A 115,343-nucleotide genomic window follows, 5' to 3' on the forward strand; every position below is an offset into this window, starting at 1 on the left:
GACCGCAATGTTCCATCCGGCATATTTGCTGCGAACCCCCGAACAAAAGCGCCTTGCATGGCGTGACTTGCGGGCCGTTGCACAGAAGCTTTAAGGAATTGGCGATAAATAGGGCGTACGCATGGGAGATATGCGTCTGTCTGATCGGGTGAAATGGGATCTCGCCAAGTAATTGATTCCAGATAAATGATTTCGCGGTTTGGGCGTTTGCTGCTATAAAAGGCGCCGTTGCACCGGGGGGAACACCGCAGGCAACGGGTTGCGAGACCAAGCTGCTTCGGGATAAACACGCGGCTTTGAAGCAAAGCCTCGTTGGGGATACTGAATTTGATCGAAGCAATAAGAACAAGCCTGCCGGGTGTGAAAACCACACTAAGACAGGGCCTCTTAGTCGCTATGTTCGGGGTCATGACCTTCATGGCAGCTCCGTCACCTGCTGTCGCGGACACGCAGGAACAGGCTGCTTTGGGTAATCCCGAACTGGACGATGCATTATCGGTCCTTGTTCCCAAGCCGCTTTCAGATCGTGATGCCGAGCTTTATGAACAGATTTTTGCTGTTCAGGAACAGGGCCGCTGGAAAGATGCCGACCGGCTGATTTCGCGCCTTTCGGATGATGTGCTGATGGGCCATGTTCTGGCACAGCGTTATTTGCATCCGACGGCATATCGGTCACGTTACAAAGAACTCAAGGACTGGCTTGCGAGCTATGCCGACCTGCCTCAGGCGCCGCGCATCTATAAACTTGCGCTGACACGCCGCGGGTCTGCGAACTATCCGAAAAAGCCGGTCGGAAGCTATGTTTCGGGTGCCGGATATGATTATGAAAATATCTCGCCCTATTATCACAAATCGACCAAACAGCTTTCCGCAGCACAACGTTCGCGTCTGTCGACGCTCAAGAACCGTATTCGTCACCGGATCGGTAATGGCTGGCCCAGCGGGGCGCTAGAGGTTCTTGAAAGCCTTGAAGCAAAGCGTCTGTTTGATGCCTATGAACAGGATCAGGCGCGCGCATCCATTGCGTCGGGCTATTATTATTTCGGCAAGCCCGATCTTGCGCTGAAATATGCCAGCGAAGCAGCTAAGCGGTCGGGTAAATATCTGCCACAGGCGCATTGGACCGCAGGTCTGACCGCATGGCGACTTGGCAAGATGGACACCGCGCACAAGCATTTTGCCGCCCTTAGCACCAATAAATATGCATCAAGCTGGACCCGCACGGCTGGCGCGTTCTGGGCTGCGCGCATTGATCTGGCCGCCGGGCATTTCGAAGATGCCGAGAAGATGCTTAATCGCGCCGCCGAATATCCGCGATCCTTCTATGGTCAGCTTGCCATGCGTGCACTTGGTCGCGATGACGTGTTTGACTGGGACAGTCTTGAGCTTGACGAAAACCGTGCAAACAAGTTGAAACTTGATCCGCATGGTCGCCGTGCTTTGGCCCTTCTTCAGGTCGGTCAGCGCGACGAGGCCGAACGCGAACTTCGCAAGGCCGCAGCCAAGGATGATGATGCCCTGCGCCGTGCGGTGCTGGCACTGACCGATACGGCGAATTTCGCATCCCTGACCATGCGTCTTGGCAGTTATATCGCGCAGAAAACCGGTGATGTTTTTGTAAACGCCCTTTATCCGGTCCCGCCATGGGAGCCCGAAGGCGGGTATGAAGTCGACCGTGCGCTGATTTATGCCTTCATGCGTCAGGAATCAGGCTTTAATACCGATGCGCGTAGCCATGCCGGTGCGCGTGGTTTGATGCAGCTGATGCCGGCAACAGCAAGCTATATCGGCAATACCCGCTATCGCGGTGCCAAACGTGCCGAGCTGTATGAACCGGAAATCAATCTGTCGCTTGGTCAGAAATATGTTGATCATTTGCTTGAACAGAACGGTGTCGATAACGGTTTCTTGCAGTTGATGGCGGCCTATAATGGCGGGATTGGCAATCTTGGGCGCTGGCAAAAGGCGCTTAAGGACAATGTCGATCCGCTCTATTTCATCGAAAGCATTCCGTCGCGTGAAACCCGGCTGTTTATCGAGCGCGTGATGGCCAATCTCTGGATGTACCGGTCGCGCTTTGGTCAGGAAGCGCCGTCACTTGATCTTCTGGCTGCGGGGCAGTGGCCAACTTACCAGCCGCAGGACGATCTTGGCGACAGCGGTCTGACGGTCGAGCGTTAAGTACCAGAAACATCTGATGACAGACAAAAACGTCGACAAACAGAACAGGGACCGTAACCCGGATCAGGGGACGGTCCTTGATCGTATCAAGATGCCGCCAATGAGCGGCGAGGAAGCCTTGCGGCGCTTTAACGAAACCAGTGCGGCGTCTGATGGCAATGCTGTTGGCAAGGGTGGTTCAAACCAGAGCGATCTGGCTCAGCTTCACCCGATCATGAAGCTTGTCGCACTTGGTGGCACCTTATTGATGATCACAGCCATCCTGCTTGGGGTGCTGTATCTGTTCGGTGCGTGATTTACGTTGTTTACTGGGCGGATTTACTGGGCGTCGGTACGCGCATCTGAAAGTGCCTGAAGAGCCTTGATCTCGCTTTCTGTGGCGTTGCCCAGCGGATCGTCCTTTGGCAAGTCGCGATAAAGATCGCGCAGGACATTCAATGCTTGTGACGGTTTGTCGCTTTGTTTCAGCATGATACCGTAATAATAGCGCGCCAGAAGATGGTTGGGCATCTGACCCAAAGCATGCAACACCAGATCGCGCGACGTGCTGTCTATCTGGCCGTTTTGCGCGGTAATACGGGTGTCGGCATATTCAATTGCCAATAACGGGTTGTGCCCTGAAAGGGCATAGGCCTGTGCAAAGGCGGCAACGGCCCGTTCGATATTGCCAAGCCGCAAGGAGCCGCGCGCCAGTGCCACCCAGCCCTGAAGGTTGCGTGGATTGACCTCAAGCGACAGCACGATCTGATTAAGCAGGCGCTGGATTTGCTGGTCTGTCTTGTAATTCGGATTGGTGACATTGCCCGCAACTGCGGCTGCTGCGGCAAGGTTACGCTCGCCTGCACGTTCGGCATAGGGTTTCGCGGGTAATGTCGGATTGCCAATAACAATATAAACACCAAACGCAATCACTACCGGAATGACGGAAAGTCCCATCCGGCGCGGGGAAAATACTTTGCCATTATAGCCGGGCAGGCTGACATAAATGACAGCCGCACCAAAAAGCGCCAATGCAGACAAACCAACCCAGATCAACGCAGACCTCCGTCCGGGTGGTGTTTATGCATCGAGATAATCGCGGACATCAGGCGCGCCCGTCATCTTTTGAAGTGCCAAGAATTTCATCAAGGCGGGCCTGTTCATCACGCGACAGGGATGTCGTTGTTGCTGCTGCTTCGCGTTGCTTGCGTCGGTAAAACGCAAAGACGGCAAGCAGGGCCAGAATTGCCAAAACTGCCGGGCTGGCCCACAGAATGTAGGTTTCCGGTTTCAGGGGCGGGTTCAAAAGAACATAGTCGCCATAGCGTGCAACAATGTAGTCAATGGCTTCTGCGTTTGTGTCCCCTGCAATCAGGCGTTCACGAACCAGCACGCGCAGGTCGCGGGCCAGTTCGGCATCGGAATCATCAATCGACTGGTTCTGACAGACAAGGCAACGCAGTTCCTGGCTGATATCGCGGGCACGTTTTTCCAGAACCGGATTGGACAGCATCTCGTCAGGGTTCACTGCCCATGCAGGATTTCCCGCCAGAAGCGGCATGATGACGCCAAGGGTGCCAATCAGTGTCAGAAGACGTCGGGTCATCCTTTTAACTCCGCAATTTTGGGCAGAAGTACATTCTCAAGCACATCTACCGTAACCGGACCGACATGCTTGTATCTGATTTGACCGGTGCCATCGATGATGAAGGTTTCAGGCACACCGTAAACCCCGAAATCAATACCGGTACGGCCGGACAGATCCATGCCGACAGCAGTATAGGGATCCCCAAGTTCGGCCAGCCATTTGACACCGTCCTGGGGATCTTTTTCCTTGTAGTTCAGGCCAAAGACCGGAATATCGGCTTCGCGCGAAAGGCGCTTGATCAACGGGTGTTCTGCACGGCAGGGCACACACCAGCTGGCAAAGACATTGAGAACCGAAACCTGACCTTTGGTGAGATCAGCCTTGGACAGGCCCTTGTCGCGTCCGGGAAGCGGCGGCAAAGAGAAATCCGGTGCCGGTTTATCGATCAAAACCGATGGCACAACCGATGAATCCTTGTCGATATTCATCAAAAACACCCCGGCCAGGGCCGCAAACAGAACCAGCGGGATCACAGCAAGCGAAAATCTCATGAAGCGGAAACTCCGTTCTTCTGAAAGCGCAGGAATATGCGTGTAACGATACTGATGGCTCCGCCCGTCAGCATCAATATCATGCCTGCCCATACCCATGTCATCATTGGCAGGAAGCGGACCGAGACGACCCGTCCGCCATCATCGGCGCGATCGCCGACAGAAACGTGCAAGTCCCCGTCACGACCATGCCAGATACCCGCTTCACGGGTTTCAACGCCGCGGATCGGATAATAACGAATTTCCGGATAGAGCTCGGTAACAGGAAGGGCATGACGATAGAGAATGAATTTTGCCTGCCGGGTGGCATAGTTTTCACCAGCCAGCAGAGACACACCTTCATATTGAAGGTTGTAGGGGCCAGCCTGGATGCTTTGACCGGCGCGCGCAGACACAACAATCTGTTCTTCCCAGATGCTGCTTGCAGCCCCGCCAGCCAGCATGACGGCCAGACCAATATGGGCAAGGGTCATGCTCAGATAACGCGGCCCCAGAAGCTGAAGGTTTCGGTATTTGCTTTCACCGTGATCGGGCTGTCGCCACAGGCGCGCCCAAAGGTCGCTAAGCGATGCGGTCAAAATCCAGCCCGCCAGTCCGATGCCGATCAGCGGGGCCGGTGAAAGGTCAATAAAGCGGATCGACACAAACAGAAAAATGATCAGTGACAGGATGGCGGCAAGCTTCATGCGCCGACCGATCAGCCATACTTCATCCTGACGCCAGCGCAATGTCGGGGCAAAGCCCATCAGTAACAATAGCGGGACTGTCATCGGAACCAGAACTTCAACATAGAAAGGTCCGCCGACTGTAATGTTTTCACCGCCAAGCCAGCGTAATACCAGCGGATAGATGGTCCCAATCAGAACCACTGCAGCAATCAGCGCAAGAATGACACTGTTAAGGAACATGCTGCTTTCGCGCGAAATCGGCTCGAAGGGTCTTGGTTCACCCAGATTGTCGCTGCGTTGCCAGAACAGATAATATGATCCGGCAAAGACCACACAGAACCCGATCAGAAGGGTCATGCTGTCGCCGGATTTCATCAGGGTTTCGGTAAGCGGACCAAACAGGTCCGAGCGGGTCAGATAAACACCGAACCAGCCAACGGCGAGTGCCGAAAGTCCAAGAAATGCCGTCCAGCCCTTAAGCGTTTCGGTTTTTTCAAGCACAGCCCGGCAATGCACAAGAGCCGTGGTCAAAAGCCAGGGCAACAGCAAGCTGTTCTCTGCCGTATCCCAATACCACCAGTTCCCCCATGCCTGCTGGCTATAGGATCGATAGGCATTGATCGCAATGGCAGTTCCAAGCGAAACCCAGGACATAATTGTCCAGAAGCGCATGGTTTCGGCGATACGGCGATCAAACTTTTTGTCAAGCAGGCCCGAGATGGTCAGGGCATAAATTACGGCCAGTCCGGCAAGGCCAAGATACAGGAACGGTTCGCGCAGAACCCGCAACACATCCTGATTTTGCGGATTCATGCCACGTCCATCAAGCGGGGCAACAGCCATCCGCAAAAACGGGTCGGCATCAATCAGTGTTGCGAGCCCCAGGACGGCAATCAACAGACCAAGAACAGACAGGGCATTGTGATACAGCGATCCGTCATCGTCTTGGGCATAGGATGATTTTTCCGGGGTAAAAAGCTGAATGGCAAGAACCACATTGACCAGCGATACCGCCAACAACCAAAGCACCATCGCCCCGCCATCAGGGGTAAAGGCGGCTCCGATGCGGAACAATAATGGCGTGGATGAATGGCTTACATCCGCAACAATCGGCAGGCTGAAGTCGCTAACAATGAAAGCATGCAGAAGACCTGCCTCGGCGATGATTGCCAGCACCAGAATACCGAGTGGCAGAATCAGATACGGGCTGGTCTGGCGAGGAAGATCTTGCGTGGGGAGCCTGACGGACATATTGCCCGGACCATCCGAAAACGGACCGGGGGAACCGCCTGCAAGCACAGTTGCCGGTCCCAGCAAGGAGGACCGTATAGACGAGCGCAGCCAAAGCGGGCTGCACAGCACAGCCTGACCGAAGCCTGTCACCACAATCAGGAGCAGGGCAAAATGTCCGAACTCTGCAAGCATCTCCGTCTAAGGCTTCCCCGATCTGATCCCCGAAGACATATCTGACGGTGTGACGGGACACCTACAACACAGTTACGTCAAAACCGGGTTTTTCTTACGCGTTTGATTGGACTTTATCGCGATAGAATGTGGCTTAATTGCGCATTTGTTCCGCGTTTTTTTGTTCGATTTCTTCCCAATGGCCGCTTTTCTTAAGGGATTCGGCGACTTCGGGCGGCATGTAGTTTTCATCATGCTTTGCAAGAACTTCGGATGCAACAAAAGTACCGTTTCCGTTCATATGGCCTTCAGCGACCACACCCTGACCTTCACGGAACAGATCAGGCAGAATACCGCTATAGGCAATCGGAACAGATTGGGCCATATCAGTCACGACAAAGGCGATGGTCTTGCCATCTTCAAGCTTTGCGACCGATCCTTCGACGACCAGTCCGCCAATGCGCAGACGCTGATCCGGATCAATAGGGGACTTCTCAACAATTTCGGTAGGGCTGAAGAAGAAGACAACCGAATCCTCGAACGCGGTCAGGATCAATGCCGCCGCACCGGCAACTGCCAGAAGAACAGCGCCGATAATATACATGCGTTGGCGTTTACGGGCTTTTGCGCGGGAAAGTGACACAATAGTTCTCCGGTCAGGATGCCTTTGGGGCTTTCTTGGTTCTGCGGGGACGACGTGCCTGCAGAACAGTTTCAAGCTGGTCGCGTTCGATGCGGCTGTTACGCAAACTGCGCAAGGTCGCCAGCAACAGGGCAATCATGGCAATTGCCGTTATGGCGTAGCTGCCCCAGATATAGCTGCCATATCCGCCCATTGAGAAGAACTCACTCATTGGCTGGCCTCCGCATTGTGACCCGCATCATAGCTGTTGGCTTTTTCAGCTTCCTGATCGGATCGTTCGTCAAACATGCCAGAAAGCTGCAAGGCGCGAATGCGACGTTCATTAAGCTCAAGACGCACCCGCAAAATCAGCAGCACAAAATAATAACAGGTGAACCCGAGGATCATCAGAGCAAGCGGCAATTGCATGCTCGGATCAACGCTCGGGCCATCCATCCGGACGATGGATGCCGGTTGATGCAGGGTGTTCCACCAGTCGACCGAAAACTTGACGATCGGGACATTGATGGCACCAACCAGTGCAAGTGCCGATCCGGCCTTTGATCCGCGTTCGGGATCATCAAATGCATTCACCAGCGCGATATAGCCAAGATACAGGAACAGCAGGATCAGCATCGAGGTCAGGCGTGCATCCCATACCCACCATGTGCCCCACATCGGTTCGCCCCACAAAGATCCGGTGATCAGGCAAAGTGCGGTAAAGGTCGCACCGATCGGAGCCGTGGCGCGCGCGCAGATGTCAGCAAGCGGATGCTTCCAGATCAGGCTCATTGCACCGCAAATTGCCATGCCGACATAGCAGAACAAACCCATCCAGGCGGCAGGGACATGTAAATACATGATCCGCACGGTGTCGCCTTGCTGATAGTCAAGTGGTGACGCAAAAAGCGCGAAATAAAGCCCGGTTGCAATCAGAATCGCTGTTGCACCGGCCAACCATGGCAGGAGCGGGTCGGTCAGCTTCAGAAACACACTTGGTTTGGCAAAACGATGCATATTCTTCTGTCCGTTATTCCATTGCCTGACGCACCGCATGTGCGGTGGCAAACGGGGTGGCCGCCAATGTGATCAGCAAAATGGCACCCATTATTTGTAACTGTGCGGTTGCTGAAATACCCAGCAAGGCCGCCTCAACTGCGCCGGCTCCGAAAATCAGAACCGGAATATACAGGGGGAGTACCAGTAATGAAACAAGTACACCGCCACGTCGCGCGCCAAGAATAAGGGCCGCGCCAATTGCCCCGATCAGGCTCAATGCCGGGGTACCCAGCAACATGGCAATCATCAGCGTGACAAATCCGTTCTGGTCCATATTGAGCATCACCGCCATCAAGGGGGCAGCAATGATCAATGGCAACCCGGTGGTCAGCCAGTGTGCGAGCACCTTGCCCAAGACCAGCAATTCAAGCGAGACCGGCGACAGGGTCAAAAGTTCAAGCGTGCCGTCTTCGTAATCTGTCTGAAAAACCCGTTCGAGTGACAGCATGGCCGCAAGCAATGCCGAAACCCAGATAACCCCCGATGCAATACGTGCCAGAATGTTGGCCTCGGGGCCGACACCGAATGGAAACAGGGTTGTCGTGACGATAAAGAATGCCACAACCATGACCGAATCAGCCCCCTGACGCAGGGCAAGCCGCAGATCGCGTTGCAATATGGCAAGGAAGCCGTTCATTGGGCGGCCTCCTGTGCCGGATCAGGGCCAAGATCATCAAACTCGGAATGTTCCATCAGCCATTCGACCATCGGGATCGCAAATTTATCCAGATCAAGAATAACCGGATTGTCGACTTCCAGATCAATATGGGTCGAATAAATCACGATACCGCCAGAAGACCTGAAATCGGCGATCATGCGCGAAACCTCGCCACAGCTTTCACGGTCAAGCCCGACTGTGGGTTCGTCCAGCAGCCAAAGGTCACTTTGACCAATCAGAATGCGGGCAAGGGCGGTGCGGCGTTTCTGACCGCTTGAAAGATAGCGTCCTGATACCCGGGAAAGATGATGGATATCAAGCACATCAAGGGCTGTATCAATTTCCTGTTCAAGGTTTTTGACACCGCGCAATTGCCCCCAAAGACGCAAATTGTCGCGTACCGACAGAACCGGTTTGACGGCATCCTGATGTCCCAGATATTGCAACCGGGCCTGATGGGCGATCCGGTCATCGGCGATGTTTTCATCGTCCCAGCAAATCTGACCGGAACGGGGGGACAGAAGACCCGCCATAACACGCAGCAGACTTGATTTCCCGGCACCGTTTCGACCACGCAGCATGATTGCGTCACCGGATTGGGCGGCAAATGAAACGCCACCAAATACAAGCCGCTCGCCACGCAGGCAGGTCAAGTCAGAACCGCTAAAATTTGCCATGTAACCCGTTCAATAACCATACGCTCAGCCTTGTTGGAAATATTCTATAACGTCTTAAGGCCGATGATCCATTCTTTAACCGATATCGATTGCGGTGGCTTTGCTTCAAGTCAATCCAAACTAGCCATCAGCCGATATGCGATCCGTGCCATGGACATACCAGGTGCTCGGTTTCCAACAAATGAACCGGATTTAGGTGATTGGGTGGTTGGGTAGGATACGAAGGGGTTAAAACCGGACGACAGAGGCGGCGATAATCGGTCCACCCCGACCATTCTGGATCAGAACCGCGATGCCACCGTCATAGGCGGTGGTCATGGTGAACGGGATGTTTTTTTCTGTTCCGTCCCAGGGGCCAAGATCAATCATTTCTCGAACGACATTGGCATGAACCAGCCGTTTCCCCGCATTCTCGCCCGACAGGACATCACGCTGATGTTCACGGTCATAGCCGATGAGCCAAATACGATTGGCCTGTTGAGCGCCAGATTTGCCAACAGCTTTAAGGGTGATCGCACCTTGGGCCGGTTGACCGTGATTTTCGGAAGTCAGCGAGATTTCCGAAATATCTTTCAGGGGCGCAACGGTTTTGCTGGTCGACTCGATACTGCGTTTTGCGGTCGCCCGAACCACGGTATCGCCATTGATAATGACCTGCGGGGTATAGACGTAACGTTCGCGCATGCGATTGGCATAGTCGCGTTGCCGGTCACTGTAACGTGCATCTGAAAACGGATCGGTCCATCCCAGATAGTTCCAGTAATCGATATGATATGACAGCACAAGAAGGGTACTATCTTCCTGATTCAGCTCGTAAAGAACGCGATCAGCCGGCGGGCAGGAATTGCATCCCTGCGAGGTGTAAAGTTCCACCACGGCACGCGGCATGACGCTTTGGGATGCATGAATATCACCAGAAACCAGCATCATCGTGCAAAAAAGGGCGGTTATGAGGGGACGAGAATGTTTCATGCCTGTCATAATGCCTGAAAACACCCATCAACCCCTAATCACAAGGCCTTGAGAGTGCAGAGATCGGCAAAAGGGCGGATTTTTGCGCTTTTTTACCAAATTTCGAAATGAGATTTCCAAAGATTGGTGTTAAGAGCTGCGGACCAATCAGAACCATTCCACGGATCTGATGGCATCGTGAGGGACGTCTTGAACCTTTGCGTTAAAGGCAAAAATGAGGAACTGGCACGTTGGCGGGAGCAGAATTCCAACGAGGCCGGTCGACAAAGAGGTTTGCAGGTTAATGATGAAACGTGAACACTGGGGCTCGCGCCTCGGATTTATTCTGGCGGCTGCGGGGTCGGCTGTCGGGCTTGGGAACATCTGGAAGTTCCCCTATATGGCTGGCGAGAATGGCGGTGGCGCCTTCCTGATCATCTATCTCGCGCTGGTCTTTACCATCGGGATTTCGGTCATGCTGGCCGAATTCGTGATCGGTCGAATGTCGGAAAAGAATGCGATTGGCGCATTTGCGAAGCTTAAAGGCGGGCTTTGGCCCGTTGTCGGCTTCTTTGGTGTGGCTGCTGCCTTTATTATTCTTTCCTTCTACAGCGTGGTTGCCGGCTGGACGATTTCCTACATGATCAAATCGCTTTCGGGTGCTTTGGCGATCGAAGATCCGGCTGCGTTGGGGAATATTTTCGGGGACTTCATCTCCGATCCGGTTTCACCGCTGATCTATCATGCAATCTTCATGGCACTTACGGTTCTTGTGGTGCTGGCAGGTGTCGGTTCCGGGATCGAACGAGCTTCCAAAATCCTGATGCCTGCGCTGTTTGCGCTGTTGATCATACTGATCATTCGTTCGGTGACCTTGCCTGGCGGTGAAGAAGGTGTTGCCTTCCTGTTGGCGCCTGATTTCTCGAAAGTGACCTGGAATACGGTTTCCGATGCACTTTCGCAGGCCTTCTTCTCGCTCTCGCTGGGGATGGGTGCGATGATCACCTATGGCTCGTATCTGTCGAAAAAGGAAAATATTGCAAGTTCGGCGGGTTGGGTCACCTTGCTTGATACGGCGGTTGCCGTGATGGCCGGTCTGTTGATCCTGCCAGCGGTATTTGCGTTCGGCTTTGATCCGAGTGCCGGTCCCGGCCTGACCTTCATCACGCTTCCGGCGGTGTTTGCGCATATGCCGATGGGCTCGGTCTTTGCCTTTATGTTCTTCCTGCTGCTGGCGATTGCGGCCCTGACATCGGCGGTGTCGATCCTTGAAGTGGTCGTGGCCTATTTCGTTGATGATCGTGGTGTCAGCCGCAAGACTGCGGCCATTGTGATTGGCGTGATCATCTTTGCACTTGGTATTCCATCATCGCTGTCACTTGGTGTGATGTCTGATGTCACCTTCTTTGGCAAAAGCTTCTTTGATCTGATGGACTTTATCAGCTCAAACCTGCTGCTGCCGATTGGTGGTCTGTTCATTTCGCTGTTTGTCGGCTGGGTGATCTGGGGCAAAGCCAAGGAAGAGATTGCTGCCCACAACGGTATTGTTCCAGCATGGATCAGCGCCTGGGGGTTGATCGTCAAATTCGTGGCACCGGTCGCAATTGCTTTCATCCTGCTCAAGGGGCTTGGTACCTTTTAAGCAGGGTTGACGCAAAGACCAGAATCCAAAGGGCGGGAATTTCCCCGCCCTTTGTGCTTTTATGATGCATGAGATCAGACTGCTGATGTGTTGGCCAGTTTCGAGATGTCTGCGGCCGACATCGGACGGCCAAGCAGATAGCCTTGCAAAATATCACATCCAGCTTCGCGCAGAACATCAAGCTGACGGTCATTTTCGACCCCCTCGGCAATACAGGTTTTGCCAAGGTTGCGGGCCATATTGATGATGGTAATGGCCAATGTCTGGCCTTCTTCGCCCTGATCAATATCGGTCACAAAGCTTCGATCAAGCTTGATGATATCGAACGGCAATGTGCGCAGATAACTCAGACTGGAAAAACCGGTTCCGAAGTCATCAAGTGAAATGCGAATGCCAAGATCGCGAACACGCTGCAGTTTGGCACGCATGTCTTCGATATTGCGCATGAACAGGCTTTCGGTGACTTCAATCTCAAGCCGGTCGGCCGAAAGTCCCTTATCGACCAGAATGGCACGAAGTTGTTCGGCAAGATCAACCGTCCCATAAAACTGCTGGACCGAAACATTCACTGCCAGACGCAAGTTATGCAGGCCTTCCTTGCGCCAGTCGACCAGTTGGCGGCAGGCCGTGCGCATGACCCAGCGCCCGAGTTCACCAATAACCCCGATCTCTTCGGCAACCGGAATGAAGGTTGAGGGTGGAATGATTTCACCGCTGGCTGTGGTCCATCTTGTCAATGCCTCGACCCCGCAAAGGGCACCGGTTTTGGCGTCAAATTGTGGCTGGTAGGCCAGATGCAGTTCATTGTTATCAAGTGCACGGCGAAGTGCGGTTTCAAGTGCCAGATCGGCACCCTTTTGACTTTGCATCGACACGCTGTAACGACCAACGCGGTTACGACCCTGTTCTTTGGCCTGCAACATGGCAAGTTCAACACAGCGCAACAGGTTGCTGGTGTCGTTTGCATCCTTCGGGAAAGAAGCGACCCCGATGCTTGCCGACAGATAAAGGTCATCGCCCCTGCTTGTCAGATGTGGCTCGCCAAGGCGAACAAGCAGGCGTTCGGCAAGGTTAAGGGCCTCTTGCTCGGTTTTGATGTCCGGCAGGATCGCAGCATATTCATCTGCCCCAACGCGTGCCATAACCGCGTCATGGCCAAGCTCGCGGCTGACGCGTCTGGAAACTTCGACCAGAACGTCATCACCGGTATTGTGACCCAGCGCGTTATTGACGCGCTGAAAGTTATCGATATCAAGCATCATCACGGTCAGGGAGCGATTGTTCTGGCGTGCACGACCAACATGCAGGGACAGTAGCTCCGAAAACCGCCGACGATTGGGCATCCCGGTTAGCTCATCGGTAAAGGCCATGCGCAGGATGTCTTCGCGGTTCTTTTCCCGTTCACTGATATCGGTGAATATGGATGCGTAATGACTGATGGTGCCGTCGCTGTCACGGATGGCCATGATTGTCAGCCATTCGGGGAAAACTTCCCCCGATTTGCGACGGTTCCAGATTTCGCCTTCCCATTTTCCGGTTTGCGAGAGATCTTCCCACATTTTGGCGTAGAATTCCGGGCTTTGCCGACCTGATTGCAGAATGCTTGGATTCTTGCCAATCACTTCGTCAGCCTGATAGCCGGTAATCCGGGTGAAAGCGGGATTGACCGCCTCGATTTCGGCGCGTGCGTTGCAAACCATCACACAATCGGGGGAGTTTTCAATCAGCTTGCGGGCAAGGGCAAGTGACTGGCGCGCCTTGATCAGTTCGCTGGTGCTGTCGTCATTGATGTTGTTGAGATAAACCAGATAGTCCTGTTCGATGAATTCCAGGAGATCGGCAAAGGACAGGACCCCGATGATTTCCTTGTGACGGTTTTTCACAACAAGATGGCGGATATTATTGCGCAGCATGATTGTGCGCGCGTCGTTCAGATTGACATCACCGTTTATCATCCTGACCGGACGGGTGGCGATTTCGCCTGCGGTCAGATTGTCATTATCTTCGGCCAATGCGCGCAGGATATCGCGTTCGGTTATAATTCCGGTTTGCAATTCGACCGGCAAATCTGCGGCAAAGCCGGTGATAATGGCGCTATCGCGCTTTTCTTCATGCATGCGCCGGCGCAGATCGGTGATCGGCATTCTGGCATCGACAAAGATCGTTGACTGGCGAAGGGCATCGGCAACGTCATTTGCGCTAAAGGGCTTTTTGTTGCTGATCTGGCGGATCAGATCCGTGCGGCTGATGATGCCGACCAGACAATCATTTTCATCTACGGTGACCAGATGGCGGACGTTGCGTTCACGCATTCGGGCGATGGCGGATTGGGGGCTTGCGTGAATGGAAACAGTGTGGACCGGATAAGACATATGCATTTCGACAGGCTGGGAAAGCACGGTTTTGCAATCCGCAGGGAGCGAGAGTAAATCGTATTCAGTAAGAATTCCGACCGGTTTGTTCGATTCTATCGCTATGATGGAACTGGTGTTGGCGTTGCGCATTTTGGAAATGGCTTGCGCAAGCGATGTTGCCGGACTGCAACTCAACACTGTCCCGGGCGATAACATACCGACCGTCAGACCAAAAGACCGATCTTCGGCTGGGGTGGGGCGTATCATTTGATCCTGCTCAGATGTCCTGTGCTCTCTTGTGTTGTGTTCAAAAGGCAATTCGAGTTGCTCCATGTCTAACAGATAACAATTGCCCGGGAATTGTTCTGGATCAAGGACACATGTGGGGATTGTTTAGAGTCATTAAAGAGCAACCTAAAATAAAACACCCCGCTGATCAGAGATCAGCGGGGTGCGTATCAGCTTGCGTCTGATTTACAAAGAAATCAGGCCGCTTTCATCATGTTACGCAGAACGAACTGCAAGATGCCGCCGTTCTGGTAGTAGAGAACTTCGTTCTCGGTATCGATACGGCAGGTCGCAACGAGTTCCTCGGTGCTGCCATCTTTGCGCGTGATGCGAACCGTAACGTCCTGAAGCGGGGTGATGCCATCACCGATGCCCAGTACGTCGAAGGTTTCAGAGCCATCAAGCTTATAGGTCTCGCGACCTTCACCGTTTTTGAACTGCAGCGGCAGGACGCCCATGCAGACCAGGTTGGTGCGGTGGATACGCTCGAAGCTTTCCGCGATCACAGCTTTGACGCCAAGAAGGTTGGTGCCTTTTGCTGCCCAGTCACGCGAAGAACCGGTGCCGTATTCTTTACCAGCGATGACAACCAGCGGGGTGCCTTCGGCCTGATAACGCATGGCAACGTCATAAACCCAGCCCTGTTCACCCGACGGGTAATGGACCGAGATGCCGCCTTCGGTGCCCGGTGCCATTTCGTTACGAATACGAATGTTGGCAAAGGTACCGCGCATCATGACTTCGTGGTTACCACGGCGTGCGCCATAGGAGTTGAAGTCACGAACGGAAACGCCATGCGCCTTGAGGTATTCACCTGCCGGGCTTTCTTCCTTGATCGAACCGGCCGGGGAAATGTGGTCGGTGGTAACAGAGTCACCAAGGATCAGGAGCGGACGTGCGCCGTGAACTTCTGAGAAGTCACCCGGCTCAGCGGCCATGTTGACGAAGTAAGGCGGGTTCTGGACGTAGGTCGACTTGCCATCCCACGCGAAGGTTTCGCCTTCGGTGATTTCGATGGCCTGCCAAGGCTTCGGACCAGCAAAGATGTTGTCATAACGATCTTTGTACATCGCAGCAGAAATCGACGACGCAATGGTGTCAGCAATTTCTTTGTTGCTCGGCCAGATGTCTTTCAGGAAGACGTCATTGCCATTCTTGTCGGTGCCAAGCGGATCGTTGTTCAGATCGACCTTCAGGTTACCGGCAAGTGCATAGGCAACAACCAGCGGCGGCGAGGCAAGGTAGTTTGCCTTGACCTGCGGGCTGATACGGCCTTCGAAGTTACGGTTACCCGACAGAACGGCGGTGACGAGCATGTCGTTACCGTCGATTGCATCGATGATCGGTGCTGCCAGCGGACCGGAGTTACCGATACAGGTGGTGCAACCGAAACCGGCAACGTTAAAGCCAAGCTGATCCAGGTAATCCTGAAGGCCTGCTTTTTCGAGATAGTCGGCAACAACGAGCGAACCCGGTGCAAGCGAGGTTTTCACCCACGGTTTGCTGGTCAGGCCAAGCTCGACAGCTTTCTTCGCCAGAAGACCTGCTGCAATCAGCACGCTCGGGTTCGAGGTGTTGGTGCAAGAGGTGATCGCAGCGATAACGACGTTACCGTCCTTCATTGCAAAGTTTTCGTTCGAAACTGCAACAGAACGATCCGCATCAACGCCCGGTGCCATTTCGGCAAAGGTACCATTGAAGCTCGAAACAGCGTCTTTAAGAAGAACACGGTCCTGCGGACGCTTCGGACCCGAAAGGGCCGGCTCGACGGTCGAGATGTCAAGCTCAAGCGTTGCAGTGTATTCGGCTTCATGTGCCGGATCACGCCACATGCCCTGTTCTTTGGCATATGCCTCGACCAGAGCAATCTGGTCTTCGTCACGACCGGTCGAACGCATGTAGTTCAGCGTTTCGTCATCGATCGGGAAGAAGCCACAGGTCGCACCATATTCCGGTGCCATGTTACCGATGGTCGCACGGTCCGGCAGGCTCATGTGGTCAAGGGCATCGCCATAGAATTCGACGAACTTGCCAACAACGCCTTTTTCACGCAGCATCTGAACGACACGCAGAACGAGGTCAGTTGCGGTGATGCCTTCTTTCATGGAGCCGGTCAGCTTGAAGCCGACGACTTCCGGGATCAGCATCGAGATCGGCTGGCCAAGCATTGCTGCTTCGGCTTCCAGACCACCAACACCCCAACCCAGAACAGCAAGGCCGTTAACCATGGTGGTGTGAGAATCGGTACCAACCAGGGTGTCCGGATACGCAACGGTTTTGCCGTCGTCGTCTTTGCCGGTCCAGACGACCTTGGCAAGATGTTCGACGTTAACCTGGTGGCAGATGCCAGCTCCCGGCGGGACGATGCGGAAATTGTTGAAAGCGTTCTGGCCCCAACGCAGGAAGCCATAACGTTCGCCGTTACGCTCGAACTCGACTTCCATGTTTTTGTCGAGTGCGTCGTCGGTACCAAAGAAGTCGATCATGACCGAGTGGTCAATGACAAGGTCAACCGGTGAAAGCGGGTTCACCTTCTGGGCGTCGCCACCCATCTTCACGACAGCGTCGCGCATTGCAGCAAGGTCAACAACGGCCGGAACGCCGGTGAAGTCCTGCATCAGAACGCGGGCCGGACGATAGTTGATCTCGTGGCTGCTCTTGTGCTCTTTGAGCCAGTCAATAACAGCTTTGACATCGTCGGTCTTAACGGTGAAATCATCTTCATAACGCAGAAGGTTCTCAAGAACGACTTTCAGCGTGAAGGGAAGTTTTGAAACGTCGCCGAATTTCTCGGAAGCAACTTTGAGGCTGTAATAGTCGACGGACTTGTCCCCGACTTTCAGCGTGCGGCGCGTTTTCAGGTTGTCTTTGCCACAAATGGACATCAGACCCTCCTCAAGGTGGTTAAAAGGGCTTGTCGTGACAAGACACCCCGACCGTCGGAGCGCCGAGCGGTGGGCTATCTGTGTTGCGTGACGCGGGTCACGGCTACATATGCATGTGCAACGGGGTTACACCACAAATCCCTGTGAAAGTCCAGACCCCGTGAAGGGGTATTAGATAAAACCCGCTGATCGCAGCATCTTGGCAAAGTACAACAAGCGTAGAAAAACCTTTGGTCGATATGTGGCGTCTGATTTCGCCTTTCAATAGGGGCGTTGTCTTGGTCGAGTCTGTTTTGCTCAGACCTGTTTGTCGCCTGCCGCATCTGTCTGTGAGTGCGACGGTCAAAAGTCATCATCGGGATTCTTCTGTGCCGATCCGACATATTCCGAATCCGGTGCGATTCGGTTTTCACGCATCGGATAAACGGGGTTGATGGGGGATGTTTGTCTGTCTGGATTTGTGCGGTGCAGGATCGCCAGAAAATTTTGCAACGCGACGAAGCGCTAAAGATCTAACTGATCGGTCCGTCAGATAACGTTACGTAATCAAGGGTAGAAAGAATACAATAAGGCGGGCAAGCTTTGATTGTGCAGTGCGAATTTGTAGAAAACTCCCAATCCCTTGCTGATCATTGCATTGACGCAATATGCTGAAATTGGTACTTAAATGCCTATTAAATGTGTCAGGCCCGGTTTCCGTAAGGTCAGGGTCGTATAAAAATCCGACACATCATCAGGGAAACTGAATAGCGGTTTGCAAATTTCACCAAAATGAACCCGGTTTGCGGTTCTGCGGCATTTGCGGCCCAAGTCAGGGAGGAATGCGACGGCATGACGTCACAGAGTCCTATTTTGCAGATTAGCGACGTGTCGCTGGTTTTCGGCGGTGTGCGTGCGCTGAGTGATGTCAGCTTTTCGGTCCAGCCGGGCGAGCTTTTTTCGATTATTGGTCCGAACGGGGCCGGTAAGACATCAATGCTGAACTGTGTGTCCGGGCGTTATAGCCCGACATCTGGTTCCGTATCGTTCAAGGGGCAGGATGTCACGGGGCTCAAGCCCAATGACCGTGCTGAACTTGGCATCGGACGTACCTTCCAGAATCTGGCGTTGTTCGGCCATATGAATGTTCTGGATAACATCATGGTTGGTCGCCACCATCTTCTGAAGAACAACTTCATGAACGGGCCGCTTTACTGGTTTGGCGGCGCGCAGAAAGAAGAACTCGAACATCGCCGCTTCTGCGAGGATGTGATCGATTTTCTTGAAATCTCCCATATCCGCAAGGCAACAGCGGGCACGCTTTCATATGGTTTGCGCAAGCGCGTGGAACTTGCGCGTGCTGTTGCGCTGCGCCCTGACCTGATCCTGCTTGATGAACCGATGGCGGGCATGAACCTCGAAGAAAAAGAGGACATGGCGCGCTTCATCATCGACCTCAACGAAGAGTGGGGCATGACGGTGGTGATGATCGAACATGACATGGGTGTGGTTATGGATATCTCGAACCGCGTGATGGTTCTTGATTTCGGACGCAAGATTGCCGAAGGCCTCCCCGAAGAGGTGATGGCCAACAGTCACGTCAAGAAAGCCTATCTCGGCGAAGAAGACGACGAAACGGATGAAGACGAGCAGGTGGCCTGAGCATGAGCAGCAATATCCCCGATTATGCCGACGTTCAGTCGCTTGATACCTTCCCGAAAGTGCTGGCCTATAATGCCCGCAATTTTGGCGGTGAAATTGCCATGCGCGAAAAGGAATTCGGCATCTGGCAGGAATTCACATGGAAAGACTATAACGACCGCGTCAAATGGATGACGCTTGGCATGCGCAGCCTTGGCATCAGCCAGGGTGATGTTGTCGGCATCATTGGTGAAAACCGTCCGGAATGGGTCTGGGGTGAAATCGCAGCCCACGCGCTGCGCGGTATGTCGGTCGGTCTGTATCAGGACAGCCTTCATGAAGAAGTCGCCTATCTGATCACCTATTCCGGTGCCCGGATCCTGATCGCTGAAGACGAAGAACAATGCGACAAGCTGATCGAGCTTGGTGAAGATATCCCGACTGTCGAGCACATCATTTATTGCGACCCGCGCGGGATGCGCAAATATGATGATCCGCGTTTGATGGATGTTGAAAAGCTTTATGAGCTTGGTCGCGCGCTTGAGGACAAAAATCCCGGTATCTATGACCAGATGGTTGCTGATACCCGTGGTGATGAATGTGCAATCCTGTGTACGACGTCGGGCACCACGTCCAAGCCGAAAATGGCAATGCTCAATTCCGGTGATTTTCTGGATCATTGCGCGGCCTATCTGCGTGCCGACCCGAAATATCCCGGTGACAACTATGTCTCTGTCCTGCCGCTTCCGTGGATCATGGAACAGGTCTATGTGGTTGGTCAGTCCCTGATCAGCCGCCAGATCGTCAATTTCGTCGAAGAGCAGGAAACCATGATGGCCGACCTGCGCGAAATTGGCCCGAACTTTGTTCTGCTGGCACCGCGCGTCTGGGAAACCATTGCAGCCGATGTCCGCGCCCGGATGATGGATTCCACACCGTTCAAACAAAAGATGTTTGATGCCGGTATGGCACTGGCCCGCACGGCCCTTGATAATGGTGGTCATTCCAAGCTGGCCGACATCATTCTGATGAATGCACTGAAAGACCGCCTGGGGTTCTCGAACCTGCGTTCGGCGGCAACCGGTGGTGCGGCGATTGGCCCGGAAACCTTCAAGTTCTTCCATGCCATGGGTGTGCCGCTACGCCAGCTTTATGGCCAGACCGAACTGTGTGGTGCCTATACCATCCATCAGCCGGACGACATTGATTTCGATACAGTCGGGATTGCCTTTGACAATTCCGACATTCAGGTCATCAACACCGATGAAAACGGGGTTGGCGAAATCGTTGCCCGCACGTCGGGGATGTTTACCGGTTACTACAAAAACCAGGATGCCTATGACGAAGATGTCAGGGATGGCTGGATGCATACCGGTGATGCCGGCTACTTCAAGGACGAAAACAAGCATCTTGTTGTGATCGACCGCATGAAGGATCTGGCAGAAACATCGACCGGGGTTCGGTATTCGCCGCAGTTTATCGAGAACAAACTGAAATTCTCGCCCTTCATTGCCGAGGCCGTGATCCTTGGCAAGGATCTGCCGTTCCTGTCGACCATGATCTGCATTCGCTATTCGATCATGGCCAAATGGGCCGAGCAGCGCGGGATCGCCTTTACCAACTACACCAACCTGTCCGCCCAGCCGCAGGTCTATGACATGATCACCAAGGAAATCCACGAGGTGAACAAGACCCTGCCCGAGGCACAGCGTATCAAGCGTTTCCTTCTTCTCTACAAGGAACTTGATGCCGATGACGGGGAACTGACCCGTACGCGCAAAGTGCGTCGTGGCGTGGTTGCCGAAAAATATGCCGACATCATTGATGCGGTTTATGCCGGCAATGACACGGTGGATATCGACACCATGATCACCTTCCAGGACGGGTCGAAAACCCGCATCCAGACAAGTGTGAAGGTCGTCGATCTCGAAGATAACAAGGTCGCACAGACGGCCCCGAAAGCCGCCGAATAAGGCAGCAGCAAAACTGTGGTCCCGGTCTATCGGATTGCGGGCCGCCATTACAGGGATGGCAACATGAATTTCGAACTTCTGTTCCAGCTTCTGCTGAACGGGTTGATTGTCGGCACACTCTATGGCGTCGTCGCGATGTGCTTTGTGCTGATCTATAAATCAACCCAGATCGTTAACTTTGCCCAGGGCGAGTTTCTGCTGATTGGCGCGTGGGTTTGCTATGCGTTTCTGGTGGAAATGAGTTTGCCTTTCTGGCTGGGTTTCCTGTTTACGCTGCTGTTTATGATGGCGTTTGGCATCATCCTTCAGATGGTCGTCTTGCGTCCGATGATCGGGGAACCGATCATTTCCGTGATCATGGTGACCATCGGCCTTTCTATTTTCTTCCAGGCCGCGACCAAGTGGATTTTCGGTGCCACCACGGCAAGCTATCCGCAAGTGTTCGAGACCCGGTCGATCAATCTGCTCGGGATGCAAATCGAAACCGCCTACATCATGAGTTTCGTGATCTCGCTGTTCATCATGGCAGGCTTCTACTGGTTCTTTAAATATTCCAAACTCGGCCTGGCCATGCGCGCAACTGCATTTGACCAGCAGGTTGCGCAAAGCCTGGGTATTTCAGTCAAGACCGTCTTTGCAATGTCCTGGGCCATCTCGGCACTTGTTTCGGGGATTGCGGGGATTGTGATCGGCATGGTCAACGGCGTGTCTTCCGCACTTTCGGTGATCGGGATCAAGGTGTTCCCGGCGGTCATTCTGGGCGGGCTTGATTCAATTGTTGGCGCCATCGTTGGTGGTGTGATTATCGGCCTGCTTGAAAACACCGCCGAGTTTGTCGATGGCCAGTATCTGAACTGGGGCAACCTGTTCTCGATCGCACCGTTCTATGTGCTGATCATCATTCTGTGCATCAAGCCATATGGCCTGTTTGGCACCAAAGACATCGAACGTATCTAAGGGACGGGGAAACGAATTATGGCTGGATTTTCGATGCGTCCCTGCGGTGACTTCCGAACGACTTATCGTCAGGATACCCGCATTTTCGACACAACCTATGTCCGCAATGCCGCCATTCTTGGCATCGTTGCAGTGGCGTTGATCCCGTTTGTTCTGGATGGCTATTACGTCAACCTGTTCATCCAGATTTCCTATTTCGCCATCGCGGCGCTGGGGCTGAACATTCTGGTCGGCTTTACCGGACAGATTTCACTTGGGCATGCCGCGTTCTTTGGCTTCGGCGCATTTGCGTCGGCCTGGATCAACAATATGACCGGAATTCCGGTCTTGTTGTCGATCCCGCTTGCCGGTCTGATGACGGCGGCGGTCGGGATGCTGTTTGGCTTGCCTGCGGCCCGTATCAAGGGGCTCTATCTGGCGATTGCAACTTTGGCGGCCCAGTTCATCCTTGAAGACTTCTTTGCCCGGGCTGACTGGTTTACCGGTGGTTCCTATGGGGCGGCGGCCAATCCGATCAATGTGTTTGGCTATGAAATCCTTGATGATTTCAGCTTCTTCTATGTGGCGCTGTTCTTCCTGGTGGTGATGTATCTTCTGGGCACCAACCTGATGCGGACCCGTGATGGTCGTGCCTTTGTGGCAGTCCGTGACCATTATCTGTCGGCCGAAATCATGGGGATCAATCTTACCAAATATCGCCTGATGAGCTTTGCCATCTCGTCCTTCTATGCCGGTGTCGGCGGGGCGATGTACGGGCATTACCTTGGCTTTGTGTCTGCCGAGGGTTTCACCATTCTGCTGTCGATCCAGTTCCTGGGCATGATCATCATCGGTGGTCTTGGTTCGGTCAAAGGCACCCTGATGGGAACCGTCTTTATGGTGCTTTTGCCCGAAGTCATGGAAAGCGGCGTCAGCGCATTGAGTATTTTCGAATGGGCCAATTCGACGGCAGTGACCGACGGGCTGGCTTATATCAAGGAGATGGCGATTGGTCTGGCCATCATCCTGTTCCTGATCTTCGAACCGGACGGGCTTGCCCATCGCTGGAAGCAGATCAGGGCGTACTGGAAGCTTTATCCCTTCTCGTACTGATAAAGACCCCGAACCCGACCGCCAGAAACAAAAAGGTCGGGATCAAAACGGGGAGACCGGGAGGCTATCTTTGATGAAAACGTCCAAGGGAGACGTCGTTATGAAAAGACTGATTGCTGCGACCGCGATGGTTGCGACCGGCTTGTCATTCTCGGCAGCCAAGGCAGACGAAGTATTTGTCGGCCATCTGATGGATATCACCGGTGCGACCGGCTTTATCGGCAAGTTCTATGCTGATGGTGTGCGTGATGCGCTTTCCTACATCAATACCCATGGCGGTATTGACGGAACGGTGCTGGACTCTGAATCTGTTGACTATGCCTACAAGGTTCCCCAGGCCATTGCGAACTACAAGAAATGGCGTTCGCGCAACAACATGGTTGCCATGCAGGGCTGGGGCACCGGTGACACCGAAGCTCTGATCAGCTTTGTGGCACAGGATGAAGTTCCGGTTTATTCCGCTTCCTATTCCGGCCATCTGACCGATCCGACGGCTAAAAACCCGAAAACGGCAAAGCCGGCACCGTATAACTTCTTCTATGGGGCATCCTATTCCGACGCCTGCCGCGCCATGGTTCAGTGGGCAGCCGAAGACTGGAAACAGTCCGGCGGTTCCGGCAAGCCGATCTTCTCGCATATCGGGGATAACCATCCTTATCCGAACGCACCGAAAGAAGCCTGTGCTGAATACGCAACCGAACTTGGTTTCGAAGTAACCGCGCCGGTCGTTGTTTCGATGAAGCCGGGCGACTTCAAGGCACAGTGCCTGACCATGAAGGAAGCCGGTACCAATTACGGTTATCTTGGCAACCTGGGACCGTCGGTTGTTTCGCTTGTGAAGTCTTGCGATACGGTCGGTGCAACCCCGAAATGGCTGGCTAACATCTGGGCGGGTGACTATGAAACGCTCAAGACCATCGGTGATGTAGAAAACTATGTCTTCCCGGCCATGACCAGTTTCTGGACCGATGAAGGCGTTCCGGGCATGGATCTGGTACGTGAAATCTCCAAGATGTCTGACAGCTCGGGCTCCGAATTCCGCACCCATCATTACATCCGCGGCATTTGCTCGGCCTATTACATGAAAGAAGCCATGGAATGGGCAAAGGCAAATGGCGGTATCACCGGCGCGAACATCAAGGCCGGCATGTATGCACGTCAGATGTGGGTACCAAAAGGTCTTGAAGGTGTTTGCATGGAAGCAACCTGGACTGCCGAAGATCATCGCGGCATCAACACCGTCAATATCTATAACGGCAGCGCCAAAGGCGGTGACGTAACGGTCAAGAAAATCACCACCGTTACCCTGCCGCGTCGTGATGACTGGCTCGGCTACTAGGACCTGAGTTCAGACATAAGAATGTCTCCCGGACTGTCCGGGGGCAGGGCATAAGACGCAAGATGCCCTGCCCCCGACAGCGGGGGATCCCAAAGAGATTATTCGAAGGGGACACCATGGCAGAGCCCGCCCGCAAAACTGACACCGCACAACCGATGCTGTCGGTCAATAACATCGAAGTTGTCTATGACGAGGTGATCCTTGTCCTGCGCGGGGTATCTCTAGAGGTTCCGCAAGGCAAAATCGTGACCCTGCTTGGCCCGAACGGGGCTGGAAAGTCGACAACGCTCAAGGCCATATCGGGATTGCTCAAAACCGAAGACGGCGAAGTCACCCGTGGCGACATCAATTTCATGGGCCAGCAGATTGCCAATGGCAACCCGGAAGACATCGTGCGCTCCGGCCTGTTTCAGGTCATGGAAGGCCGTCGCATCATCGAAGACATGACCTGTATCGAAAACCTGCGTCTGGGGGCCTATACCCGCAAGGACAAGGGCGTCAAAGATGACATCGAGATGGTCTTTGAATATTTCCCGCGTTTGAAAGAACGCACCGGTCTTGCCGGTTATCTGTCGGGCGGGGAACAGCAGATGCTGGCAATCGGGCGGTCCTTGATGGCGCGTCCGAAAATGATCCTGCTTGATGAACCGTCAATGGGTCTGTCGCCACTTCTGGTCAAGGAAGTGTTCGGGATCATCGAAAAGATCAATCGCGAACAGGGCATCACGATGCTCATCGTTGAACAGAACGCCAACTTTGCGCTTAAGGTTGCCGACTATGGCTATATCATGGAAAGCGGCAAGGTGGTTCTTGATGGCACGCGTGACGAGCTTCTGAACAACGAGGACGTCAAGGAATTCTATCTTGGCGGTGGTTCGGAAGAACGCAAAAGCTTCAAGAACATCAAATCATACAAGCGCCGCAAACGCTGGCTGTAACGATCTGATATCTTTGCTTGATGAATCTGGATGAAAGACGGGCAGATGCTGACGACTTATTATGACGCACGTGAAACACGCAAACCTGCCGACCGCGAAGCCGGACTGATGGCGGCACTGCCGCGTATCGTTCATCATGCCAAAACCAAGTCACCGGGCTATGGTCGCATTCTGGCCGATATTGATCCGCAAGTGATCTCGACGCGGGCCGCACTGGCAACCTTGCCGGTTACGCGAAAGTCCGACCTGATTGATGCACAGGCCAAGGACGCACCGCTTGCAGGGCTTAACGCCACGCCGGTTCCTGCCTTGGCGCGCATGTTCCAAAGCCCCGGCCCGATCTATGACCCGCAGGGCAAGGGCGATGACTGGTGGCGGATGGGACGTGCCTTTTTCGCTGCGGGCTTCCGTCCGGGCGATATCGTGCATAACTGTCTGTCCTATCACCTGACGCCGGGCGGCTTTATTTTTGATAGCGGCGCACGGGCGTGTGGCTGTGTGGTTGTTCCGGCAGGCGTCGGACAAAGCGAAGCCCAGGTCAAGGCGATCAGCGACCTCAAACCGGCAGGCTATAGCGGAACGCCATCCTTCCTTAAAATCCTGATTGAAAAGGCTGAGGAACTTGGTGCTGACATCTCGTCAATCAAGCGCGCGCTTGTCTCGGGTGAGGCATTGCCGCCTGCTTTGCGCGACTGGTTTGCCGAGCGCGATATCGCGATGCTGCAATGCTATGCCAGTGCCGATCTTGGCCTGATTGCCTATGAAAGTGATGCCAAGGACGGGATGATCGTTGCCGAAGACATCATTCTTGAAATCGTCCGTCCGGGGACGGGCGAACCGGTTGCCGATGGCGAAGTCGGCGAAGTTGTCGTCACCACCCTTAATATGGATTATCCGCTGATCCGTTTTGCCACAGGTGATCTGTCGGCGATTGCCGCTGGTCAAAGCCCGTGCGGGCGCACCAATGACCGGATCAAGGGCTGGATGGGGCGTGCCGATCAGACCACCAAGATCAAGGGCATGTTTGTCCATCCCCAGCAGGTTGCCGAAATCGTTAAACGTCATGCTGCTATTTCCAAGGCCCGTCTGGTGGTCACGCGCGAAAATGACAATGACGTCATGACCCTTCTGTGTGAAGGCGATCAGGCGGCTGCGGACATGAATGCAATTGCCGAAACGATGGCCGGGGTTTGCAAGCTGCGCGGCGTCGTCGGCTGGAACCCGGACGGAAGCCTGCCCAATGATGGCAAGGTGATTGATGATCGTCGCGATCATTCCTGATTGACCAGATCCTGTTTTTATTCCCGCTCGGGAAACTTGCGCCGTCCGGTCTGACCGGGCGGCTTTTTTTTATGCCAGGGTCGCAAGTTGCACAAACAGACCACCGGCAAGCATCACAACAACGGCCCCGACCAGAACACCGGCAAGCACAAAGGCCGCAAGATTAAGGAAGAATGTGTAATTGATTGCGAATGCGCTGATCTCGGCAATGTCGCGGCTGCTTTCGGGAACCTGATCAATGGCGGCGAACGCATAATGCAGCATCAGGGCGGTAATCACGATGCTGACATACATAATACCCGCAATATAAAGCGCGGTTTTCCAGCCGTAATAGTTGGCATTGACCTTGACCAGCGGCGGCACCATCAAATCCGAATAGATAAAGCCCATAATCCCGGCAAAGCTGACACCACCGGCACTAAGCACTGTGGCAAGCGGGATGTTGCCCATCGACCCGATGAAAGTTGCTGCCGCGACAAAGGGCGCAATCAAAGCATTTTCCAAAACTCTGAGGAATGGGAGCTCCGCCCCGGATTGTGTTTCACCGGTCGCAAGGAACAATGTCTGCCAGACATGGTCTGGAACAAATACTGCAATAAAACCGGCAACGGTGAAACCGATCAGGATTTCACGCCAGACCATCTGCCATTCCATGACAAAACGATTGCCGACCTTTTGCCATCCCTCGACGGAGGTCACGCGTTTTTTCCAATCGAATTCATCATCGTCAGCGCCGGACGTTTCATCTGCATGATCACGGGCCGTGCGGATCAGTCGGGATGGATAGGTGATCCTGATCAGGATGGCGGAAATCAGGATCATGATGATCCCGCCAATAATCTCGGCGACCAGAAACTGCCAGCCAAGGAACAGGAAGATCAGGACGCCAAGCTCGATGACCAGATTGGTCGATGCAAACATGAAGGCGACGGTGGCAATGAAATGTGCACCCTTCTGAAACAGGGATCGCGCGGCGGACAAGGCGGCAAATGAACAGGAACTTGAAAGCGCGCCAAATATCCCGGCGAGCGAAATGCTTGTGAAATTGCCATTACCCATGTGCTGAACCAGACGGCTTTTGGGAACAAAAACCTGGATCGCGGCACTGATCGCGTAGCCAAGAACAAAGGCCCACAAGGCATTCCAGAAGAAGCCGAGAGCTGTGATCACGCCATTTGCATATTGATCAAGGATGTTCATCGTTACCGTCCGGCATAAGGGTGAAAGAAAAACGTGCCTGATATCTGAACGGTCAGAATTTCAAAGAGTTCCAAGATAGGCTTTTGCAAGCATCTGTGTATGATGTGCAAAACATCGAATATGAGGAGGGGAGACCAAGGTGCGCAGGAGCAAAAGCTTCGCCGTTTCTATCATTACGGTTTGCCAGTTAATGGCGCTTGCCCTGTGGTTTTCCGCAACCGCCGTGCTGCCGCAATTGCGCAGCGAATTCAATATCGGTGCGGTGCAATCATCGCTGTTTACCAGCTCTGTTCTTCTTGGCTTTGTTCTGGGGACCGTCACCAGTGCCGTTTTCGGGCTGGCCGACCGGATTGAACCGCGCCGCTTCTGGGCCGTATCGGCGATCATTGCGGCAACGGCCAACATCCTGATCCTTTTTGTGCCGATTGATGGTGTGATGGTGATCTTGCTGCGCCTGATCACAGGCGTTTGCATGGCGGGCATTTATCCCGTCGGCATGAAAATGGTCGCCACCTGGTCACGCGGAGATACCGGGTTTCTGGTCGGGCTTCTGGTTGGTGCTCTGACCATGGGATCAGCGTTGCCGCATCTGTTTTCGGTGGCAGTTCCGCTTGACTGGCGTCTGGTAATCGTCGCGGCAAGTGCTTCGGCCTATATCGCGGCCATTGCTGTTCTGTTTGTCCATCTGGGCGGAACGCCGGGGCGCTCGCCGCGCTTTGATCCGCGCATGGTCGGGAAAATCTGGGCGAACAAGCCACTGCGTCATGCCTGTTATGGCTATTTCGGGCATATGTGGGAACTTTATGCCATGTGGGGCTGGATCGGCCTGTTCCTGTATGGGGCCTTTTCTGACCGTATGGTCGACAATCCCGGTGTCTGGTCGGCCCTTTCAACCTTTGCCATTGTTGGAGTTGGTGCCTTTGGATCACTGGCAGGCGGGTACTATGCAGACCGGATCGGACGAACGACGGTGACGATTGCCGCCATGGTGGTCAGCGGGGCCTGCGCACTTGTCGTGGGGGCATTTGCCGATGCGCCTTTTGCGCTGTTGATCGTGATCTGCATCATTTGGGGGATATCAGTGATCGCAGATTCCGCACAGTTTTCATCCTGCGTGATTGAACTTGCCGATCCCCACCAGGTCGGGACAGCCCTGACCCTGCAAAATGCCATTGGGTTTCTGATTGCACTGGTTTCAATTCATCTGGTGCCTGTTATTGCTGACTGGGCTGGCTGGTGGGGGGCGTTTGCCATGCTGTCGATTGGGCCGGTACTGGGTACGGTTGCAATGGTTCGTCTGCGTATGATGCCCGCGGCATCTCTTTTGGCAGGTGGTCGGAAATAGCCAATATACGGTGATCTGCAAATTTGCAGGTGATCGGTGTCACTTGACAGTCGCAAGGCGAAAAGCTGCGCCGTTTTGGTTTTCTTGACCATTTTCTGAACAAATATTACCTTCTGCCGGAATTTTCTTGCTGTCTCGCGCTGGGGGCGATGCGGCGATTATCCAAAAATAAGGGTCTTTCATGAGTCTCACCCTCATTGTTTTGCTTCCCTTCATTGGGGCGGTATTACCCGCCATAATGATCAGGGCCGGGCGCAATGCATGCGCTACTGCTACCGGTTCTGTCACGCTGCTTGCCCTGATATTGCTGATGGCCAAGGCCCCGGCAGTTATCGCCGGCGAGGTATTTCAGGTCAGTTACAATTGGCTGCCGGAACTGGGTCTGAATGTGACCTTCTTCCTTGATGGCCTTGGATTGCTGTTCGCAACGCTGATCCTTGGTATCGGCTTGCTGATTATCATCTATGCGCGGTTTTATCTGTCCAAGAACGATCCGATGGGGCGCTTCTATGTGTTCCTGCTTCTGTTCCAGGGGGCCATGGTCGGCATCGTTCTTTCCGATAACATCCTGCTGCTTCTGGTTTTCTGGGAACTGACATCGCTGTCATCGTTCCTGTTGATCGGCTACTGGAAACATCTGCCCGAAGGTCGTCAGGGTGCCCGCATGGCACTTGCCGTGACCGGTGCTGGCGGTCTTGCAATGATCGCCGGGATGCTGATCCTTGGCGATATTGTCGGGTCCTATAACCTGACCGATATTCTCCAGCATGCCGATCTGATCCAGGCATCGCCGATGTATGTGCCGGCGTTGATCCTGATCCTGCTGGGCTGTTTCACCAAGTCCGCACAGTTCCCGTTCCATTTCTGGCTTCCGCATGCCATGGCCGCACCGACACCGGTTTCGGCCTATCTGCATTCGGCAACCATGGTCAAGGCTGGCATCTTCCTGATGGCCCGCATGTGGCCGGTTCTGTCGGGTACGCCGGAATGGTTCTATATTGTTGCGACCGCCGGTCTGGTGACAATGGTTCTCGGCGCATGGATTGCGATCTTCAAGCATGACCTTAAAGGTCTTCTGGCCTATTCGACGGTCAGCCACCTTGGTCTTGTAACCATGCTGTTCGGGTTCGGTACGCCGATGGCCGCCGTTGCCGGTGTGTTCCACATCATCAACCATGCGACCTTCAAGGCGGCCCTGTTTATGACCGCAGGCATTGTCGATCATGAAACCGGTACGCGCGACATTCGCCGTTTTGGCGGGTTGCTGAACCTGATGCCGATTGCCGGGACCATCGGGATTATCTCGGCGGCATCTATGGCGGGCATCATTCCGTTTAACGGGTTCCTGTCCAAGGAAATGATGCTTGAAGAAGCATGGCATACGGTCTGGTTTGATCAGGCCTGGCTTGTTCCAACGCTTGCGACCATCGGTGCAATCTTCTCGGTTGCCTATTCTTTCCGGTTTATCTTCCATGTCTGGCTGGGCAAACCGCGTGACGAGAACCTGCCGCATCACCCGCATGATCCGCCGTTTGGCATGTGGGCGCCGCCTGCATTCCTGACCGTTCTTGTGGTTCTGATCGGTTTGTTCCCGGGCACCATTGCGGGGCCGCTGGTTGCGGCAACTTCGGGTGCGGTGATCGGTGGTGAGTTGCCGGAATATTACCTTGCACTTTGGCATGGCCTGACCCCGGCGCTTGGTATGAGTGCGATTGCGCTTGTTCTGGGTGCTGTTCTTCTGATGGGGCATGCCGGTCTTTTGTCGAAGACTGCAAACCTGTCGCGCCCGGATGCAAAGGCGATGTTTGACTGTGCTATGGTCAAACTGGTGGCCCTGAGCCGTTTGATCTCGGACAACCTGCATAATGGTTCCTTGCAGCGCTATCTGGCGATCATGGTCATGGCTGCGGTCGCCATCGGTGTTTCGGGCTTCTATGCCCAGCCCGATTACCTGTCAGGATCGCGCGAACTCCTTGACGTTTCACCGCCTGCTGCAATCGCATGGTTGCTGCTTGTCGTGACCTGTATCGCGTCGGTATTCATGCATCACAACCGGTTGCTGACATTGCTTCTGGTTGGTGTGATTGGCCTGATCGTGTCTCTTGGCTTCATCTATCTGTCCGCACCTGATCTTGCGCTGACACAAATCTCGGTCGAGGTCGTGACGGTGATCCTGATGTTGCTGGCCCTTAATATCCTGCCAAAGGAAACGCCAAAGGAAAGCATGCCGGGTCGCAAGCTGCGTGATGTGATTGTATCGGTTGCAGCGGGTCTTGGCGTTGGCGGGGCGATCTGGGCAATCATGACCCGTGATCTGCCAAATTCGATTTCGGCCTATCATCTGGCCAACTCGAAGATCGAAGGCGGCGGGACCAACGTTGTGAACGTTATCCTTGTTGACTTCCGTGGCTTTGATACCTTTGGCGAGATCATCGTTCTGGGTATTGCCGCACTTTCGATCTTTGCGCTTATCGAAACCGTAACCCAGGGCGAAGCCGCCAAACGTCTTGCCAATTGGGTCGTTAGCAACCGTCGTTCGGCGGATCGTCACCCGATGATGATGGTGGTGGCAACCCGTGTGATGTTGCCGTTGTCATTGATGGTTGGTGTTTACATCTTCCTGCGTGGTCATAACGAACCGGGCGGTGGCTTTATTGCCGGTCTGGTCGTCTCGGTTGCGCTGGTCATGCAATATATGGCGTCGGGCTTTGGCTGGACCCAGAACCGCATGAAGGTCAACTATCACGGCATGATTGGTCTGGGCGTTATTGCGGCGGCGATTACCGGTGTTTCTGCCTGGGTTGCCGGACTTCCGTTCCTGACCAGCGGCTTTGTTCATGTTCATCTTCCGATTGTTGGCGAATTTGAACTGGCATCGGCAATGGGCTTTGACCTTGGCGTGTTCCTGACGGTGGTCGGGGCGGTGATGCTGGCACTTGCCAAACTGTCACAGGTCGAACGGATGGCCGAACATGTGGATGTGAATGTCGATCCGATGGATCACGATCCGTCTGTGTCTGTCGCAACCCCGGAAAAGGAGGCCTGATATGGAATTTCTTGTAGCAAGCAGTATCGGGCTTCTAATCGCCTGCGGCACTTATTTGTTGCTGCGCGGGCGGACCTTCCCGGTGGTGATCGGTCTGGCATTGATTTCCTATGCGGTGAACGTGTTCCTGTTCGCGATGGGACGTTTGACGATCAATATGCCGCCGATCCTGCGTGATGGTGTCACCGAATATACCGATCCGCTGCCCCAGGCACTTGTCCTGACAGCCATCGTGATTTCATTCGGCATGACCGCCCTGATCGTTGTTCTGTCGATCCGGGCTTATCTTGAAATCGGCAATGACCATGTTGACGGTCGCCCGGTTGGTGCGCCATCCGAAGCAGGAGATAAAAACTGATGGGTGACTGGATTGTTGTTCCCATAGTGCTGCCCGCCGTGATGGCCGCCCTGATTGTATTGGCGGTTCGTCACGACATTATCTTGCAGCGCGTATTTTCGATTGCAGCGACGGTTGCCCTTGTCGGGGTGACGCTCTCGCTGGTGGTGTTTGCCAATGGCCATGATCCGGAAATGTACGCATTGTCGGATTGGCCTGCTCCGTTCGGTATCGTGCTGGTTCTTGACCGCTTGTCGGCGATGATGGTGTTCCTGACCTCGCTTCTGGGGCTTGGTGTTGTCCTGTTCGCCTCAAGCGAATGGGATCAGCGCGGCAAGCATTTTCACGCCCTGTTCCAGTTCCAGCTGATGGGTGTGAATGGTGCGTTTCTGACAGGCGACGTGTTCAACCTGTTCGTCTTCTTCGAGGTTCTGCTGATTGCATCCTATGGCTTGATGCTGCATGGCGCAGGGGCAGATCGTCTGAAGGCCGGTATGCAATATGTCGTCATCAACCTGACGGGATCTGCCTTGTTCCTGCTTGGTGTCGGCATGATCTACTCGGTGACCGGAACGCTGAACATGGCCGATCTTGCCATTCAGGTCAGTAATGTCGCACCGGGGGATGCCGCCCTTTTACGGGCAGGTGCGCTGGTACTGCTTCTGGTCTTCTGTGTTAAGGCGGCATTGGTGCCGATCCATTTCTGGCTTCCGGGGACTTATGCCAATGCACCGGCCCCGGTCGCAGCCCTGTTTGCGATCATGACCAAGGTCGGTGCCTATTCCGTGTTGCGTGTCTATTCGCTGGCCTTTGGCGACATGGCCGGTGACATGTCATGGCTGGCACAGCCCTATTTGTTGCCAGCAGCCCTGATCACGCTGGTTCTGGGTATGACCGGCGTTCTGGCAGCCAAGCGTCTGAACGGGCTGATTGCCTTTTCCGTGGTTGGTTCCATGGGGACCTTGCTGACGGCGATTGCACTGTTTACGCCCGAAAGCATTGCCGCAGGTCTTTATTACCTGCTGCATTCGACCTTCTCGGCAGCGGCCCTGTTCCTGATTGCCGATCTGATAATATCTCGCCGAGGCCAGTTTGGTGACAGCCTGAACACCGCCCCGACATTCCATCAATCGGGTTTCCTTGCGGTTCTGTTCTTTGTCGGGGCGATTGCGATGGCCGGGATGCCACCGTTAAGTGGTTTCCTTGGTAAATTGCAGATCCTTGATGCGGCCCGCGACAGTGACGCCATGGTCTGGATCTGGGCGATCATTCTGGTGACGTCGCTGATGTGCATTATCGGCTTTGGCCGTGCAGGCAGCGTTCTGTTCTGGAAGAGTGCCTCGGTCGACGGCGAAATTACCGTCGAAGGTGCCAAATGGCCGGTTCTGCCGATTGTTGCGGCGTGCGGCATGCTCGGCGCTCTGGTCGTGCTGACGGCATTTGGTGGTCCGGTAACGGATTATCTGCATGGCGTTGCCGCACAGATTTTCGATACCTCGGGTTACATTCAGGCTGTGCTGGGCGAAAACGCTCTGGCATTGCTGGGTCAGTAAGCGGAAAGGACAAGGATCGTAATGATGAAACGTTATCTCCCCCATCCGCTTTTGACACTGGTTCTGCTGGTTGTGTGGGTGTTCCTGGTCAACGAGGTTTCGGCAGGTGCCGTTGTCTTCGGACTTATCCTTGCAGTGATCATTCCGCTGATCACGGCCAATTTCTGGCCTGCGCGTCCCAGAGTGCGCAATGCCTATGCGATCTGTGAATATGGCCTGATCGTTATGTGGGACATTCTGGTTGCCAACGTTGTGGTTGCCGGTCTGATCCTGTTTCGCAAGACCGAAAGCCTTGAGTCAAAATGCGTTGTCGTTCCGCTTGATCTGACTTCGCCCGAGGCGATCACAACCCTTGCCGGGACCATCACCATGACGCCGGGCACGGTGACGATTGATCTGAGTGCCGATGCCAAAAGTCTTTTGGTTCATTGCCTGCACGCACCAGATGCACAGGGCGTGGTCGATGATATCAAGGACCGCTACGAACGCCGTCTGAAGGAGATTTTCGAATGATCGAATATGCACTGAATTTCGGCTTCGTCTGTGTGGCACTGGCCCTTTTGATGAACCTCTATCGCCTGACAGCCGGGCCGACCACGGCAGACCGGGTTCTTGCGGTCGATACCATGGCGATCAACGCGATTGCGCTTCTGGTGCTGTATGGCATCGGGCAGGCAACGGCGATGTATTTCGAAGGCGCATTGCTGTTTGCGATGTTCGGTTTTGTTTCAACGGTGGCCTATTGCAAGTTCGTCTTGCGTGGCGACATCATCGAATAAGGGAGCGATAAGATGCCGTTTTTTGTTGAACTCATCATTTCGCTTCTGATCGTGATTGGCGGATTGTTCCTGCTGGTCGGATCGTTCGGAATGATCAAGCTCAAGGACCTTTTGCCGCGTCTGCATGCGCCGACCAAGGCAAGTACCGTCGGGTTGGGTGGTGTTCTGATTGCTTCCATGCTGTTCTTCTGGGTCGAGCGGGGGCATTTCACCATTCATGAATTGCTGATCACGCTGTTCATTTTCCTGACAGCACCGATCACAGCAAACCTGATCGCCAAGGCCTATATGCTGCTCAATGTTGATCCGAACAAGGATCTGCCGCCATCCAAACAGGATGAAGGCTGGGCAACATTTGATCCGGTCGGGCCAGAGGGCTATGACCCCAGCGAAGAATACAAGGAAAAGGAAACCTGAAAGGCAGGGGACCTTTGATTATTCAAACGGCACCGGTCATCCGGTGCCGTTTTTGTTATGATGATCGTATCGCACTATTCAGGACGGGGCCGAATGCAGTTTGAAACCAATCGATTGATCCTCAGGCCGCGCACCATGGATGACTTTGATGCCTGCCTTGCCATGGACCGGGCACGGGGTGTGGTTGATTTCATTGCTGGGCCCTGGGATGATCCTGATCAACATCGCGCATTCATTCGGGACCGGATCAATCAGGATTACGGGGTTGGGCTTGGATACTGGTCGATCTTTGCCAAATCCGATCCTGCACGCTTCATGGGGTGGATATTGCTGATTCCGGAAGACGCAGTTGGCCCGGATATCGAAATAGGCTGGCGACTGCATCCTGATTACTGGGGGCGCGGCATCGCTTATGAGGCAGCGCGCACCGTAATGGATCATGGTCTGGGACATCTTGAACTTTCGCGGATCGTTGCGGCGATTGATCCGGATAACACGGCATCCCGCAAGCTTGCCGCCCGACTTGGAATGGTCGAAACCGGTTTGCGGGATGAATATGTTCTCCATGAGATCACCCTTGAGCGCTATCGTCAGATGCAATCGGAAAAACCGGCCGGGTCAGCCCGATGAAATTGCAATATTGTCGGCATTCGGGTGGCTTGCTATGACCAAGGAAACAATGAGATAGCCGACGCCATGCCAGACTTTGCCATAGAAGATCAGTATCAGGGACGCATTGCCGGGATCGACGAGGTTGGTCGCGGACCGCTGGCTGGCCCGGTTGTGGCTGCTGCTGTTATCTTGCCACGCGGTGACGGCCTTCCCACCGTGCTGCTTGAAGAACTTAATGATTCCAAAAAGCTGTCCGCCAAAAAACGCGACAAGCTTTTTGATGTGATCATGGCCTGTGCCGAGGTCGGGATTGGTGCCGCGTCGGTGCGCGAGATTGATCAGATCAATATCCTGCAGGCAACCTATGTTGCCATGCGCCGTGCGGTGGATCGGTTGCCCTGTGTGCCGGATCAGGCGCTGGTGGATGGCAATCGTGATCCGGGATTGCCCTGTAACGTTGAAACTGTGATCAAGGGCGACAGCAAGTCGCTTTCGATTGCAGCGGCGTCCATCGTTGCCAAGGTGGTGCGTGACCGGGCGATGGCCCGTCTTGCAACGCGCTATCCGTTTTTTGGCTGGGAAGGCAATGCGGGCTATGGCGTGAAAAAGCACATGGCTGGTCTGGGCGAAGTTGGCCCGACCCCCCATCACCGCAAAAGCTTCAAGCCGATTGCCGATCTATTCGAAGCCATGATGGGCAGTTGATTGCTCTTGTCGGACTGCGCTTTCTAGGCCAATGCGATGCGATTGCGCGCGATGATACTGGCCCGGACAAGGTCGGTGCCGTCTTCTTCGCGGCTGATAGCGGCAAAGCCATTTGCATGGCGCAGATCAACCCGTTCATGGACCCGGCATTCGGTGCGGAACTGGATATCAAGGCTTTCAGGCTGGAAGTCGGGCCGATTGTTTGGTCCGGCAACGCCCAGCACCCATTGCATGAGCCGCACATTATTCACATGCCCATAAAGATCAAGGTCGGATGGGCGGGCCTTGATGCTGTCAATCACCGGAAGCGGATCATTGGTGAATGCCGGACGCAAGGGCGGTTCGATCAGTTTAGGACCCGGCGGATCGGGCAGGCGTTCTTCGATCCAGTCCGGCCATTGCGCCGCGCGACGCGTTCGCAGATCAAACATCACCCAGTAACTCTGGGCAACGCCAATCACGTCACCCTTGCTGTTGCTCAGTCGGAAATCACGGGTGGCGACACGGCGCGAGACACCTGATGGCCATGTTTCAACCAGGATATCCTCGCCATTGCCGGGATAGTCGCGGATATGAATGACCATGCGGGCAAGGACCCAGGCAATCCCCTGATCAACCGTATCGTCATAGGCAAGTTTGAGGATACGGGCCCCCCATCCGGCGGCATCCTGCATATAGTCGGCGAGAGCCGACATCATGACTTTGCCATTTTCACCGATCTCGGAATATCGAACGCGATAGGTCCCCTTCCACCCGCAATTGGCGGGAAGGGTGGCTTTGGCGATGTCGTCCCAGTTGATCGTCATGTTGGTAAACCTGCATGTCATGAGAACACAGTTATAGGAACCCGGTTCGCAGGGTGTAAAGGGTGGTAACAGTGCAAACGGTGCAAAGAGCGTACGCACACATTGCGAACCGGGCATTGGCCATTGTCAAGGCAGGGGGCTTTTATTGTGTCGTTAACTGAGCCATCAGGGTCGTGACATCGGGGTGAAGCCATGTTTCGGCAATTCTAAGATCGCGAAGACGATATAGAACCATGCCGGTGAAATCGACTTTGTTACCCGATGCCGCAATACCGGCAAAAACATCATGATGGGTTGCCTGAATGCGGAACCGGACCGCGACATGGTCATGCTCGGCAACCATGGTCAGAATGGTGAATGCCATATCCGGAAAGGCCGCATTCAACCCGACAAAGAAATCATGATAGCTGTCAAGATCATGCGGGTTCTGACAGGGGAAACCATGTGTGACGATGTCCGATGTCACAAGGTCATAGACGATACCGGGGTTGTGGCTGTGGCTTTCTTCAAAGAAGCGCAAGACGACATCACGGTTGGTGATATATTTCGGTGATAACTGGTGTGTCATGAAATTATGCTCCTGCCTTTGCCATGATAGCTTCAAAGGTTGCGTGATCGGGCCCGCTAAAGGCCGGGGCCAAACGGGCGGCAGAAACCGCATCCAGCAATCGGTCTGTGATGTTCTCTGCCGGGGGCAGATGGCTGCTCAGAACGTGGCGCGCCGACAGGGCCCGAAACTGGTCAAGCGATGCCTCGAATTGTGTGCCATCGACAAAGTCCAGCCAGGGGGCGTCAACCCGCGTCCAGCCAATGATCCCGTCGCGCAGGATGGCGTCGGGAATATCATTTGCCCGCTGATAGATATCGGGCAACAACGCACCACAGCAGTCCGAGCTGAACAATATCTGTTCAAGCGGATCAAAGATCGCTGTTGTTTCCGGCGCGTCAAAGGTTGGAGGTGTGATGGTCTGTAAGCTGCGTCCACCGGCCACAAAGGTCTCGCCGGGATTGACCAGCCTGACTCGCTCGACGGGAAAACCTGCAAGGTTCAACTTGCCCATTCCGACAAAGGTCGTGATGATGGTTGCGTTGGGAGCAACATCAAGGAGCGCTTTGAGATTGCCTGTATGATCCGGGTCGGCATGGGTGATCCAGATCCAGCGTAATTCGGAAAGCGTGACGCAACTGGCCAATGTTGCCATGAATTCATTCTGAACGGCACGGATACCGGCATCGACCAGAACGGGTTCAGCGCCACTGATCAGCGTTGCGTTGATGGGCAAAACGCCAAAACCGGCAACAGGTAAAAAGGACGGGATGACGGTTACGCTGTCTGTAACCGGGATCGCGGTGACGATCGAGGGGATATGCATCTTGATGCTCCGTAATTCAGCTGTGCTCTGTGGGGCAGAAGCACGGGTTGATAAATGAATAATCATTTGTGATCATTGAAATACGAAAGACAAAAGTCGCTTGTCAATATTTGTGTGAACGATGGTGTTTATTTAAATGGAAAAACGTAAATATAACAAAGGATTGCGCGCTGATAAGGAAGGCGAAACGCGTCTGAGAATTGTCGAGGCTGCCATGAATTTGCATGGTGAAGTTGGCCCGGCACAGACGACAATCAGTGCGATTGCGGATCGCGCGGGGGTGCAACGCCTGACGGTTTACCGTCATTTTCCTGAGGAAAATGAACTGCTTGGCGCATGTTCATCGCACTGGCTTGAATTGAACCCGCCGCCGGGTCCGGAAAGCTGGCGCGAGTCGGTGGCGACCGGGGACTGGGCGATCGCGATCCTGAGTATGCTGTATCAATATTACAGCGAGACCGCTTATATGTGGGATCACTGTTATCGCGACCGGGCAAATGTCGCGGCCTTGGACGAGAAGATGAAAGGCTTTGATGCTTATCTTGAAATGCTGACTGCCGATATGCTGGCAAGTCAGGATGATGAGCGCCGCCGTGGCAAGGTGTGCCGGGCTGTGGCACAGCATGCCGTGCAATTTTCGACCTGGCAGTCTTTGTCAAGGACGGGGATCGACAATGCGGAGATGGCCGCCCTGATGGATGACTGGCTTCATAAATGCCCGCACGCCTAGGAGTGGCATCGAAACAGTATCAGGGACATGTCTGGATCAAGGATGTGTCCGGCAAGGATATCCCAGACAAGGATATGCCAAAAGCAATACCATGCCCGAACCAAGGCTATGTCTGAGCCAAAGCTATGTCTGGGCCAAGGTTACATCTGGGCCAGGGATATTCCGGGCGTCTAGTCGACGGGGCGCTGGCGCATTTTCTTGATGTCGCCGCGCTTCTTTTTGGTGTCCACACGCTTGCGTTTGGCCGAAAGCGATGGTCGGGTTTTGACCCGGTATTTCTTGCGTTCGGCCGCCTTGCGCAAAAGGGCAAGCAACCGTTCAATCGCGTCCTGCTTGTTGCGTTCCTGTGTGCGATGGCGCTGGGCATCAAAGATGATTTCACCATCATTGGTCAGCCTGCTTCCGGCCAGTTCCCGCAAACGATCACGCACCCGCTGGGGCAGTTCGGTCAGGTCATCAATGCGTACGCGCATCTGCACGGCGCTTGAGACCTTGTTGACATTCTGTCCACCCGGACCGGACGCACGCACGAACTGAAAGTGCAGATGGCGTTCATCCAGATAAAGGCCATTTTCAATTTCAAGCATGATGAACCGTGCGGAATCTCGAGTGGTTAGGCGCAAGTAAAAATAACTGAGTGTAATAGTCGGCTATTGATTGAATTTTGCAATCCGAGCGCCTAAATTACAGGCGTCTAACCTGTCAGGGGCGTGACGGACTGTAAACAGGAAATCTATGGTGCGTGTTTCGCATATTTATCTGGCCCTTGGATGGCTTTCTGTCGGTTTTGGTGTCGTTGGTATCTTTTTGCCACTTCTGCCAACCACACCCTTCATGTTGCTGGCGGCCTGGCTGTTTGCCAAGGGATCGCCGCGCCTGCATGACTGGATCTGTAACCATCCGCAGTTTGGCACATCAATCCGTCAATGGAATGACCATGGCGTGATCAGTCGCCGGGCAAAGATGCTGGCGATTCTGGCCTTTGTGGTGGTGATCGCCGCATCGCTGATCTTTATTGAAAGCCGCTGGGTGGTAATGATCCAGTTACTGGTCGCCATCCCGGTCAGTGTGTTTATCCTGTCGCGGCCGTCCGAGGCCCGCCTGTCCGAGGCGGGTGCCCCGGTCAAGGCCGGAGAATAGCAAACAGCGAATAGGAGCGCCTTACCCGGTCTTTTTACGGGTCAGCTCGTCCTGACAGGTTTCTTCAAGTTTATCGAGTTCATCAAGCGTCGCGTCGATATCCTCTCGCTGTTTTCGCAGGGTTTCGCGGCGTTCATTGATTTTGTCGACAAGGATGGTCAACTGGGTGATTTCGCTGCGATCGCCATCATAGAGATCAAGCAGATCACGAATTTCCTTAAGCGAAAATCCAAGACGCTTGCCCCGCATGATAAGGCGCAGACGCACACGGTCGCGCTGGCTATAGATACGGGTCTGCCCGTGGCGTTCCGGGGAAATCAGTTCCTGATCTTCGTAAAACCGGATGGTTCGGGTGGTAACTTCGAACTCGCGGGCAAGATCTGTGATGGAATAGCTGTCAGTCATGGGGCTCAATCATCTTTACGCTTACGTAAACTGAAAGCTACATGCTTTCGGAAGCGGCGACAATCGGCAATTCTTTTGGAAGTTCAACACAGAAGGTGCTGCCCTCGCCGGGATTGCTGCTAACGCTGAGGATACCGCCATGGCGATCGGTGATCTTTTTACAGATCGCAAGGCCGATACCGGTTCCGGCATAATCCCCATATCCATGCAGACGTTTGAAAATCTCGAAGATGGTTTCGTGATACTGAGGGTCAATGCCAATACCGTTATCGGCAACGAAAATTCGGTGGCTGTTGGGGGTATCGGCGGCAAAAATCCGCACCCGTCCGCTTTCGGGGTCACTGTATTTCAATCCGTTTGAAACAAGATTCTGGAACAGCAAAAGCAACTGGCTGGCATCCCCCATCACGGTTGGCAAATGGCCTTCGCGGATGATGTTGCCTTCGGGGGCGGAACCGGCGCGCTTGAAATTGACGACTATGGCATCGAACAGATCATCAAGTGGCACCGGATGGAACGGTTTGCCATGCCGTCCGACCCGCGACAGGGTCAGAAGATCGTCAATCATGCGCTGCATGCGCTGGGTGCCGTCCACAGCGTAATGAATGAATTCGTCGGCGGTTTCGTCAAGCTTGCCTTCATAACGCCGGGCAATCAGCTGGGTATAGCTCGACACCATCCGAAGCGGTTCCTGCAAGTCATGGGATGCCGCATAGGCGAATTGTTCAAGCTCGCTGTTTGAACGTTCGAGCTCCGCCATGGTGCGCTGGATTTCCATTTCGTGGCGCTTGCGTTGGGAAATGTCACGAAGGGTGATGATGTAATGGTAACGCTGATCGGCGGAAAAATGACTGATCGCGACCTCAAGCGGAATATTGCGCCCGCTTTTGGTAAAGGCCATGACTTCGATCACGCCGGTGCCAAGATCGGTCAGCAACCGGTTGGACGGCGGTTGGGTAATCGGAATATGGTCGCTGTCTGGCAAAAGAAAGCGGATGATATTACGCAGTTCCGGATCGCCATCCGGCCCGCAAAGTTCCTGTGCGCGCGAATTCAGCGGTTCGATATTGCCGTCATCTGATGCCACAAGAATGGCATCAATGGTATTTTGCAAGATTGCTTTTGTGCGATCTTCACTGCGCTTGGACTGGGTCACAAGGTCGGCCAGTTCGGCAGCCTGTTTGCGCAAAAGCCGGTCGCGCTGCACCGCAAGGGTCACGTCCCGAATGATCAGCGAACATAACGTTCCGCTATTGCGTGTCTTGATCGGGTGTATGCGAATGGACTGCTCCATGCGCTCAAAACTTGCTGTAAATTGTGGCAGCGGGGAAAGCGGCAAGGCGCCCTGATTAAGCGACGGTGAAATCACCGCAGGCATGCCAAATTTCAGGCAATCATCAATCGCCAGACTGACACGCCCCAGCCTGGTTTCCGGAAAGACGTCATGAAGTGATTTGCCCAGAACCTGATCGGCTCGCAAGCCGGACCGGGTCTGCATCCACTGGTTCCAATGGCAAATTGTCCGGTCAGCAGTAAGTGCAACAAGTCCTGTGTCGGCGGTATCAAGCAATGCTGCGAACAATTCCGCAGCATTGCTGTCCCGACCAAGATCAAAGGACGGTGTGGCTTCTGTGGTCGGGTCGGGCGGTGGCTTTTTCATTCACCTCACCAATTAACCAAGCGAGTTGGCAATAAAACGACGCACCAGTTCACGCAGCATCTGAATGGAATCCAGATCCATGACAAACAGCACATACCCGTCGATATCGTTTTGCCGTAACATGAATTGAACGTGAAGGATCATCAGAACCGGCTTGCTTCCGGTGCCAAGATCTCCATCATCGACATCCAGAAGCGACCGGCTTTCACGTTTGCGAAATGACGGCATGGAACAGTTGATCGGTTCGCCCAGCACATTCGAAATGCTGCCAAGGCAGGCATTGAGAATGATGTTGCCGACCTCCATCAGGGCTTCCTGTTCCAGATCGGTCAGCGTATCAAGCGGGACATCAACCTTGAGCAGACTGCGCACCAGTTCCAGACTGCGTTCTTCGGGGAAGACCAGCATGGCTTCGCCCTTGAACGGGCCATCAAAGGTCTGGCTTACGGCCGAAACAACCTCGGTCGGGGCGCGGGCAAGATCCGTATCTGAAAACCGTTCAACGAACGTGATGCGCGGAACGGTCAGCTCAACCGGCTGGTCAACCATTTCCGATAACGACGACGCAGCGCGACCAACGCCGATATTGATCAGTTCGCTTATTGTATCATGTTCAAGTTCGCTGAGATCAATCATCGTGCCGCTTCCTGCGCGGCAATGAAGTCACGAATTTTTTCCTCGGTCGGCGGCTTGGCAATGAATTCAAGGCCAAGGCTTTCAGCCTTTTTCTGGATTTCCTGCTGAATATTGGCTGTCAGAAGGGCGATGACCGCATCGGGGAAGCGTCCGCGCAACTGTTCACCAAGTTCCAGTCCGTTCATGCCGGGCATGTTGAAATCAAGCAGCAGATAGTCATATGTCTTGCCCTCGACCATCTCGAGCGCCTTGCTGGCATCTTCGGCTTCGTCAATTGACCAGTCAGTGAAGTTACTGGAAATGAACGCCTTGACCAGAAGTCGGGCAAATTTGCTGTCATCGACAAGCAGGACGGAACGCTGTTGGGCCATATGTCTTCTCGGGTAAGCGGTTCAATGTGTTGCGGGGCGACAATTATAGTTCAGTCGCGGCATTTTCGGAAAGCCGCATGATATGTTTGACGATTTCATCCGGCGGGAGCGGGGTGGCAACAAGGAATCCCTGTACTTCGTCACATCCGCTTTCGCGCAAGAACGCCATCTGTTCCCTGGTTTCAACACCTTCGGCGACAACTTTCAGGCCAAGATTGTGACCCATAAGGATGATGGTGCGTGTAATGGCGGCATCATCGGTATCAATCGTCACATCCCGAACAAAGGAGCGGTCAATCTTGATGGAATTGATCGGAAGCCGCTTGAGATAGGCAAGCGACGAATATCCGGTGCCAAAATCGTCCACAGCAATCTGCAAACCAAGATGGCGTAACTCGTCAAGAATGGCGGCCGACTTCTTGATGTCCTGCATCATCACCGTTTCGGTGATTTCCAGAATGATGCGCGCGGCAGGCGTCCCGGTATCTGTCAGTATGCGTGATATGGTTTCTGTAATCCGGCCTTCAATAAGCTGTCTGGGTGACAGGTTGATGGCGATTGGCATTGGGGGAACAGACTGGGCATTCCATTCGTCAATCTGACGGCAGACCTCGCCGATCACCCATTCGCCGATTTTGCCGATCAATCCGGTTTCTTCTGCAACTGGAATGAACTGCATCGGCGAAATATATCCCCGTCCCGGCTGTTTCCAGCGGATCAGCGCTTCAAGGCCGGAGATACGGTTGGTGCGCAGATCAAGTTTGGGCTGATAATGCAGTTCGAACTGGTTCTGGGCCAGAGCTTCGCGCAGATCGTTTTCGATCACCAGGCGCGCCATGGCACTTTCATTCATTGTCTTGGTAAAGAAGTGATAGGTGCCACCGCCACCGGACTTTGCGCTATACATTGCGGTGTCGGCATTGCGCATCAGGGCAGGGAAATCCTCGCCGTCTGATGGATAAAGGGCGATGCCGATTGACGGTGTGACAAACAAAATGCGTCCCTTGATGTCAAATGCCGGGGCAAGGGCATCAAGCACGGCCTGTGACAGGATTGCGGCATCCTGTGTTTCTTTCAGATCGGGAATGATGATCAGAAATTCATCCCCGCCAAGACGACCAACAACCTCCTGTCGACCGATTACTTTTTGTAACCGGCCTGCCACAGCCTTAAGCAGCAGGTCGCCAACATCATGTCCGAGACTGTCATTGATGACCTTGAAACGGTCAAGATCAATGAACAGAACAGCCGTGGCCCCGTGACGGGTCTTTGATGCGTCTTTATGTTTGCCAAGTGCACTCGACAGGCTGTGTTCAAGCATGCTGCGATTGGGCAGGTTGGTCAGCGTGTCGTGATTGGCCATATAGACCAGTTGTTCTTCATAGCGTTTTCTGACCGTGATGTCGGTCAGGATCGCCGTCATCATGGGGGTCGCCGCATCCGGTATCACACGAAACGCGATTGAAACATCAATCTCGCTCTGATCGGCCCGCCGGATGGGCAGGGTAAGACGTTTTTCTGCTGTTTGATTGACGATGGCATGTGCGGTCAGGTCGTCCAGGCTATGTTCCAGAAGCGGTATCGCACGTGGCATCAGGAATTCATGCAACGTTCTGCCTTGTGGCGTCTCATCACGCATTAGCCCGAGAAGCTGTTTGGCTGCGGCGTTATATTCTACGATCCTGCCTGTCGGGGTAATGGTCAAAATGCCGTCTGCGACATTCTGAACAATCGCGGTCAGCTGGTTCTCGCGATCTCTGACCTGTTGCTCGGTGGTCCGCAATTTATCAAGCGTTACCGAAATGCGTTCAATCAGGCCCCGGGTGGTTCCAAGGATCATGCCCAGTTCGTCACGGGCGTGGCTTTCGGGGATTGTAATGGCGTCGGCATTGGGGGTTTGCGGATCTATTTTACGCAGAAGGCTTGCCACTTTCAGCAATGGTTTGGTCAACGTTGCATAGAAAAACGTGACCAGTACCAGACCCAGTATCAGGTTGCGCAATATGCCAGATGTCAGAATGCGGGTTGCACGATTCAGGAATCCGTCAGCAATCATGTCGGTGTCGATCTTGACGCTCAGCCGCCCGACCAGGTCATTGTTGCTTCCGGCCTCAAGCGGGATTTCATATTCCTGATTTTCGCCAAACATCAGTTTGGACAGGAAGGTCCGGTTTGTGCTGATCGGCTGTTCGTTTCTTTGGGCAAGAATGTTGTCAAAATTGTCGCGCAGGATGGCTTCATAAACCGGTTCATATTCGAAAATGCCCGAAACCACACGCGCCGCAAGCGTTTCATCAAGTCCGTATGCTGCCTGTGTCGCGGATTCGCGTAATGTTGCCAAAACCTGCATGACAGTTCGGTCAATCAGGTTCTGTTCCTCACGCAAATCCCAGACGATCTGAATGCCACTGAACAGCAGGCCGATAAGCAAAGTAAGGACAACCGCAATCCTTGCCTGTTTGACAGACAAGCGATCCCGCCAGTTAAGCCGTTGCTGATCAAGGCTTTTGTCAGGCACGCGTTACCCCAGAAATCCGCTAGTTCCACTCAATCAAAAGCAGACTATGGCTTTGCCGGGTTAAAAGCAATTATCCGAGATGTTTGCAAACTGGAAAAACGCAGAGAAATCTGTATGGTCTGCGCTGCTTTTCGGCGCGATGCCGGTGATCGAATACTGCCACCATGCCGCATTGCATCAAGAATTGAATACTACGTAAAAAAATGGGGTTTTATTGGAGTTGCACACAACTGCTGTGCGTGATAACCCAATCCCCAGAGAGAGAACAGGCCAAGCGCGGGTGCAGCCGCAATCTGGCCTCGCAACCTGTACGGAGTTACACCATGACCTATGTGGTGACGGAAAACTGCATCAAGTGTAAGTATCAGGACTGCGTCGAGGTTTGCCCCGTCGATTGCTTCTATGAAGGTGAGAACTTCCTGGTTATTCACCCTGATGAATGCATTGATTGCGGTGTTTGCGAACCCGAATGCCCCGCCGAAGCGATTATTCCCGATACCGAGCCGAATCTGGACAATTGGTTGGAAATCAACCGAAAGTTCGCGGAAGTATGGCCAAATATCACCCGCAAAGGTGATGCTCCTGCCGATGCTGATGAATGGAACGGCAAGTCGGGCAAGACCGAATTGCTGAGCGAAGCACCGGGTACGGGCGACTGAATGTCGGTCTAACCCCCGAGATTTTATACGATTTTAACCCGCTGGTATTTGCCAGCGGGTTAAATGCATGGCTGCATTGAGCCAGACACACCGAAAAAATCTGTGAACCAGTGGCGTGTTGTGCTATTGTGGGCAACTCGCGTTAAGGGCTCGACAGGCTCGTTCCGAATTGCCGGATCTCCGTATTTTTATCCCTGTCTGAAACCGCGACTTCGCCAAAAGCTTGGTCGTGTGCAGCTCTTCGCGTCACTGGGTCTATAGTGTTACAGTTGAATGACCAGGCCTGATTGGGCCGGAAGGATGCTTGATGTCGGATAAGTTGCCCTTTGCTGTTGGCGATTATGTTGTTTACCCCGCACATGGTGTTGGCTGTGTTGGTGGCCTGGAAACCCAGGAAATCGCGGGTCAGGAATTGCGCCTTTATGTAATTACCTTTGAATCCAGCCGCATGACCTTGCGTGTGCCGGTGAACAAGGTTGGCAACTCGGGTCTGCGCAAGCTTTCCTCGAAAAAACAGATGGACTCGGCTCTTATTACCCTTAAGGGCCGTGCACGTGTAAAACGCACCATGTGGTCGCGCCGTGCACAGGAATATGAAGCAAAGATCAACTCGGGTGATCCGGTATCGATTGCCGAAGTTGTGCGTGATCTGCATCGCAGCGCGACCCAGCCGGAACAGTCCTTCTCCGAACGCCAGATCTACGAAGCAGCCTTTGAGCGCCTCGTTGACGAACTGGCTGCGATTGAGAAAATCGACAAGGACAAGGCGTCAGGCAAACTCGAGAAGCTTCTGCAAAAAGCTGCCTGATTGCATAAGTCAGCTATACAACTATTTATAAAAGCCGGCCCACAAGCTATCCTTGGGCCGGTTTTATTTTTTGTTTTAGGCAGGTTACAGCGATGAGTGCAGTTCTGGCGCCGATAAAGCCGGCCGAGAGAATCTGGGTTGTCGGCGCGATCAATGGCGATCATGGCGCATTGTGCGCCGTCCATCGCAAGCTTGCCGAGCGTATCAAGTCTGGTGACCGGCTCGTTTATCTCGGGAATTACTGGGGTGATGGCACGGCCGAGAATGTCATTGCGACCATCAATGAGCTTTTGCTGTTTCGTCGCTACTTCATTGCACAGGACGGGGTCGATATTGCTGATATCGCCTTCTTGCGGGGGGCTTCTGAAGAAATGCTGTCGAAGTTGCAGCAAATCCAGTTCGCCCCGAATCCCGGTGAAGTCTTTGACTGGATGCTGACACGCGGCATTGCCGGAACAGCACGCGCCTATGGTTTTGATCCCGCCCACGTTCAGTCGATCATGCGTCAGGGCGCACATGCCATTTCACAATGGACGTCGCAGTTCGCCGATTCATTGCGTCGCCATAGTGGTCACAGCGCTTTGATGTCGGACCTGAAACATGCGGCCTATACAACGGATGGCAGGTTGATCTTTGTGCATGCGGGGCTTGATGGCTCGCGTCCGCTGACCGGGCAAACGGATACCTTCTGGTGGGGGGGCTCAATGTTCGAGGCCATTACCGAACGCTATTATGACTGTGCGCGCATCGTTCGTGGTGCTTCCCAGACGCAGGTTGGTCTGCAGGAACGGGAATTCACATTGTCTGTTGATGGCGGGGCCGGACGGGGTGGTGTTCTGATTGCACTTGCCCTTGATGGTCAGGGCAAGATTATCGAACAGGTCACAAGCGGTACCTGATCCTTACAGCGAACCTCAGTCAAAAAAAGGCAGCACCCGCCAGGATGCTGCCTTTTTCATTTCCATTGATGGCCGTTCCTACTGACGGACGACCTTGACCAGTGATCCTGTGGCCGGGCTCTGCCCGTCTGCAAGACCGTTCAGGGTGGCAAAGGTTTCTGCGGGTGCGCGGTCAACCTGCATGTCATCAATAAAGGTCTGCAACGTATATTCCGGATTTACTGCCCGAACCTTGATGCGAAGCGGCGTATATATCTTCTTCTCATTGGCACTTAGCGACCGGAAGCTATAGGTCGTTTGACGCAGCGGAAGGTTATAGCTTTCCGTCTGGTCAAGCGGAGTGATGAACAGGAACTGATAGGCCGAATTCCCGTGGCGGATCACAACCACCCGAAGGCGTGCGGAACCCGATCGCAGGGATATATCGGCACTTCCTGTCGCGGCTTCCTGTCCATTGATATCAATCATTTCGATATCACGAAGCGCGATCTTGGTTGAAAATCCGCTTTCAAGATACCGGTCAAGCCGCACATCCTTTGCCTTTGGCGCGCCTTCGAAGACGATTTGCGCGCCTTTGTTATCTGTCGCGACGACGGCTGAGGGCTGATTGTTGATGGTAAAGCCTTCCGGCACTTCAAAGCGGAAATCAAGCGGCACATGTACAAAGTCACGCCCGCGGACATAGCCCTGATCAGGACCATCCCCGTAAAGAACTCCGTCAATCGCTGTCATATAGCGAACTGCGCCAAGTTCCGGGTCTTTGACTGCGGTGACGTTTGCGCTTTGATGGGCCTGTTGAATGCGGTCAAGGGTACGCGGGTGGGTCGCCATGAAGTCATACTGGTCAACATCATCAGGTGACCTTCCGGCAAGGACTGCTTGCAGGCGGGAATGGGCGCGCAGTTTTTCAAGGAATGTCGCCATTGCATCGGGATCGTAACCGGCACGGGTAATATAGCGCACGCCAAGCATGTCGGCCTCGAATTCATGTTCGCGCGAAAACGACTTAAGGTATGCGCTTGCACCGGTATTGATAATTTCACCTGCGCCGTTGCCAATGGCCATTGAAAGCCCGCCGGCAAGGATCTGGGTCAGGACACTGCGGCTATAACGTTGAGCGGAATGGCGGGCAACGACGTGACCGATTTCATGGGCAATCACACCGGCCAGTTCCGCCTCGTTCGAGGCAAGTGTCGCCAGACCGCGCGTGATGTAAACATACCCGCCGGGAAGCGCAAAGGCGTTAACGACCGGAGAATCCAGAATGGTAAAGGTGAATTTCTCGTCCGGGGTTTCTGACACCGCAACGAGCTTTTCACCAATCTCGGTGACATAGGCGGCAAGGTCTTTTTCGGTGTAATTTCCACCGAATTCCTTGACCATTTTCGGGTGCTCCTGCGACCCGATTTTCTTTTCCTCTTCAGGCGACATAAAGGCTGTAAAGCTGTCTTCGCCGGTTGCCCGGTTGGTTGAACATCCTGCAAGGGATGTGCTCAGCGTTACCGCAGCCAGAATTGCGATCAGGTGTTTCTTATGACCGAATTTCAACCAGCTCATTGATACCTTTCCTCATGTCGCTCTGCCGCGTAAGCTACCTGTTCTTACCCGGCGAAACCAAGTGGGAATTGGTAGCGCGTGTTCAAACATCATTCAACAGATTCGCTTGCATTAATCTGGCATTCCAATTGGGGAAATTTTGCGGCCAAGGTATTTGTCAGGGTATTGGGCCGCCTGTTTTACCTGCCGATTGTCCAGATTTGCATTCTGTTATCTATGGCATTTAGTCCAGAAGTCCGGGCGGACAACTGGCTGTGCGGGGTGGGCATAAATATGCGTTCCCTTGAGTCCCGGGCACCACAGAATAATGATCTCGTCTGGCGCAAGGTGTCTGAATTGGGGGTCGCAGCCATCGATGACCTCAACGCACCTGAATTCAAAGAGACAAAACTGCGTCTTTCCGACTTGGCGTTTGTTCCGGAATATGAAAACGCAGCCTTAAGCTGGATGAGATCTGCCAGTCGCGCCGGAGTGGAAATCGCCATTGCATCGGAGCACGCCGATTATCTGGGACGACATCGGGCATATGTTCAAAGCCTTTCCGGGGGTGAAAGTGGTGCGCCAAAGATGACGTCATGGTCGGAACAACTTCTGTCACAGGGGCTCGCCATGTTGTTGCCCCAGGGGCGGACGGATTTGACGAAACTGATTGCAGCCGAGAATCACGCGATCAGTCAGAGATCAGGCATCTGGTCGGATCGCTCGCCGGGGCGCGCCTATTTTGTTGCAGCCGATCAGGGGAATGCCGATTTGTCGCGTGTTCATGATGCTATCGGGCGGTTTGTTCTGGTTGAGGGTATCCTGCGTGCGGTCGAGCATCAGGAATGGCGGACTTACCTTAATTTCGGGTCGGATTGGCGGCGCGATTTTACCATCGCGCTTGAGGATGACGTGCGTCGGAGGCTTGCCAAAGATCAGTCCCCCGATGATGCATTTTCCGGCTGGATCGGGCAGAAAGTCCGGGTACGTGGCATCGTTGAAAATCGCGGTGGTCCCTATATCGCGGTCGATAACCCTGACCGGCTATGCCTCATGACCGATTAGAGACTTGTGTTTATTCCATAAGTTGTGAGATTGCTTGTCGGATATTGCCACCAGCAATCTGTAAAATCACATTCTGCCAAAGTCATGAGGTCCGACGTGCTTTATCCCGAAATTACGCCCCACACGACCGGTTATCTGTCACGCGCTGACGGTCACGAAATTTATTGGGAAGAAGTCGGTAACCCGGCTGGCATTCCGGTTGTTTTCCTGCACGGGGGGCCAGGCGCAGGACTTTCACAAAACAGTCGCCGGTTCTTTGATCCGGAAAAATACCGCGTCATCTTGCTCGATCAGCGCGGTGCGGGGAAATCCAGACCATTCGGAAGCCTCGAAAACAACACGACCGACCATTTGATCGGCGATATAGAAGCCCTGCGCGAAGAGCGCGGCATTGAAAAATGGGTCGTATTTGGCGGGTCGTGGGGATCCACGCTTTCGCTGGCCTATGGACAGGCACATCCCGAACGGGTTCTTGCCTTTGTCTTGCGGGGCATTTTCCTGGGACGTGAAACCGAGATCGCATGGTTTATGGATGGCATGGGCCGTTTCTTCCCGGAGGCAGAGCGTAAATTCCTCGATGTTGCCGGTTTTGATCGCAATCCCGGCTGGCAGAAGATGCTGGATCGCTATACCGAGATTTTTGCAGGCAACGATGGCGAGGACGCCGCAATCGAAGCCGCGCGCGTTTGGTCGGCCTACGAGGCGACCTGCTGCACCCTGCTGCCTGATGAAGGTCTGGTCGAAGATTTCGAAAGCGATGAAGTTGCACTGGCACTGGCAAAGCTTGAACATCATTACTTTGTCCATCGCTGCTTTTTCGAGCCAAATCAGCTGCTTGAGAATGTAAGCCGGATTAACCACCTGCCGGTTGTGATTGTTCAGGGGCGCTATGATGTCGTTTGTCCGCCGACATCGGCATTTGCATTAAAGGATGCCTGGCCTGAAGCAAACTTGGTGATTGTTGACGATGCCGGACATGCGGCAAGCGAGCCTGGCATCGTCCGTGAACTTGTTCGGGCGATGGATCAGTTCGACGGTAAAAAGTTTAAGTGAAAATTACTAAACTACACCAATGTGTGGTTGAGTTTCCGACATGCTTGGGTAAGTATGTCGCACGTGTTGATCTCGTGGGGACTTGATTAATGAAAGTGACTTTGGGGAAACTGCTTGCAGTTTGTGTCTTTTTCGGCTTCGTAAACGCAGCTTCTGCGCAAGAAATTCTCGGCAATAACAAGGATTCAGGGCTTCTCGAATTTTCGACCGGTATGGTCGATATCACGCAAGATGAAGAAGCCGCAGAATTCCGTCTCAATTATCGTGCACAACATGCCATGTTTGATGTGGCCCGCCCGATCGGTGGTGTCATGGTCACATCAGAAGGTGCCGTTCACGGCTATGGCGGCCTTGCGATGGACGTCCTTTGGGGCGATCACTTCGTATCGAGCATTTATACCTCGGTTGGCGCCTATCATCAGGGCAATGGTGAGGATCTCGGTCACTGGATCGAATTCCGTTCAGGTCTTGAACTTGGCTTCCGCTTTGACAGCCATGAACGCCTCAGCCTTGGTATCTCGCATATTTCCAACGCAAGTATCGGCGATGAAAACCCGGGGACTGAAATCCTGTCTCTGACCTACTCCTTCCCGATTGACCGTCTGTTTGACTAAAACACCCAACGGCGTTGATGTCATCGGGCCACGCGCCCGAACGCAGATCAGAAGATCAAAAGAGTCTTTGAGGAAACCCTTCCCGAAGGCTCTTTCCTTTTGGTATGGAACCCGATTTTCCTATGCCGGTCTGTTGGCCGGGATGTTTGGCCGGCGTTTCATTCAAGCTCCCGGATTGATCGCAATTCGTTTAGCTGCTAATTGATGCTTCTCTTTGCGGTGTGCGCCCGTAGCTCAGCAGGATAGAGCACCAGATTCCTAATCTGGGGGCCACAGGTTCGAATCCTGTCGGGCGCACCATCCCTCCATATTGTTTCCACCGAATTCAAGCTGTTGCGTATTGCTCTCACAGCTTGAAAGCAATCAGTGTTCTTCTCATATCCTTACTATGTGCAAATGCCGTGATTTTTCATGGAAAAGCGCACCAAAAAATGGATCGGGAGGATACAATGACGAACTGGATCAGGCTTCCCAACAGTGAAGGCGACTGTGTCGGGGCATCCGCCACAGGGGGAGAGCGACCTACCTATCAGCGTCATGTCGGGCGCGCCGGGTTTCAGGGGCCATCCGCACAGATTTTCCACCGTCATCCTCCGGTCGGCTGGGCCGTTTTTGAAGGACCGTTAAGGCCGCGTGCATTCGATCTTGCCAAGCTTGCCCCCGGTCCGGCTTGTCCGTTGCAAGCGCGGCGTTTTTTGTTCAGTAACACGATGGAAGTCCGTTACTGGAAAACCGATGCAAAGATGCATGCGCTGGCGCGTAATGCAGATGGAGATACATTGCTGTTTGTCCATCATGGCGAAGGTTCGTTATTCTGCGATTATGGTCATCTGCCCTATCGCGACGGTGATTACATCCTGTTGCCGCGCGGTACGGCCTGGCGTGTCGAACCCTCTGCCCCGTGCGAATTCTTGCTGATCGAGGCAACGGCCGATGCCTTTGGATTGCCGGACCCCAAAACTGTTGCCGGTGGTGCTACGATTGATCCGATGCTGTTTACCTTGCCGCGTATTGATGATGCCTTTCGCGCCCAGCAGGATGAGGCATTCTGGGAAATCCACATCAAACGCAAAGGGCAGGTATCAACGCTGACCTATCCCTATAACCCGCTTGATGCGACCGGGTGGGAGGGGGATTTGTGCGTTGCCAAAGTCAATTGGCGCGACCTGTCCCAACAACGAAATGCGGGGCAAAAGGTACCACCAGCGGCCTATTGTACTTTTGTCGCCAAGACCTTTTCGGTCAGTACCTTTATCCCCAAAGTCGGCGAGGGCGTGTCGGGCATCCTGCGTGTGCCATTTTATCATTCCAACGAGGATGTCGATGAATTCGTCTTCTATCATCGTGGCGAGTTCTTCAGCCGCGGCGAGATCAGGGCGGGTATGGCGACCTTCCATCCAAGCGGTTTCCCGCATGGACCGCACCCGAAATCCTATCAGGAAAAAATGATCAAGGCCCCGGTTGAAACCGACGAGATCGCTGTGATGATCGACAGTCGGGACGTTTTGAGCGTCGATGAGTCCATTCCTGATGGCGCGGAATGGAAGGCCTATGTAAAAACCTGGGAAAAGGCGCAGGAAACTTTATAAGGACTTGCTCCATGCGGTAGGGAAATGGCAATCTGCGGCAGGCAAATAAAGGCCGGAAAGCCTGACGAAGGCTGTTAACGGTATTGTCAACTTGTCTGGTTAATTTATGCTGTGTCTTTAAAGTATGGTTTTAGTAGATTAGAAGGTCATACTGCACTGCATTCAACACTGCCATTTGGCTGTAATCAGGCAATCAGATGGCTGCAAATCAATATCGCCTGTACAGGTTGACCAAAGCCCATAATGACCAAGCAGAAGATCGTCAAATCCGTCAGTCACAAAACTCCTGAGCCGCAAAAAGCGTCAGAAGATGCTTTGGCATGTTTGCCGGTTTCATTCGCGACCCGCGGTGTGAGAACACCCTTTACGACGAAAACGCTGCGTTATGCGCGCGTCGCAATCGGGAAAAGTGGCCGCTCGATGATCATGTTGCCGGGGCTTGCAGGCGGACTTGGAACATATGAATTGCCGCTCGATACGCTGCGCGACGTGTTCGATCTTTCGGTGCATGACCGTATGTTGTTTGATCGCCTGCTTGAACTTGAAAATATTCGCCCGGGAACAGTTCTGGAGCACGCGCGGGCTGTCGCGGTGACCGGTGTGGGGGGCGTTGAACTGGCGCGGACCGCGATTGAACGTGACGCTTACGAAAAGTCGTCCCGCGAGTTGGGCCAGCTTGCTGTTTTGCATCAGGCCTTGCTTCAGCTTGGCGGCAGTGCCGTTCAGGATATGCAGCGCGAAGAGCTGATGACCATGGAGGGGCAGGTTCGCGCACGAAAGGCCCTTAACCGGTTCGCTTCCGAACACAAGGTGGCCAATGATACGATCATCGACAGTCTTGGTGAATGGAGCAAGATGATCGCGCCGGTCGGCCTTGAGCTTGACGGATGTCAGGGGGCATTGCGCGTTTTGACTCGCAGTCTGAGAAAGTTTGCCACCGATATCGAGGAATGGGCAAACTCCGAACAGTCTGACTTCCGGTTTATGGCAGGACGTGTTTCAAGCGCAACCAAGGCGACCTATAAGCACGCACTGCTTTGCGTCGAGGAAGTCGATAGCTGGAATGGCGAGTTGGGCAAGGTCCTGACCGACTGGGAAGGTGCCAAGCAGAATATTGGCAAAACCATCGAAAAGCTTTGGTGGCTGTTGGATGGCTGGCAGGAAATGATCGATCTGTGGCAAAAAAGGCCGGTAACTGATCGCGCCAAGCAGCGCGAGATTATCGAAGAAGTTGCCAGTTTTACGCCGGTCCTTCCGATAGAGGAAATCACCAGGGACGAGCAGCAATTCTGGGTCGATATTCGCGTCAACCAGATGCTGTGGGCAGGCGAATTGCGCAAGTTGGGTAGTGGGGAAATTGATGCGGATATGGTGGATCGTCTCGAACGCTTCAGGAGACAGTCTGCATGAAGGTTGAAGATGCAGGGAAACTTGGTGTTTCTCAACTCGGGCAGCTGTTTGAGTCGCTTAGCGGTTCGGAAATTGCGCGTTTTACACGTGCAATCGAAAGCGACCGTGTCGATCCGAAATTACCTTTGCCGCACGAAGCCATTCTGCAAATCCTGCGTCCGCGTCTGGCCTCTCTCAAGCCGGAACGCTACCCGACGCCGATGCGTCAATTCTGCGATCCGTTTGAAGATCTTCTGACCTCGGCAGAGCCCAGTGACAAAAGCATTCGCATCAGCCGGTCATCCTTGATGCCGATCTGGGGTGTCGTGACAGGTGTAAATGATCCGCATTTCAGCGAAGCAATGAAAGAAATCGAGGCTGCCGCCGCTGTCAGGGATTCGGCAAAGTTGGCAATCGCGGAGAGCAAACTCTGGAAAGCCGGCGCGCGGATCATCGAAGACCAGATTGCCCGCTCCCAAGAAGGGGTCAAGGAAGAGCGTGCTCTTGCAACGCGTCTTGGGTCGCGTATCCATCTTAAGGCCTTTGGCGAGGTCGGTCGTATCCTGAATGTCGGTGAGGAGATCGGTCAGGTCCGTGCCCGCTTCCCGTCTGCCCCAATCAGGGGGCTGGATGGCAATGATGTGACCTGGCTTCGTGACCGGTTTGTGGAAATTTCGCAATCAAAACCCGGGTTCGAACCGATGTTCCTGCTTGCAGTTCTGGCACGCCTGTTGCGGCCGAGCGAGCTGTTCAAGCTGATCCGTGTTCTGTCAAACAAGGCCGATGACCGCACTATCGAGAAGACCAACCTTGCCGAAACAGGTGATCTGATCATTGATCTTCTGGCCGAAACCGTGAGCGAGATCGAACAGGGTGTCGGAACCGGCAAGGATGAAGCCCATATCCTGTCACTGGCGCGCTGGTACGCATCCGAATTCACCCGAATCACCCGCGAATTTAAAATCCGCAAGGATGGGCGCTGGGGCGAAAAACTGCTTGAAACGCGCCGCCGGGTTTCGCGTGCCTTGGCCGATACGATGTTTGGTGCAACACCGGAACGCGTGATTGACGCACTGCCTAAAATGGAAGTTCGTCAGGGGCCGGGATCGGGCGCCAAGGGGCTTGCCCGGCCGCTATTTTCCCAGGACTTTGACTATGAGAAAGTTCTGGCAGCAGAAAAATCGGCAGAGGCAATTGCTGAAACCGCGCGTATTTCAGACGTTCTTGCTGCCCAAAGCTCGGCCGCCAAGGCTGTGGTCGAGCTTAAGAAAAAGCTCAATCAGATTGGTCGCGCCGGTGTTGATGGCATGGGGCGTCTTGCGCCCGAAGAAATCCCCAATGCGCAGCGCAATCTGATGGCAACGGTACGTTTGCTCGAGATTGTCGACGGCCCCGAAGATGCAGACGTTCTGCGTCGTCGCGGTATGTCAGCCATCCGCGCATTGACCAGCCAGAAAGCCAGCTGATTTCCACGACGGCCAATCGTCGGTAAATTACCGGTCTTCGCGCATGATCTTCGCAGTAAGCTGGGCGGCCGTTTCAAGCTGATCAAGCCAGCTCATGAAAGCGCGGATTTTTGGCAGGCGTGCGCGCGATGTCGGGCAGCAGGCATAATAGTGAAACGGGCTTGCCTTCGGGGGGCCAAAGGGCGCGACAATGCGTCCGGATTTAAGCTCGTCCTCAATGGCAAAGGTTGGCAGCAAGGCAACACCAAGTCCGGCGGCGGCGGCCTGCATTGCCATGGTGAAATGTTCAAATTTAGGGCCATTATCCCCGTCAATATCATGAAGCCCGCTTGCCGCGAGCCAATCGGCCCAGCCACGCGGCCGGGTAGCGATATGCAGTAACGGGAAATGACGCAGATCGTCGGCAACGGGGGCGCGATCCAGATTTGCGATTAGTTGCGGTCCGCAGATCGGCACCATTTCCTCGCCATGCAGGATATGGGCATCAAGATCGGACCATGTGCCCTGACCAAACAGAACAGCGATATCAATCTGTTCGCGATCAAAGTCCGGCATCCCGATCCGGGAAATAAAGTTGATGGCAATTTCCGGATGCTTGGACCTGAATTGCGGCAAAAGCGGAATAAGACACCGTGATCCGAATGTTGGTGGAGCCGCGACTGTCAGAACACCGCTTTCCGACCCGCCAGATAACATGGTCAGGGTCGCACTTTCGAGCTGATCAAGGGCAGGCCTGATAGATTGCAGGTAACTTTCGCCTTCGGGGGTCAGAACCAGACGCTGCTTCTCACGGTTAAAAAGCTTGCATCCAAGCCAGTTTTCAAGCCCCTGAATTTGTCGGCTGACTGCGCTTTGGGTCAGATACAATTCATCAGCCGCGCGCGACGCGCTGCCAAAACGGGCCGTTTGTTCAAAACAGCTTAGTGCCTTAAGGCTCGGGATACGTCGGCTCAATCATCACCTCTGGTCTGTCATATACGACATAGTTTATGAGTTTTTTGCATAAACTATGTCGCTTTTATCATTTGCAACTTTGTCTGCCAATTCCTAGCTTAACGGCATAAGCAAATAAGCTTTCAGGGGTAGCGTCATCTCGCCCTTCTATGGCGCTGCCCCTGCTTTCTATCGAAAAATTCATAAAAGGATCAGGCAAATGGCAAGCCGCGCACCGTTTCACTGGGAAGATCCGCTCCTGCTTGACGAGCAGTTGAGCGAAGAGGAACGCATGATCCGCGATGCGGCCCGTGCATATTGTCAGGAAAACCTGCAAACCCGCGTTCTTGAAGCCAACCGTCATGAGATTTTCCATCGTGAAATCATGACCGAAATGGGTGAACTTGGCCTGCTTGGCCCGACGATCCCCGAGGAATATGGCGGACCGGGTGTCAACCACGTTGCCTATGGTCTGGTCGCACGCGAAGTTGAACGCGTTGATTCCGGTTACCGTTCGGCAATGTCGGTGCAAAGCTCGCTCGTTATGCATCCGATCTTTGCCTATGGCAGTGAAGAACAGCGCAAGAAATACCTTCCGAAACTGGCAACCGGTGAATTTGTTGGCTGCTTTGGTCTGACCGAGCCGGATCACGGTTCCGATCCGGGTGGCATGAAAACCCGTGCACGTAAAACTGAGGGTGGCTTTACCCTTACGGGTTCGAAGATGTGGATCACCAACAGCCCGATCGCAGACGTCTTTGTCGTCTGGGCCAAGGATGACGAAGGTGTCATTCGCGGTTTCATCCTTGAAAAGGATATGAACGGTCTGTCAGCGCCGAAAATTGAAGGCAAGTTTTCGCTGCGTGCCTCGATCACCGGCGAAATCGTCATGGACAATGTCTTTGTGCCCGAAGAAAACATGCTGCCGAATGCCAAGGGTCTTGGCGGTCCGTTCGGTTGCCTGAACAAGGCCCGTTACGGTATCGCTTGGGGGGCAATGGGGGCTGCTGAATTCTGCTGGCACGCGGCACGTCAATATACCCTTGATCGCAAACAGTTTGGTCGTCCGCTTGCTGCCAATCAGCTGATCCAGCTGAAACTGGCAAACATGCAGACCGAAATTACCCTGGGCCTTCAGGGCGCGCTTCAACTTGGTCGTCTGCTTGATGCAGGCAAGGGCGCACCCGAAGCCATTTCGCTGATGAAGCGTAACAACTGTGGCAAGGCGCTCGACATTGCGCGTGTTGCACGTGACATGCATGGCGGTAACGGTATTGCTGACGAATTCCACGTCATCCGTCATTCGATGAACCTCGAAGCGGTCAATACCTATGAAGGGACCCACGATGTTCATGCCCTGATCCTGGGCCGTGCACAGACCGGAATTCAGGCCTTCTCTGCCGAAGGCTGATGACTTTCTGATCGGGCGGCAGCAGTCATGTTGCCGCCCGCTTTGATTCTGCCGCGTATTTCCACCTCGACTTTCGGGATATTCAGATGACTGGCGCACTTTCCGGGCTTCGTGTTCTTGACCTTTCGCGCGTTTTGGCCGGGCCATGGGCCAGCCAGACCCTTGCCGATATGGGGGCCGAAGTCATCAAGATTGAACGTCCCGGTGCCGGTGACGATACGCGCGGCTGGGGCCCGCCCTTTGCCAGGGATGGCAATGGCGATGACACCACCGAGGCTGCCTATTACCTGACGGCCAATCGCGGCAAGAAATCACTGACCATCGACATTACCAAACCGGAAGGTCAGGAAATCGTTCGCGATATTGCGGCTCAAAGCGACGTGGTGCTCGAAAACTTCAAGGTCGGCGGTCTTGCCAAATATGGCCTTGATTACGCAACCCTGTCTGCGATCAATCCCAAGCTTGTTTATTGCTCGATCACCGGATTTGGTCAGGACGGCCCCTATAAGGACCGCCCGGGCTATGACTTCATGATCCAGGGCATGGGCGGCTTGATGAGCATTACCGGTGCGCCCGATACGGTGTCCGGCGGGCAGCCGATGAAAGTTGGGGTCGCCGTTGCCGATATCTTTACCGGGCTTTATGCAACAATCGGTATCCTTGCTGCCCTACGCCATCGTGATGCAACCGGCGAAGGTCAATATATCGATCTGGCCTTGCTTGATGTTCAGACCGCAGTCCTTGCCAATCAGGCAATGAATTACCTGACAACCGGCAAGGCACCGGGCCGTCTTGGCAATGCGCATCCCAATATCGTGCCCTATGAAGCCTTTCCGAGTGCTGATGGTTATCTGATCCTGGCCGTCGGCAATGACAGCCAGTTCAAAAGTTTCTGCTCGGTCGCGGGGCTTGATGATCTGCCTTCTGATGAACGTTACGCGACCAACCGCAAACGGGTGGCCAATCGCGAGACACTGGTGCCGCTGATCCGTCAGGCCATGGTGACCAAAACCACCGATGAATGGATTGTTGCCCTTGAAAAGGCCAATGTGCCCTGTGGTCCGATTAACACCCTTGATCGTGTCTTTGACAATCCGCAGGTCAAACATCGTGGCATGGTCAAGCAGCTTGATCACCCGACTGCCGGAACTGTTCCGACAGTTGCCAATCCGATTAAGTTTTCCAAAACGCCAATCACGGATGAAAAGGCCCCGCCAATGCTGGGCCAGCATAGCGACGAAATTCTGCGTAAAGTCGCCGATCTCAGCGACGATCAGATCGCGAAATTGCGTGAAGCCGGGATTGTTTAACCAGAGCAATCTCTTGTCTCGACGCGTCGTGATGTGGATAAACTAGACCCAACAGTGAAATTTCAAACAGGGTTTGCATCATGAAAATCGCGGTAATGGGCGCGGGCGCCGTTGGTTGTTATTACGGGGCAATGCTTGCACGTGCCGGTCATGACGTGACACTGATCGGCCGTCCCGATCATGTCGAGGCAATGAACCGTGATGGTCTCTTGCTTGATTTCGGGGCGACACAGGAATTTGTCTCGGTCACTGCGTCAACGGATGCTGTGGCAATTGCCGGTGCAGAGCTTGTTCTGTTTTGCGTCAAATCGACCGATACCCAATCGGCAGGTGAACAGATCAAACCGTTCATATCCAAAGACACCATCATTCTAAGCTTGCAGAACGGCGTGGATAATGCCGAACGCCTGAGCGTGGTATTGGGACAGCCGGTGATCCCCGTAGTGGTCTATGTCGCCACCAGCATGGGGGGCGCAGGTCACGTCAAACATCATGGCCGCGGTGAGCTGGTGATGGGGCCGTCTGACCAAAGCCGGATCGTTGCCGATACCCTGCGACCGGCAGGTATTCCGATCGAAATCTCGGAGAATGCCGCAGGTGCGCTTTGGGCCAAGATGATCCTGAACTGCGCCTATAATGCGCTGTCGGCGATCACGCAGCTTCCTTATGGCAAGTTGGTCGAAGGTGAAGGCGTCGGCAACGTGATGCGCAACGCGGTCGAGGAATGCCTTGCTGTTGCCAGAAAGGATGGCGTTACTGTCCCTGATCATGTGTGGGAGGCAATTGAAAAAATCGCCCAAACCATGCCGACGCAGTTTTCATCAACGGCACAGGATCTTGCGCGCGGCAAGCCCAGCGAGATCGATTACCTCAACGGTTACATTGTGCGCAAGGGGACGGAATTCGGCATTCCGACCCCGACCAATCTGACATTGTTTGCTCTGACCAAACTGCAGGAAGGCAAGGCTTCCTGAGCCAGATGGCTTTGCGGTGATTGTAACCTATTCTGCCGGTGTTCCGGTTTGGTCGGTGCAGATGGCCGGTTTGGCTGTCTGGCTTTTGGCTGTCTGGCGTTTGGCAAAGGCCAAGATCTGATCGTTGAAGCCGACAAGGGCGGCGGCGGCAACAATCACCACCCCGCCAATCAGGCTGACCGGGGCAGGAAGCACGCCAAAGACCAGAAGATCAAGGGCAATGGCCCAGATCATCGCGGTATATTCAAACGCAGACAGGGTTGAAACCGGGGCACGCGCCAGTGCTTCGGTCATGGCGATATGGGCAAGGCCCCCAGTAAGACCCGCACTTACCAGCCAGATCAGGTTGCCCGCAGAAATCGGTGCCCAGCCAAACGGAATGGTCAGCAATCCGCCAATCGAACAGACCACGGCAAAGTAAAAGGCAATGGTGCCCGATGGCTCGGTCGTGGTCAGGGCCTTGATCTGAGTCTTGGCAAAGGCGGTGGTGATGGCAAAGGCAATCCCGGCCCCGATCCCGATCATGGTTTCGTGGTCCAGCCCCGGTGTCGAGATCATCGGCCACAGGATCAGGAATACACCGGCAAAACCGGCCAGTGTCGCGCCGGTGACCAGCCAACCCGGATTTTCACGCAGGAACACCATGGCAATCGGAATGACGACAAGCGGCGCCAAAAAGCCAAGGGCGGTCGCAAGTGCAAGCGGCAGATAGGCCAGCGAGACAAAAGACAGAAACATCGACACGCCACCAAATGTGCTGCGTTTAAGATGTCCCCATGGGCGCTTTGTCCGCAAGGCACGCGGGAATTCCTTGCGCCACATCAGATAAAGAACAATTGGCAATATTGCGACAGCACTGCGCCAGAACATGATCTGGCCAACCGGCGCCTCAAGCGATGCCATTCGGACAAAAAGGCTCATAATGGCAAACAGGCCGGTTGCGGCCAGACGCAATCCTATTCCAGTCCAAACATTGTTCATCGTTGATAACTCCGGGGGCGTTACTTCTATCAATACCGGAGTTTTGCCGGTTTTGTTGAATGACAATTTTTCAGGTCTGGGCTGAGAAAAATTCGCAGAGGACTGAACTGTCTATGTTTTTGCGGGTTCAATCGGCAAGTTCTGGACGAATTGCATAAAAATCTGGACGAACGGGATAGTGGACGTTTTTCGAATGGGTCACACTTCAGGTCAAGTTATCAGGGATAAGCCCAATGCATTGAAAATCGGTTTCAGAGGCATTGGTGAAGGTCGTCAACCAGGTAGGGAAGACCGACAGAGATGCAAATTGAGCCCGACATTCATGCTGATGACACGGCGATTTGCTGTCGTGCCATCAATCAGCGGCCGGTCGTGATTATTGAGCAAAATCAGGAAGATCTGGGTCAGTTGATCGGACTGTATCTTGGATTGGCCGACATCATCCTTGTGCCCAACGCCTATGTCGGCGTGCGGATGATCAATCTCTTCAGGTCCGAAGATGTGGAAATTCTCGCAATCGAGGGATTGCTGGGCTATGCCAGCTCAAGACAGGAAGGCAATATCGCCCGCATCTGGTCGGATTAGCCGCCGGATGCCGTCAGGCCGTGGCGATATTATCTAAAGTCCGGTTTTCTGCCGAACCGGTCTGACGCCTTCCTAGCCCAGTCCATGTATCCATTTCTCGAACTGTGTATCGGCCGCACCAATGATGCACTGGGTTTTGCGCGCATGGATCGATGCGCCATTGCGTACCTCGCCAGGGGTTGCATCATATTTGTCCCGAAAGGCGCGAATAAAGCTGGCATCACTGGAAAACCCGCATTCCAGGGCAATGTCATAGATTGACGAACGCGCATGAAGCGGGTCATTTAACAGTGAGATCGCTTTGCGCAGCCGCATGTCGCGAACATAATTATAAACTCCGCCATAAGGTGCGAAGTAGTTATAGAGCTTTGATCGCGATACCCCAAGATCCTGTGCCGCACGACGGGGGTTGAGGTCTGGTGAACAAAGGTTTTCACGGAAATAGCGCCGCATTCTGACCATGCTCATGATGTTCTGACGTTCATGGCTGATCTCGCTGGTTTCTCCACTCAGCGCATTCAGGCAGTTGGCAAGAAGTGTCGGGAACATTTTCTCAAGTGTTTGCGACTGGGGGTGTTTAAGGTCGCGGACGTTACGTTGCAGGGAAATGATCATGTCTCGGATGATCTGAACCATTGGATCGCCGGGCTCAAGAATACGCATGCAATGGTCGTCAGGGTGCTGCAACTGATCTTCGAGCAATGCACGCGGGATGACAAGGTTAAGTGTCTGGTGATCGGTCGTGCGGGCATTAAAGGGCTGGGTAAGATCATAAATCAGAAGCCCGCCCGGTTTGAGGCGCCCCTGTCCCCGTGACGTTTCACATTCAATGCTGCCGTTCTGATATACGGCAACACCGTAGTGATCCATGCCATTTCCGGCAATCTGCTTGTAGCCACGGCTCCATTGTTGTTGCCGGGAAGCGACTTCCATCAGCATTAGCGAGCCGAAAATGTGCGATTGAATGGTTGTCCGGAAGTCATTTTCCCGAACATTTTTATCGGCATCGACATCAAAAAGGCATGAGATCGCCTGTTTCCAGACGTCGTATCTTTCATGCATCGGCAGATTGTCGACAGTAAAGAATGTGCTGGTGGCCCCAGCTGAATCATGATCAGGTTGCATCTTGCTACCCCAATTGCCTACGTGGCGGACACTTACAACTAATGTATGCGGTGTGGATCGGGTCAGGCTTACATGCCTATCCACACGTCTAGGTTATGTAAGTTGGTGAATCTCGTAAAGAGGTTTTATTCAAAATGATTAAATTAAATCATTCTGATGTAATAACCTGTCACGCCATTTCCTGTCGGACATGCTGATCACGCAATGATCGCTGACGCTGCAGACAATCTGTTGCCTGAAGCTGTCCGAGCCCGGTTTTCGCAAGGTTGCTCTCACAACCCGCGATCGGAGGGGATGAAAAATGATGTTTGCCGTAAAAACAGCCTCGCGTCCGGACTTTTCGTTCTTGTTGATGGACTGCGTGCCGATTGGCTTGTTCCGGATGCCGCTATGTGCATCCACAGGCAGGTTGTCGGTCATATAATACGAACTGGTTGACCCGCCGGATAATTGATCCGTAGTCATGTTACCCCCGAAAGACAGTTTTCCGGTCCGTATTTGTGCGCGTTTTTATGATTTTTCTGCCGCGGTTCCGGGTATCAATTTGTCTAATTTAATTACTTTGAATTCATCTTTTGCGCAAAGATGCTTTGGTATAGTTATCCTTTTGGTTGCTATCCTAAAGTGGGTAGCCAAAGGTGTAGACCCTACGAAAACTGCCATTTTTTGATGAATTTCTGGACTGATTGCAAAACGATTTGGACGCAATGGGCATTGGAAAAAACGGGATCGTGCTAGACATAATACAACAAAATTACAACACATAGCTCTGCGGTTGATCGTCAATCCGGCAGGGCATTCAGGGCAACGCTGATATTTCTCTCTGGGGGAGAACATGTATTCAGTCGAAAAACACCCGGCGCGTCGAAAAGGAGAAACCAATTTCTCGGATCCGGGGCGCGACTGGGGGCCGGCCAGCCATATTGTGCCCGGCCGAAGGATCAACGAACCGAACTATCAGGCCTGGCACAGTCCGGTCGCGCTGCTTGCACGATCTCGTGCCGGATTTGATCTGATCCGGAAAAGCCACAAGGAAAGTCTGGAAGCCACGCCGCCATCTGATGCCTACGAGGAAATGGCAATGGCAATGGTCAAGACGATCGGCGACAGCGTCACCGTCCTTAAAAGTATTGCCGATATCATGCCGGTGCTCGAAAGAATGCTGGCAGGACGTGACGGCGAAGGCATTCATGAAGAGGCCCATCGTCCCGATCCGCAAACCCTGTCAGATTGCGGGCATACACAGAGTGAAGATTCCACCCGGTGCTGGTCATCTGACGTCATGGTCGAAATCCACAATCTTTGTGCCCAGAACCGCCAGTCTGGACCCGCACACGCCAAAGCCATCCGCCGTTATGGTACCGATCCCGAACCGGAAAATGACATCCTGCCGCCGCTTCGATATTTTACCGACAAATAGGCGTCCGTGACGGGCCGTCTGTTTAACGGAAATATCCGCCGGGCGTGCGACCCGTTGCCTTGCGAAACATCGCAATGAATGCCGATGGCGTTTCGTAGCCAAGATCAAGGGCGATCTCGGTAACCGGTCGATCATTTGCCAATTTTTCCAATGCATAAAGCAGCCGCAGTTTTTGTCGCCAGTCGCGAAACGGCATGCCGGTTTCGCGCAGGAACAAACGTGCCAATGTACGCGACGACGCACCGCAAATCCGTGACCAGTCATCAAGCGTCCTGTTATCTGCCGGATCGGCCAGCAACTCGTCGCAAATCTTTGCAAGGCGCAGATCCTTGGGGGCAGGCAGATGCAGGTTTTCCTGATCAGGGGCGCGTAACTGGTCAAGCAGCACCCGCATCAGACGCCCCTCGGCACCTTCTTCATCATATTCGACAGGAATTTCTGTCGCCGCACGGATCAACTCACGCAAAAGCGGGCTGACATCAAGAACCATGCAACGATCCGGAAGGTCGACCGGTGCATGGCGGTCGATATAGATATGACGAGCCCGGGTAAAAGTCGCATGACTTACTGCATGTTCAAGATGCGGCGGCACCCAGACAGCACGTTGGGGCGGCACGATCCAGATACCGGCTTCGGTCATGACTTTCATCGTTCCTTCTGATGCATAGATCAGCTGGCACCAGTCATGGCTGTGTGCGCCGATACTGTATCCGGCGGGAACGTCGCTCATGCGGACATAAATCGGGCGAGGAAGCTCTGCCGGGCGGGGGCGAATATGACGTGCTTCATCGGTCGGGGTCGGGCGATGCATCTACAACCACCGTTGTGTCTGGTTTGCGATATATGATGGCAGATTATCGTAAGACAGACGGCCTGCAACAGGTTTAATTTGGTCGCATTCCAAACGAACAACAGTTGTGACGATGGTCCCGCCACCAATGCGGCCCTGTCCGGGGAGAAAAAATGTCAAAGGAAGAACTGATACCAGAGGCCAGTAATCACGCCGCCCCGATTGGCGAGGTGACGGGGGAGCATGCGGCAAGCATCCCTGTCTATAAGGGATGGCGTAACCCCGAAGTGCTCCTGATTCTGATGGCTGCGGCGATGCCGCTATCCTTTTCGACCTGGATGGCGCTTTTGAACAACTTTTCGGTCGAGATGGCCGGTTTTACCGGGCGCGAGATCGGTATTTTGCAGTCCCTGCGCGAAATTCCGGGTTTCCTTGCCTTTACCGCAATCTTTGTATTGCTGGTACTGCGTGAACAGACCTTTGCCCTGTTGTCGCTGCTTGTTCTGGGCATCGGTGTTGCGATCTCGGGATATTTCCCGACGGTGATCGGGCTTTATTGCACGACGGTGCTGATGTCGATCGGCTTCCATTATTTTGAAACCATGCAACAGGCCCTTTCGTTGCAATGGGTCAAAAAGGAACGCACCGCCATCGTGATGGGCAAACAGCTTTCGGCGAAGTCGATCTCGTCACTGGTGATGTTTGGCGTTGTCTGGCTGATGCTGGAAGTCTTCGCAATTGAATATCGCTATGTCTATCTGTTTGGTGGTGCATTGACGGTCATCGCGGCACTGTTCGTCTGGGGAGCGTTCCCGAAATTTGCCGACGCCCATCCGCAGACCAAGAAGCTGATCCTGCGCAAACGCTATTGGCTTTATTATGCCCTGACCTTCATGAGCGGTGCGCGGCGTCAGATTTTCACGGTGTTTGCGGGCTTTCTGATGGTCGAGAAGTTCGGCTATGACGCGGCAACCATTACGTTGCTGTATCTTTTAAACCACGCGATCAACATGTTCCTGGCGCCCAAGATCGGCAAACTGATCAGCAAATGGGGCGAACGCCGCGCATTGACCTTTGAATATATCGGTCTGTTTATCGTGTTCGTCTCTTATGCTTTTGTCGAGAACCATGTGATTGCCGGTGGTCTTTATGTCATTGATCATCTGTTCTTTGCCATGGCAATCGCCATCAAGACCTATTTCCAGAAGATCGCCGATCCGGCTGATATTTCGTCAACGGCGGGGGTGAGCTTTACAATCAACCATATTGCTGCGGTCTTTATCCCGGCTGCATTTGGGCTGCTCTGGCTGATTTCACCAAGTGCAGTCTTCCTTGCAGGGGCAGCAATGGCATTTGTGTCACTGGTCCTTGCCCTTAATGTCCCGAGTGACCCTGAACCGGGTAACGAAGTGATACGGGGCTATAAATCCCCTGAAGCCTTGCCAGCCTGAACAAGCCGTTTTGGCGGATAACTTCAATCAGGAAACGCCCGTGCAGATCGCGCGGGCGTTTCTATTTGTATTTGCCCCATCTTTTTCGCAAAATCTTCAAAACCTGACCATCTGAACAAGAATAAAGTAAAGCGACCGAGCACTCGAACAGGGAAAAGACACATGACATCCATCCTCAAAGCGCGCATGCGCAAGACAGGCGCAACTGCAATCGGACTGTCGCTGGCACTGTTAAGCGGTACAGCACTTGCCGACAGTTCAGTTTCGCTGCGTATTCTCGAGACCACCGACATTCACACTCATCTGGTCAATTACGACTATTACCGGGATGGGGAATCTGACACGGTTGGTCTGGCAAAGGTCGCGACCTTGCTCAAAACCGCACGTGGTGAAGCCAGGAACGTTGTTTTTGTTGATAACGGCGACCTTATTCAGGGTAACCCGCTTGGCGATTACATGGCCAAGGAGCGCGGTCTGAAAAAGGGTGAAATTCACCCGGTCTACAAGGCGATGAACCTTCTTGATTATGATGCTGCCAACCTTGGTAACCATGAATTCAACTATGGTCTTGAGTTTCTGGGGAACTCGATTGCCGGTGCGAATTTCCCTTATGTCAGTGCAAATATCTTTGTCGATGATGGCGATGGCAATGCCGAAAATGACAAACCCTATTTCGAACCCTATGTCCTTCTCGACAGGGAATTTGTCGATGATGAAGGCAAGTCGCACAAGGCAAAGGTTGGTGTGATCGGTTTCGTTCCGCCACAGATCATGCAGTGGGACAAGGCCAATCTTGAAGGCAAGGTCTTTACCAAAGACATTGTCGAAATGGCCGAGAAATATGTACCGGAAATGCGGGCAAAGGGGGCCGATATCGTCATTGCCGTTCCGCATTCGGGACTTTCGACCATGGAACGCCATGGCATGGAAGAAAACGCGACCTATTACCTTTCAAAGGTTGATGGCATTGACGCGATCTTGTTCGGGCACGCCCATACCGTCTTCCCGTCCGAGGCCTTCGCCGATCTTGAAGGCGTTGATCTTGCCAAGGGGACGATCAACGGTGTTGCTGCGGTCATGCCGGGCTTCTGGGGCAGCCATCTTGGCGTGATTGATCTCAAGCTCAATGTCTCGGACGCGGGGGAATGGACAGTTGTCGACAGCCTGTCGGATGCGCGTCCGATCTATCAGCGCGAAGGTCGGACCATCACCCCGCTGGTCGAAGCTGATCCGGAAATCATTGCCGCAGTCAAGGAAGAGCACGAAGCAACCATCGCCTATATGCGCGAAGGTGTCGGCACGACCTCGGCCCCGATCAACAGCTTCTTTGCGCTTGTCGCCGATGATCCGTCGATCCAGATCGTGACCAATGCCCAGAAATGGTATCTCGAAAAGATCCTGAACGGCTCGGAATATGATGGCATTCCAATCCTGTCTGCCGGTGCGCCTTTCAAGGCGGGTGGTCGTGGCGGACCGGACTATTTCACCGATATCCCCGAAGGCAAGATTGCACTTAAAAACGTCGCGGATCTTTATATCTATCCGAACACGGTGCGCGCGGTTTTGCTTGATGGCGATCAGGTCCGCGAGTGGCTTGAAATGTCGGCAGGCCAGTTCAACCAGATTGACCCCGCCAGCCGTGATGAACAGCCGCTGATCAATCCGGATTTCCCGACCTATAACTATGACGTGATTGACGGGGTGACCTATCAGATTGATGTCACCAAACCGGCCCGGTACAACAAGGCTGGTGAATTGGTCAACGCTGACAGTCATCGTATCGTCAACCTGACTTTTGAGGGCAAACCGGTCACGGCCGACCAACAGTTTGTTGTTGCGACCAATAACTATCGCGCCAGCGGCGGCGGACATTTCCCCGGTCTTGACGGATCGACCATCATTGTCGAGGCACCCGATGAAAACCGCACGGTTCTTGCCAACTATATCCTGACCGAAAAGGAAATTGATCCGAAGGCAGACGGCAACTGGACCTTTGCGCCGATTGGTGATGCCAACAAGGTCACGTTTGTCACCAGCCCGAAAGCATCGGCTGCGGCCAATGCCCCGGACAATATCAGCTTCATCGGCGAGGATCAGGACGGGTTTGCCAAATATGTCCTGCAAAGCAAATAGAACGCTTGCTCAACCAATCTAGCCAATAAAAAAAAAGCCGCCCTGTAAAAAGGGCGGCTTTTTGATTTCTGGCGGTGCACTGGGCACCAGGCCGGAACTTATTTTTTGGCAGCGGCCTGTGGGCCTTTGCCACCGGCACCCTGATGCGCAGGGGGATTATCCTCACGCGGGTTTTTGCCATTCAGGTAAGCCTGTGCGCAATGCTCGTCGCAATAGGGTTTGCTCGGCACGATCTTCTTGCCACAGAAGTGGAAATCTTCATCGCCCGGGTCACCGAACGGCCAACGGCACATGCCAGCCCCAAGATCAAAGATCGAAATGCCTTTGGTCTGTTGCTTGGGGGCCGGGGCTTTCTTCTGTTCCGCTTCCTCAGCACGACGCTGAATCGGGGACGGGCGTTTGGGCAGGCCAAGGCGATGTGCCTTGCCTACGACGGCATTCTTGCCAACACCCAGTTCTTCACCGATGCGTGCCGTGGTCCAGCCCTGATTCCAGAGCGAGGTCAGCAATTCAATCTTTTCCGGCGTCCAGCTCATTTCGAGTATATTCCGTGTTCCGTTGCCCGCCTGACGGTTTTCTTGCCGCAGGCAGTTGCTTATTGTCCGATGTCAAACAGGGATACAGAGGTATCCGCTAATATCTCGTAACGCAAGGGTCTTGGAGATTCGCGTCCCGACCCGTGTGCGGGAACAGCGCAATTTGCATGTTGAAGCAGCAATGTAAAGAGGGGATCGTACTTTGGTCTGGTTTTTCATCTCGGTCGCGGTTTTCCTTGGGGCACACGTTATTCCGGGGCTGCTTCGAAACAGGATTGTCGGCCTGATCGGCTATCGAGCTTATGTTGTTGGTTTCTCGGTTCTTTCCTCCCTGTTATTTGCATGGGTTATCCACGAAGTTATCGTCTCGGAGTCGTTTTGGCTGTGGGACTTCCAGATATGGCAGGCAAAGGCGCTGATTATTGTCATGCTACCCGCCTGTATCTTGTGGGCCAGCGCCATTCTTCAACCCTGTCCGTTATCTATCGGGCGCAAATCCGGCTTTGATCCGGATCGGCCCGGCATCAACCGTTTCTGCCGTCATCCCCTGTTGCTGGGGGCTTTCCTTTGGGGGATCGGTCATGTGGTTGCCAATGGCGATTTTGTCTCTCTGGTCTTTTTCGGGGGCAGTGCGCTTTTTGCGCTGATCGGGTTCTGGCGGATGGAGAAAATTCGTTTGCGTGACATGAGCGTAGCCGAACAGGAGGCAGTTCTGGCAGGGACTCGGCGCTTCTCACTGTCGGGATTGTTCAAGGGGGCGTTTGGCTGGCAGGATTTTCTGCTGGGCGGGATCATCTATGTCGTGATCCTGATGGGGCATGGTCATGTGATTGGCGTCAACCCGCTTGAAATGGCTGGCTGGTAGTAGGGACTTGACGCCGGAGCTTGTCAGCCCAAGTTTTGAAAGGGATACTGTTTCCCCAAGGCATGTTGCAAAACATGCAAAAACCCGCCGCACCATTTTGGTTTGTCGGGCGCAAATTCAAGCGAGGTATCATGACATCTCCGCAACTCGCGACCAATCTTGCCAGGTTTGCCGAAATGGAAGGCCGCCATCCCCGGCTTCTTTTGGCGACCGCCTCGGACGAAGAGCAGGCCTATCACAAACATGTCGCTACCCTGTTTGCCGATGGCGGGTTCGATGTGGATGTTGCCCCCCAGCATTCCGATGCCCAGTCCATTGCCATGCAGGCAATTGATTGTGATGCCGATATGCTGGTGTTGATCCGCACATCGCTGACGGCACAGGACCGTGTGAGTGTTGCCGATCTGATTTCGGCACTAGACGGGCTGGATGCGGAATATGTCAAAGTCGGTATTGTCGGGCATGCGGATGATCCGGCCCGCGGGAATGTCGATTTCGTCTGTGACCTTGAACATCTTCAGACTGCCGATTGCGAAGCCCTGATTGCCTATATTCTGGCAATTGAAGAAGGCCGTGTGGCACAACATATTTAAATCATTCAAAGATTCCGCAAAGGCGCGGGGGAAATGATTTAGAAACCCTTTAAGTGCATAATGGTTGAATCCCGAGGCGGGAAAAATAATCAAAGGATCAGTTGATGGGACTGCTCAAGGAAACACTGATGCGCGTGTTTGTCGGCAAGAAAGGCCGGGATGCCATTCGTGCATATAGTGATGCGCAATCCCTTCAGATGCGCGACGCCGCAACCGCCGAACAAACCGCTGCTCAGGCAAGACAGGCGCGCCGTATTGAAGACCGTGCTCTTGCCCATCAGGACGAAGGCATGTCCCTTGAAGAAGCGCGCGCTCTTGCCTTGGCCGAAACCCTGACCGAGCAGGCTGATAACCCCCATAACGAAATCCTGAAGGCGTTGAATGCTGCCGATGCCAAGCTTGGCAAAAAGAAAAGCAGAATGCCGACCGAGGCCGATGATCGCAGACAGGAACTGATCAACGAGGCGGTCAAGGCCCTGCGCAGTAAGCAAAGTGATCTCGACAAGCTTGATCCCGATCTGCGTGCAAAGTTGACGGTGATGGCTGTTGGTGCCCTGATGGGCGGGCCTAATACGCGTCAGTAAATCTGCCCGTAATCAAAGAGATATCTGCTCAAACACAAAAGCACCCGTTCGATGCTTCGAAGGGGCTCTTGGTGTTGCGGGTGCAAGCAGACGTGCGCGCTTATGAATTGAGCTGTCGATGAAGACCAGTGAGCAGCTCGCCGTAGCTTGGTTCATTATCTGCGGTTAGAAATCCGTGGCGGATCAGAAAATCGATGACGACCAGCGCGCAGTTGAACTTGAAGTCAAAGCCGGTGCGAACGATGTTGGCGACATCGGCCAGAGGTAGCAATTGAAACCGGTCGACTTCGCCATCAACACATCGGGGAACAAAGTCCTCGGGCAATTCCAGATCGAAATTGACCATCACATCGGGTTTGAGCCCCTCGGTGGTTTCGTAAAGATACGATATCGCCCCGATCGGCTGAACATGGCGTGACAGATCTTCGGGAATGCCGGCTTCTTCGGCGCATTCCTTCATCATGTTTTCACGAAATCCAAGGCCGGTGGGCTGACCGCCGGCCACCATATTGTCAAGCATTCCGGGATAGGTCGGCTTGTCCTTGGACCGATGAGCGATCCACATATGGATGCCGTCGGGTTTGCGCACGAAACCGTTCATATGCACCCCCCAGGACCGGCAGCCGAAATAGGGCATGGCAAACCGGTCAAGCTGGCACAGCGGTTCGTCGGAAAGACGTTTCCGAATATCAAACTTCTCGCCGTGCAATTGCCGGATCACACCCTGTTCGGTCAGGCGGCGGGTTGCAGCACCCAGAACCTCATTGCGCTGTTCAGGGGTTTTGATATGCGCGGAAAAGCCATATTCGCCGTTCTCGTCGCGGATGAAATCGGTGCCAAGCGCAATCAGGGCCGATGCAAAATCGGACCGGATTGCCCCGACCGGCTGATCATCAATGCGGAAACGCGCATAACGCGAAAGATTGGCGTTATTGCAGGCAATGATATGGTCAATATAGGCCAATTGAGCACTCCTGTCGGGTGGTCTGGGCTGTCAGGTTTCCCGACAGCGCCACGACATCGACAGGTTACGCACTAAGCGCCGAGTTTGAATAGCCTTTTTCCGACGTCAGGACCGTATTTACATGGATGACCTGACGCAGGCAGCGCGCGATATGTTCGGCAACCTTGGTTTCAAGCTGTTGGACCTGGATGTCGATCTGGAGTTCCTCAAACCCGCGATTGCCTTCGGCAACGGTGGAATGCCAGCTGGCTGGAACCAGATTGCGTTTGGCAAACAGTTCAAGAACACGCGGCATAACATCGGGTTCTGCAGCAGCATGGACAGAGAAACAATAAACGGATTTGGCAGTCTGCGCGTCATCTTGGGACGCAGCAAAAGCATGATTGGTCATGACAATGCTCACGGATTTTCAATGCATCAAACAGGCGAACAGGTACGTCCCGGTGTCCTTAGACAACCGGGCAAATAATTCGCGTAATGATGGCAATGAAAATGTGGCGATTGGTCATAAAGCTAACTTGTGGGTGTGTATATTCAGAACCGTGTGGTTTGAAAATATCCCGGAAATGATGAAGGCAATAACTGGATCAGAGAACCAGTAGCGATGCAATCAAAGCCACAATGGTGCCTGCGAACAGGATTTCCATCGAACGGGCAATTTGCTGCTCACGGGCAACGGCGATAGCAACGGCTTTGCGCTTATTCATCATATTCACTCCGTCTTATGACAGGTAGCTTCCAGATGCCCTGACAGGGCACTCACCAAATATATGCAGGGCAGTGGCCGCGATACAAGGCTTCTGACTCAAAAAACGTCAAAAAACTTTCAACTGCTTGGAAAAGGTCGCTTTTTTCTCGTCGAATTTGTCACAAATGGCGCTTTACCTACGTGATCCCCCTGAGGGGCGGGGGAAACTGTACTAACCGGTTTTAAACCGTTTCAATGCCCCGGTGTCGATTCGCCCCGGTTTTCGGGGATTCTGCCGCATCGGCATTGTCATCTTGCGGATGCACAATGTGTCGGTAGTCGGTGATCGGACGAGGGTAACCATATTTGTATCCCTGGACCGCGCGACAATCATGATCGGTCAGGAAGGTTTCCTGTTCGTCGGTTTCAACCCCTTCGGCAATCACATCAAGCGCCAGATCGCGACTCAGATTGATCACGGCGCGCACAATCGCCCCGGCCTGCGCATTGCCGACCAGTTTATTGACAAAAGACTGGTCAATCTTGATGCGGTCAACCGGGAAATTCTGCAAGGTTGCAAGCGACGAGTAGCCGGTACCGAAATCATCCATCGCAATCCGCACACCAAGTTTCTTGATATCCGACAGTATCTTCATCGAGCGCGCCGGATTGTGAATAAGTGCGGTTTCGGTGACTTCAAGCTCAAGACGGTTGGGATCAAGGCCGCTTTCTTGAAGGATGCTGGCAACGACGTCGGGCAATTCGTGCTTTTGAAGCTGTACTGCCGAAAGGTTCACGCCGATGCCAAGCGGATTTTTCCAGCTGGCGGCCTCAAAACAGGCGGTGCGCAACACCCATTCACCAAGCGGGATGATCAAGCCGGTTTCTTCGGCAATCGGAATGAAGCGGCCGGGCGAAACTTGGCCAAGCTCCGGATCGTTCCAGCGCAACAGGGCCTCAAAGGACCGGATTTCCTGATCATCGACGTGACATTGCGGCTGGTAATGAAGTTCAAGCTGCCCGTTTTCCAGTGCAAGCCGCAGGTTCGAGGCCAGCTGCCGTTTGAACCGGTATTCCTCGTCCATTTCGGAAGAATAGAACACCACATCATTGCCGCCCGACTGTTTGACCCGATACATCGCAAGATCGGCGTGGAACAGGATGCTTTCGGCATCGGCCCCGTCTGCAGGGTAATTGGCAACACCGATGCTGGCCGACAGTTTCGCGCGGTTCTCCTGATTGATGAAGATCGGCAATGCAATGCAATCAAGGATCTGCTGCGCGACTTCGCGGGTGTGGGTCATGATGCTGCTGGCACCGCTGCGGTTCTGATGATGGAGCAACACGACAAATTCGTCGCCGCCAACACGCGCAATGGTGACTTCATCGGTCACCAGTCGGCCAAGCCGCGTTCCCAGTTCGCGCAAGGCGTGATCGCCTGCAATGTGACCGAAACTGTCATTGAGCTCTTTGAAGTGGTCGAAATCGACACACATGACTGTGACCGGAACACCGGTTTCATCAGCCTCAATCAGTGCCTCGGCCAGCCGGTCGTTAAAGGTCGTTCGGTTCAATAGTTGTGTAAGCGAGTCATGTTCGGCCAGAAAACGAATATGTTTTTCCGCGGCATAACGTTCACGCAGATCGCGGAGACCATAAATGACCGTATCGTCGGCAATATCGTCGGCGGGAATTTCGCGACGGATGACCTCGACCGGCAATTCTTTCTGCTCGCCCAGACGCAGGGCCGTTTCGATATAGTTAAGGTTCCCGGTCTGGAACGCAGGCGGCGTATCTGGTAGCCAGCGCGTTAGAAAGTCCTGATCAATCACTTCATGGGGTTTGCTGTCGGTCAGGCGCAGGAAGCTTTCATTGGTATCAACGATCCGCCCGTTCTGGGTCAGGACCAGTGCCTCGATGGCGGAATCACCAAGAATACGCATCCGGTTGCTGACATGGTCGCGCATCTGGCGATCAACCAGTGCGGTAACAAACCCGATTGCAATCAGAAGGGCCGCGACAATTGCGACACCGATCGCCAGATAATGCTGGGAAATCAGTTGTGCAGGGACCGGAACTGTCGGGTCGGGGGTGATGATCAGGGCCCCCATGGCGCTGAAATGCATGGCAGCAACTGCCACCGTCAGATTGGCCTTGCCCAGAAGTTTCTGACGCGATGTGCGCGCCTGCCCGGCAAGCCAAAGCGAAACCATCCCGAAAATGGCGCCCATCAGGATCGCGGCAACCACGATATCCATATGCCAGCTGATGATGCCGGGGACACGCATTGCTTCCATGCCGGTGAAATGCATCGCCGAAATGCCAAGCCCGACAACAAGGCCGCCGACCAGACGCGACGGCAACAAATGCGGTCCGGTCATGGATGCGATGGCAAAGCCAAGCATTGTCGAGGCAATCGCAATGATCAGTGACGTTGCGGTCAGTGCGGGTTCATAACCGACCGGTACAATCGGATCATAGGCCAGCATCGCAATAAAATGCGTCGCCCAGATGCCGCCACCCGTCACCACACCTGTCAGAAACAGCCATGCCAGTCTTTGCTGCAAACGGCCCATGCAGGCCCGTGCATAAAGATTAAAGGCCGTATGGATCCCGCCCAATCCGATCGCAATCGCGATCAGAACCAGTACGATATCGTGCTGGGTCGCAAGGCAGTCATATATTCTGTACATTCAGGTGCCGTGTATTTCATTTTTGAACGCATTCAAGGCATAATGCAGTTTTCTAATGTGATTTTAATTCCTGTGGAACGGCCAAGGCAATTAATAATACCATGTCTATACATAGGTCGTGACATAGGTAGCGCCCTGCACGGGAAATCGGTCACGCCATGGCAAAAAGAACATGGCTTCTGATGTTGCTTTACGATCTGCATCCGTTTCCGGATCAGTTTGAATGGCAGGGACAGGGCCGCTTTTACTTTCCAGATATAGCGTTTTGGGCGCCTAGCGGATGGTCAGGTTGGTCTGCCCAATCATCCGGGCCTGTTGCCCGGGCCGGGTGAAGGTGACTTCACCGGAATAGTTCCCGGCCGGCCATGCGGCACCAGGGCGGTCCATATTGATAAAGAACCATTTGGCACGTGGTCCCTGATCATCGGGCTGATCAATGACAAAATCGCGATGACCGCCTTTGCCATTCGGGGTCTGCAAGCTCAGCCGGATGACATCACCATTATTGGCCCCGATCAGATAGGCCCAGAAATAAAGCCCGGGGCTTGTGCGCGGCAGTTCGGTCTGCTTGCCATAGCCGCGCTTCAGATCAGATGCATTGGGCCGCGCCATCGAAAAGCCGTGCCCGTAAAGGGTAATGTCGTGATAGGTCAGTTGCGCGCGGGCCTCTGATGACCAAAGGGCGGCCTGATCGGTCGAACAGGCATTTTGGTCGCTGGCCCCCATGGCCGTGCCGCTAAATGGATCAACAAGCTGATCATCCTTGCGCAGATTGAAATGCAGATGCGGGAAAGTTGCCTGACCCGACATGCCGATTTCGGCAATCATCTGTCCGCGTATCACGCGATCCCCTTTTTTGACCGCGACCGACCCGCGGCGCAGATGGCAATACTGGCTTTGCCAGCCATCGGCGTGATCAATCAGAACGCCATTTCCGCACTCGATGCCATCAAGGCTGTTTTTCGAAAGACGGCCTGAATCAATATCCTCGACCCCTTCGCGCAGGGCAACGACCGTGCCATCGGCAACCGAGCGCACGGCAACGCCACCGAGCATGGTGGCTTCGTCGGGGACTGAAAAATCAGTGCCGCGATGGCCGTCATATGTGGTTGTGCCACAGGCGAAATCAAGAATTTCGGGACCCGGGTCATGATCGACATAATGCACGATGCTGCACGTATTGTTCGGGCAATCGACCGGTAGATCAAAGGGTGGGCCATCGGCCTTTGCAATGCCACCAAGGGTCAGGGTTGCGAACACGGAAAGAGCAAGTGTCCGAAAACGTCCTGATGGCTGTGGCATGGGGCCTCCTTGGTCCTGATTACTCTATACAAAGGTGTATTTTGTCACGAAACACTTATTATCTAACACAAAGGTGAAGCCACTGCGACGCGCAAGATATTGTTCGTAAGGGCAGGTATCGCTATCACTTGGATTGCTGGTGATCGCCTCATAGCAGATAGTTTAACCCGACAAAGGCACACTGGAATGGATCAGAACGGATTGCTGCGACTGGGAATCTTTGCCGCCATTCTTGCCGTCATGGCATTGTGGGAGGCCGTTGCACCCTATCGCCCAAAGGAAGCCGTGCGCCGTCCGATGCGCTGGCTGACCAATTTCGGATTGCTGCTGACCAGTGCCGCCCTTGCGCGCTTTACCGTTGGGGCGGCAATGATTGCAACGGCAATCTGGGCACGAGATCAGGGGGTGGGTCTTAATAATCTGGTCGGGCTGCCCGCTGTTCTGGCGGGACTTGTCACCATCATCACTCTGGATTGCGCAATTTACTGGCAGCATCGCTTTACCCACATGATCCCGTTGCTGTGGCGGTTTCATCGGGTACATCACTGTGATGTGGAATTTGATGTCTCGACGGCTGTGCGCTTTCACCCGTTCGAGATTGTGGCATCAGCCCTGTATAAGTCGTTCTTTGTCCTGCTGATCGGGGCCGATCCCTGGGCGGTGGTGATTTATGAAAGCATGCTTAGCGGCTTTGCCCTGTTTAATCACGGCAATGTGCATCTGCCCAAGGGCCTTGATCGGGCGCTGAGGATGCTGATCGTGACGCCTGATATGCATCGGGTCCATCATTCCAGCGTCATGGGCGAAACCAACAGCAATTATGGGAATATCCTGTCGGTTTGGGATCGGTTGTTTGTCAGCTATATTGATCATACAAGAACAAACGACCATGACATGCAGATCGGTCTTGAAGAATTCCGCGATAAAAACAGCCAAAGCCTTCTTGGGGTGCTTTGGCTGCCATTTCGCCAGCCGTGATCAGGCCGGAACCATCCCGCGCACAGCAAGCGCGGACGCCACCAGTGACCGGCGTCCATCGGGCTTGCCACCAAGATAGGCCCGCATGGTGGCTTGTTGTATTTCATGGGCAATCTCGGCGGGTTGACGGGCGAAAAAGTCGCGGATCAGGCTGTGCGCGCCCATCAATGATTGCCAGTAATCATCAAAATCGATGAAATCCATGCGCACGGCAAGTGTGGTGGTCGCCACATCTTCCAGCCCGGCATCGGACCAAAGATCAAACAGGTCATCCTCGTTCTGATAGGGAACGTCAAAGACCCTGGCACGCAGTTCTTCGCCTTCGCCCTCGGCAATCAGGGCGGCAACATCAAGAAACAGCCGGATAAAGGTCAGTCCGCCGATACGATCCCAGACCGTGGCTGCAATCCGGCCATTGGCGCGCGTAACACGCACCATTTCGCCAACCGCACCGGCCGGGCCATCCAGATCGTTTAACAGCAATTGTGAGAAGGCCGTGTCAAAGCTGTCATCGGCAAAGGGCAGGGCGGATGCATCGCCGGTTTCAAAACGCACATTGGGTGCGGAACTGCGCAGGGCATCGGTCATATAATCAGACATCAGATCAATGCCGACGATCTCGGCCTTGGGGTAACGGGTGGCAGCGGCCAGTGTCAGGCTTCCGGTGCCACAGCCGACATCAACCAGTGCCCCGCAAGACGGGGCGGCAACAAAATCAAGGAAACTGCGTGACAAGCGGCGGCTCCATCGGCCCATTGCGATTTCATAGGTGTCGGCGATTGTCATATTCATCGGATCAGGTTTCCTCGATAACGGCTGTTTCACAGCCTTATTGAATTTTTGCGCATGGGCCACACAGCAGCCAAGTATCTGATGTGTCACCAATTTCATTTATTGCAAGGCCGGATGGTTTGGCTATTCGACGAAATAGGGATTGCTCAAATTTTAAAATGCGCAATAAAATTACAAATGCTGCGATGCAAAATTAACCATAAACGCGAAAATGCGACGGTCGTTTCGGCCAGAACAGGCCCAGAACAGGCCCAGAACAGGCAAGGGAACCACAGGAAATGAAAGAAATGAACGGACTGGAGGGGCTGTATCTCGAAGATCTTGAGATCGGTCAGTCTGCAAGCTATGGCAAAACTGTCACTGAAACCGATATCGTGATGTTTGCCGGGCTTTCCGGGGATACCAACCCGGTCCATCTGAACGAAGACTATGCCAAAACCACGATGTTTGAGGGGCGCATTGCCCATGGCATGCTTTCGGCCGGTTTCATTTCAACCGTGCTTGGCACCCGCCTGCCCGGACCGGGCACGATTTATCTGTCGCAGAACCTGCAATTCAAGGCGCCGGTACGTATTGGCGACACCGTAACCGCCAAGGTCATTGTGCGTGAAATCATCCCCGCCAAGAAACGCGCCATCCTTGAAACCAATTGCTATGTCGGCGATCGCTGCGTGATTTCCGGTGAGGCCGTTGTGATGGTTCCAAGTCGCGCCTGACTCTCGTTTTGCCAAATTCCTGCATGGGATCAGACACCGCTTGTGCTGGTAAAGTCTGGACCATATCGGCATGGTTTGGGTGCTGATCTGATCTGCCATGCAGGATCGGGCATGCTTTTTTGACGGAAAAGTCTTTACGCTCCGGGGGCGGGCCCTTTATAGCTGCCTGCTGGATTTGCCGATACGCGATCGGCTGACATGGATTAAGCAGCAAAGAGAGACCGGCGCGGATGCGCGTTTTTCGATCTTTTGAAAACCTGACCGATGAGGCGCGCGGCGCTGTTGTGGCGATCGGCAATTTTGACGGTTTGCATCTGGGGCATCAGACGCTTCTCGATCAGGCACGTCTGATTGCCCGCGATCTCGGTGTGCCGCTTGCGATCCTGACCTTTGAGCCGCATCCGCGCATGTTGTTCCGTGCCGATGACCCGCCATTTCGCCTGACCTCGGCCGAGGATCGCGAAACGGCTGCCGGCAGCATTGATATCGATCTGTTCTTTGAGGTCGAATTCAATCGCGATTTCGCGGCGATGACGGCCGAAGAATTCATTGAACGGGTTCTGGTCACGGGGCTTGGTGTCAAACATGTCGTGGTTGGCTGGGACTTCTGTTTTGGCAAGGGCCGTGCAGGCAATGTTGATTTGCTGCGTGCCATTGGCGAAAAGTCCGGTTTTGGCGTTACTGCGGTCGAGGCCGTCACCCACGACAACGGCGTGATCTATTCATCAACTGCCATCCGCCAGGCTCTGCGCGAAGGTCGCCCGCAAGATGCCACCCATCTTTTGGGACGCCCGTGGGAAATTGCCGGGATTGTCGCCCATGGCGATGCGCGCGGCCGCACAATCGGCTTTCCGACGGCCAATGTTGCACTGGGCGATCATCTGCGTCCGAAATTCGGTGTTTATGCCGTCGAGCTTGGCCTGATTTCCGAGAAGGATGGCCAAACGGTCGAACGCTGGGTGCCCGGAGTCGCCAATATTGGCGTGCGGCCAAGCTTTGGCGGTGATGATGATGCCGGGCTTGAAGCCCATCTGTTTGACTTTGACCAGGACATCTATGATCGCCGCGTCCGGGTACGTTTGCACGGCTTTATCCGGGGCGAACAGAAGTTCGACGGGCTTGATGCCCTAAAGGCCCAGATCGCGGCGGATGTGATTGCTGCCAAAGAGATTCTCGGCAAGATTTGAATTTGTCGACGAACCCGCTATGATCCGCGCGCTTTTTGCGGAATTCACCGGGGGTTCGCCCTTTTAATTTGTTCAAGACGACAGGACCGTCACGATGAGTGTCGAATACAAGAAAACCGTTATCCTGCCCCAGACCGATTTCCCGATGCGGGCGGGTTTGCCAAAGATGGAGCCGACCCTGCTTGCGCAGTGGAAGGACGAGGACCTCTATGGCAAAATTCGCGGTATTTCGGCAGATCGTGAAATGTTCGTCCTGCATGATGGTCCTCCTTATGCGAACGGGCATCTGCATATTGGTCACGCGCTGAACAAAATCCTGAAAGACGTCATCACCCGTTCCCAGCAAATGCTAGGCAAGAACGCTGTTTATGTTCCGGGTTGGGATTGCCACGGCCTTCCGATTGAATGGAAGATCGAGGAACAGTATCGCGCCAAGGGCAAGAACAAGGACGATGTGCCAATCGCCGAATTCCGCAAGGAATGCCGCGAATTCGCCCAGAAATGGCTGGATGTCCAGCGCGAGGAATTCAAACGTCTTGGCGTGATGGGTGACTGGGACAATCCCTATGTCACCATGGATTACAAGGCAGAAGCCTCCATCGCCCGTGAACTTGGCAAATTCCTGATGAACGGTTCGCTCTATATGGGCTCGAAGCCGGTCATGTGGTCAGTGGTTGAAAAAACTGCCCTTGCCGAGGCCGAGGTCGAATATCACGACCATACGTCCAAAACCATTTATGTGCGTTTCCCGGTCACCGCGACCAGCATCGAAGCGCTCAAAGACGCAACCATCGTCATCTGGACCACGACGCCTTGGACCATTCCGGGCAACCGTGCAATTTCCTATGGTGCGGAAATCGAATATGCGGTGATCGAGGTTACCGAAACCGCCGAGGAAGCATGGGCCACCGTTGGCGAGAAGATGGCGGTTTGTACCGATCTTCTTGAAGACCTGTGCAAGAACGGTCGTATCACTGGTCACAAGGTTGTCGCGACCTTCAAGGGTTCGGAGCTTGAAGGCACGCTTTCGGCTCATCCGTTCCGTGGTCAGGGCTATGACTTTGATGTGCCGCTTCTGGCGGCTGACTATGTCACGACCGATACCGGTACCGGTTTTGTCCATACCGCGCCGACCCATGGGCCGGACGATTACCAGACCGGTCTGAAATACGGTCTTGAAATCCCGGAAATGGTGGATGGTGACGGCGCCTATTACCCGACAGTTCCGATGTTTGCCGGCAAGCGCATCTATGATGAAAACGGCAAGGAATCCGATGCCAACGAAGCGGTTATCGCCAAGCTGGTCGAAGTTGGCGCATTGCTGTCGCGTGGGCGTCTCAAGCACTCCTATCCGTGCTCCTGGCGTTCCAAGGCGCCGATCATTTATCGCACCACCCCGCAGTGGTTCATTTCCATGCAGGATAACGACCTGCGTGAAAAGGCGCTCAAGGCGATTGATGAAACCCGCTTCGTGCCCGAAGCAGGACGTAACCGCCTGCATTCCATGATCGCCAACCGTCCGGATTGGTGCGTCTCGCGTCAGCGCGCATGGGGCGTTCCGATCACGGTGTTCATTGACAAGAACACCCGTCAGCCGCTTCGCGATCAGGGCGTTCTCGACCGCGTCTACGAAGCCTTCTGTGCCGAGGGTGCCGATGCGTGGTTCACTCGTGATCCGCAGGAATTCCTTGGCGATAAATATGATGCGGCGAATTATGAACAGGTCACCGATGTTCTTGACGTCTGGTTTGATTCCGGTTCGACCCATGCCTTCGTGCTTGAAGAACGTCAGGATTTGAAATGGCCGGCCGACCTTTATCTTGAAGGATCGGACCAGCATCGTGGCTGGTTCCACAGCTCGCTTCTGGAATCCTGTGGCACCCGTGGACGTGCACCATACGAAGCCGTCCTGACCCATGGCTTTGTGCTTGATGGTGAAGGCCGCAAGATGTCGAAGTCACTTGGCAACGTCATTGCGCCGAATGACATCATCAACAAGCTTGGTGCCGATATCCTGCGTCTTTGGGTGGTCAGTTCCGACTATCATGATGATCTGCGCATCAGCCATGAAATCATCGAACGTCATTCCGACATCTATCGTCGCCTGCGCAATACGCTCCGCTTCCTGCTGGGCAACCTTGATGGTTTTGATGATGCCGAAAGGGTTGCGGATAACGAATTGCCGGAACTGGAACGCTGGGTCCTGCACCGTCTGAGCCACCTTGATGATATGGTGCGCAAGACGACTGCTGATTTCGACTTCCACACCATGTTCATCGAATTGCACAACTTCTGTGCGCTCGACATGTCGGCCTTCTATCTCGATATCCGCAAGGACGCGCTTTATTGCGACGCGCCAAGCAGCTTGCGCCGCCGTGCGGCCCGCACTGTTATGGATCGGGTGTTTGATTGTCTGGTGCGCTGGCTGGCACCGGTTCTGTGCTTTACCGCCGATGAAGCATGGCGTTCGCGCTATGGTGCGGAAAGTTCGGTCCATACCGAAACCTTCAACACGGTATCGGACGGCTGGAAAGACGAGGCACTGGCAGCGAAATGGGCGAAAATCCGCAAGCTGCGTCGCGTTGTAACCGGTGCGCTTGAACTTGAACGTGCGGAAAAACGCATTGGCGCAAGCCTTGATGCCGCACCAAAGGTTTATGCCACGGCTGAATATGTCGAAGCGCTTGATGGCCTTAATCTTGCCGAAATCGCCATTACATCTGACATCGAACTGATCACGGGTGATGCGCCGGATGGTGCCTATACCCTTGATGATGTTGCAGGTGTTGGTGTGGTATCGGCACTGGCAGAGGGTGAAAAATGCGAACGTTGCTGGCAGACCCTGCCGGAAGTCGGCAGCCATGCCGCGCATAAAACCGTCTGCAACCGTTGTGCAGATGCCGTTGATGAAATGGGAATTGCCGCAGCCGAATAAGGCGTGCGGTTGCGGTATCAGACCTGCGATCTTGCAGGGCTGATACCGGCAAGTCAGAAAGAGTATCGATGAAACATCGCGCCTTTGTGTTTGGTCTGATCGTCATTGCAATCGTTTTTGGTGTCGACCAGTGGACCAAGGCCCTTGCGATTGACGGCTTGTCCAATCCGTTTCGGGTGATTGAAGTCACACCCTTCATGAACTTTGTTCTGGCCTGGAATCCCGGCGTGTCCTTTGGCCTGTTTCAGGGGCAGGCACCGTGGGTGATGATCGCGGTGACGGCTGCGATTACCATCGGCTTTGGCGTCTGGATGTGGCGGACGCGCGATTCCATGTTGCGTCTTGCGCTGGCTCTGATTGTCGGGGGGGCAATTGGCAACCTTGTTGATCGCCTGCGTCACGGGGCTGTGACCGACTTTATTGATCTTCATGTCGCGGGTTATCACTGGCCGGTATTCAATATTGCAGACAGTGCAATTACGGTTGGTGCCGCGCTACTGTTGATCGATTCCCTTTTTGGCGGTAAAAAATCTGCCAGATGAATTTTTGGCCGGGTGACATGATCCCGGTTGCGGAGTGGTAAAGAGGCACAAATGGCCCGGAAGCTTACGACCAGTATTTTCAGAATTGCGCTGCTTGGCGGACTTGCACTTGGGGTTTCCGGTTGTGAATCAACCCGTGAGACCTTTGGTTTGAACAAGCAGTCCCCGGACGAGTTTGCCGTGGTCTCGCGTGCGCCGCTCAGCCTGCCGCCTGATTTCACCATGCGTGTGCCCGACCCGGGTGCACCGCGTCCGCAGACCGGTTCGACCACCGATCAGGCGCGCCGCATTCTGGTTGGCGATGACCCGACCAAGGTCAAACGTGACATCACCAGCGGCACGGCAAGCAAGGGGCAGGTCGCCCTTCTTTCCGCATCCGGTGCGCAATATGCCGATCCGGAAATCCGTTCGACGGTGGATCGTGAAACATCGATCTTCATCAGTGAAAGCGAAAGCATCGTTGATGATCTGCTGTTCTGGCAGGAAAAACAGGATCCGAACTCCGTCGTTGATCCGACGGCCGAGGCCAAGCGTATTCGCGATCAGCAGGCTCTTGGCGACAGTGTTTCGGGCGGTGGCAACACCCCGGTTATCGAACGCAAACAGAAAGGCTGGCTCGAAGACATTTTCTGATCTGACAGCACGCTTTGATGCGATACACGACAATGTGATGACGAAAGACAAGGGCGCGGATATTTCGCGCCCTTGTTCTGTCATATTCGCTACTTAAGAAATCCGGGATGAACGCCTGATATGGAATGGGATGACGTAATGAGAATTCCAAGACTTTCTGTAATCTCGATGCGTGAACGCACTGTTGCCAGTTTGCTGGCGATGGTCATGGTGGCATTGATCCCGAACATTTCCTTTGCGGCGGTTTTCAGCCCGCAGACAGCAACCCTTGATAACGGGATGCAGGTGGTGCTGGTGGAAAATCACCGTGCGCCGGTTGTTACCCAGATGGTCTGGTACAAGGTCGGCTCGGCTGACGAACCGGTCGGTGTTTCCGGGATTGCCCATTTTCTTGAACATCTGATGTTCAAGGGGACCAGGGATATTGCACCGGGTGACTTTTCCAAGATCGTTGCGCGCAATGGCGGTAATGACAATGCCTTCACCACCTGGGACTATACCGGCTATTTCCAGAATATCGCCCGCGACCGTCTTGACCTGGTGATGAAGATGGAAGCCGACCGCATGACCAATCTTCAGCTGTCTGACGATGTGGTTCTGCCCGAACGCGACGTCATCATCGAAGAACGCAGATCAAGGATTGAAAACAATCCCGGTGCGCTTCTGGGGGAACAGATGCGCGCAAGCCTCTATATGGCCCATCCCTATGGCCGGTCGATCATTGGCTGGATGCACGAGATGGAGCAACTTTCGACGGAAGACGCGCTTGATTTCTATCGCAAATGGTACGCGCCCAATAACGCCATTCTGGTGGTGGCTGGCGACATTACGATGGATGAACTTCTGCCGATGGCACAAAAATATTACGGCGTGATTCCGCGCGGTGATGTTCTGACGCGCAACCGGGTCAAGGAACCGGTGCAGCATGCCCCGCGCAAGGTCACCATGCATGACCCGCGTGTCGGGCAGGCCTCCATGTCGCGCTATTACCTGGCCCCGTCCTATCACAGTGAAAATGCCGCTGATGCCGTCCCGCTTGAAGTGCTGAGCGAGATTATCGGATCAGGCACCACCAGCCGCTTCTTCAAATCGCTTGTGGTCGATCAGGGCATCGCGACCAGTGTCGGGACATTCTATGACCCGGTCGCGGTTGATCTGGCAAGTTTCGGTGTCTATGGCGTGCCGCGTGATGATGTGCAGCTGGCTGATCTTGAAAAGGCGATTGATGACCAGATCGCCGATGTCGTCGCCAATGGCGTGACCGAGGACGAACTTGAACGCGCCAAGCAGAAACTTCTGGATAGTGCGGTCTTCGCCCGTGATTCCCTGTCGGCAGGGGCGCGTGTCCTTGGCAAGTCGCTTGCGGTTGGATTGACCGTGGATCAGGTCGAAAGCTGGCCGGATCGGGTTTCGGCGGTGACGGTTGAACAGGTCAACGAAGCTGCCAAGCGCGTCTTTAATGACAAGAAATCTGTGACCGGCTGGCTGATGCCGCCAAAAGACGGTCCGGTAACAGGCCGTGGTCCGGCACTGCCCATTGATTCCGGCGCGGGAGTACATTGATATGAACCAGCTTATGAAACAGGTTGCCGGGATTGCCTTTGCCTCGATAGCCGTATTTGGCATGAGCACGGCCGCGCAGGCGGTCGAGGTCAAGGAAGTGATTTCGGATGGTGGCATTCGGGCCTGGCTGATCGAAGATCACATGAACCCGCTGATGACCATGGATATCGCCTTTACCGGTGCAGGGGCTGCGACCGATCCGATCAACAAGCTTGGACTTGCCAATATGGTATCGGGTCTGATTGATGAAGGTGCGGGTGCCATGGACAGCCAGACCTTCCGCGGTGAAATGGAAAACCGGTCAATCAGCTTGTCCTTTGATGCTGGTCGCGATGATTTTGCCGGTTCGCTGACCACATTGACCCGAGAACGCGATACGGCGATTGATCTTCTGCGTCTGGCTCTGTCCGAGCCACGCTTTGATGATGAGGCGGTCGAACGCATCCGGTCCCAGATTATCGCGGGCCTTAAACGGGCGGAAAATGATCCGGGTGATATTGCCAGCCGGACCTTTTTCAAATCGATCTTTGGCGATCATCCCTATGCCCGTCCGGTATCGGGAACCTTTGAAACGGTTGCCGGTCTGAATGCCAATGATTTCCGTTCCTTTGTCGGGCGTGCCTTTGCCAAGGACAATCTGATCATTGGTGTTGCCGGTGATATCACCGCGGAGGAACTTGGTCCCCTTCTTGACGAGGCATTTGGCAGCCTGCCCGATCATAGCGATCTTCCGAAGATTGCCGATGTGACGCCGAAGTTCGGTGCTGTTGACGTCATTGATCAGGATATCCCGCAAAGTCAGGCGGTCTGGGGCCAGAAAGGCATTGCGCGCAAGGATCCTGATTTCTATGCCGCCTATGTCATGAACTATATTCTTGGCGGTGGCGGTTTTTCATCGCGCCTGACCGAGGAAGTTCGTGAAAAGCGTGGTCTGGCCTATGGTGTCTATAGCTACCTTGCCGATCTGGATCATGCGCAAATGATGATGGGCGGGGTTGCCACGCGCAATGACGCGATTGGTCAAAGCCTGTCTCTGATCAGTGCCGAATGGACCAAGATGAAGGAAAAGGGTGTGTCGCAGGAAGAACTCGACAACGCCAAATCCTATCTGACCGGGGCCTTTCCGCTGCGCTTTACCAGTCTTGGCAATCTTTCGGGCATGCTGGTCGGCATGCAGAAAGAAGACCTTGGCATGGATTTCCTTGATCGCCGCAACAGCCTTGTGGATGCCGTTACCCTTGATGACGTCAACCGCGTTGCCGCCGAACTGATGGATCCGGCCAATGTGACGGTCACGGTGGTCGGCAAGCCGGAAGGCAAGCTGGCCTTCTGATCTTGTTTGGCCGGATTAAAAATTACAAAGCGCGGTGAAAGACATTTCGCCGCGCTTTGTGCTTTGATAGGTTCATCCGAACCAAGACAACCCATCCGAACATCGCGAGCATTGCCTTCATGACCCTGCGCGTCCTGCCCCAGAACCTGATCAACCAGATTGCCGCCGGTGAGGTGGTCGAACGCCCGGCTGCGGCGCTCAAGGAGCTGGTTGAAAATGCGCTGGATGCGGGGGCGACACGGGTTGACGTCAATCTGCGCGATGGCGGGCGGACGCTTTTGTCGATCACCGATGACGGCAAGGGCATGACACCCGAGGAATTGTCGCTTGCGGTGGAACGGCATGCGACCTCCAAGCTGCCTGACGACGATCTGTTCAATATCGGTTTCATGGGTTTTCGCGGCGAAGCATTGCCGTCCATCGGGTCGGTGTCGCGCATGCGTCTGACCAGCCGGGTGCGCGGGGCGGAAAATGCATGGTCATTGACGATTGAAGGCGGGGCGAAGGGCGAACCGGAACCGGCCGCCCATCCGTTCGGAACCCGGGTAGAAGTCCGCGATCTTTTCTATGCCACCCCGGCCCGGTTGAAGTTCCTTAAAACCGCGCGCACCGAACAGATGTATGCGCGCGAAATCATGGACCGGCTTGCCATGGCGCGGCCCGATGTCGGCTTTACCCTGACCGGGGATGGCAACAAGTCGATCCTGAATTACCCGGCCTGTGAAGGCGATCTGTTTGATGCGCGCCTCAAACGTCTTGGTGCGGTGATGGGCCGCGAGTTTCAGGAAAACGCCCTTCAGATCGAAGCCGAACGCGAAGGCATCCGCCTGACCGGCTATGCCGGGGTGCCGACACTCAATCGCGGCAATGCCCAGATGCAGTTCATGTTTGTCAATGGCCGCCCGGTCAAGGATCGGCTGTTGCAAGGCGCGGTGCGTGGCGCCTATCAGGATTTCCTGGCACGTGATCGTCACCCGTTGCTTGCCCTGTTCTTTGAACTGTCGCCACGCGATGTCGATGTCAACGTCCATCCCGGCAAGACCGAGGTGCGGTTCCGCGATCCGGGGCTGGTGCGTGGGCTGATTGTCGGGGCGCTGAAACATGCATTGGCGGGTGCCGGGCACCGGGCCTCAACCACGGTTGCCGATATGGCACTCGGCGCTGTTCGCCGCGAAGGTGAGGGACCCTCACTTCCGTATGGTGGGGGCCCGCGCAGTGGTGGTGGCAGTGGTTTTAACATTGGCCAGTATCAGCCAGGTATCCCGGGTCACGCGGCAATTGAACGCAATTATGCCGCACAGGCCCCGATGGGATCGCAGTCGGGCTATGGCGGTCTGTTTGATCGCGGGCGTGACTTTGCCGGGACGCCCTCAGGCACATCTGGCCCATCCGGGGAAGGCGGCTTTGCCGCTGCGGCGGCTGCGGCCCTGTCAGGTGGCTATGATGCGGCGGCACCGTCGGCACGGATTGATAATATCGCTGATGAAGGCAAGTTTGTTGATCATCCGCTGGGGGCGGCACGCGGGCAGGTCCACGCCAACTATATCATCGCCCAGACCCGAGACGGTCTTGTCATTGTCGATCAGCATGCAGCACATGAACGCATCGTCTATGAACGCATGAAGGCCGATCTTGCCGCCAGCGGGGTCAAGCGTCAGGGATTATTGTTGCCCGAGGTCGTCGAACTGGACGAGGCATCTGCCGATCGCATCGCAGATCGCGCCGAAGAATTCGAAGAGCTGGGTCTTGTCATCGAACCGTTTGGACCCGGCGCGATTGTTGTGCGCGAAGTTCCCGCCATGCTGGGCAAGGTGGATGTTGGTGCCCTGATCCGCGATATGGCCGACGAGATTGCCGAGCTTGGTCAGGGCATGGCGCTTAAGGACCGGCTGATGTATGTCTGCGCCACCATGGCCTGTCATGGGTCGGTGCGTTCGGGCCGCAAGCTGAATGCCGATGAAATGAATGCCCTGTTGCGTCAGATGGAAGCCACCCCGCATTCCGGTCAGTGCAACCATGGTCGGCCGACCTATGTCGAACTGAAGCTAAATGACATCGAAAAGATGTTCGGGCGCAGGTAGGGAAGCAGATGGCTGGTATCACGCTTCATATCGCCACCCCCGATGATGCACCCGCAGTGAGCGCCTTGTTTGCGCGCTCCTATTCGGCGCTTCTGGTCGATGACTATGCGCTGGAAGTCCTTGAACGCGGGATGACCTTTCTGGCAAAGGCCAACCCGGATCTTCTGGCGTCCGGGACCTATTATCTGGCCAAGACCGAAACCGGCGATGTCGTTGGAGCCGGGGGCTGGACGGCAGTGCGACCGGGCAGCAAGGACGGTGATGTTCAATCAGGGCTGGCCCATGTTCGGCATTTCGCGGTCGATCCGGCATATGCCCGCAAGGGTATCGCCAGTATGCTGTTTGATCGGTGCGTGCGTGATGCCAAGGCGTCTGAGAATGTCACACGTTTTGAATGCTATTCCACACTTTCGGCCAGACGGTTTTATGAATCGCGAGGTTTTCGGGTGATTGGCGATTTCGCAGCACCCTTTGCCCCGGATTTCGCCTTTCCGAGCCTGCATATGGTTTGCGACCTTGATTAATCACGCAGTTTCAGGTTACGGGGCAGGCGGGTATTGGCATTGACGCGCGCGCGTTGGATCTGTTCGGCAAACAGGCCGCGTGTCCCGGTCAGATCGGCATCACGGAAATCGGTTCCGGCCAGGTTGGTGCCGCTCAGATCACAATTTAGCAATTGCTGACCCCGGAAACTGGCATTCGACAGGTCGGAGCCCAGAAATACCGTATTGCGCAGCATCGCATCATTGAATTTTGCGCCGGAAAGGCGGCTAGCTGCCAGATTGGCATTGTCGAGATTGCTTTGTACAAAGTCGGCCGCGGTCAGGTTGCAGCGACGGAAAACCGCATCCTTGCAATTGGCACGCTTGAAGCAGGCAAAGGGCAGGCCACAACGGCTAAGATCGATGCCTTCGAGTTCGGCTTCACGCAGATCGGCATGTTCAATCGACATGACATCGCCTTCCTTGCCGCCCGTGTCGACCCAAAGCTTGTGACTGCGCAGGGCTTCATGCAGGTCAATTTCAACCAGCTCTTCGGGATCGTCACCGCGATCCGCGTCCAGCGGTTCTTCTGCGACGTCGTTGGTGGTTTCTTCGGGTTTGGGCGAGGCAGGTGCCAGCACATCGCGGGCCGATTGCACGGCCTTGATGTTTCGTGCATGGGTATCCTTGTCGCGTGCGGTTGGTTTACCGCCGACAAGTTCGCTTTCATCAAAACTTTGACCCGCCCCGTTCAGGCGTGGCTTGAGATCGGCAAGCTCAAGATTGCCAGTAATGCCGGTGATCGGGGATTTGGGGGCGTCGGGCAACCCGGCTGGTTTGGCGGAATGTACCTTTGCCGTTGGCGCTTCCCTTGGCATTTCCCTTGGCTCAACCGCTGCTGGCTTGCCCGGATTGGTCCGGGGCGGTAATTCTGCCAGCGCCGCCTTGATGCGGTCGCGTTTGCGACGGCCTGGATTTTCAGGCGTATCGTCGTCCGGGGTGTCAGGGACATCCGTACCTTGCGATATTGCCGATGAACCGGCTGCGGGGGCTGCCATGCCCATTTCGGCAAGGTCTTCTGGGCGTGCCGGGCCGAAATAATTGTCCTTAAGAACAAAACGTCGAGGCAGTTTCATCACCGTTTCGATGATCTTGCGCAGGCGCTGGGGATCAACCGGTTGACGAAAAATACCTTCGATCCCGGCTTCGACCGCGTCGCGCATTCCGCGCCGATCAAGTTTGGGTGCGCCCAGAAGGACGGGTACTGTGCGCCCATAAGGATCATCATCGGTTGCCGTATCACGAATGGCCCGGATGGTTGAGATACCCCGCATTCCGTCAAGATACAGCCCGACCAGAATCAGGTCCGGACGGCGTTCCTCTACAAGGTCGACAGTCTTCTGGCGGTCATCGCAATGAAGGAATTCCCCAAAGCCAAGCGGGTCTATCGCGGCCTTGGCAGCAAGCATGTTACGTTCACTGTAATCGGCATACAGGATCGCTTTTTTCTTGTTGTCCTTGATCGCCATAATGCGCGACTTCCTTTATTCGCAACGCGCCCCGTTGCAGGCAAACATTCAGATATTACTGTGCGGACGGAATACTGAATGAACGGCGCGGCAATGCAGAGCCAGACCCACTATTCTGGCTGTTCGCGCTGCTTTCGTCAGCCCCTTTTACGCCATTGCCGCCATTTGTTGTACCGTCCGGGGCATTCGTTTCAACCATCTGGATCGTGATTTCCACGCGACGGTTTTCAGAACGACCCTCGGGCGTGTCGTTATTGGCAATCGGGCGGCTGTCGCCATAACCCTGAATAACCATGCGTCGCGGATCAGTGCTATTCTGGTCAATCAGGAAATGCAGAACCGATGTCGCACGGGCTGCTGACAGGTCCCAGTTCGAAATATAGGGTGATGACGATGAAACCGGGATGTTATCGGTATGCCCGGCGACAAGGACTTCGCCCTCGGTCTGGTTGATCACGGGTGCCAGACGGTTAAGGATGGCGGCGAATTCCTCGGTCATGCCCGAAGAACCCGATGGAAAGGCCAGTTCGTTCGGGAAGCGAATAACGACCTCGCCATCAATGCGTTCCAGACCGACCTGATCATCAAGGCTCATATTTTTAAGAACCCCGGCAAGCGTTTCTTCAAGCGCTTCGGCCTTTTGTTCCTTGGTGTCGGTTTGCTCGATTTCGATTTTTGGCGTTTCGGGTTGCGGGATCTGGGAAACAACGCGCGGGCTGTCCGGGGTGGGGGCCTTAAGCGCCTTGCCCATGATCGATCCGTCAAGTTCGATCACGCCGGCAAGCTGATCCTGTTTGGAAAAGCCGAATGCAGCCTTTACCGATCCTGCGATCTGCTTGTAGCGAATAACATCCATCTCGGCAAAGGTCAGCAACAGCACGAACAGCACAAGCAGCAATGACATAAGATCGGCGAATGTCGCCATCCATGCCGGTGCGCCTGCTGCGGGTTTCTTTGCCATTGCCCTAGACCGTTACCTGTGTCGCAGATGAGGCCATCATCATGCTCCTGCATCCTCGTCGGCGGGGACACCGCCCGGAAGATAGGGACCGAGAATTTCCTTCATGACCATCGGGCTCTGGCTGGCCTGGATCTGAACGACCGATTCAATGATCAGCTGCTTGGTATTGCGGAGCCGGTCGACCTTAAGGGCCAGCTTGTCGGCAATCGGCAATGCAATCAGGTTGGCCAGAACCGCACCATAGAATGTGGTCAGCATCGCAATCGCCATGGCCGGACCAATGGCATCGGGATCGGACAGGTTGGCAAGCATCTGCACCAGACCGACCAGTGTCCCGATCATCCCGAAAGCCGGGGCCGTGTCACCAATGCCACGGAACATCAATTCACCCAGCTCGTCATTCTGTATCGATTTTTCGACTTCGCTCGAGATCGAGCTTCGGATCACTTCGCCGCTATGGCCATCGACACACATGCGGATGCCGCGCGCCATGATCTCGTTTTCGACTTCGACATTCTCGAGACCAAGCAGGCCGTTTTTGCGCACCAGAGCGGCCAGCTCAATCGCCTTTTCATAGATCGAAAGCGGGTCTTCCTTGGGGTTCTTGAAAGCGATCCCCACCCCGATCTTGAGCGACTTGACCACGTCGCGCATCGGGAATTTGATCAGGGTTGCCGCAGCGGTTCCGCCAAACACAACCATAATGGATGGCACATCAACAAATGAATCAAGGCTCCCGCCCATCAAGATGGCGCCAAAAATAACGCCAGCCCCGGCGATGATCCCAATGAGTGTCGCTATATCCATGTCGGTTTTTTGTATCCGGCGTTAAAACTTTTGGCTCGAAGCGTGTCTGAAAAAGGGTCTGACATCGCGCGATGGTGATTGAAATAATGAACTGTCATACGAGGCCCGCCAGCAAAATGATCTGGGCGGCACCGCACCGAATTGGAATTCAGGTTTGTTACACTCCACAAAATTGGGTTTCCATCACCTGTTTTCCAGAACCGGGTAACAACTTCCTGCATCCGCGCGCGTAATCACCCGAACAAAAAGAAGCACCCGATTGTAAAATTACGGCATCAGGTTAGGAGGCGCTATACCTTTGGCATTAAATGTTTGTTGCCAGAAATACGCATCGGGCTCAACCCAGTCGTAAGGATAATCGAACTTGATCTGGAGACGAAGGAGGATGTCCTTGATACGGTCAACACCGCCACCGGATCAGGGGTTAGACAGGCCGCAGATACACAAAGGGCCCATCCTTAAAGACAGGCCCGTTACGTATCCCCGATCATCCCAGTTCGAATGACGAAATGCCAAATGTCATATCAAGGTCAAGGGTTGGCGCAGGTCCCTTATACATGCGTGCGGTTTCGAACTCGGCAACCATCTGATGGGCATCGACCAGTTCACGGGCTGCCTGGTTGGGTTCGGGGATATCGAGATAGACCTTGTCACTCTGATCTTTGCGGCTTTGCAAAAGAGCGTCAAACAGGGTTCTGGCATCTTCAAGATTGGCGGCAAAAAGCGGCCCGACCTTGTGACCTTGTTTACAGGGACGAATGACTCCGTAACCGCGAAGGCCCATCGGGCCCTTAAGTGCAAGGGCGGTGTGATTTTCATTGCCCAGCCAGCCACGCAGAAATTCGATGCGGCTTTCGCCAAACAGATTGCAGGTCTGCTCAAAGGCATCAACAACTGCAATATCATCAATCTTCAGCGTGAAAATATCTTCCGGCAGGGCGGTTTCTGTGGCCGTGATGATACCTGCGTAACGGATATTGCGATGGGCAAGCTCAAAGCCCGACTTGCGGTAATTATCCTGTTGATCGACAACGCCATCCAGTCCGATGGTTTTCATCACACTGTTTTCCAGTGCCGTCTGCCACAGTTTGTAACCAAGTCCCGATCCGCGACGATCTTCGCGACAGATATAAAAACCGACAAAGCCGTAATCCGAACTGTATTGGACGGCCGAAATCACCGCAGCCATGCCCTGTTTGTCAAAGGCGGCCCAGAAACCGTCAGGATCGGTATTGAAAAATACCTCGGCGTCGGAAAGTCCGGGGTTCCAGCCTTCATTGGCAGCCCACTCAACAGCAAGCGGAAACTCAAAGGATTTCAGGCGGCGGATCTTGTCTGTCATGTCGATATCTTCAATCTTCCGGAATCAGATAGGTCGGTGAGCGCGGTCAGGACCCTGATCCTGTTCTGCACAATGTTGATTTCGATACACATCTAGCATGGTCGGGCAAAATTCCTGATAAATTTTATTGAGAATGCCTATCATTTTTATTATCAATAGCCATCGACAGTTCCCCGCCACATCAACTTTCCTGAGGCCCATATGCCTTCGCCCATCCTGACTGCGACAACGCGCATTGCGCTGCCTGAATGCGCCGCCCTGATCCGGCAGACCGCAGATTATTACAAAAGTCATGATTGCGATGTGCAGGGTGATGACACCGCGACACGCATTTCGGTTTCAATCGGGCATATCGAATTGCGAAGCGACAAGGACGGGCTTGATATAGAAGTCGGTGCGACGACCGAAGTCGGCGTGGTGCAGATGAAGGCCGCGATCCTTTCCCTGCTTCAGGGGGCGGCACCGGGCACCAATATCGATTGTCGCTGGAAAGGTGCGGGGCAAGGCAATGGCAAGCTTCCGAACTTTCGTGAACTGACGGTGGGCAAGATCACGGATTTGTCCCCGCATATGCGCCGTCTGCGTTTGCATGGTGTTGATCTGGGTGCTTATGATCAGGATGGCATCCATGTGCGTCTGATGATCCCGCCACGCGGCAAACCCGATCCGAAATGGCCGACCCTTGCCGAAAACGGTCTGCCGGTCTGGCCAAGCGGCGAGGACACCGTGGAACAGCGCGTCTATACCATTCGCGGCATGGATGCGAATGCCGGCTGGATTGATGTCGATTTCGTCATGCATGGTGATAACGGGCCGGGGGCGTCCTTTGCCCTTCATGCATCCGAGGGCGACCTTGTTGCCATGACCGGACCGCTTGGTAATGAATTGCCCGACGCCGACTGGTTCCTGTTTGCAGGTGATGAAACAGCGCTTCCGGCCATTGGGCGCTATCTGAATGAAATGCCTGAACATGTGACGGGGCACGCCCTGATCGAGGTCGGGAGCAAGGATGACATCATCCCGGTTGCCACCAGAAGCCGGATCAAAGTCACCTGGCTTTTGCGTGACAGTGTCGCGGAAATCACCCACAGCCTGATCCAGGATGCGATCCGCGCCATTGATGTGCCCAAGGATAGTTGCAAGGTCTACTGCTGGGCCGGGGTGGAGCAGGGGGACTACAAGCCGATCCATACCTACTGGCGCAAGGAACTTGGTCTGTCGCGCGATGACTGTGTCGCGATGACCTTCTGGCGTAAAACCGGGGCCTGATTGATCAGTCGGGGCGTCTGGTTGCGACCGATGCATGAAGGCGGGGGGCAAACCGGGCAATGGCATCGTCGAGTTCAATCAGGATTTCACCCATACGCGGATCATTGGATTGTAGCGTTCCGGCTTCTGATTTTTCCCGAAGCTCGGTAATCGCCCGGATCAGTTCCAGACTGGTTGGCGTGGCCTGTGCTGCAATCGCCCTGGCCTGATTGCCGATCATCTGGCGTGTGTTCACAAATGCAGCGATTTCCTCCGCCTTATCCGGGTTTTGGTCACGGCCTTCGGGATCAAGCGCATATTTAAGGGACAGCCCGGTCATATGCGATTTATCGGCAAACAGGGCTGATGTGATGATGCGAAAGCCGATAATGTCTCTGGCCAGTGCGGCGCGATTTTCCGGGGTTGCCAATTGGTCAAAGGCAAACAGATCGGCGTTGAGCTCGTCGTTGTGGCTTTTGACATCCTCATCCCCAAAATGATCAGGCTTGCAGTGGCGCACTTCATGATAGATCAGCCAGCGATATGTCAGTCCGGCGCTGGTTTCATAGGACAGATGCGGCCCGAACCAGCCACGCATTAATTGTGCAAAAATCTCATTGCCGCTTTCAGGGGTGATATTGGCCGGAACAAAAATCTGGCAGGACGCAATCGGTTTGCCATTCTTGCGCCCAGTCACGGTAAAGGGGGATCGTGGCAGGCTGGCAAAGGTGGCGTCCGGATCCCTGATATTGCCAAGGCCAAGCGTTTCATCCATGCGTGCCAGAAACGCCGCCCGATTGGCAAAGACAAACAGATCAATATCGCCAAACTGCAAAAGTTCCGCGGCGATGCTGTCCGTTGTCCTGTCGCTGACAGTTAAGCGTGCTTGTGCCTGTGCCTGTGCCTGCGCGGATACGGTGACCGCGCACGCCAAACTTGCCGTCATCAGGATTGTGATCAGGGAAAGATGAAATCTGTTCATGCCGTGATTATGGCTGCGATCACGCCCGGAGACGATAGTAAACCACGGGCAAGGCCATTTGGTCCCGATAGCCCGGATGATCCGGATCGAGATCAGGCCTCGGCGCGTTGACCGGTGCGTTTGCGCTCTGGCCCGAACAGGCAGGTCAGGATCAGGATGATCCCCGAAATGGTGGCAATCATGCCCGCGGCACTGACTGCAAAGGGGGACCCGAACCAGCCCGGGCCGTATCCGGCAAAGACATATCCCAGAATGGCCGAAATGGTAGCAAAGATGACCGACCAGCCCACCTGACGGCCAAGCTGATTGGTCATCAGGCGCGCACTGGCTGGCGGGCAGACAAACATCGCAATCACAATGATCGATCCGACCGCATCAAACGCCGCCACGGCGGCAATCGCGGTGGCCACAACCAGTGCAAAGCTTAAAAGTCTGGTACGAATGCCGATTGCCTCGGCAAAGGCCGCATCAAAGGTCGAAATTTTCAGTTCTTTCCAGAACAGCAGAATGAACAACCCGATCCCGACCAGAACGATGGCAAGGCGTGGCAATTGTGGCGGCAGGGTCGAAAGGGCAACAGGATCAAGAAGCGATCCCCAGCCTTCGGCATCAAACCAGATCAGGCTTTCGAGATTGCCCAGAAGTGCGTGCTGCACATCGATATGTACCGAACTGGTATCGGTGATTTCCAGAAACAGAACACCAGCGGCAAACAGGGTGGTAAAGACCAGCCCCATTGCTGCCCCCGGCTCGACCCGGCCAAGACGTTTGACGATCTCGATCATCACGACCGCAACAATCGCGGCAACACCAGCACCCAGCATCATCGGAACGGCGGTGATTGTTCCGGTTATCAGAAAGGCCCCGACAATACCGGGCAAAACCACATGGCTGATGGCATCGCCAATCAGGGCCTGACGGCGCAGCAACAGGAAATTGCCCGGAAGCGCGCAGGCTACAGCGGCCAGAATGCCGATGACAATCGGGGTCAGGCTCAGCTGAACGAATTCCGCGCCAAGGGCCGTGATCAGATCATCAATCATGCCTTGGCTCCTTGCTGGGCTGCGATCATGCGATCAATCTCGGCGATCTGGTCGGGTGTCATCATCTGTTCAATCGGGGTCAGGCCGTCATAGCGTTCAATGGCGGAATCATCGGGCAGCATCCGACGTGCAATTGCCCAGCGCGCTTCGTCACGGGCGGCCTTCTGGGCGGCAATCCGGCCGCGTGCGGTGGCAACGCCGTCACGACGGATCATGCCCGACCGGCGCAGGATGCGGAGAGTTAGCCCGTCATAGATCGGTTCGCGACGGGCAAGCGACAGCAATCCCTGGCGGCGATGAACCCGGCGCTGAAAGCGTTGATGACGAAGGGCGGAAGCAAGCCCGCCGCGCAAGGGTGAAAACAGCGCTGAAAACAGGAAGAAACCAAACGCAATCAGAACAATGATCGGCCCGGTCGGAAGCGATGCCTCGGCTGCCGACAGAACAGCACCGATATAACCCGAAAGTCCGCCAACGATTGCCGCAATCCCGATCATCAGCCCGACCTGATTGGTCCAGAACCGCGCGGTTACCGGCGGAATGATCAGAAGCGCAACAATCAGGATAAGACCGACAATCTTAAGCCCGATCACGGTCACAATCAGGGCAAGCCCCATCATCGCCAGATCAATGTTGCGCACATTAACGCCCGTGGTCGCGGCATATTCCGGATCAAACGCCACAAGCGTCATCGGACGGCGTAACAGGAATACAAAAGCCGCAGCCAGCGCACCGGCAACGGCAATGGTTGTTGCCTCGGAAATCAGCATCCCGGCGGTTGAGCCAAGAAGGAAGTTTTCAAGCCCGGCCTGACGGCCCGATGACATGGTCTGGATCACTGTCAAAAGGACAATGCCAAATCCGAAAAACACCGAAAGCACCGCGCCAATGGCTGCATCCTCGGTCAGGCGGGTTTTGCGCGTGATCCATTCGACCATCAAAAGCCCGATGGCTGATGAAATGGCTGATCCGATGATAAGCCCCGGAAGCCACCTGCCATCACTGCCGAACGCCACCATGATCATGAAGGCAATCCCGACCCCGGGAAGGGTGGCATGGCTGATGGCATCGGAAACAAGGGCGCGTTTGCGCAGAAAGATAAATGCCCCGGCACTGCCGGCAGACAGGCCAAGCAACCCGGCACCGATGGCGACAAGGGCGCTGTTATATCCGGCCTGAAGGAACAGGGCGCTTATGAAATAATCCAGAAAACTCATGTCGGGGTCCCGGGGGTCTGTCTGGCGTCTCGGTTTTTCGTGGCGTGTCTCAGGCCAGATGCAATTCGTCGATATGGGTGGCGGCCAGACGTCCGCCATAGGTTTCCTGAAGGTTTTCGGCCGTAAAGGTGGTTTCGACCGGACCTTCGGCAATGCGTCGGACATTTATCAGAAGCACGCGGTCAAAATATTCCGGCACGGTCGAAAGATCGTGATGCACGCAGACAACGGTGCGCCCTTCGGTCTTTAATTCCTTAAGTACGGAAACAATCGCGCGTTCGGTGGCGGCATCGACCCCGGCAAAGGGTTCATCAAGCAGATAAAACTCGGCATTTTGTGCCAGGGCGCGCGCAAGAAACACGCGCTGCTGCTGACCGCCGGAAAGCTGGCCGATCTGGCGGTCAGCGAAATCTGCCATGCCAACGCGTTCCAGGCATTCCATGGCCTGTTCACGGTGGCGCGATTGCCACAAACGGAACAGCCCGACCGATCCGTAAAGCCCCATCAGGACAACATCAATGACGCGGGCGGGGAAATCCCAGTCAACGCTGGCGCGCTGGGGCACATAGGCTACCCGGTCGCGGGCCTCGGCAAACAGTTTGCCAAATATCCGGACTTCACCAGACAGGCGCGGCACAACACCAAGCGCACCTTTAAGGAATGTGGATTTGCCCGCACCGTTCGGACCGATGATCGCGGTCATGGATCCGGCCGGGATCGAGGCATCCACCGAAAAAACCGCCGGCTTGTTGCCATAGGAAACCGTCAGCCCGCGCACGGTAAGCGGTGCATCCTTGGGCGCGACATCAAGTATCTTGCCGGACTCTGCAACCAGTTTGGCATTGCTCATGGGGGCTTCCTTGTTTCCGTGTGCGTGCGTGGTTTCGGGGACGCTAGAATATCATTGTCTCACGATGCTGCGGCCAGCTTGCCCTGAAAACCGCCTTCTGGGGCATTACCACCAAGGGCGCGGGTGATCAGGGTGACGTTGTGATCAATCATGCCGATATAAGTGCCCTCATACGTACCGGGTTCACCCATTGCATCGGAAAATAGCGTGCCGCCAATCACGACCTTCTGGTCGCGGGCTTCGGCCCCTTCGATCAGGGCGCGCACATTGCGTTCCGGGACCGAGCTTTCGACAAATACGGCGGAAATCTTGCGATCGACAATGGTGTTGACCAGTTCCTCGACCCGGCGAAGGCCTGCTTCGGATTCTGTTGAGATGCCCTGAATGCCCAGAACTTCGAAATCATAGCCGCGCCCGAAATAGCTGAATGCATCATGCGCGGTCAGAAGAACCCGGCTTTTTTCCGGCACGGTGACGGTCACGGTCTTCATGTAATCGATCAGCTTTGCGATATCGGCAACATGCTTGTCCGCATTGGCGCGATAGGTGGCTTCGCCTTCCGGATCGGTCTTGATCAGGGCATCGCGCACCGCATAAACAACGGTTTCCCACAATTGCGGATCCATCCAGACATGCGGGTCATAGCGCCCCTCATATTCGGCATGGCTCAGACGTTTTGATTTGTCGACGGCTTCGCCAACCGCGACGACATTGCGGCGCTTTTCCAGATCAAGGAAGAATTCTTCAAGCTGCGCTTCAAGATACAGTCCGTGCCACAGAACCAGATCGGCACGCGCCATGGCGGCAATATCGCTTCGGGTCTGGCGATAGGAATGCGGATCAACACCGGGACCCATCAGCGCCTTGACCTCTGCACGATCCCCAGCGACCTGGCGGGCGGCATCGGCAATCATCGAGGTGGTGGCAACCACATTGATCGGTTTGGCTTTCGCATGACCAAGGGTGCTCAGCGCTCCGAAAACAAGGAGGCCTGCGGTCAGGAACAGGGTGCGGGCGGATCGGAAAAGGCTCATTGACGGTCCTGAAAGCAAATTGAAATCACTCCAGCAAATATCCACTATTTATGTGCGGACTTTTAAAGTTAGTCAAGGCTAAATTGATTTTTGCAATCTTAGTTGTTATGAAGGGTTTCGGGACAGATTTTGGAGAGATCAATGGGCGACGATACGGCGGTTAACCCGCGTCACAACAAGGCCGAAGTCTTTGCCCGTTTGCGTGATGCGCATGCCCGCGAAGTGACCGAGGATTATGTTGAAATGATCGGTGACCTGATCGCCGAGGAAGGCGAGGCCCGCTCTGTCGCCCTTGCCGAACGCTTTGGCGTGACGGCGGCCACGGTCAATAACACCATCAAGCGCCTGGAGCGCGACGGCTTTGTCACGTCCCGTCCGTACCGGTCAATTTTCCTGACAGAAAAAGGCGAAACCCTCGCCAAAAAATGTCGCGAACGCCACCGGATCGTCTATAACTTCCTAGTCTCGATTGGCATCGACCCCGAAATCGCGGAATTCGACGCCGAAGGGATCGAGCACCATGTCAGCGAAGAGACGTTGAGGGTGTTTGAGAAAGTAGCCAAAACCTGAGCTGTTTGTTTTGGCGCGAAGGCTGAAAGCATCGCGTCTGCACAAATAAACAGGTTGGTTGAATTACTTGGGAAAATGGCGGAGAGGGTGGGATTCGAACCCACGGTACTATTGCTAGTACAACGGTTTTCGAGACCGCCCCGTTCGACCACTCCGGCACCTCTCCGCATGTGTGGTCTTGGCGTTCGACGCGGTGTTTAACGGTCCTCGGGCGATATTGCAAGAGGGAAAACGCAAATTCGGTGACTCTTTTGCGCTTTTCGCATATTGCCCTGATCTGGCGGCGCCTCTGCCAACAGGCGCGGTTGAAAACGATCTTGTCGATTGTCGCGGGGCGTTTGGCTGCGGTTTGGGGCTGCGTTGGTTCGCTTTACCGGAAAGCCGGGTTTTATGTTGGCGGCAATGAATGGTGAGCGCTTGCGCCAAGCCATGCATTTTATACAGGGCACGCTCCCTGCTAATTGGGGGCCAATTGCCGGGGAACTTGCGGGTTTGCATCGCTTTGCAGTTGACTCGGTGGGCCAAAAAAGGTAATTCACCCGTTCTTCGCAGCGGTTCGGTATCTGTTAGCAGCGGCACCGAGCTGCGCGTTTGTGTTTCCAGAATGTTTTTCAGGAACTTTTAGATGTACGCAATCATCAAAACTGGCGGCAAACAGTATAAAGTTGCTGCCAACGACGTTATCAAAGTCGAAAAGATCGCTGCCCAGGCTGGTGACACCGTGAAACTTGAAGAAGTTCTCATGGTTGCTGGCGACGGTGCGCCGAAAGTTGGTGCTCCGTTGGTCAAAGGTGCTTCTGTCACTGCAGAAGTTCTCGAGCAGGCCAAGGGCGACAAGGTGATCGTTTTCAAGAAAAAGCGCCGGCATAACTACCGTCGTAAAAATGGTCATCGCCAGAACCTGACTGTTCTGCGCATCAAGGACATCAACGCCTGATTTATCAGGTTGAGATGCAGTTTTAGGAGAGTTTCATGGCTCATAAGAAAGCTGGTGGTAGTTCGCGCAACGGTCGTGACTCCGAAGGTCGCCGTCTCGGCGTTAAAAAATTCGGTGGTCAGGCAGTTGTAGCAGGCAACATCCTCGTTCGTCAGCGTGGCACCAAGTTCCATGCCGGTGACAATGTTGGCCTCGCCAAAGACCACACCCTGTTTGCGACTGTGAACGGTTCTGTCCAGTTCAAGTCGGGCTTCAAGGGTCGTACCTACGTTACCGTCGTTCCGGCAGAGGCGTAAGCCTCCCGTCGGCTACGCCATACGTAGCAAGATTTTCGAGGGAGGAATGAGCAATCATTCCTCCCTTGTTTTATGTGTTATATGAATTTTACGCCCTGTTGATGCGCGATCACCGCGCGCCGGGGTGCCAATATCCAAAAAGCGGGCGCAGCCCAAAGGACCGGTTATGAAGTTTCTCGATGAAGCCAAGATTTATGTGCGCAGTGGCCGCGGCGGTGCCGGTTCGGTCAGCTTCCGCCGTGAAAAATTTATCGAGTATGGTGGCCCGGATGGCGGTGATGGCGGTCGCGGGGGCGACATCGTTCTTGAGGCGGTCGAAAACCTTAACACCCTGATCGATTTCCGCTATCAGCAGCATTTCAAGGCCGAAGTCGGCATGCATGGCATGGGCCGTCAGCGCACCGGTCGGTCAGGCAAATCCATCACGATCAAGGTCCCGGTCGGCACACAGGTTTTGGCCGAAGACCGTGAAACCCTGATTGTAGACATGATCGAGCCGGGGCAGACCTATATGCTCTGCCGTGGTGGGGATGGTGGTCGTGGCAACACCCATTTCAAATCCTCCACCAACCAGGCGCCGCGCCGTGCCGAAGAAGGCTGGCCGGCCGAGGAAATGTGGGTCTGGTTGCGTCTGAAGCTGATCGCCGATGCCGGTCTGGTCGGTCTGCCAAATGCCGGGAAATCGACCTTCCTTGCCGCATCCTCGCATGCGCGTCCGAAAATCGCCGATTATCCTTTCACCACCCTGCATCCGCAGCTTGGCGTCGTCAGCATCGATGACAAGGAATTCGTTCTGGCCGATATTCCCGGCCTGATCGAAGGGGCTTCCGAAGGCAAGGGCATCGGGACCCGTTTCCTTGGTCATATCGAACGCTGCGAAGTTCTGGTCCATCTGATCGACTGTGCCGAGGAAGACCCGGTCGCAACCTATCAGACCGTGCGCGAAGAGCTTGAAAGCTATGCCGATATCCTGATCGACAAGCCCGAGATCGTTGTTCTGTCCAAGGCCGATCAGCTCCTGCCGGAAATGGTCGAGGAACAGCGCCAGATCCTTGAAAAGGGCATCGGCAAAAAGGTCTATGTGGTTTCCGGTGTGACCCAGCAGGGCATCAAGGATATCCACCGTCAAATTCGTGCCTATATCGATGGCGAACGCGAACGCCGCATCATGGAAGGTCGCGAGGATGAGGGGTTCCAGCCGTGAGCACCCAGCACGCTTCGTTAAGTGATGCAAAACGCCTGATCATCAAGGTCGGCTCGGCCCTTCTGGTCGATGAAAATACCGGCAAGCTGCGCCGTGCCTGGCTTGAGGCACTGGCAGACGATATCGCCCATCTCCGTGAACGCGGGGTCGAGGTGATTGTGGTCTCCAGTGGTGCGATTGCCCTTGGGCGTCGTTTGCTCGGCCTTGATCACCGTACGATCAGCCTTGCCGACAAGCAGGCCGCTGCTGCTACCGGCCAGATCAGCCTGTCACAGGTCTGGCAGGAAGCCTTGGGCCGCAACGGCCTGACCATGGCGCAGGTGCTGGTGACCCTTGAGGACATGGAAGGCCGTCGGCGTTACCTCAATGCGCGCGGCACGCTCAATGCGCTTCTGGCCCGTGGTGCGGTGCCGCTGATCAATGAAAACGATACGGTCGCGACCGAGGAAATCCGCTTTGGCGATAATGATCGTCTTGGCGCCAAGGTTGCCCATATGATCTCGGCCGATACGCTGGTGTTGCTGTCTGACATCGACGGTCTTTATACCGCCGATCCGCGCAAGAACCCGGATGCGACCCTGATCCCCGAAGTCCGCGAACTGACCCCGGAAATCTTTGATATGGCGGGTGTCGCGCCGACCATGTACAGCTCCGGCGGGATGGTCACCAAGCTTCAGGCCGCTGAAATCGCCATGAAGGCCGGGTGCCGCATGTTTATCGCACGTGGCACCATCTATCATCCGCTGAAAGCCCAGCTTGACGGCGCACCCAATACCGTCTTCCTGCCAAGCGAAAGCCCGCTTGCGGCACGCCGTCACTGGATTGCGACCTCGCTCAAGGCCACAGGCGCTATCATTGTCGATGCCGGTGCGGCCAAGGCAATGGCCGCAGGCAAGAATCTTCTGGCTGCCGGGATTACCGGTGTTGACGGCCGCTTCAAGCATGGGGATGCGGTGCGCGTCCTTGATGCTGATGGTGCAGAGATTGCGCGCGGTATCACATCCTATGGTGCGGAAGAAACCCGTCTTCTGATGGGCCATGCATCGGGCGATATCGAAGCCACCCTTGGCTTTACCCGTGGCAATGCCGTGATCCATTCCGATGATCTGGTGATGCTCGGAAGTTAGACCATATCGTTATCTGATGATCAAAGGGGATGCGTTTGTGTCCCCTTTTTTTATGCCCGGGTTTGTCTTGGTCAGGCAGTCATAAAAAAAAGGCCGCCCGCTTTTACAGGGGCAGCCTTTTTAACGGTGGCACTGAAGTTCGGAACGAACTCAGGCAGCCTGATCAGCAAGAGCACGAGCCATCTGGCTCAGGGCTTCCTGATGTTTTTCATGCTTGATGCTCGCGAAGTTGCGCGCCAGCTCAAGGCACATGCGCTGACGTGCGTTAAGCTCGGTTTCCTGATTGCCATCAAGGCCTTCGTAGAAATAGCTGACCGGAACACCCAGGACTTGGGAGATTTCATACAGACGACCGGCAGAGATACGGTTGATACCGCGCTCATACTTGTGGGCCTGCTGGTAGGTGACGCCGATCAGGTCGGCCATCTGCTGCTGGGAAAGGCCCAGCATGATGCGACGTTCACGAATACGCTGACCAACATAACGATCAGTGTCAGTAGCGCGGTTTGCGCGCTTCGGTTCTTCGAGTTCAGCAATCTCAGTCATTTTATAATCCGTTATCAACCGCCAGTTATAGATCCCCACTTTGGATGCTGTTGAGCTTGTTTGATTTATGCCCAATGACCACCCCGTCGCAGCACCAAATTAGCGCTGCGATTTGATGACCCGTATCTGAACTTTGGTCAGATAATCTTTACAGCAATCCGCCAGAAGCTAGCTATATAGGTCAATTGAGCTGTCTTTGTCTAGTGCAGAAGGCGAAAAAAAGACGTTGGTTTCTACGCTGTATGGTTTGGAGTGCCGTGCATAGCTGGCATGCATTTCCTGAATGACCGGCGGTTGCAAAAGGTTTTCCTGAGGTAAAAGTTGCCCCAAAAGCTGGGTCCAGAATGCTGCACTGCCCACAAGATCATGGGGTTGCAGCCACGCGCCACCATTCTGCGTGATTTCCCTGACAGGCGAAATGCGCGCAAGTTGTTGGTGTCCGATCCCGGCAGGACCATCCGTTCCGGTACTCGCAGACGGATTCCTGCGGGCCGGTTGCATGGGTATCGGAGTGATCGCGGTCATGTCATTTTAGCGTTCGGGGTTAAAAACTGCCTGTCTTGTTCGGGACTCCATGCGTTTCCGGTCTATACCCGGCAAAAATTGCCGCCTTGCGGCGCTGCCGGGCGGGTTAAAAGGGTTAACAAAAAGTTTATGCAGGATTGGTGCCGTATTGGCGGTTGGGTCGAGTCACATCTTGGCGATCCTGCGGTTGGCACAGCGTGAAGAACAACCGCGCGATCAGGGGCGTTGGCAACGCCCCTTGATATCGGGATGCAGGCAACAAAAAAGGCGAGGTGCCTTTGGCAACCCCGCCCCTGGAAATTCCGTGATCGGTCTGATCAGATCTTATTTGTCGGTTTTGCCACCTGCCAGGCTGTTAAGCTGCGCCTGCATGGCTTCAAGCTGGCTTTTCAGCTCATTGAGCGAAGCATCGGACTGCGCGCTCGCCGGGGCTGCTGGCTTGGTCGGTGTCGCACCTGGCTGGCCGCCATTTTCATTTTCCTGCAGGAACGGCGAGAACATCTTCATGGTCTGTTCAAACAGCGCGATGTTCTGCTTGTTCATTTCCTCGAACTGGCCAAACGGGAAAATGCCCTGCATGGTGCCCTGCATATATTCGCGCATCTGTTCCTGATTGTGTCCAAAGGCGCGCATCGCCTGTTCAAGATAGCTTGGCACAAGCCCCTGAAGGCTGTCGCCATAGAACCCGATCAATTGACGCAGGAAGCTGATCGGCAAAAGGTTCTGCCCCTTGTTCTCTTCCTCGACGATGATCTGGGTCAGAACCGGACGGGTAATGTCCTCGCCCGATTTGGCGTCATAAACCACAAAGTCGGTATTGTCCTTGACCATCTGGGAAAGGTGATCAAGCGTCACATAGGAACTGGTCGCGGTGTTATAAAGGCGACGGTTCGCATATTTCTTGATTACGATGCGGTCCTGATCATCTGATTTCTTGGTGGTCATGGCGTTTTTCCTGCTTCCCTGTTTCCCGGACGTTCGTCTGGCGAACTTGTTTGGCGATGTATTTCGCCTGATTTGCGTGTGCACAATTTACGATGTTGCGCAGCATTTTCGATTTTGCATTCGCTCAGAAGACGACAAGAGTGCCGCGATTTTTCCAATGTGTCCAGTATTCAACGCGAAGTGCGGTGCGAAAAACAACTTGCGATACGGTTTGTTGCTGCGCAGCACGGGATTTCCTTTCCCCCGCCGGGTAACGATCTATAGTATTTCCTGATACAAAGGCTTCTCATCAGGGAACAAAAAAGGTGTCGCCAATGACCACCGACCCGGATCACCCCGACAGCCCGGACCAAAGTGACGGGCCGCCATCATCATCCGATGATGAAATACTCGAACAGCTCGCCACCCGTTTTCTCGCCCTGTGGCGTGAACAGGTCGCCGCGACCGCCGATGGCGCCGATGCGGCAAGTGCCATCGGGCGTCTTTATGCATCGCTCGGTGCCGATACCACGCGCATGGGCGAAGGGTTCGAAGCCTGGGGCAAGCTGATCGGGCAGATGGCCATGGGCCAGCCGGTCAATGCCGGTACGTTCAACGCTGGTGCGGCAAATGCTGGTCTGGGCACGATGGGGGCTGACAATCCGTTTGCCGGGGCGATGGGCAATGCCAATCCGCTGATGGCGATGATGGATCAGATGGCAAAGGCCGCGCGCGACCTGCCAACCCAACCGTTCCCGGGTGCCATGCCGTTCCCGCCCAATATGGCAGCGATGGCAGGCATGACCGGTATGAAAAGCATGACCGGGGCAGGAAGCGATAAGGGCGAGGCCCCGTCTGCAACACCGTCCGCAACACCGCCTGCGAACGGCGCCGGTACAGATGCTGACAGTGCCGGTGAAACGCCATCGACCAAAAGCACGAAAAAGACGCGCGCTGCAAAAAATGCTGCAAAGGGGCAGGGGAAGAATGATCAGTCCACTGAAACAAAAGCCGCTTCCACCAAAAAGACAAAGCAAGAAGCGGGCGGGGCCAAGGCCGCTTCCGATGCACATGGCAGTCGAGATGACGAGCTGGCTCAGCTCGCGCGCCGCATTGCCGATCTTTCTGAAACAATTGCTGCCCTGGAAGCCGGAACTGAAGGAACAGGCGGAAAGCCTCCTGAACGAGATTGAGGCCTTCCATCCCGATGACATTGCCCAGGCGCTTGATCGTGTTGCCTTTGACCGGCATGCCGGGTTTCATGACGGCGTGCGGGCCTATCAGCGCCATCCCTATCAACGGCCGCGGGATGACGTGCGCAAGGACATCCCCGTCATCTGGGAAGACGGATCGACCTGCGTTTATGATTATGGCGGGCTGACCCCGAAAAAGGATCAGAAACCGGGCAAGATTGTCCTTCTGGTCCCGTCGCTGGTTAATCGCGGCTATATCCTTGATCTCAATGAAAAGCGCAGCTTTGCCCGCTATCTTGCCAAATGTGGCTATCGGCCGCTTCTGGTCGAGTGGGGCTATCCCGGCATGGACGAGGCCAATTTTGGCCTTGATGATTATATCGCCGCCCGTCTGGTCACTATCCTTCAGGATGTCGCTGACATGAATGGCGGCCCGGTGCCGCTGGTCGGCTATTGCATGGGCGGGGTTCTGGCATTGGCGGCAACGCTTCTGGACCCGGCACAGGTGTCAAAACTTGTCCTGCTGGCAACGCCATGGGACTTCATGGCCGCCGGGCCGACCCAGTCGCGTATTGCTGCGGCCTTTGCGCCATCGCTTCCCCATATGCTGGCCATTCACGACACCCTGCCGGTCGATGTACTGCAAAGCCTGTTTGCCAGCCTCGATCCCTTCATGATCGGCGAAAAGTTCCGCCGCTTCGAAAAAATGGCATCCGCTTCGGCCAAGGCTCAGGACTTTGTCGCCCTTGAAGACTGGCTGAATGATGGCGTGCCCTTAACACGCCGGGTGTCGATTGATTGCCTGATCGGCTGGTATGTGGAAAACAAACCGGCCAAGGGCGAATGGCAGATTGACGGGATCGATATCAACCCGGCGGATTTGTCCTGTCCGGTGCTGGCAGTCATTCCGGAAAATGACCGCATCGTTCCGCCCGAAAGTGCGCAGGCCCTGTTTGATGTCTTCCCGGAAGAATTGCGGACCGAGCTTCATCCATCGGCCGGTCACATCGGCATGATGGTCGGCTCGCGCGCGGAAAAATCAACATGGGAACCGGTGACAAAATGGCTCGCCGGGCCATGATCGCTGCCTCAACCCGGCGACACAGTCACCCCGGTGTATCTGTCACCAGTTCATCGGATTTGCGATCCCACCGGATGGTCAGGCGGGCCAGAAGGGCGATGATGATCAATGTCAGGATCACCCGCCCGACCAGCACCACCCAGATATCTGCACCAAGGGCCAGCATGATCGCCGTATCCTCGATCAGGGAATGCGACAGCGACAACCAGCTCAGCGACAGGAAAAGTGTACGCGGCGGGTAATTGTTCTTGCGCGCATCATCAATGATCAGCGCCCCGCCAAATGTAAGACCCAGCAACACGCCAATGGTCGTGACCGGTGCAACTTCACGCGACAGGCCCGAAACCCGAAGGATCGGTGACAGGGCAAGGGTGAATTTGTCGGTCAGGCCGGTGACCTTCATGACATCAAGCACAACCAGAAGCCCGGTAATCACCACAAAGCTGACAATCAGTGATTTGATGGTCTGAACGACCCAGTCACCCCATCCGGCAAGGCCGGTTGCGGCTTGGGCAACGTCGCTGCCTGCCATCCATGAAAAATCAACCGGTTCGGACAGCCAGCCGGTCATATTGCTGACCCATGTCACCAGCGCGCCATACCCGATGGCTGCCCCGACCCGAAGGGCGGTGGTGGCAATCAGGCTGGCACCGGCACGTTTGACAATCGCCTGTTCGACCGGAAGCCCGTGGGCAAACAGCATCATGGCGCAAAGTGCGCTCAGCTGCGCGGCGGTCATATCAAGATGGGCCGAAAGCCCGATGAATGCGCCAACCGCCCCATACATACTGACCAGCGCACAGGTCGCCCAGATGATCCCGGCTTCTGGCGGCAGTCCGATCAACGCCATGACCGGGGTCAAAAGATCGGACGCCACTTCAATCGCGCCAAATTCCTCGGCAATGCGGACAATGATCATCACCGGCAGCATGACCTTCACCAGGGTGACAAAAAGCTGCTGGCTGCGATTGATCAGATGAAAAACATAACGTTGCATGGCGCGTGTCATCGGGGCTTCTGTCCATCGTGCAAGATCCGCCGCATGCCGTTCGGGCGTCGGGCGGGTGGGGCCTGTCGGGGCGATCAAAAGTCGTCCCGGCATCTCTGGGGCAAAGATGCCGGTCTGTCCATTACGTTCTTTGACAGGCTTTTCAAACCTGTCGGCGATAATTCGTCGCTGGTGGGCGAGGGTGTTTGACAGCGCCGATCATGCCACGCGCAACGGCACGATGGTCGGCGAATTTGCGTAAAGATGCGCAATATAGAAGCGCAGAGTGATGAAATAGCGCTGCCAGATTGCGCAAAGGCCCCGCAAGCAGGGATCAAACACCCGGAAGGGGAGATATGATGTCGGGTTTCCTGAAAGCGCGCCAAAGGCGATTACGAAAGCAAGGAGGCATATTCTTCATCGGTGCGTCGGCGGCTTTTGGTGCGCTGATTGATGTTCGCAGACGGCAATGAAATCGACCGGTTGATCACCAGAATATGTTCTTCCAGCAGCGCCTGGGCATCATCAAACAGGCGGTTCGCCATCAGGTCGCGCATCTGCGTATGCTCGGCAAAGGATCTTTGCCAGAAATCCCCTTCGCCCGATTGTAAATGGGCACGCAAAGCTTCCAGCGCAGTCGCCGTCAGATCATAAGCCTTTTCCAGATAACGGTTACCGGCGTGATGCAGGATTACCCGGTGATAGGCACTATCCGCGCGGCTATAGAGTGTGAATTCATCAACATCAATAGCATGCTGCATTTGCGCGATCGCAGCGGAAAGCCCATGCACAAGACCGTCAGGATCACGCGCCAGCGCACTGCCAAGCGCCTCGCGCTCCAGCATTGCGCGGAAATGGCTCATTTCTTTGACTTCCTGCGGCGTGGGTGTGAACACATAAGTCCCTGCCTGCGGCACAATGCTGACCAGTCCCATGTCGCGCAGGTCTGTGAATGCCGCGCGGACAGGCGCTTTGCTCATGCCAAGCGCACGGGCAATCTGTTCCTCGGACAACCGTTCGCCAAATTCCAATTTGCCCGACACGATTGCATCGCGAAGTCGTTCACAAGCTTCCTGAGTGAGCGACACGGCACTCTCCTTCGAATTTCAGATCAGTTGCGTGATGGCACCATTTGCCATCAATCCCATGATTTTGTTCGGCTATCAAACACCAAAAAAACAATGTTGACAAGGAATTAAAATTCTAGAATTCTAGAATGACAATTCAACGATACCTGATGCCGACGAACCCCGAAGAGGTCCATATGTCTCGCTTCCGCCTACTCACACCCGATGCCCAATATCCGGACGATGCGCAGATCGAGCGCCGCACATCTGGCGACCAGGTCGATTGGGATATTTACCGGGAACGTTTACCTGAAAACATTCCGGCCGATGTGCTGGGCAAGTGCGATGCGATGGTTGTTTGGCATGAAATGCCAGTCACCCGTGCGGTGATTGCAAAGCTTGATCGCTGCCGGATCATCGTGCGTGCCGGTGTGGGTTTTGATCACATTGATCTTGATGCGGCAGCCGAGGCGGGCATTCCTGTGTGCAATACGCCGGACTACGGCACAAGCGAGGTCGCCGATCATGCCATTGCCTTGATGCTGACCATGCGCCGTGGCATCAACTCCTACCACAGGAACCTGATGGACTCGCCGCGCGTCGGTTTTGACCACGCCCGTGCTCCGTTACTGGCGCGCCTTCGCGGTAAAACATTCGGGGTTGTTGGTCTTGGGCGCATTGGCATTGCCGCAGCACTGCGGGCAAAGGCATTTGGCATGCGCGTTCTGGCATACGATCCGCTGGTGTCCAGGGGAACGGAAATCGCCGTCGGTGTTGACCGCTGTGACCGTCTTGAAGATCTTCTTTCGCAAAGTGATGTGGTCAGCTTGCATTGCCCGCTGACAACCGAAAGCCACAAGATGATCAATGCGGAACGGCTGGCCTTGATGCAGCCCCATGCACTTCTGATCAACACTGCACGTGGCGCAATTGTCGATATTGACGCTTTGCTTGATGCCTTGCGCAGCGGCACGATAGCCGGTGCCGGTATTGATGTGCTACCGGTAGAGCCGCCAGCACCTGAAGACGCCATTGCCCTGGCCTATGCCAATGGCAAAGACCCGATTGTTGGCGAAAGACTGTTCTTGACGCCTCATGCCGCATGGTCGAGCCCGGAAAGTGTCGCTGATGCCCGCCGTCTCTCGGTTGAAACGGCGATGCAATATCTGCGGGACGGCTCGCTGCGTAACCTCGTCAATGCACCGGCGCAAAAACGTTTCAGTGGCGCAGCCTGATTTTGGCGCGCCCTGCAATCCTGCTTACGAAATGGTCCAAAGGCATGGGATCACCAAAACATGCCGTAAACAGGGAGGAAAATATAATGAAACGAACACATCTGAAAATAGCTCTCGCCGTCCTTATGCTTAGCGGCACAGCCGCAACAGCTCAGGAATTTGATCTTACTTTCCAGTCGGTTGATCCGGCCGGAAATCCCAACTTCGCTATTCAGAAAGAATGGACCGAACGCGTTCACAAAATGTCGGGCGGGCGCATTGCCATTGAACTTCTACCCGTTGGCTCGGTCGTGGAATATAACGAAACTCAGGAAGCTGTCGGTGCCGGTATTCTCGATGGTCATGTCACCGATGTAAGCTATTTCTCTGGTAAGGACCCGGCATTCGGTCTGATCGCCAACCCGATCGGTGCATGGGCCTCGCCCGACGAAATGTTCCGCTTCATCAATTATGGTGGCGGGTACGAGTTGATGAACGAACTTGAAGGGCCCTATGGCCTGCATTTTGTCGGTGCGACGACAACCGGCCTTGAAGGTTTTGTTTCTGACCGTCCGCTGGATGGTGTTGCCGATCTTAAAGGTCTGAAAGTCCGCGCACCCGAAGGCCTCATTCAGGAAGTCTTTGCCGCCGCGGGGGCTG

At 54.6% G+C, this 115,343-nt stretch carries 109 protein-coding genes and 2 tRNA genes (2 of these 111 cut by a window edge); 62 read left to right on the forward strand and 49 right to left on the reverse strand.

Going from position 1 to position 115,343, the window contains the following annotated elements; translation table 11 throughout:
• From TH30_RS09440 to TH30_RS09450, 3 genes are all read left to right on the forward strand, one after another.
• Positions 1-94, forward strand: the end of a protein-coding gene (locus TH30_RS09440; RefSeq protein WP_114097849.1) for a uracil-DNA glycosylase. The gene continues 797 nt to the left of window position 1, outside the view; only the last 94 of its 891 coding nucleotides appear in the window; its start codon lies beyond the left edge, outside the window; the stop codon is at positions 92-94.
• A gap of 323 nt (positions 95-417) precedes the next feature.
• The gene (locus TH30_RS09445) at positions 418-2,181 is read left to right on the forward strand and encodes a lytic transglycosylase domain-containing protein (protein WP_258548675.1); all 1,764 of its coding nucleotides are present in this window, start codon (positions 418-420) and stop codon (positions 2,179-2,181) included.
• Positions 2,182-2,197: 16 nt separating this feature from the next.
• Positions 2,198-2,476, forward strand: a complete 279-nt coding sequence (locus TH30_RS09450; protein WP_114097851.1) for a hypothetical protein — start codon at positions 2,198-2,200, stop codon at positions 2,474-2,476.
• Positions 2,477-2,499: 23 nt separating this feature from the next.
• Here TH30_RS09450 and TH30_RS09455 read toward each other — a convergent pair whose 3' ends face one another.
• The 10 genes from TH30_RS09455 to TH30_RS09500 form a co-directional block, all read right to left on the reverse strand.
• Positions 2,500-3,216, reverse strand: coding sequence for a tetratricopeptide repeat protein (locus TH30_RS09455; RefSeq protein WP_114097852.1), 717 nt, complete (start codon positions 3,214-3,216; stop codon positions 2,500-2,502).
• A 49-nt stretch (positions 3,217-3,265) separates the two neighbouring features.
• A complete protein-coding gene (locus TH30_RS09460; RefSeq protein ID WP_114097853.1) occupies positions 3,266-3,766 on the reverse strand; it encodes a cytochrome c-type biogenesis protein in 501 nt (166 codons plus the stop codon).
• Complete coding sequence (locus tag TH30_RS09465; RefSeq protein ID WP_114097854.1) at positions 3,763-4,299, reverse strand: DsbE family thiol:disulfide interchange protein; 537 nt, start codon at positions 4,297-4,299, stop codon at positions 3,763-3,765. The genes TH30_RS09460 and TH30_RS09465 overlap by 4 nt, the downstream gene beginning before the upstream one ends.
• Entirely contained in the window at positions 4,296-6,392 is a 2,097-nt protein-coding gene (locus TH30_RS09470; protein ID WP_114097855.1) for a heme lyase CcmF/NrfE family subunit, read from the reverse strand. Before TH30_RS09470 ends, TH30_RS09465 begins: the two co-directional genes overlap by 4 nt.
• 133 nt (positions 6,393-6,525) lie before the next feature.
• The gene (gene ccmE / locus TH30_RS09475) at positions 6,526-7,014 is read right to left on the reverse strand and encodes a cytochrome c maturation protein CcmE (protein ID WP_114097856.1); all 489 of its coding nucleotides are present in this window, start codon (positions 7,012-7,014) and stop codon (positions 6,526-6,528) included.
• 13 nt (positions 7,015-7,027) lie between these two features.
• Positions 7,028-7,225 carry a heme exporter protein CcmD gene (ccmD, locus tag TH30_RS09480; RefSeq protein ID WP_114097857.1) on the reverse strand — a complete coding sequence of 66 codons (198 nt, stop codon included), beginning with the start codon at positions 7,223-7,225 and terminating at the stop codon, positions 7,028-7,030.
• Positions 7,222-8,010 carry a heme ABC transporter permease gene (locus TH30_RS09485; protein WP_114097858.1) on the reverse strand — a complete coding sequence of 263 codons (789 nt, stop codon included), beginning with the start codon at positions 8,008-8,010 and terminating at the stop codon, positions 7,222-7,224. Before TH30_RS09485 ends, ccmD begins: the two co-directional genes overlap by 4 nt.
• Before the next feature lie 13 nt (positions 8,011-8,023).
• Entirely contained in the window at positions 8,024-8,689 is a 666-nt protein-coding gene (ccmB, locus tag TH30_RS09490) for a heme exporter protein CcmB (RefSeq protein WP_114097859.1), read from the reverse strand.
• A complete protein-coding gene (gene ccmA / locus TH30_RS09495) occupies positions 8,686-9,387 on the reverse strand; it encodes a heme ABC exporter ATP-binding protein CcmA (protein WP_114097860.1) in 702 nt (233 codons plus the stop codon). The genes ccmB and ccmA overlap by 4 nt, the downstream gene beginning before the upstream one ends.
• A 228-nt stretch (positions 9,388-9,615) precedes the next feature.
• Entirely contained in the window at positions 9,616-10,359 is a 744-nt protein-coding gene (locus TH30_RS09500) for a DUF1223 domain-containing protein (RefSeq protein ID WP_258548676.1), read from the reverse strand.
• A 283-nt stretch (positions 10,360-10,642) separates the two neighbouring features.
• On the opposite strand from TH30_RS09500, the gene TH30_RS09505 reads away from it, so the two are divergent.
• On the forward strand, positions 10,643-11,980 hold the full coding sequence (locus TH30_RS09505; protein WP_114097861.1) for a sodium-dependent transporter: 1,338 nt from the start codon (positions 10,643-10,645) through the stop codon (positions 11,978-11,980).
• Between the two features lie 74 nt (positions 11,981-12,054).
• Here TH30_RS09505 and TH30_RS09510 read toward each other — a convergent pair whose 3' ends face one another.
• Together TH30_RS09510 and acnA are read right to left on the reverse strand one after the other, a co-directional pair.
• The gene (locus TH30_RS09510) at positions 12,055-14,601 is read right to left on the reverse strand and encodes an EAL domain-containing protein (protein WP_114097862.1); all 2,547 of its coding nucleotides are present in this window, start codon (positions 14,599-14,601) and stop codon (positions 12,055-12,057) included.
• Positions 14,602-14,819: 218 nt separating this feature from the next.
• A complete protein-coding gene (acnA, locus tag TH30_RS09515) occupies positions 14,820-17,507 on the reverse strand; it encodes an aconitate hydratase AcnA (protein WP_114097863.1) in 2,688 nt (895 codons plus the stop codon).
• Positions 17,508-18,338: 831 nt separating this feature from the next.
• Here acnA and TH30_RS09520 point away from each other — a divergent pair.
• The 7 genes from TH30_RS09520 to TH30_RS09550 all read left to right on the forward strand — a co-directional run bounded on the left by TH30_RS09520 (position 18,339) and on the right by TH30_RS09550 (position 26,707).
• Positions 18,339-19,148 (forward strand): ABC transporter ATP-binding protein, encoded by an 810-nt coding sequence (locus TH30_RS09520; protein WP_114098042.1) that lies wholly within the window; start codon positions 18,339-18,341, stop codon positions 19,146-19,148.
• Positions 19,149-19,150: 2 nt separating this feature from the next.
• A complete protein-coding gene (locus tag TH30_RS09525; protein WP_114097864.1) occupies positions 19,151-21,100 on the forward strand; it encodes a long-chain fatty acid--CoA ligase in 1,950 nt (649 codons plus the stop codon).
• Between the two features lie 63 nt (positions 21,101-21,163).
• Complete coding sequence (locus tag TH30_RS09530) at positions 21,164-22,057, forward strand: branched-chain amino acid ABC transporter permease (RefSeq protein ID WP_114097865.1); 894 nt, start codon at positions 21,164-21,166, stop codon at positions 22,055-22,057.
• Positions 22,058-22,075: 18 nt separating this feature from the next.
• Positions 22,076-23,149, forward strand: coding sequence for a branched-chain amino acid ABC transporter permease (locus TH30_RS09535; RefSeq protein WP_114097866.1), 1,074 nt, complete (start codon positions 22,076-22,078; stop codon positions 23,147-23,149).
• 100 nt (positions 23,150-23,249) lie between these two features.
• Positions 23,250-24,488: an ABC transporter substrate-binding protein gene (locus TH30_RS09540; protein ID WP_114097867.1), complete on the forward strand. Its 1,239-nt coding sequence runs from the start codon at positions 23,250-23,252 to the stop codon at positions 24,486-24,488.
• Between the two features lie 116 nt (positions 24,489-24,604).
• On the forward strand, positions 24,605-25,426 hold the full coding sequence (locus tag TH30_RS09545) for an ABC transporter ATP-binding protein (protein WP_114097868.1): 822 nt from the start codon (positions 24,605-24,607) through the stop codon (positions 25,424-25,426).
• 45 nt (positions 25,427-25,471) lie between these two features.
• Positions 25,472-26,707 carry a phenylacetate--CoA ligase family protein gene (locus tag TH30_RS09550; protein WP_114098043.1) on the forward strand — a complete coding sequence of 412 codons (1,236 nt, stop codon included), beginning with the start codon at positions 25,472-25,474 and terminating at the stop codon, positions 26,705-26,707.
• A gap of 69 nt (positions 26,708-26,776) precedes the next feature.
• Here the strand turns inward: TH30_RS09550 and TH30_RS09555 are convergent, their stop codons facing one another.
• Positions 26,777-27,907, reverse strand: a complete 1,131-nt coding sequence (locus TH30_RS09555; RefSeq protein ID WP_114097869.1) for a permease — start codon at positions 27,905-27,907, stop codon at positions 26,777-26,779.
• Between the two features lie 139 nt (positions 27,908-28,046).
• Here TH30_RS09555 and TH30_RS09560 point away from each other — a divergent pair, with 139 nt between their 5' ends.
• Positions 28,047-29,252 carry an MFS transporter gene (locus TH30_RS09560; protein WP_114097870.1) on the forward strand — a complete coding sequence of 402 codons (1,206 nt, stop codon included), beginning with the start codon at positions 28,047-28,049 and terminating at the stop codon, positions 29,250-29,252.
• A 39-nt stretch (positions 29,253-29,291) separates the two neighbouring features.
• Here TH30_RS09560 and TH30_RS22090 read toward each other — a convergent pair whose 3' ends face one another.
• A complete protein-coding gene (locus TH30_RS22090; protein ID WP_181850207.1) occupies positions 29,292-29,435 on the reverse strand; it encodes a hypothetical protein in 144 nt (47 codons plus the stop codon).
• Here TH30_RS22090 and TH30_RS09565 point away from each other — a divergent pair.
• From TH30_RS09565 to TH30_RS09600, 8 genes are all read left to right on the forward strand, one after another.
• Entirely contained in the window at positions 29,434-32,298 is a 2,865-nt protein-coding gene (locus TH30_RS09565) for a monovalent cation/H+ antiporter subunit A (protein ID WP_114097871.1), read from the forward strand. The two genes, TH30_RS22090 and TH30_RS09565, sit on opposite strands and share 2 nt — an antisense overlap.
• Before the next feature lies 1 nt (position 32,299).
• Positions 32,300-32,656, forward strand: coding sequence for a Na+/H+ antiporter subunit C (locus tag TH30_RS09570; protein ID WP_114097872.1), 357 nt, complete (start codon positions 32,300-32,302; stop codon positions 32,654-32,656).
• Positions 32,656-34,188, forward strand: a complete 1,533-nt coding sequence (locus tag TH30_RS09575) for a monovalent cation/H+ antiporter subunit D (RefSeq protein WP_114097873.1) — start codon at positions 32,656-32,658, stop codon at positions 34,186-34,188. The genes TH30_RS09570 and TH30_RS09575 overlap by 1 nt, the downstream gene beginning before the upstream one ends.
• Positions 34,189-34,212: 24 nt before the next feature.
• Positions 34,213-34,701, forward strand: a complete 489-nt coding sequence (locus TH30_RS09580; RefSeq protein ID WP_258548677.1) for a Na+/H+ antiporter subunit E — start codon at positions 34,213-34,215, stop codon at positions 34,699-34,701.
• Positions 34,698-34,967, forward strand: a complete 270-nt coding sequence (locus tag TH30_RS09585; protein WP_114097875.1) for a K+/H+ antiporter subunit F — start codon at positions 34,698-34,700, stop codon at positions 34,965-34,967. Before TH30_RS09580 ends, TH30_RS09585 begins: the two co-directional genes overlap by 4 nt.
• A gap of 12 nt (positions 34,968-34,979) precedes the next feature.
• Positions 34,980-35,384 carry a Na+/H+ antiporter subunit G gene (locus TH30_RS09590; RefSeq protein WP_114097876.1) on the forward strand — a complete coding sequence of 135 codons (405 nt, stop codon included), beginning with the start codon at positions 34,980-34,982 and terminating at the stop codon, positions 35,382-35,384.
• 93 nt (positions 35,385-35,477) lie between these two features.
• On the forward strand, positions 35,478-36,014 hold the full coding sequence (locus TH30_RS09595) for a GNAT family N-acetyltransferase (protein ID WP_114097877.1): 537 nt from the start codon (positions 35,478-35,480) through the stop codon (positions 36,012-36,014).
• Positions 36,015-36,080: 66 nt separating this feature from the next.
• The gene (locus tag TH30_RS09600) at positions 36,081-36,701 is read left to right on the forward strand and encodes a ribonuclease HII (RefSeq protein WP_114097878.1); all 621 of its coding nucleotides are present in this window, start codon (positions 36,081-36,083) and stop codon (positions 36,699-36,701) included.
• 23 nt (positions 36,702-36,724) lie between these two features.
• On the opposite strand, the gene TH30_RS09605 is transcribed toward TH30_RS09600, so the two are convergent.
• From TH30_RS09605 to TH30_RS09615, 3 genes are all read right to left on the reverse strand, one after another.
• Positions 36,725-37,507 carry an acyl-[acyl-carrier-protein] thioesterase gene (locus TH30_RS09605; protein ID WP_114097879.1) on the reverse strand — a complete coding sequence of 261 codons (783 nt, stop codon included), beginning with the start codon at positions 37,505-37,507 and terminating at the stop codon, positions 36,725-36,727.
• A 142-nt stretch (positions 37,508-37,649) separates the two neighbouring features.
• The gene (locus TH30_RS09610) at positions 37,650-38,075 is read right to left on the reverse strand and encodes an ester cyclase (protein ID WP_181850209.1); all 426 of its coding nucleotides are present in this window, start codon (positions 38,073-38,075) and stop codon (positions 37,650-37,652) included.
• A gap of 4 nt (positions 38,076-38,079) precedes the next feature.
• Positions 38,080-38,880: an oxygen-binding di-iron domain-containing protein gene (locus tag TH30_RS09615; protein ID WP_114097881.1), complete on the reverse strand. Its 801-nt coding sequence runs from the start codon at positions 38,878-38,880 to the stop codon at positions 38,080-38,082.
• Positions 38,881-39,016: 136 nt separating this feature from the next.
• Here TH30_RS09615 and TH30_RS09620 point away from each other — a divergent pair, with 136 nt between their 5' ends.
• Positions 39,017-39,610: a TetR/AcrR family transcriptional regulator gene (locus tag TH30_RS09620; RefSeq protein ID WP_114097882.1), complete on the forward strand. Its 594-nt coding sequence runs from the start codon at positions 39,017-39,019 to the stop codon at positions 39,608-39,610.
• Between the two features lie 170 nt (positions 39,611-39,780).
• On the opposite strand, the gene arfB is transcribed toward TH30_RS09620, so the two are convergent.
• Positions 39,781-40,197 carry an alternative ribosome rescue aminoacyl-tRNA hydrolase ArfB gene (arfB, locus tag TH30_RS09625; protein ID WP_114097883.1) on the reverse strand — a complete coding sequence of 139 codons (417 nt, stop codon included), beginning with the start codon at positions 40,195-40,197 and terminating at the stop codon, positions 39,781-39,783.
• Between the two features lie 148 nt (positions 40,198-40,345).
• Here arfB and TH30_RS09630 point away from each other — a divergent pair, with 148 nt between their 5' ends.
• Positions 40,346-40,750, forward strand: coding sequence for a YbaN family protein (locus tag TH30_RS09630; RefSeq protein ID WP_114097884.1), 405 nt, complete (start codon positions 40,346-40,348; stop codon positions 40,748-40,750).
• 21 nt (positions 40,751-40,771) lie between these two features.
• On the opposite strand, the gene TH30_RS09635 is transcribed toward TH30_RS09630, so the two are convergent.
• From TH30_RS09635 to TH30_RS09655, 5 genes are read right to left on the reverse strand one after another with little or no spacing between them, the layout of a single operon-like run.
• Entirely contained in the window at positions 40,772-41,155 is a 384-nt protein-coding gene (locus tag TH30_RS09635) for a MerR family transcriptional regulator (protein ID WP_114097885.1), read from the reverse strand.
• Positions 41,156-41,192: 37 nt separating this feature from the next.
• Positions 41,193-42,815: an ATP-binding protein gene (locus tag TH30_RS09640; protein ID WP_114097886.1), complete on the reverse strand. Its 1,623-nt coding sequence runs from the start codon at positions 42,813-42,815 to the stop codon at positions 41,193-41,195.
• A gap of 12 nt (positions 42,816-42,827) precedes the next feature.
• On the reverse strand, positions 42,828-43,451 hold the full coding sequence (locus TH30_RS09645) for a chemotaxis protein CheC (RefSeq protein ID WP_114097887.1): 624 nt from the start codon (positions 43,449-43,451) through the stop codon (positions 42,828-42,830).
• Entirely contained in the window at positions 43,448-43,822 is a 375-nt protein-coding gene (locus TH30_RS09650) for a response regulator transcription factor (protein ID WP_114097888.1), read from the reverse strand. The genes TH30_RS09645 and TH30_RS09650 overlap by 4 nt, the downstream gene beginning before the upstream one ends.
• Positions 43,823-43,865: 43 nt before the next feature.
• Complete coding sequence (locus TH30_RS09655) at positions 43,866-46,340, reverse strand: EAL domain-containing protein (protein ID WP_258548678.1); 2,475 nt, start codon at positions 46,338-46,340, stop codon at positions 43,866-43,868.
• A gap of 323 nt (positions 46,341-46,663) precedes the next feature.
• On the opposite strand from TH30_RS09655, the gene fdxA reads away from it, so the two are divergent.
• The 3 genes from fdxA (at position 46,664) to TH30_RS09670 (ending at position 48,706) form a co-directional block, all read left to right on the forward strand.
• The gene (gene fdxA / locus TH30_RS09660) at positions 46,664-46,999 is read left to right on the forward strand and encodes a ferredoxin FdxA (RefSeq protein ID WP_007090191.1); all 336 of its coding nucleotides are present in this window, start codon (positions 46,664-46,666) and stop codon (positions 46,997-46,999) included.
• Between the two features lie 307 nt (positions 47,000-47,306).
• Positions 47,307-47,807 (forward strand): CarD family transcriptional regulator, encoded by a 501-nt coding sequence (locus TH30_RS09665; protein ID WP_101245477.1) that lies wholly within the window; start codon positions 47,307-47,309, stop codon positions 47,805-47,807.
• A 92-nt stretch (positions 47,808-47,899) separates the two neighbouring features.
• A complete protein-coding gene (locus TH30_RS09670; RefSeq protein ID WP_114097889.1) occupies positions 47,900-48,706 on the forward strand; it encodes a hypothetical protein in 807 nt (268 codons plus the stop codon).
• Between the two features lie 78 nt (positions 48,707-48,784).
• On the opposite strand, the gene TH30_RS09675 is transcribed toward TH30_RS09670, so the two are convergent.
• Entirely contained in the window at positions 48,785-50,263 is a 1,479-nt protein-coding gene (locus TH30_RS09675) for a M48 family metalloprotease (RefSeq protein WP_114097890.1), read from the reverse strand.
• Between the two features lie 273 nt (positions 50,264-50,536).
• On the opposite strand from TH30_RS09675, the gene TH30_RS09680 reads away from it, so the two are divergent.
• The 7 genes from TH30_RS09680 to TH30_RS09710 all read left to right on the forward strand — a co-directional run bounded on the left by TH30_RS09680 (position 50,537) and on the right by TH30_RS09710 (position 57,418).
• Positions 50,537-51,307: a thermonuclease family protein gene (locus TH30_RS09680; protein ID WP_181850211.1), complete on the forward strand. Its 771-nt coding sequence runs from the start codon at positions 50,537-50,539 to the stop codon at positions 51,305-51,307.
• Positions 51,308-51,403: 96 nt separating this feature from the next.
• On the forward strand, positions 51,404-52,360 hold the full coding sequence (pip, locus tag TH30_RS09685) for a prolyl aminopeptidase (protein ID WP_220150298.1): 957 nt from the start codon (positions 51,404-51,406) through the stop codon (positions 52,358-52,360).
• Positions 52,361-52,449: 89 nt separating this feature from the next.
• A complete protein-coding gene (locus TH30_RS09690; protein ID WP_114097893.1) occupies positions 52,450-52,974 on the forward strand; it encodes an acyloxyacyl hydrolase in 525 nt (174 codons plus the stop codon).
• A 223-nt stretch (positions 52,975-53,197) separates the two neighbouring features.
• A tRNA-Arg gene (locus TH30_RS09695) sits at positions 53,198-53,274 on the forward strand.
• Between the two features lie 149 nt (positions 53,275-53,423).
• A complete protein-coding gene (locus tag TH30_RS09700) occupies positions 53,424-54,563 on the forward strand; it encodes a homogentisate 1,2-dioxygenase (protein WP_114098045.1) in 1,140 nt (379 codons plus the stop codon).
• Between the two features lie 243 nt (positions 54,564-54,806).
• Positions 54,807-55,973 carry a hypothetical protein gene (locus TH30_RS09705; protein ID WP_258548679.1) on the forward strand — a complete coding sequence of 389 codons (1,167 nt, stop codon included), beginning with the start codon at positions 54,807-54,809 and terminating at the stop codon, positions 55,971-55,973.
• A complete protein-coding gene (locus TH30_RS09710) occupies positions 55,970-57,418 on the forward strand; it encodes a hypothetical protein (protein WP_114097894.1) in 1,449 nt (482 codons plus the stop codon). Before TH30_RS09705 ends, TH30_RS09710 begins: the two co-directional genes overlap by 4 nt.
• Positions 57,419-57,445: 27 nt before the next feature.
• Here TH30_RS09710 and gcvA read toward each other — a convergent pair whose 3' ends face one another.
• Positions 57,446-58,372 (reverse strand): transcriptional regulator GcvA, encoded by a 927-nt coding sequence (gcvA, locus tag TH30_RS09715; RefSeq protein WP_114097895.1) that lies wholly within the window; start codon positions 58,370-58,372, stop codon positions 57,446-57,448.
• A 199-nt stretch (positions 58,373-58,571) separates the two neighbouring features.
• Here gcvA and TH30_RS09720 point away from each other — a divergent pair, with 199 nt between their 5' ends.
• The 3 genes from TH30_RS09720 to TH30_RS09730 all read left to right on the forward strand — a co-directional run bounded on the left by TH30_RS09720 (position 58,572) and on the right by TH30_RS09730 (position 62,046).
• A complete protein-coding gene (locus TH30_RS09720; protein WP_114097896.1) occupies positions 58,572-59,762 on the forward strand; it encodes an acyl-CoA dehydrogenase in 1,191 nt (396 codons plus the stop codon).
• 86 nt (positions 59,763-59,848) lie between these two features.
• Positions 59,849-61,072, forward strand: a complete 1,224-nt coding sequence (locus tag TH30_RS09725) for a CaiB/BaiF CoA transferase family protein (RefSeq protein WP_114097897.1) — start codon at positions 59,849-59,851, stop codon at positions 61,070-61,072.
• A gap of 80 nt (positions 61,073-61,152) precedes the next feature.
• On the forward strand, positions 61,153-62,046 hold the full coding sequence (locus TH30_RS09730) for a ketopantoate reductase family protein (protein ID WP_114097898.1): 894 nt from the start codon (positions 61,153-61,155) through the stop codon (positions 62,044-62,046).
• A gap of 27 nt (positions 62,047-62,073) precedes the next feature.
• Here the strand turns inward: TH30_RS09730 and TH30_RS09735 are convergent, their stop codons facing one another.
• Positions 62,074-63,027, reverse strand: a complete 954-nt coding sequence (locus tag TH30_RS09735) for a DMT family transporter (RefSeq protein WP_114097899.1) — start codon at positions 63,025-63,027, stop codon at positions 62,074-62,076.
• Positions 63,028-63,327: 300 nt separating this feature from the next.
• On the opposite strand from TH30_RS09735, the gene TH30_RS09740 reads away from it, so the two are divergent.
• A complete protein-coding gene (locus TH30_RS09740) occupies positions 63,328-63,612 on the forward strand; it encodes a hypothetical protein (RefSeq protein ID WP_114097900.1) in 285 nt (94 codons plus the stop codon).
• Positions 63,613-63,684: 72 nt separating this feature from the next.
• On the opposite strand, the gene TH30_RS09745 is transcribed toward TH30_RS09740, so the two are convergent.
• A complete protein-coding gene (locus TH30_RS09745; protein WP_114097901.1) occupies positions 63,685-64,737 on the reverse strand; it encodes a helix-turn-helix domain-containing protein in 1,053 nt (350 codons plus the stop codon).
• Positions 64,738-64,875: 138 nt separating this feature from the next.
• Positions 64,876-65,202, reverse strand: a complete 327-nt coding sequence (locus TH30_RS09750) for a hypothetical protein (RefSeq protein ID WP_147251965.1) — start codon at positions 65,200-65,202, stop codon at positions 64,876-64,878.
• A 370-nt stretch (positions 65,203-65,572) separates the two neighbouring features.
• On the opposite strand from TH30_RS09750, the gene TH30_RS09755 reads away from it, so the two are divergent.
• A complete protein-coding gene (locus TH30_RS09755) occupies positions 65,573-66,157 on the forward strand; it encodes a hypothetical protein (RefSeq protein ID WP_114097903.1) in 585 nt (194 codons plus the stop codon).
• 22 nt (positions 66,158-66,179) lie between these two features.
• Here the strand turns inward: TH30_RS09755 and TH30_RS09760 are convergent, their stop codons facing one another.
• Positions 66,180-66,968 (reverse strand): AraC family transcriptional regulator, encoded by a 789-nt coding sequence (locus TH30_RS09760; RefSeq protein ID WP_114097904.1) that lies wholly within the window; start codon positions 66,966-66,968, stop codon positions 66,180-66,182.
• A 152-nt stretch (positions 66,969-67,120) separates the two neighbouring features.
• On the opposite strand from TH30_RS09760, the gene TH30_RS09765 reads away from it, so the two are divergent.
• Entirely contained in the window at positions 67,121-68,398 is a 1,278-nt protein-coding gene (locus TH30_RS09765) for an MFS transporter (RefSeq protein WP_114097905.1), read from the forward strand.
• A 162-nt stretch (positions 68,399-68,560) separates the two neighbouring features.
• Positions 68,561-70,531 (forward strand): bifunctional 2',3'-cyclic-nucleotide 2'-phosphodiesterase/3'-nucleotidase, encoded by a 1,971-nt coding sequence (locus tag TH30_RS09770; protein WP_114097906.1) that lies wholly within the window; start codon positions 68,561-68,563, stop codon positions 70,529-70,531.
• 98 nt (positions 70,532-70,629) lie between these two features.
• Here the strand turns inward: TH30_RS09770 and TH30_RS09775 are convergent, their stop codons facing one another.
• Positions 70,630-71,067 carry a GcrA family cell cycle regulator gene (locus tag TH30_RS09775; RefSeq protein WP_114097907.1) on the reverse strand — a complete coding sequence of 146 codons (438 nt, stop codon included), beginning with the start codon at positions 71,065-71,067 and terminating at the stop codon, positions 70,630-70,632.
• Between the two features lie 202 nt (positions 71,068-71,269).
• Between TH30_RS09775 and TH30_RS09780 the strand changes: the two genes are divergently transcribed.
• From TH30_RS09780 to TH30_RS09790, 3 genes are all read left to right on the forward strand, one after another.
• Entirely contained in the window at positions 71,270-71,932 is a 663-nt protein-coding gene (locus TH30_RS09780; protein ID WP_114097908.1) for an NnrU family protein, read from the forward strand.
• Between the two features lie 131 nt (positions 71,933-72,063).
• The gene (locus TH30_RS09785) at positions 72,064-72,525 is read left to right on the forward strand and encodes a methylmalonyl-CoA mutase (protein WP_114098047.1); all 462 of its coding nucleotides are present in this window, start codon (positions 72,064-72,066) and stop codon (positions 72,523-72,525) included.
• Positions 72,526-72,629: 104 nt separating this feature from the next.
• Complete coding sequence (locus TH30_RS09790; protein WP_114097909.1) at positions 72,630-73,109, forward strand: hypothetical protein; 480 nt, start codon at positions 72,630-72,632, stop codon at positions 73,107-73,109.
• A gap of 100 nt (positions 73,110-73,209) precedes the next feature.
• On the opposite strand, the gene TH30_RS09795 is transcribed toward TH30_RS09790, so the two are convergent.
• The 4 genes from TH30_RS09795 to TH30_RS09815 form a co-directional block, all read right to left on the reverse strand.
• Positions 73,210-74,073 (reverse strand): NUDIX hydrolase, encoded by an 864-nt coding sequence (locus TH30_RS09795; protein ID WP_114097910.1) that lies wholly within the window; start codon positions 74,071-74,073, stop codon positions 73,210-73,212.
• Between the two features lie 64 nt (positions 74,074-74,137).
• Entirely contained in the window at positions 74,138-74,464 is a 327-nt protein-coding gene (locus TH30_RS09800) for a hypothetical protein (protein ID WP_114097911.1), read from the reverse strand.
• Positions 74,465-75,003: 539 nt separating this feature from the next.
• Positions 75,004-77,454, reverse strand: coding sequence for an EAL domain-containing protein (locus TH30_RS09810; RefSeq protein ID WP_114097913.1), 2,451 nt, complete (start codon positions 77,452-77,454; stop codon positions 75,004-75,006).
• Between the two features lie 273 nt (positions 77,455-77,727).
• On the reverse strand, positions 77,728-78,756 hold the full coding sequence (locus TH30_RS09815) for a M23 family metallopeptidase (protein ID WP_114097914.1): 1,029 nt from the start codon (positions 78,754-78,756) through the stop codon (positions 77,728-77,730).
• A gap of 186 nt (positions 78,757-78,942) precedes the next feature.
• On the opposite strand from TH30_RS09815, the gene TH30_RS09820 reads away from it, so the two are divergent.
• A complete protein-coding gene (locus TH30_RS09820; RefSeq protein ID WP_114097915.1) occupies positions 78,943-79,734 on the forward strand; it encodes a sterol desaturase family protein in 792 nt (263 codons plus the stop codon).
• On the opposite strand, the gene TH30_RS09825 is transcribed toward TH30_RS09820, so the two are convergent.
• Complete coding sequence (locus tag TH30_RS09825) at positions 79,735-80,526, reverse strand: class I SAM-dependent methyltransferase (RefSeq protein ID WP_114098048.1); 792 nt, start codon at positions 80,524-80,526, stop codon at positions 79,735-79,737.
• Between the two features lie 287 nt (positions 80,527-80,813).
• Between TH30_RS09825 and TH30_RS09830 the strand changes: the two genes are divergently transcribed.
• From TH30_RS09830 to TH30_RS09870, 9 genes are all read left to right on the forward strand, one after another.
• Complete coding sequence (locus TH30_RS09830; protein ID WP_114097916.1) at positions 80,814-81,242, forward strand: MaoC family dehydratase; 429 nt, start codon at positions 80,814-80,816, stop codon at positions 81,240-81,242.
• A 230-nt stretch (positions 81,243-81,472) separates the two neighbouring features.
• Positions 81,473-82,429, forward strand: a complete 957-nt coding sequence (locus tag TH30_RS09835) for a bifunctional riboflavin kinase/FAD synthetase (protein WP_114097917.1) — start codon at positions 81,473-81,475, stop codon at positions 82,427-82,429.
• A 94-nt stretch (positions 82,430-82,523) separates the two neighbouring features.
• Positions 82,524-85,364: an isoleucine--tRNA ligase gene (ileS, locus tag TH30_RS09840; RefSeq protein ID WP_114097918.1), complete on the forward strand. Its 2,841-nt coding sequence runs from the start codon at positions 82,524-82,526 to the stop codon at positions 85,362-85,364.
• 68 nt (positions 85,365-85,432) lie between these two features.
• Positions 85,433-85,906: a signal peptidase II gene (lspA, locus tag TH30_RS09845; protein ID WP_114097919.1), complete on the forward strand. Its 474-nt coding sequence runs from the start codon at positions 85,433-85,435 to the stop codon at positions 85,904-85,906.
• Positions 85,907-85,957: 51 nt separating this feature from the next.
• A complete protein-coding gene (locus tag TH30_RS09850) occupies positions 85,958-86,539 on the forward strand; it encodes a DUF3035 domain-containing protein (RefSeq protein ID WP_114097920.1) in 582 nt (193 codons plus the stop codon).
• Positions 86,540-86,677: 138 nt separating this feature from the next.
• Positions 86,678-88,102 (forward strand): M16 family metallopeptidase, encoded by a 1,425-nt coding sequence (locus TH30_RS09855; protein WP_114098049.1) that lies wholly within the window; start codon positions 86,678-86,680, stop codon positions 88,100-88,102.
• Position 88,103: 1 nt separating this feature from the next.
• Positions 88,104-89,435: a M16 family metallopeptidase gene (locus TH30_RS09860; protein WP_114097921.1), complete on the forward strand. Its 1,332-nt coding sequence runs from the start codon at positions 88,104-88,106 to the stop codon at positions 89,433-89,435.
• A gap of 119 nt (positions 89,436-89,554) precedes the next feature.
• Complete coding sequence (mutL, locus tag TH30_RS09865) at positions 89,555-91,516, forward strand: DNA mismatch repair endonuclease MutL (protein ID WP_114098050.1); 1,962 nt, start codon at positions 89,555-89,557, stop codon at positions 91,514-91,516.
• Positions 91,517-91,524: 8 nt separating this feature from the next.
• Entirely contained in the window at positions 91,525-92,040 is a 516-nt protein-coding gene (locus tag TH30_RS09870) for a GNAT family N-acetyltransferase (protein WP_114097922.1), read from the forward strand.
• On the opposite strand, the gene TH30_RS09875 is transcribed toward TH30_RS09870, so the two are convergent.
• The 4 genes from TH30_RS09875 to TH30_RS09890 all read right to left on the reverse strand — a co-directional run bounded on the left by TH30_RS09875 (position 92,037) and on the right by TH30_RS09890 (position 96,637).
• On the reverse strand, positions 92,037-93,527 hold the full coding sequence (locus tag TH30_RS09875; RefSeq protein ID WP_114097923.1) for a pentapeptide repeat-containing protein: 1,491 nt from the start codon (positions 93,525-93,527) through the stop codon (positions 92,037-92,039). The genes TH30_RS09870 and TH30_RS09875 overlap by 4 nt on opposite strands.
• A 55-nt stretch (positions 93,528-93,582) precedes the next feature.
• Positions 93,583-94,488 (reverse strand): OmpA family protein, encoded by a 906-nt coding sequence (locus TH30_RS09880; protein WP_114097924.1) that lies wholly within the window; start codon positions 94,486-94,488, stop codon positions 93,583-93,585.
• Between the two features lie 39 nt (positions 94,489-94,527).
• Positions 94,528-95,295, reverse strand: coding sequence for a motility protein A (locus TH30_RS09885; RefSeq protein WP_114097925.1), 768 nt, complete (start codon positions 95,293-95,295; stop codon positions 94,528-94,530).
• Between the two features lie 487 nt (positions 95,296-95,782).
• A complete protein-coding gene (locus TH30_RS09890) occupies positions 95,783-96,637 on the reverse strand; it encodes a GNAT family N-acetyltransferase (protein ID WP_114097926.1) in 855 nt (284 codons plus the stop codon).
• Positions 96,638-96,838: 201 nt separating this feature from the next.
• Between TH30_RS09890 and TH30_RS09895 the strand changes: the two genes are divergently transcribed.
• Positions 96,839-97,906, forward strand: coding sequence for a siderophore-interacting protein (locus TH30_RS09895; RefSeq protein ID WP_114097927.1), 1,068 nt, complete (start codon positions 96,839-96,841; stop codon positions 97,904-97,906).
• Positions 97,907-97,910: 4 nt separating this feature from the next.
• Here the strand turns inward: TH30_RS09895 and TH30_RS09900 are convergent, their stop codons facing one another.
• From TH30_RS09900 to TH30_RS09920, 5 genes are all read right to left on the reverse strand, one after another.
• Positions 97,911-98,867, reverse strand: coding sequence for a hypothetical protein (locus TH30_RS09900; RefSeq protein WP_114097928.1), 957 nt, complete (start codon positions 98,865-98,867; stop codon positions 97,911-97,913).
• A 92-nt stretch (positions 98,868-98,959) separates the two neighbouring features.
• Entirely contained in the window at positions 98,960-99,910 is a 951-nt protein-coding gene (locus TH30_RS09905; RefSeq protein ID WP_114097929.1) for a metal ABC transporter permease, read from the reverse strand.
• Positions 99,907-101,127, reverse strand: a complete 1,221-nt coding sequence (locus tag TH30_RS09910; protein WP_114097930.1) for a metal ABC transporter permease — start codon at positions 101,125-101,127, stop codon at positions 99,907-99,909. The genes TH30_RS09905 and TH30_RS09910 overlap by 4 nt, the downstream gene beginning before the upstream one ends.
• 49 nt (positions 101,128-101,176) lie before the next feature.
• A complete protein-coding gene (locus TH30_RS09915; protein WP_114097931.1) occupies positions 101,177-101,977 on the reverse strand; it encodes a metal ABC transporter ATP-binding protein in 801 nt (266 codons plus the stop codon).
• A gap of 59 nt (positions 101,978-102,036) precedes the next feature.
• Positions 102,037-103,011: a metal ABC transporter solute-binding protein, Zn/Mn family gene (locus tag TH30_RS09920; protein WP_114097932.1), complete on the reverse strand. Its 975-nt coding sequence runs from the start codon at positions 103,009-103,011 to the stop codon at positions 102,037-102,039.
• 141 nt (positions 103,012-103,152) lie between these two features.
• On the opposite strand from TH30_RS09920, the gene mntR reads away from it, so the two are divergent.
• Entirely contained in the window at positions 103,153-103,581 is a 429-nt protein-coding gene (gene mntR, locus TH30_RS09925) for a manganese-binding transcriptional regulator MntR (RefSeq protein WP_114097933.1), read from the forward strand.
• Positions 103,582-103,657: 76 nt separating this feature from the next.
• Here the strand turns inward: mntR and TH30_RS09930 are convergent.
• A tRNA-Ser gene (locus tag TH30_RS09930) sits at positions 103,658-103,747 on the reverse strand.
• 459 nt (positions 103,748-104,206) lie between these two features.
• Here TH30_RS09930 and rplU point away from each other — a divergent pair.
• The 4 genes from rplU to proB all read left to right on the forward strand — a co-directional run bounded on the left by rplU (position 104,207) and on the right by proB (position 107,145).
• Positions 104,207-104,518, forward strand: a complete 312-nt coding sequence (rplU, locus tag TH30_RS09935; RefSeq protein ID WP_114097934.1) for a 50S ribosomal protein L21 — start codon at positions 104,207-104,209, stop codon at positions 104,516-104,518.
• A gap of 35 nt (positions 104,519-104,553) precedes the next feature.
• Positions 104,554-104,814, forward strand: coding sequence for a 50S ribosomal protein L27 (gene rpmA, locus TH30_RS09940; RefSeq protein WP_008889409.1), 261 nt, complete (start codon positions 104,554-104,556; stop codon positions 104,812-104,814).
• A gap of 166 nt (positions 104,815-104,980) precedes the next feature.
• Positions 104,981-106,018: a GTPase ObgE gene (obgE, locus tag TH30_RS09945; RefSeq protein WP_114097935.1), complete on the forward strand. Its 1,038-nt coding sequence runs from the start codon at positions 104,981-104,983 to the stop codon at positions 106,016-106,018.
• Positions 106,015-107,145, forward strand: a complete 1,131-nt coding sequence (gene proB / locus TH30_RS09950; RefSeq protein ID WP_114097936.1) for a glutamate 5-kinase — start codon at positions 106,015-106,017, stop codon at positions 107,143-107,145. Before obgE ends, proB begins: the two co-directional genes overlap by 4 nt.
• A gap of 150 nt (positions 107,146-107,295) precedes the next feature.
• Here the strand turns inward: proB and TH30_RS09955 are convergent, their stop codons facing one another.
• Together TH30_RS09955 and phaR are read right to left on the reverse strand one after the other, a co-directional pair.
• Positions 107,296-107,691: a helix-turn-helix domain-containing protein gene (locus tag TH30_RS09955; RefSeq protein WP_114097937.1), complete on the reverse strand. Its 396-nt coding sequence runs from the start codon at positions 107,689-107,691 to the stop codon at positions 107,296-107,298.
• An 849-nt stretch (positions 107,692-108,540) separates the two neighbouring features.
• Positions 108,541-109,161, reverse strand: coding sequence for a polyhydroxyalkanoate synthesis repressor PhaR (gene phaR, locus TH30_RS09965; protein WP_114097939.1), 621 nt, complete (start codon positions 109,159-109,161; stop codon positions 108,541-108,543).
• 314 nt (positions 109,162-109,475) lie between these two features.
• On the opposite strand from phaR, the gene TH30_RS09970 reads away from it, so the two are divergent.
• Complete coding sequence (locus tag TH30_RS09970) at positions 109,476-110,333, forward strand: hypothetical protein (protein WP_114097940.1); 858 nt, start codon at positions 109,476-109,478, stop codon at positions 110,331-110,333.
• On the forward strand, positions 110,224-111,414 hold the full coding sequence (locus tag TH30_RS09975; protein ID WP_258548680.1) for an alpha/beta fold hydrolase: 1,191 nt from the start codon (positions 110,224-110,226) through the stop codon (positions 111,412-111,414). Before TH30_RS09970 ends, TH30_RS09975 begins: the two co-directional genes overlap by 110 nt.
• A gap of 25 nt (positions 111,415-111,439) precedes the next feature.
• On the opposite strand, the gene TH30_RS09980 is transcribed toward TH30_RS09975, so the two are convergent.
• Together TH30_RS09980 and TH30_RS09985 are read right to left on the reverse strand one after the other, a co-directional pair.
• Complete coding sequence (locus tag TH30_RS09980) at positions 111,440-112,411, reverse strand: nucleoside recognition domain-containing protein (RefSeq protein ID WP_114098051.1); 972 nt, start codon at positions 112,409-112,411, stop codon at positions 111,440-111,442.
• 383 nt (positions 112,412-112,794) lie between these two features.
• Complete coding sequence (locus TH30_RS09985) at positions 112,795-113,490, reverse strand: GntR family transcriptional regulator (RefSeq protein WP_114097942.1); 696 nt, start codon at positions 113,488-113,490, stop codon at positions 112,795-112,797.
• A gap of 176 nt (positions 113,491-113,666) precedes the next feature.
• Between TH30_RS09985 and TH30_RS09990 the strand changes: the two genes are divergently transcribed.
• Both TH30_RS09990 and TH30_RS09995 read left to right on the forward strand, forming a co-directional pair.
• Complete coding sequence (locus tag TH30_RS09990) at positions 113,667-114,704, forward strand: C-terminal binding protein (RefSeq protein WP_114098052.1); 1,038 nt, start codon at positions 113,667-113,669, stop codon at positions 114,702-114,704.
• A gap of 86 nt (positions 114,705-114,790) precedes the next feature.
• On the forward strand, positions 114,791-115,343 hold the 5' portion of the coding sequence (locus TH30_RS09995; protein WP_114097943.1) for a TRAP transporter substrate-binding protein. It continues 464 nt past the right edge of the window; only the first 553 of its 1,017 coding nucleotides appear in the window; its start codon is at positions 114,791-114,793; its stop codon lies off the right edge, out of view.

The sequence above is a fragment of the Thalassospira profundimaris genome, from assembly GCF_003326795.1.
GTDB classification, from domain to species: Bacteria; Pseudomonadota; Alphaproteobacteria; order Rhodospirillales; family Thalassospiraceae; genus Thalassospira; species Thalassospira profundimaris_C.

Coding starts and splice junctions, on each gene's coding strand:
- TH30_RS09445 (WP_258548675.1), top strand. CDS start 418: ATGGCAGCTCCGTCACCTGCTGTCGCGGACACGCAGGAACAGGCTGCT.
- TH30_RS09450 (WP_114097851.1), top strand. CDS start 2,198: ATGACAGACAAAAACGTCGACAAACAGAACAGGGACCGTAACCCGGAT.
- TH30_RS09460 (WP_114097853.1), bottom strand. CDS start 3,766: ATGACCCGACGTCTTCTGACACTGATTGGCACCCTTGGCGTCATCATG.
- TH30_RS09465 (WP_114097854.1), bottom strand. CDS start 4,299: ATGAGATTTTCGCTTGCTGTGATCCCGCTGGTTCTGTTTGCGGCCCTG.
- TH30_RS09470 (WP_114097855.1), bottom strand. CDS start 6,392: ATGCTTGCAGAGTTCGGACATTTTGCCCTGCTCCTGATTGTGGTGACA.
- ccmD (WP_114097857.1), bottom strand. CDS start 7,225: ATGAGTGAGTTCTTCTCAATGGGCGGATATGGCAGCTATATCTGGGGC.
- TH30_RS09485 (WP_114097858.1), bottom strand. CDS start 8,010: ATGCATCGTTTTGCCAAACCAAGTGTGTTTCTGAAGCTGACCGACCCG.
- ccmB (WP_114097859.1), bottom strand. CDS start 8,689: ATGAACGGCTTCCTTGCCATATTGCAACGCGATCTGCGGCTTGCCCTG.
- ccmA (WP_114097860.1), bottom strand. CDS start 9,387: ATGGCAAATTTTAGCGGTTCTGACTTGACCTGCCTGCGTGGCGAGCGG.
- TH30_RS09500 (WP_258548676.1), bottom strand. CDS start 10,359: ATGAAACATTCTCGTCCCCTCATAACCGCCCTTTTTTGCACGATGATG.
- TH30_RS09505 (WP_114097861.1), top strand. CDS start 10,643: ATGATGAAACGTGAACACTGGGGCTCGCGCCTCGGATTTATTCTGGCG.
- TH30_RS09510 (WP_114097862.1), bottom strand. CDS start 14,601: ATGATACGCCCCACCCCAGCCGAAGATCGGTCTTTTGGTCTGACGGTC.
- acnA (WP_114097863.1), bottom strand. CDS start 17,507: ATGTCCATTTGTGGCAAAGACAACCTGAAAACGCGCCGCACGCTGAAA.
- TH30_RS09520 (WP_114098042.1), top strand. CDS start 18,339: ATGACGTCACAGAGTCCTATTTTGCAGATTAGCGACGTGTCGCTGGTT.
- TH30_RS09525 (WP_114097864.1), top strand. CDS start 19,151: ATGAGCAGCAATATCCCCGATTATGCCGACGTTCAGTCGCTTGATACC.
- TH30_RS09530 (WP_114097865.1), top strand. CDS start 21,164: ATGAATTTCGAACTTCTGTTCCAGCTTCTGCTGAACGGGTTGATTGTC.
- TH30_RS09535 (WP_114097866.1), top strand. CDS start 22,076: ATGGCTGGATTTTCGATGCGTCCCTGCGGTGACTTCCGAACGACTTAT.
- TH30_RS09540 (WP_114097867.1), top strand. CDS start 23,250: ATGAAAAGACTGATTGCTGCGACCGCGATGGTTGCGACCGGCTTGTCA.
- TH30_RS09545 (WP_114097868.1), top strand. CDS start 24,605: ATGGCAGAGCCCGCCCGCAAAACTGACACCGCACAACCGATGCTGTCG.
- TH30_RS09550 (WP_114098043.1), top strand. CDS start 25,472: ATGCTGACGACTTATTATGACGCACGTGAAACACGCAAACCTGCCGAC.
- TH30_RS09555 (WP_114097869.1), bottom strand. CDS start 27,907: ATGAACATCCTTGATCAATATGCAAATGGCGTGATCACAGCTCTCGGC.
- TH30_RS09565 (WP_114097871.1), top strand. CDS start 29,434: ATGAGTCTCACCCTCATTGTTTTGCTTCCCTTCATTGGGGCGGTATTA.
- TH30_RS22090 (WP_181850207.1), bottom strand. CDS start 29,435: ATGAAAGACCCTTATTTTTGGATAATCGCCGCATCGCCCCCAGCGCGA.
- TH30_RS09570 (WP_114097872.1), top strand. CDS start 32,300: ATGGAATTTCTTGTAGCAAGCAGTATCGGGCTTCTAATCGCCTGCGGC.
- TH30_RS09575 (WP_114097873.1), top strand. CDS start 32,656: ATGGGTGACTGGATTGTTGTTCCCATAGTGCTGCCCGCCGTGATGGCC.
- TH30_RS09580 (WP_258548677.1), top strand. CDS start 34,213: ATGAAACGTTATCTCCCCCATCCGCTTTTGACACTGGTTCTGCTGGTT.
- TH30_RS09585 (WP_114097875.1), top strand. CDS start 34,698: ATGATCGAATATGCACTGAATTTCGGCTTCGTCTGTGTGGCACTGGCC.
- TH30_RS09590 (WP_114097876.1), top strand. CDS start 34,980: ATGCCGTTTTTTGTTGAACTCATCATTTCGCTTCTGATCGTGATTGGC.
- TH30_RS09595 (WP_114097877.1), top strand. CDS start 35,478: ATGCAGTTTGAAACCAATCGATTGATCCTCAGGCCGCGCACCATGGAT.
- TH30_RS09600 (WP_114097878.1), top strand. CDS start 36,081: ATGCCAGACTTTGCCATAGAAGATCAGTATCAGGGACGCATTGCCGGG.
- TH30_RS09605 (WP_114097879.1), bottom strand. CDS start 37,507: ATGACGATCAACTGGGACGACATCGCCAAAGCCACCCTTCCCGCCAAT.
- TH30_RS09610 (WP_181850209.1), bottom strand. CDS start 38,075: ATGACACACCAGTTATCACCGAAATATATCACCAACCGTGATGTCGTC.
- TH30_RS09615 (WP_114097881.1), bottom strand. CDS start 38,880: ATGCATATCCCCTCGATCGTCACCGCGATCCCGGTTACAGACAGCGTA.
- TH30_RS09620 (WP_114097882.1), top strand. CDS start 39,017: ATGGAAAAACGTAAATATAACAAAGGATTGCGCGCTGATAAGGAAGGC.
- arfB (WP_114097883.1), bottom strand. CDS start 40,197: ATGCTTGAAATTGAAAATGGCCTTTATCTGGATGAACGCCATCTGCAC.
- TH30_RS09630 (WP_114097884.1), top strand. CDS start 40,346: ATGGTGCGTGTTTCGCATATTTATCTGGCCCTTGGATGGCTTTCTGTC.
- TH30_RS09635 (WP_114097885.1), bottom strand. CDS start 41,155: ATGACTGACAGCTATTCCATCACAGATCTTGCCCGCGAGTTCGAAGTT.
- TH30_RS09640 (WP_114097886.1), bottom strand. CDS start 42,815: ATGAAAAAGCCACCGCCCGACCCGACCACAGAAGCCACACCGTCCTTT.
- TH30_RS09645 (WP_114097887.1), bottom strand. CDS start 43,451: ATGATTGATCTCAGCGAACTTGAACATGATACAATAAGCGAACTGATC.
- TH30_RS09650 (WP_114097888.1), bottom strand. CDS start 43,822: ATGGCCCAACAGCGTTCCGTCCTGCTTGTCGATGACAGCAAATTTGCC.
- fdxA (WP_007090191.1), top strand. CDS start 46,664: ATGACCTATGTGGTGACGGAAAACTGCATCAAGTGTAAGTATCAGGAC.
- TH30_RS09665 (WP_101245477.1), top strand. CDS start 47,307: ATGTCGGATAAGTTGCCCTTTGCTGTTGGCGATTATGTTGTTTACCCC.
- TH30_RS09670 (WP_114097889.1), top strand. CDS start 47,900: ATGAGTGCAGTTCTGGCGCCGATAAAGCCGGCCGAGAGAATCTGGGTT.
- TH30_RS09675 (WP_114097890.1), bottom strand. CDS start 50,263: ATGAGCTGGTTGAAATTCGGTCATAAGAAACACCTGATCGCAATTCTG.
- TH30_RS09680 (WP_181850211.1), top strand. CDS start 50,537: ATGCGTTCCCTTGAGTCCCGGGCACCACAGAATAATGATCTCGTCTGG.
- TH30_RS09690 (WP_114097893.1), top strand. CDS start 52,450: ATGAAAGTGACTTTGGGGAAACTGCTTGCAGTTTGTGTCTTTTTCGGC.
- TH30_RS09700 (WP_114098045.1), top strand. CDS start 53,424: ATGACGAACTGGATCAGGCTTCCCAACAGTGAAGGCGACTGTGTCGGG.
- TH30_RS09705 (WP_258548679.1), top strand. CDS start 54,807: ATGACCAAGCAGAAGATCGTCAAATCCGTCAGTCACAAAACTCCTGAG.
- TH30_RS09710 (WP_114097894.1), top strand. CDS start 55,970: ATGAAGGTTGAAGATGCAGGGAAACTTGGTGTTTCTCAACTCGGGCAG.
- TH30_RS09720 (WP_114097896.1), top strand. CDS start 58,572: ATGGCAAGCCGCGCACCGTTTCACTGGGAAGATCCGCTCCTGCTTGAC.
- TH30_RS09725 (WP_114097897.1), top strand. CDS start 59,849: ATGACTGGCGCACTTTCCGGGCTTCGTGTTCTTGACCTTTCGCGCGTT.
- TH30_RS09730 (WP_114097898.1), top strand. CDS start 61,153: ATGAAAATCGCGGTAATGGGCGCGGGCGCCGTTGGTTGTTATTACGGG.
- TH30_RS09735 (WP_114097899.1), bottom strand. CDS start 63,027: ATGAACAATGTTTGGACTGGAATAGGATTGCGTCTGGCCGCAACCGGC.
- TH30_RS09740 (WP_114097900.1), top strand. CDS start 63,328: ATGCAAATTGAGCCCGACATTCATGCTGATGACACGGCGATTTGCTGT.
- TH30_RS09745 (WP_114097901.1), bottom strand. CDS start 64,737: ATGCAACCTGATCATGATTCAGCTGGGGCCACCAGCACATTCTTTACT.
- TH30_RS09750 (WP_147251965.1), bottom strand. CDS start 65,202: ATGACTACGGATCAATTATCCGGCGGGTCAACCAGTTCGTATTATATG.
- TH30_RS09755 (WP_114097903.1), top strand. CDS start 65,573: ATGTATTCAGTCGAAAAACACCCGGCGCGTCGAAAAGGAGAAACCAAT.
- TH30_RS09760 (WP_114097904.1), bottom strand. CDS start 66,968: ATGCATCGCCCGACCCCGACCGATGAAGCACGTCATATTCGCCCCCGC.
- TH30_RS09765 (WP_114097905.1), top strand. CDS start 67,121: ATGTCAAAGGAAGAACTGATACCAGAGGCCAGTAATCACGCCGCCCCG.
- TH30_RS09770 (WP_114097906.1), top strand. CDS start 68,561: ATGACATCCATCCTCAAAGCGCGCATGCGCAAGACAGGCGCAACTGCA.
- TH30_RS09775 (WP_114097907.1), bottom strand. CDS start 71,067: ATGAGCTGGACGCCGGAAAAGATTGAATTGCTGACCTCGCTCTGGAAT.
- TH30_RS09785 (WP_114098047.1), top strand. CDS start 72,064: ATGACATCTCCGCAACTCGCGACCAATCTTGCCAGGTTTGCCGAAATG.
- TH30_RS09790 (WP_114097909.1), top strand. CDS start 72,630: ATGGGACTGCTCAAGGAAACACTGATGCGCGTGTTTGTCGGCAAGAAA.
- TH30_RS09800 (WP_114097911.1), bottom strand. CDS start 74,464: ATGACCAATCATGCTTTTGCTGCGTCCCAAGATGACGCGCAGACTGCC.
- TH30_RS09810 (WP_114097913.1), bottom strand. CDS start 77,454: ATGTACAGAATATATGACTGCCTTGCGACCCAGCACGATATCGTACTG.
- TH30_RS09815 (WP_114097914.1), bottom strand. CDS start 78,756: ATGCCACAGCCATCAGGACGTTTTCGGACACTTGCTCTTTCCGTGTTC.
- TH30_RS09820 (WP_114097915.1), top strand. CDS start 78,943: ATGGATCAGAACGGATTGCTGCGACTGGGAATCTTTGCCGCCATTCTT.
- TH30_RS09825 (WP_114098048.1), bottom strand. CDS start 80,526: ATGAATATGACAATCGCCGACACCTATGAAATCGCAATGGGCCGATGG.
- TH30_RS09830 (WP_114097916.1), top strand. CDS start 80,814: ATGAACGGACTGGAGGGGCTGTATCTCGAAGATCTTGAGATCGGTCAG.
- TH30_RS09835 (WP_114097917.1), top strand. CDS start 81,473: ATGCGCGTTTTTCGATCTTTTGAAAACCTGACCGATGAGGCGCGCGGC.
- ileS (WP_114097918.1), top strand. CDS start 82,524: ATGAGTGTCGAATACAAGAAAACCGTTATCCTGCCCCAGACCGATTTC.
- lspA (WP_114097919.1), top strand. CDS start 85,433: ATGAAACATCGCGCCTTTGTGTTTGGTCTGATCGTCATTGCAATCGTT.
- TH30_RS09850 (WP_114097920.1), top strand. CDS start 85,958: ATGGCCCGGAAGCTTACGACCAGTATTTTCAGAATTGCGCTGCTTGGC.
- TH30_RS09855 (WP_114098049.1), top strand. CDS start 86,678: ATGAGAATTCCAAGACTTTCTGTAATCTCGATGCGTGAACGCACTGTT.
- TH30_RS09860 (WP_114097921.1), top strand. CDS start 88,104: ATGAACCAGCTTATGAAACAGGTTGCCGGGATTGCCTTTGCCTCGATA.
- mutL (WP_114098050.1), top strand. CDS start 89,555: ATGACCCTGCGCGTCCTGCCCCAGAACCTGATCAACCAGATTGCCGCC.
- TH30_RS09870 (WP_114097922.1), top strand. CDS start 91,525: ATGGCTGGTATCACGCTTCATATCGCCACCCCCGATGATGCACCCGCA.
- TH30_RS09875 (WP_114097923.1), bottom strand. CDS start 93,527: ATGGCGATCAAGGACAACAAGAAAAAAGCGATCCTGTATGCCGATTAC.
- TH30_RS09880 (WP_114097924.1), bottom strand. CDS start 94,488: ATGGCAAAGAAACCCGCAGCAGGCGCACCGGCATGGATGGCGACATTC.
- TH30_RS09885 (WP_114097925.1), bottom strand. CDS start 95,295: ATGGATATAGCGACACTCATTGGGATCATCGCCGGGGCTGGCGTTATT.
- TH30_RS09890 (WP_114097926.1), bottom strand. CDS start 96,637: ATGACAGACAAGATCCGCCGCCTGAAATCCTTTGAGTTTCCGCTTGCT.
- TH30_RS09895 (WP_114097927.1), top strand. CDS start 96,839: ATGCCTTCGCCCATCCTGACTGCGACAACGCGCATTGCGCTGCCTGAA.
- TH30_RS09900 (WP_114097928.1), bottom strand. CDS start 98,867: ATGAACAGATTTCATCTTTCCCTGATCACAATCCTGATGACGGCAAGT.
- TH30_RS09905 (WP_114097929.1), bottom strand. CDS start 99,910: ATGATTGATGATCTGATCACGGCCCTTGGCGCGGAATTCGTTCAGCTG.
- TH30_RS09910 (WP_114097930.1), bottom strand. CDS start 101,127: ATGAGTTTTCTGGATTATTTCATAAGCGCCCTGTTCCTTCAGGCCGGA.
- TH30_RS09915 (WP_114097931.1), bottom strand. CDS start 101,977: ATGAGCAATGCCAAACTGGTTGCAGAGTCCGGCAAGATACTTGATGTC.
- TH30_RS09920 (WP_114097932.1), bottom strand. CDS start 103,011: ATGAGCCTTTTCCGATCCGCCCGCACCCTGTTCCTGACCGCAGGCCTC.
- mntR (WP_114097933.1), top strand. CDS start 103,153: ATGGGCGACGATACGGCGGTTAACCCGCGTCACAACAAGGCCGAAGTC.
- rplU (WP_114097934.1), top strand. CDS start 104,207: ATGTACGCAATCATCAAAACTGGCGGCAAACAGTATAAAGTTGCTGCC.
- rpmA (WP_008889409.1), top strand. CDS start 104,554: ATGGCTCATAAGAAAGCTGGTGGTAGTTCGCGCAACGGTCGTGACTCC.
- obgE (WP_114097935.1), top strand. CDS start 104,981: ATGAAGTTTCTCGATGAAGCCAAGATTTATGTGCGCAGTGGCCGCGGC.
- TH30_RS09955 (WP_114097937.1), bottom strand. CDS start 107,691: ATGACTGAGATTGCTGAACTCGAAGAACCGAAGCGCGCAAACCGCGCT.
- phaR (WP_114097939.1), bottom strand. CDS start 109,161: ATGACCACCAAGAAATCAGATGATCAGGACCGCATCGTAATCAAGAAA.
- TH30_RS09970 (WP_114097940.1), top strand. CDS start 109,476: ATGACCACCGACCCGGATCACCCCGACAGCCCGGACCAAAGTGACGGG.
- TH30_RS09975 (WP_258548680.1), top strand. CDS start 110,224: ATGACGAGCTGGCTCAGCTCGCGCGCCGCATTGCCGATCTTTCTGAAA.
- TH30_RS09980 (WP_114098051.1), bottom strand. CDS start 112,411: ATGCAACGTTATGTTTTTCATCTGATCAATCGCAGCCAGCAGCTTTTT.
- TH30_RS09990 (WP_114098052.1), top strand. CDS start 113,667: ATGTCTCGCTTCCGCCTACTCACACCCGATGCCCAATATCCGGACGAT.